The following is a 115343-nucleotide window of genomic DNA, read 5'->3' on the forward strand; positions in this document are numbered from 1 at the left end:
AATCTCCAACAAAGGGGTTGAGTTGATGATCACGGGAACGCCGATCCAAAAAGGAGATTTCAGCTGGAACGTGACCTACAATTATGCATACAACCAAAGTAGAATTGTAGAGCTCGCTCCAGGTTTGGACTTCGTGGAAGTAGGAACAGGAATTTCCAATGCTGTGCGCATTTTGAATGCCGTTGGACTTCCCTACGGTACCGTGCGAGGTTGGAAATTGTTGAAAGATGATCAAGGCCGTCAGGTTTACAACGCGACAAGTGGTTACGAAGAACGTGTGGAAGCAGATTTGGGTATTGCCAACCCTCCACATACCATGGGATTAAGCAATCAGTTCCGCTACAAAAACTTCTCGTTGAGCACCTTAATTGATGCCAAATTCGGCGCGGTTGCTTTCAATAACATGTGGACTTATGCGATGCGATTTGGATTAACGCAAAATACATTGCCAGGTCGCGATAATCCGGAAGGATTGACAGTAGAAGGTGTGGATAAAGAAGGTAATCCGTTTAGCAAAGTTTGGCCTCAAGATCAACTGGATACCTACTACAACAATCGTGGTGTAATGTATTCTGAACTACAAACCTTCAAAACCGATTTCGTAAAACTTCGTGAGCTCGTATTTAGCTACCACATTCCTGCTAGCAAACTGGGCATCAAAGGAATCGAATCGGCTAGCATTAGCTTGGTCGGTAGAAACTTGGCGATTCTTTATCGCGACAAAGCGGTTCGCGAAGCAGGTTTAGATCCCGAAATGCAGCAAACGGTGGGCAACGCTACCGGAACCGCGGGAACGGGAGAACCTAGAACCCGAAATTTTGGATTCAACCTAAGTGTTAGATTTTAAATAGTTACAACGATGAAAACAAGATTTAACTCAACGATCAAACAGGTACTATTTTGTACACTGGCAACGCTCAGCTTGGCTGGTTGTAACCCCGATTACTTAACAGAAATGAACCGCGACAAAAATCGGATCGACGAAGTACTTCCCGATTTTATGTTCACTGGCGCCATTCTGGATCTTCCGCAACACAGTTACACCGTATTGGCGCAAGGCATTCAGTACTTCTCCACGTATAAAGAAGTAGCTGGAGTGGGCGATAAATATTATAGCTTCAACGGTACGGAAGCACCGTTTATGTTTTACACGGGCATCGAACAGAATAACATTTGGATAGGTAAACTAAACCGTTTGTATCAAATCCAAAAAAAGCTGAATGAAGAAACGGCGCAGGGTGTAGATAATACCAACAAAACGGCACTCGTCCGCATATTGAAAGTGTACTTCTTCCATCAGTTGACGGATGTGTCGGGAGATATCCCCTATTTCGAAGCGCGCCTTGGAGAATCCGGAAACCTTAGTCCGAAGTACGATACGCAGAAAGCGATTTACGAGGATATGCTGAAAGAATTGGAAGAATCAGCAGCAGCGTTAAATACTTCGAGTCCGACTTTTGGAAGCGCGGATTTGTTCTACAATGGCGATGTCGCTCGCTGGAAAAAATTCGCTTACACGATGATGCTGCGCTTGGGCATGCGATTGACCAAAGTGGATGAAACCTTAGCACGCACATGGTCGCAAAAAGCCATTGCCGGCGGCGTGATGTCCGCGGAAACGGACATTGCTTATATCGGCTACGCTACAACACCGGGAAGTATAAACACCAAGATTCAGTACGAATTTTTAAATGGAAACTACATTTCGCCAGGAGGCGATAACGTGGAAGGCGGAAAATATGCTGCAACATTTATCAATCACCTGAAATCAACAGCGGATCCACGACTGCCCGTATTATCGGTAGTTTGGGTTAAAAATGCCGACGGAACCTACCGCGCAGACAATACCGCAGCTACGCAAAAAGGCATGATAAACGGCAGCTTAAACACCTACCCAAGCGATTTCGAAACCTATTCAGAGCCTTCCCGACTTTATTTGAATACCGCATCACCGATTGTAATTCTCGGACCTGCCGAAGCTTATCTGTTATTGGCGGAAGCAGCTATTCGCGGTTGGTACACCGGATCAACGGCCGCAACTGCATACAACGAAGGCGTGCGTATGGGCATGAAGCAATGGGCATTGTGGACAGACGTAGCACCGCATAGTGGACGTATTACGGATCAACAAATCGCCGCCTATTTGCAAGCCAACCCATTTCTTTCGGGAGGTAGTTTCGAAAGCCAATTTGGACAAATCAATACGCAAAAATGGGTCTGCCTTTTTGGTGACGACTATGAAGGATTTGCCAACTGGCGCCGAACCGGATATCCACAATTAATGGCAGTCAATTACCCGGGTAATGTAACCGGTGGTAAAATGTTCCGAAGATTCTCCATTCCATTGAATGAAAATCTAACGAACAAAACAAACTACTTGGAAGCGCTACAACGTCAGGGATTTTCGGAATTCACTGCCGACAATCTGACTACCCGCGTATGGTGGGACGCTGAATAATCAACTTTTACAATCACAAAACGGCGCGCGCCGAATCATAAAGCGCGCGCCTTAAAAAAACTTATAAGCATGGAAAGAAGAGAACTTTTAAAGCTGGTATCGACGGCAACGTTGGTAGGTGGGATTATGGGACCGAAAAGTTTGGCCAACGCCGCAACTGCTCCTGCTACGAACGTCGTTTCGCGCAATCTATTTCAAGAATTAGGAATTCGAACATTTATCAATGCCCGCGGAACGATTACTGCGATGACTGGGTCACTTATGCATCAGGAAGTACTGGATGCGATCAAAGCTGGTGCGCAGGAATTTTGTATGCTGGACGAAGTCCAAGATAAGGTGGGCGAGCGCATTGCGAAGCTTGTGCACTCGGAAGCAGCAGTAGTGACATCCGGAGCGTTTGCTGCCATCACGCTAGGTTTAGCCGGCGTATTAACTGGAATGGACGAAAAAAAGGTAACGCAACTTCCCCATTTGGAAGGAACGGGCATGAAATCCGAAGTGATTTGTCAAAAGGCGCACGATATCGTCTACAATCAGGCGTTAAAAAACACCGGATGTAAGGTGATTATGGTGGAAACCAAAGAAGAACTCGAAAAAGCGATTAGTGAAAAAACAGCGTTGATGTTTTTCTTAAACATTGAAGCTGATAAAGGAAAGATTGGCCATGAAGAATGGGTTAGCCTTGGAAAAAAACATGGCATTCCGACCATGATCGACATCGCTGCAGATGTTCCTCCTGTTTCCAACTTGTGGCGCTTCAATGATATGGGATTTGATTTGGTTTGTATTTCCGGAGGAAAAGCCATGCGTGGACCGCAAAGTGCTGGCATATTGATGGGACGTAAAAACATTATTCAAGCTGCCCGATTGAGCATGCCTCCTCGCGGATTTAACATTGGTCGCGGCATGAAAGTCAATAAAGAAGAAGTGCTGGGTATGTATGTCGCACTGGAACGCTTCGTGAATGAGGATCATCAAGCAACGTGGAAAGATTGGGAAAATAGAACAGCAAAAGTCGCTAAGCAAGTGGAATCCGTAGCAGGAATCAGCACGCGCACATTCGTTCCCACATTGGGTAACGTGACGCCCAATCTGGAAATTTCATGGGATGCATATAAGCTGAAATTGGACGGAGAAACATTGGCAACTCGCTTGCGAAACGGAAATCCGTCGATCGAATTGGGAGAAACGAAGCCAAACAGCGTTTCATTAACTGTTTGGATGATGAAGCAAGGCGAAGAAACGATCGTCGCTAATCGTTTGGTAGAAGAGTTGAAGAAAGCCAAATCTTAGAAAATCAACCAATCATCACACAAACAGAAAATCCTATGAAGATCAAAAAATTAATCGCGCTGTTGCTGACTGCCATGTGTCTTTCAACGAATGCGCAGGAATTTGACATTGTCATCAAAGGCGGCCATGTTATCGATCCGAAAAATAAAATTGACGGTACCATGGACGTGGCGGTGCTTGACGGACTGATTGCTGAAGTTTCCAAAAACATTGACACCGCGCGAGCGCTGCAGGTCGTGCACGCCAATGGTCTGTATGTTGTTCCCGGATTGATCGATATCCACACGCACCATTTTTGGGGAACGCAGTTAGATCAAAATTACATGAACGGCCCGAATGCATTTCCACCCGATGGGTTTACGTTCCGAAATGGTATCACCACGGTGGTGGATGCGGGAAGTTCGGGCTGGTCAACCTTTCCGGATTTCAAGAAACAGACAATTGATCTGTCCAAAACGCGTGTTTTAGCTTTTTTAAATATCGTCGGTCAAGGTATGCGCGGAGGAGGATATGAGCAAAACACCTCCGATATGGATGCGAAGATGAGCGCGCTAACCGCAAAACAATTCAAGGATCATGTTGTCGGCTTTAAAGTAGCCCATTACGAAGGATATGATTGGACGCCCGTGGAACAGGCCGTGAAAGCGGGAAAACTTGCGGGTGGATTGCCAACGATGATCGATTTCGGAGGAAGCACTCCCCCATTGCCGATCCGCGATCTCTTTCTAGAGAAATTGCAACCCGGGGATATCTTCACACATGCTTTCGCTCAGCTCGGCGGACGCGAATATTTAGTGGATATGGACACCGAAAAAGTAAAACCTTTCGTTTACGAAGCGCGCAAACGCGGCATCAACTTCGACGTGGGCTATGGCGGCATCAGCTTCGCTTTTTCGCAAGCCATTCCTGCGGTTAAAGAAGGTTTCTATCCAGATGCCATCAGCACGGATATTCATATTGGGAGCATGAACGGTTCGATGAAAGATTTACTCACCGTAATGGATAAGTTTATGGCAATGGGTATGCCATTGAATGCCGTGATCGAAGCATCATCCTGGAAACCGGCACAAATCATAAAGCGTCCAGAATTGGGGAATCTTTCGGTTGGCGCGCCTGCGGACATTGCCGTGCTTGGACTTCGTAAGGGCAACTTCGGCTTCTTTGATTACATCGGACACCGCATCACCAGCAAAGAACGTTTAGAATGTGAAATTACCGTTCGCGCTGGAGAAATCGTATTCGATTACAACGGATTAGCCTATCCATTAAATGTAGATTTCAAAAAATACATCCGCGAAGAAAACCTACGTCGACAAAGCATGCGCGAGCATTAATACATTTAACATGAGGATCATATATGTTTTATTTATCAGCATTTTATTGAGCAGCTGCATGGAAAACAACAATCAGTCAAGCGAATCTTCCGGTCAAGATTTGACGAAATCAGAAGTGGAAAAAACGATGGAAAGCTTTCGCATGGCACTACTTCAAGCAAATCAAGATAGCTTGATGGCGTACACGGACGAACATTTATCCTTCGGACATTCATCGTCAATGCTCGAAAATCGCCAACAGTTTGTGCAATCCATGGTGAGTGGGAAGTTCAAATTTACTGAATTGGAGTTCCGCGATTTGGATATTGCTATTTCTAACGAAACGGCAATCGTTCGCCATACCTTATCTGGAAAAAGTGCGGACGAAGGCAAGCTCCCAGGTAATGTGAATATTCACGTTTTGCTCGTTTGGCAAAAGAAAGATGGTGCGGTTAAATTGCTTGCTCGGCAGGCTGTTAAATTTCAGTAAAAGATATGATCACAGATAATAAACCATCACCGCTGCGTTGGTACAGGCTTTTGCCGGTCGCGTTCATCACGTATAGTTTAGCCTATTTAGATCGAGCAAATTTTGGCTTTGCTGTTGCGGGAGGTATGGGCGACGACCTAGAAATCACACCAGCTTTATCGTCTTTGCTAAGTTCCTTGTTCTTCTTAGGCTATTTCTTTTTCCAAATTCCTGGCGCACAATATGCGGCGCAACGCAGCGCAAAAAAGCTGGTGTTTTGGTCATTGATTTTGTGGGGAACGTTGGCGACAGCAACCGGAATGGTGGAAGATGTTACGATGCTGATTGGCATTCGCTTCCTGTTGGGCGTCGTAGAAAGTGCCGTTATGCCAGCCATGCTGATTTTATTGAGCAATTGGTTCACGCGCGCGGAACGCTCTCGCGCAAACACGCTATTAATTTTAGGAAATCCTGCCACTGTACTTTGGATGTCCGTAGCTTCCGGCTACCTGATTAGTTCGCTCGGCTGGCGGTGGATGTTTATTATTCAAGGATTACCTGCGGTGATATGGGCGTTTTTTTGGTGGCGTTTGGTGGACGAAAAACCGGAACATGCAAAATGGCTTACTAGCGATGAAAAAGCGACATTGGCGGATGCATTCGAGGAAGAACAAAAAGGTATTCAACCGGTCACCAATTACAAACAAGCTTTCCGTTCGAAAACAGTGATCTTGCTGTGCTTGCAGTTCTTGTTGTGGAATGTCGGTGTTTATGGTTTTGTGATGTGGTTGCCCACTATCATTAAATCGGCTCCCGATATGAATATCGTCACTACGGGATGGCTTTCCGCTGTACCTTACTTGTTTGCGATAATCGGGATGTTGACGACCTCCTATTTTGCCGATAAAAGTCAAAACCGCAAACATTTTATATGGCCATTTTTATTGGTTGGCGCAATCGCATTCTACGTATCTTATCTGATTGGCAATCAAAATTTTTGGTTATCTTACTTATTCCTAATTATTGCCGGTGCATCTGTCTACATTCCTTACGGACCATTTTTCGCGTTGATCATCGAATTGTTGCCACGCAATGTTTCGGGCGGCGCTATTGGACTCATCAACAGCATGGGCGCATTGGGATCATTTGGAGGGGCTTACTTAGTCGGATTATTGCACAGCTGGACAGGCGATTTTGGCGCGGCCTACATTTTCATGTCTAGCTGCGTGCTTATTGCATCGCTCATCACATTTGTCGCGCAGAAAACAAAAGCTTAAACAAAAACAGAACATACATAAACCCTTAATTTAAAACAAGATGAAAGACAACAACAACGGACGTCGTTCTTTATTGAAAAAATTGGCCGCATCGGCTGCAGGTGCATTTGGAATTGGATTTTTGGCGAAAGCGGAATCTGGATCTTCTGAAAAAGAAGTAGGAAATATCACCAATCATCAGGAAGTTCCCCTATTCTCTGGTCATACGAAACATGGAAACACGGTGTACGTGGCCGGAAAAGGCGCCCACTATAAAGGTTCCGTGACGGAGCATACAAAAACCGTATTGGATGAAATCGAAAAGGAACTAAAAAGTGCCGGTTCATCGATGGAAAAAGTATTGAAAGTAAACGTGTATTTGGCAGATTTGGCAGATTACGATGAAATGAATGAAGCTTACCGCGGACGTTTTGGTAAGAAACCGCCTGTGAGAACAACCGTTGCCGTTTATGGTGGTGTACCGGGAAATTCTTTGGTAGAAATGGATTGTATCGCTTATGTATAAATGGTCGAGCAAGGTTGGCGTTGCGCTTCTAATCTGCGCAAGCTGGCTAAGCAACAGCGAAGTGCAGGCACAAGCGCTGCCGAAAGAAGAGCTTACTTTTCTAACAAAAGCGTGGACTGGCGAACGTTTTGAGGACGGCCGTCCGAAGATTTCCGACGATTGGATTGAGCGCGCGAAAGTGATCGGCATAGACGATGCGTGGACGATTTTAAAAAACGCAGGCTACAACAATCAATTTGTAAGCGGTTGGAAGCACGTGCATGAAGATGTTCCCGTAGTTGGTCGTGCGTTGACTGCCACATTTATGCCGAGCAGGCCGGACGTAGATAAAAATATCTTGGATCGCGGACACACCGATGGAAAAACCGGAAACACCAATACCTGGCCCATCGAAATGCTGAGCAAAGGCGATGTATATGTAGCAGATGGCTTCGGAAAAATTGCTGGCGGAACGTTAATCGGACAGACGTTAGGAAACGCAATCTTTAATAAATCGGGCAATGGCGTTGTCTTCGATGCATCTGTGCGGGATTTAGAAGGTCTTTCGGAGATTGCAGGATTTAACGCATTCGTACGTGATTTCCATCCTTCGTTTTTGGAAGAGTCCACCCTAATGGGATTGAATACGCCGACAAGAATCGGTCAGGCGATCGTTCTACCAGGTGATTTGGTTTTAGCGCAGCGCGAAGGCGTTTTGTTTATTCCAGCGCATTTAGTGGAGCATGTCGTAACGCGAGCTGAATTTATTTTGCTACGCGACAAATTCGGCTTCGAAATGATTAAATCCGGAACGTACAATACCGGACAAATTGATAATCAATGGACACCGGAAATTAAAACGGCTTTCTTGAAATGGTTGGATAGTCATTCTGGCGAAGTAAAAATGTCCAAGGATCAATTGGACAAAATTATGGAAGACCGGACGTGGTAGAATGTATTATAAGTCCTTTCCTTTGAGATGGAAAGGACTTATTTTTTAATGTGTATATCGCATGTAAGTAGGTAGCGCGCGGGCTTTATCCTATTTATTGTTTGTAAAAAGATCCAAAATATTTAATATCGTTTTCGAGCCTTCACGTTATATGATGTGGAACTATCAAAGTGATAAAAAATCTGTGTAATACAAATTGCATTTAAACTTATTAAGTACCGCTGGAATCGGCCAAATGACTTCTAGAAACTAGTTATTTTTATTCAATTCATGTCATCTATCCTAGAGAATGTAAAAAGAATATGCGTTATGGTTTTAATTATCAATAGCGTAACAAAAAGTATGCATTCTTAATGCTTACCCCAATCTCCGCTGTTTACTGTCATCAAACATGATAAAACTTTTGATTTTACATTACATCAATACTATATAGAAAAAAAATAGCTCTGCAATTTTATTTATTGCAGAGCTTTTTTTTATTTAAAATCCTAAAAATCGAATGAACAGTCAACCTATAAAACCGCTCGAGTACATCGAATATTGAATGCAAAAGACCTATTTCCGCTACCTTGCCCCACGACCGCGCCCTCAGCTTGTCCAAGAACAGCTCTTAAAGACGTTGTTTCTATACTGGTTCCCGTAGATGCCTCTGTCGATGACCAATAGTATCCAGCATTTCCACGCAAAGCAAGAGTTCTATCTGAGGGTTGATAATAACCTGATGCTGGAAAAGTTAATATAACATTACTATTTCGACGGCTTCGAAACACCTTTGCACTAGTAAATTTGGTATTACTGGCGGTCCAGTCTGTCCCCCTGTTATCCGCAACTAATTGTGTAGTAGATTCGACCAATGCACTCCATTCTGTTGACGTAGGCACGCGCCAGCCATTGGGACAAGGATCATTTGCAGTCACTTTCCCGCCATTTGTGGCCGGGGTTGCGTTGTACCAAGCTCCATTTGCTGCATTGCTCGTCCATAGGCCAATAGTATCTGTTGCTACTGCACCAGTTGTAGGAGTAGCCCGCACGCCGCGCCGACCCCATTGATAATAATTGCCCATCTGAGTTTGAAAACTACCGCCTGTTGCGGGTTCGTCTGGATTTACTGACGCAGCGACTCCCAAATTTCGTCGCATCCACTGTCGTCCATTTATCACGGCAGCTTCCACCCCATTTACTGTTACGTAAGAATCATTGGGAACAATCCTAACGCGCAGGTTATACACCACCCCAGGATCGAATCTCACATTCGGAATAGAGATAGGCGTCGTACGATTAAGCGGACCTATATTAAGTGACGCGATGGTCAACGTTCCATTCGTAATATTGTTAGCTACTGAACTAAAACTACTTTGTCTCGTAGTGGCGCCTCCAGTCGCTGTAGGGAATGTGATAGCGCGATTGCTTGTTTCTCCGGAAAAAGCAACGTTTCCATTTAATAGCGTTACCGATGCTGCGCTCCGAGTAGAAGCCAAACTAGTAGCACCAATTTCACTAATTAAATATCCAGTTGCAGTAGCATCTACAAGTACTCGTACTCCAGAAAAACGATATTTGAATGCGATATTCAACGAATTATCTGCTCCAGGCACAATTGTTCTCAATCCAGAATTAAACATGATGAAGTTAGGAAAAGTTGCAGGGTTTATATTGATCGCCGAATTAATTGTGGTTCCAGTGAGGGTTTCAGTTGGAGCCGAATTCGTATTATACGAATAGGCGACAAAGTGGTATTGACCTCGATTGACCTGCAACTGTTGACCGTCATCAGGCGTTACAGATCCCGTTGTGCTAATGCTATAAATTTTATCGGTCACATAATTACCGGAACTATTGTACACTGCTAAGCGAAACTTAATTTGCCGTTGAATGGGGCTGATAACTGCATCCGCCTTCGTGTTATCTTTCAAACGTTTATTGGCTCGCGGCACGTCGGGTTCCTCTTCCACCAGATCAGTAATGATGTAGAAATCATCGTTAAACGGAATCTCTTCTGTCAGTGAGGAAGATGGGTTTGCCAACAAGCTGTTTTGATCAGGTAAATTGGACTTCATCGAACCAAATAATTGATCTCGATTATCGACCTCATCGCTCGCTAAATTTACCCCAATCGTAGCCATACCATCCCCAGATACCTCATCACTGGATTTAGAACAAGATTGAACTATTAATAACGCATTAAAAAGGGTTAAAGCTAAAGTAACGGTTAGTGTCTGTTTCATCATTTTACCAGTTTACGTCGAAAGTTTGCTCCTCATTTTGATACTCGTCCGTAATGGTTCCGTTTTCAGAGACAGGACTTACCGCAACTGATCCAGCAGCTATTTGGTTTTCAATTTCAACGACAACTACGTCAATCTTCGGTTGTGTGTACTTGTTTTTTTCTTTCATAGTGTGATGTAACAATTACTTAAGGTGGATGCAAAAAAAGCAATTCGTGAAAATATACGAAAGCGTATAAATGCGCGTTTTATTGCTTATTATGTAAATAAATTGTCATTAGCGCGATCGACAGAGGATCAATTGCGACTTTCAATAATACGAATTTCTTATTGAGTAACAAATTATCCTACTTGAAGTTTTCATTATTTTTATTTTTTACCAAACTCGAGAATCATTAAGTACCAGCATAAATACATCTATCAGTATTACACAATAGTACGGTCGCAAAGTCTAAAGATGCCAAACAGATTGGGGAGAAACTATCTATCTAGCTATCAAATCTATCTTAACTATTTTTCGATATTGCCCTGTATTTCTCGTCAACGAGAATTGTAGATTTTCAGTTCGGCATGGTATATAACATGGTATATAACTATACGACCCCGCTTTTCGTGCTACTCAACTTTGCATTACCTATGTATTTGAGCTTTTTGAGATGAACATTTTAATGTGGCACTATACGCAAGTATGAGGCAGAATAAATTCCAGCGAAAAATGTTTGTTAAAACGTTTTAGTAACAAAATTTTAAACCATTCTTAACAATTCCGAAACAGTAGAAGCCGAAGTTTGCACCCAATATCTAACGCTAAAAAAATGTATTCAAAACCATCCAGATTACTCTGGTTGTTACTTTCGCTCAGCGCCGCTTCCCTACCCTCCGAAGCGCACACGCTAGCTGGAAACAACCTATTCTACCAAGCCGTAAATCAGCAACCACTTCGTGGTAAAGTAGTGGACTCGCAGGGAAACGCAATTGCTGGTGCAACCGTTTTAAACAACAGAACACAAGAGCAAGTACAGACGAGCAACGACGGTACTTTTGTTATTGCAGGACGTATCGGCGACTCCCTTTCTGTACGTTACATTGGCTTCATCGCCGATGATCAACGCGTTACAAAGGCCGAAGACATTACTTTTTCTTTAGAGCCTCAATCGCAAGCGATTGACGAAGTGATGGTATCTATCGGTTACCAAAAGGTACGCAAATCCGACCTAACCGGAGCAATATCTAGCGTAAAAGCAGAAGAGATGAACTTAAGTTCACCAAAGCTTTCGCAAGCTTTGGTGGGTAAGGTTGCCGGTGTACAAATAATGCAAACCTCCGGCGCACCATACGATGGCACGAAAATCCGTGTGCGTGGCGTAGGTTCTGTCAACGCGGGATCTGACCCCTTGTATGTGATAGACGGTTACCCAGCAGGAAACAATCTGAACATCAACCCGAATGATATCGAATCGATCGACGTACTGAAAGATGCAGCCTCCGCAGCGATCTATGGTTCTCGTGCAGCTGGTGGTGTAGTTTTAATTACCACAAAACGTGGTAAAGAAGGACGCAGCAACGTGGATTACGAGGTTTTGGGTGGATTTGGTCAGCTATCGAAAAAAGTAGATTTATTAAATTCAGCAGAATATATCGACTTATTGATTGATGGTCGTAATAACGCTTATCAAGATCAGATCGTGAATTCGGGTGGCGTGTGGAGCGATGATCGTCGTAAAGATTCTAATGCGATTAGGAACCAACGTTTCCCAGGAAATCCAGGTTCTACCAATATTCCCGAAGAATACTATGATTTTGCATCGGGAACAGCTAAGCAAGCACAATACGATACCGATTGGCAAGATGCATTATACAGAAATGCGCCGTTCCAAAGGCACAACCTTTCCGCATACGGTGGCAACGATAAAACACGCTATTTAATCAGCGGCGCTTATCAAAATCAAGATGGTATTATGCTTGGAACAGGACAACAAACTTTCAATTTCCGTACAAACGTGGACGCTAAGATAAGCGATCGTTTAACGGTTGGTGCAAATGTTTCCTTTACCTACAATGATAATGATGAGGTAACTACCGGTCGATTCAATCAAAGTCCATCAATGGCCGCGTTGATCTACTTACCAACGTTACCAGTTTATAACGCTGATGGAAGCTATGCCCAATATCTAATGGCCGACTTTTCTGCAAGAGGTTTTGGTATTCAACCTCCAGAAAATCCATTAGCTTACGTTACGCAGGTCAAAAATAATCGTCGCGGGAAACGCGGTTTATATAATGCATTTGCAGATTTCGAAGTAATGCCGGGCTTAAATCTAAAAGTGAACGGTGGACTTTCAACATACGACGAAAAGCACGATTTTTACCAACCTACTAGTCTTTCAAATGGCGACTACCGTCCGTTTTCACCGCAAGCGCGTAACGCTGCTTATGCGGATGCACGCACCCTAGGTGAAATTGACAAATTGGTGGAAACTACGTTGAACTACAATAAGACTTTTGCCGATAAACATCAGGTAAATGCATTATTAGGCTATTCTGCACAGCGCACGGATTTCGATCTAATTTCGCTTAGAGCGAATGGATTTCAACATGATAAGATTGGTGAAATAAGCGATAAAGGTGCGGACCCGACCAATTTCCAACTTCGTGAAGCGGATAAAACGGTTGTAACACTACAATCGTATTTCAGCCGAGTGATGTATAATTATGATGCGAAGTATTTCTTGGCAGCTTCCATTCGTACAGACGGTTCATCACGTTTTGGACCTAACACCAAATGGGGTACTTTTCCTTCGCTATCCGCAGGTTGGACGTTATCAAATGAAGATTTTTATGATGCATGGTTAGGCCAGGGTTCTTCTGTAAAATTAAGAGCGAGCTGGGGATTGAGCGGCAACAACAATATTCCTAATTATAGATCGCGAACGGTATATGGTTCTCCGCAAGGCGTTGTAATTGGTGGGAATGTGGCTACAGGCTACTATCCTGGATCCCTAAACGATGCAAATTTAGGTTGGGAAAGTACCTCGCAGTATAATGCTGGACTTGATGTAGGTCTATTCAATGGACGCGTAAACGTGATGACCAACTTTTACCGCAGTCGCTCGTTCGATCTTTTGTTCAATCAACCAATCACAGCCATCAGCGGATCAACTTCAATATTAACCAATTTACCTCAAAGTAAGGTCGAAAACAAAGGGTTTGATGTGCAATTGGATGCGACATTATTACGCCGCGGCGATTTCGAATTAGGTTTTAGTGGAAACATCAACGTCAACCGTAATAAAGTGCTTGATTTAGGTGGTGCATCTACTATTCTGACAAACGGTGCAGAACGTTCTTATATCACGCATATCACGCAAGAAGGTAGCCCAATCGGTATGTTTTACGGTTTTCAAGTATTGGGTATAGCGGACGAAAATAATTACCAAAGTTTAGCGCCTTCAGCCGCTTCTAGCAACCCATTGAAACCAGGCGATTTGTATTTTGAAGATGTCGATGGTAATGGTGTGGTAAACGATTTAGATAAACGTATTATCGGAAATCCGCATCCAAACTTTACCTATGGCTTTTCATTCAATGCGAGCTACAAACGTTTCGATATCCGTGCATCATTCAATGGTTCGCAAGGCAATAAGATATTGGACGGACAGGATTATTACGTGTATAACATGGAAGGATCCGGCAACCAATATGCCGATGTAGCTCAACGTTGGAGATCAATAGAAAATCCAGGTGCAGGATCCGTATATCGTGCATCTCGCGCAGGAACGCAAAGTAACAGTACGCGCTTGTCTTCTTTTTACCTTCAAGATGGATCGTTCTTAAGAATGACGAACGTAACATTGGGTTACTCAGCACCGCAAAGTTTAGCAGAACGCCTAAAGATTTCTGGTGTACGCATCTTTGCAAGTGTAGAAAATCCATTTACCATCACAAAATACAAAGGATATAATCCAGAACCGGACTACAATCAACGTGGAAATTTAACGCCAGGGGTTGATTACGGTTTATATCCATTAGTGAGAGGGTACAACCTAGGATTGAAAGTCACTTTCTAACGAATATTCAAATACTGAAATGAAATATTCATGTTAAACAAAATAAACACCTATGAATATTCCATACGACCTTTAAAAGTCAAATATCACATATGAAAAAAAGATATATATTACCTTTTCTATTATTAAGTTTAGGTGCATGTAAACAAGAATTTTTGGATCAACGCGATCCGAATGCGGTAACCGTGGAGGATTTCTTCGAAACGGAAAACGATGTGCAGTTGGCAGTAAACGGACTTTACCAAGCTTTGCGTAATGGCAATAATTTGGGTGAAGGAAGTGGGCTGTTTAACGAGGAACGATCTGACAATACGGGCAGAAACGACAACCAATCGAATGCCGGTGAGCCATTCCAGTTTAATGATTTCTCGCTATTAGCGAGTAACTCATTTTTGAAATCGCATTGGTCGAACATGTACAATGGAATTTCACGCTGTAACACATTATTGTCTCATATCGACAAGGTTAGTTTTACCAATCAGGATTTGAAGAAACGCTACATTGCCGAGGCGAAGTTTGTTCGCGCACTGCTTTACTTCCACATGGTTCGGAAGTTTGGCGACATTCCATTATCGACTGTAGAGATTACGTCCAAACAGCAAGCAGATCAATTGGCCTTCCGCGAGAAAGAAAGTGTTATTTACCAACAAATCATTGCTGATCTGACAGACGCCTTGGACAGCAATTTGCCGAACACACAAAAAGAATACGCTGTTGGTCGTACGTCAAAAGCAGCAGTTAATGCCATCCTCGGTCAGGTTTATTTGACGATAGGCGCAACGGTTGCCGAAGGCCGCCAAGAGAATTTGACAAAGGCTGAACAGTACTTAGCCGCTTCTTACGGCATGCGCACTTTCGGAAAGCTAAACGAAATTCCGTACGACGAAGTGTTTGATGTAGACAGGAAAATGGACTGCAAAGAGTTGATTTTTCAAATTCAGCATATACAGGGCAATCAATTATACAGCTCTTCTATTGCACGGAATAATCAAGCTCGCGGCGAAACGATAAACTCGAAATTTAATGCTACCGGAGTTGGTGGAAATGTAAAGCGTGACTTGGTAAATGACTACGAAGCGAACGATACGCGTAAGGCATTCTCCATTAAGTTTGCCGCAGACGTAAATGTGAACGATTGGTTTATCACGAAATTCCGCGACAACAGCGACGGTGCTGGGGTTCAAGGCTGGGGAGGAAACGATTGGATTTTAATCCGCTATGCGGATGTTATGTTATTGCTTGCCGAAACAAAAATGCACTTAGGAAAAGACGCCGAAGCAATCGCATTGTTAGACGAAGTACGCGAGCGAGCTGGTTTGCCAAACTACGCAACTTCCCGTATGGATGCAAACTACAGCGCTAAATATCCAACATTGAAAGAAGCCATCTTACACGAGCGTCGTGTAGAGCTCGCTTTCGAAAACCATCGTTGGTTTGATCTGATTCGTAATTACGATGCGCAAGGTTTGGTGAATTATTTTAAAGCAAAAAACCAAGCGGATTACGGTATCGCTCGCTTATCAAACATTTCGACGAAGGACCGTTACTATCCGATTCCTTTCGATGAATACCAACTTGATCCTACTAGAATGTATCAGAATCCGGGTTATTAATCCCCATCCATGAAACAAATTCTAAAAGGAATAATCCTGATGCTTATGTGCTGGGCAGCAACGCCCACACAAGCTCAGGATTTTTCGTCTATAAAAAATCCCCAAGATTGGGTAACTGCAAAGAATTATTACCTTACGTATGTCCTACTTCAGGACACCACTGCACTGTACGAATATTTCTCCTCCGATCGACGCCTTACAAATCTGTTGGATGCGCGTCACAATCGACTACTGGAAAGTGAGAAATGTACAGATTTGGCTTGCTTAATGAAAGCTTTTATGTGGAAGAATGAGGAAATCGAGTATCTAAGTGCAACCTTTTCAAAGTTGGTTTTGAGTCATTCGGTACAACGCGAACACCTTAAAAAACATTTATTCGCCTACCCGAGATACGGCAACATCGGGAATCTTTCATTATCAGCATACATCGAAAAAGCTTTGCGTCAAGATTTTCATGCAATGAATTATGCTATTCGCGTTTACGGCGGTGGCGAGAAACCAAATTATCCGACTATTGATTCGATAGCATTCAACACCAATGACCCTCACTATCTTTCTCTTTTGAAAGAAGTCCGCGTCGACGTGTTATCCGATATTCAAAAACCTGAACAAGCATTTCAAGAAACGTTATTGTGCGCGATTCGACTGTTGGAAATCAACGAGCGCTGGGATGCGGCACAACTCGAACCGCTTAGGCTGGGAGAAAACAAAGCGGCGTTAGATGCCATAGCTACAACTGATTTTAGCCGCTATCCTTATAGTTTATTGCTAACTTTAGGTGCTGGTCCGGAGGTGTACGGCCAACCCGTCAGCCCGGGTGGGATGTTGCGCAGTCGTACAGCGGCGCGCAGTTATTTTGCGGGTTTAGCACCATTTATTGTCGTTTCAGGTGGGCGGGTTCATCCATACAAAACGCTCTATATTGAAGCCCAGCAAATGAAAAAATACCTAATGGAAGTTTGCCAAGTTCCTGAACACGCTATTTTGATTGATCCGTACGCAAGGCATACCACCACCAATCTGCGAAACACTGCGCGTATTTTATTGAGTTACGGATTTCCCACAGATCAATATGCCATTGTCAATAGTAGTTCGACGCATATTGATGCTGTGGAGAATATGGCTGCACGCTGCATTCGCGAGTTAGGATACCTGCCTTACGAACTGGGCAATCGCGTTAGCGATGTAATTATTGAATTCAAGCCGCGCGAAGAATCGTTCACCATTGATCCTGATGAACCCCTTGATCCTTAAGGTTAGCGTACGACAGTAGCTTCGAGCTCAACTATCAATGTTTCAAATAGCTTCGACACTTCCAAAACCGTCGAAGCTTGTTTTATACCATGTAGAACGATCCAATCTTGCATCACATCGAAATGCTGAAACAACTCCGACGTGGATGTGGTATAAATATTCAGTCGTACAATATTCTCGAGTTCATATCCAGCTTTTAAAACAACTTTTTCTAAATTTTGGATGCTCCATGTAAGTTGGTCGCGCATACTAGCATTGCTGGATAAGGCGTGGTCGTCGATTGCGGTCTGTCCAGACACATACAAAGTAGCACTCACATCTTGCACTTCCACCGCTTGGGAATAACCTCGTGCATCTTGCCAATTCCAAGGATTTATTATTGTTTTTTTCATAGCGTAAACATATTTTTTACAAATGTCAGCTATGAATTGGGATATTACCTGTGACTGAAATCACTATTTACGTCATTGACAATCGGCTCAACGTTTCGCGAGATACACCCAGATATGATGCAAGGATGGTCTTAGAAATACGTTGCGATAATGCGGGATAAGTGGCTAAAAAAGCTTCATACCTTTCGGTTGGATTAAGAGATAATAAAGTAATAATACGTCGTTGATTGGCTATATGCCCGCGCATGGATTTGTCTACAAAATATCTAGACAGACTCGGAAATTTATTTATTAACTTGTGATATTCCGCTAATGATAGTGTACTTGTTTGTGTGTCCTCCATGCAGTACAAAGTAAATCGGGATTGTTCACCAAGATAGAACGCCGAAAAGTCTGTTTCCCACCACCCTTCCATAGCAAAAGATAAAATATGCTCTTTACCATCTTCAGACCAATAGGATAAGCGTACTAAACCAGACTGGATTAAATACACATTACTTATTAATTCGTTATGCTCAAAGATAAATTGGCCCTTTAAATAATTCTCCACCTTGAAGCAAGAGGTAATTTCATGCAGTTCGGTATCCGAGAAAGCCGAAAATTCCGAAAGTTTTTCTTTTAAGAAGTTGTGATGCATTTTGAACGTTTTTTAACTTACTTGCAGTCGTAAACCTAATGAAATGGTATGTTATTCATTACCGCATAATACGATATGTCGCATTTTCAAAATTTGCAATACTACCAATTAAAGGAGTTTTATTTTAAATAATGTAAATCTCAACGAAAGTCAAAATTCCTATTACGAATTGGGCGTGGTTTAAAAAGGTTGGTACTTGATTATTAAGTAAATAATACTTTGATTGGAAAGGCACATATCTGCATTATACAAATAAGATCAAAGATTAGGAGTCAAATAACAACAAAATGAAAAAGAGAAAAGTGCCTTTAAACAAAAAAGAGCAGCTTTTTGAAGCTGCTCTTAAATTCGCGGAGAGGGCGGGATTCGAACCCGCGGTACCGTTTCCAGTACGACAGTTTAGCAAACTGTTCCTTTCGGCCACTCAGGCACCTCTCCGTTACTGCTGTGCAAACATAACGCAAAATTTTTATTTTGCAAAGCTATTTTTCGCCTACAATCACAATACTTTGACTTTCAAAAAGATTATTTAATCGTCAGTCGATTTCTTTCTAGTCACGTCGTAATCGATACGCACATGGTAAATGCTTTTCAACATCGATTTGAAGATCGCGGCGACCTGAGAAATCTGCTTCATGGTGATGTCCGCGTTTGTAAATTGCTTTTGAATCAATTTATGATCTACAATCTTGTCCACCAGCGTATTGATCGATTGCTCGGTATATTCTTTCATGGCGCGCGAAGCTGCTTCCACAGAATCCGCTATCATGAGCACGGCCGATTCCCTAGAAAAAGGAATAGGTCCCGGATAGCGGAAGAGTTCCTCATCCACCAACTTGTCTGGATTGTTCTTCATCGATAGGTTGTAAAAATAGTCCACCTTCGTTGTTCCATGGTGCGTGCGAATAAAATCGACCACAGCTTCTGGCAATTGATTCTTACGCGCGATTTCCACACCTTTTAGTACGTGAGAAATAATGATTTGTGCACTTTGCTCCGGCGTCAATTCTTCATGTGGATTGTTACCCGTCTTTTGATTCTCGATAAAGTAAAGTGGGTTCGACATCTTACCAATATCATGATACAACGCTCCGGCACGAATTAGCAACGGATTGCCACCAATTCGGTAAACCGCAGCTTCCGCCAAATTGGCTACCTGCAACGAGTGCTGGAAAGTTCCAGGAGCACGGATAGACAATTCACGAAGTAATTTGGAGTTACTATTTGTCAATTCCATTAATGTCAAATCAGAAACGATACCGAACAGTTTTTCGAATGCATAGATCAATGGATAAGCCAACAGTGTTAAGCCGACGCTGATGACGAAAGGAAAAATATCATTCCAGTAAATACTATCAAACGTACCATTTCTGGTAAGCACCAATCCGGTAAACGAAATGATATAGGAAGCCAAAATCAATAAACTCGACAGCAAGAATTGCTCACGCTTCACCATTGTACGAATACTGTAAATCGCCACGATGCCGGTTACCAATTGTAAAAAAACGAAATCAAAACTATTTGGCACAAATAACGCGGCCATCAGCACCATCAACAAATGTGTATTTAGCGAAACGCGCGTGTCAAACAAGATGCGAAAGATAATCGGAACGATACAATATGGAATATAGTATAAGCTCGGAATCTTCATTTTTATCGCCCAACTCAGCACGCCGAGCATGGCAATAATGACTGCGAATATGATGAGAAGTAGTCGGTTGTTTTTGTAAATATCGCGACGAAAGAAGAACAGAAACATCATGAGCAAAGTCATGATTAACGATACCATCAAGAAGTTCCCAAACAACACCAATCCTTGCTTTCCTCCGATCTGCGCCTCGTTTTCATATACACGTCGTAACGATTCTAGCTTTTGGATAATTTCATTATTAATCATTTTACCCTGCTCGACGATTAATTCATTGCGTTGCACAATACCACGGGTGGTTGACATATTGGAAAGTGCGGCTTGCTCAGACTTATCCGTTTGCGCCTCATTAAACATTAAATTGACCGCAACATAGTTTTTAAGCAGGTCGGACAACCACTTCTTTTGGGAAATAAATCGGTTTCGATCTACGGTCCGTTCAATGTAAGAATACGCACTTTCGATGGTAAAACTATTGGCGGTATTACGTTGTTGTGCTACGTTATCCTGCACTAAAATGAAGTTATATTCTGCCTCAGAACCGGAAGCGGTACTATTACCTTTCAGCTGATATCGACTATTTAAAGAAATAATTCCTCTATCGTAAACGTATTCCAAAATAGCATTTCCAACGCCGCGATAACGCTCAATATCCTGTGAAGGCAGCGTGTCGATTTGCGAGGTTTGCCAGCGTTCATTTAAGTCGATGTTGAATTGATCCAACTGCTCTTTGCTGACAACTTCGCTTACGTTATAGATTGGATTTACCGTTTTTAAAATCTGATGCCGGTCGCGATCCAGCTCTTCTTGTGTTTTGAGGATAGCAAAATCATAGGGTGAAACTAAATTCTCGTGATTCCAAGGTTTTCCTTTTTGATAATCGTATCGAAAGCGAGGTTGTTTTGGCATGAAAAGGCAGACCAAAAGAATGGTAACCACCGCCATAACGTATTTTAAGATGGGAGAATTATATTGGAGTTTCTCTTTATTGTAGTTGATCTTCAATTTCGCCACGTTGTCGGAATTAGTGATGTGCAATTTGCTCGAATGGAAACAATTTCAACACGAGCAGTTCTCACAAAAATAGGAAAAGAATTGTGGTCTTTCATTTTAATATCGTAGATTAGCCAACTACTTTAGGGGTGTTTACACTATTTGTGAACTGAGATTTTACCCTTTGAACCTGATCTGGATCATACCAGCGTAGGGAAAAGTGAGTTGTCATCTAGTGCGTTCGCACATCTGTGGCCATTCCTAAAGTGCATGTTTTACATCAACACAAAAGGAATGACTGTTACCATCAATCAACAAACACGTTTTTTCGAGCATCCTCCAGCAAATTTGTCGGACTTGGTTGAATCTGAAACTAAGGGCAAAACGCGCGGCATCGCGGTGGCGATTAACGACCAAGTAGTTCCAAAAGCAATTTGGATAGAAACCATTCTCCAAGAAAACGATCAAATTCTCATTATTTCGGCCACGCAAGGCGGATAAATACCAACACTTAAATCTTATGACAGATCACACCGTTTCTACTACGCCATTTCCTAATTCTCAAAAGGTTTATATCGCAGGTACGTTACATCCCATTCGAGTTGCGATGCGAGAGATCACGCTCAGTCCAACAAAACTCAGCAATGGTGGAAGTGAATACAATCCGCCGGTTACTATCTATGATACATCCGGACCGTATACCGATGAGCAAGCAAACATCGATATTCGCACAGGTTTACCACGAATTCGTGCATCATGGATTAAGGATCGAAATGATGTGTCCGAATTGCCCGAAATCAGTTCGGATTATGGAAAGATGCGTTTGGCCGATGTGACGCTAGATGATCTTCGTTTTTCGTACAATCACCGACCGCTAGTTGCTAATACGGGTTGCAACGTAACGCAGTTACATTATGCAAAAAAAGGCATCATCACCCCGGAAATGGAATATGTTGCTATTCGCGAAAACCAACGCATTGAGCAATTAGCTACCGCTACAAAAGGAATGGATCACCAACATGTCGGAAATAGTTTCGGTGCGAATACGCCAAAAAAACATATCACACCGGAATTCGTTCGCGATGAGATCGCGGCTGGACGCGCCATTATTCCGAATAACATCAACCATCCTGAATCAGAACCGATGATTATCGGTCGAAACTTCTTGGTAAAAATCAATGCGAACATTGGCAATAGCGCCGTCACATCTAGCATCGAAGAAGAAGTTGAAAAAGCAGTTTGGGCATGTCGCTGGGGAGCTGATACGATTATGGATCTTTCCACGGGAAAAAATATTCACGAAACACGTGAATGGATTATCCGCAATTCACCCGTGCCAATCGGCACCGTACCGATTTACCAAGCGCTAGAAAAGGTGAAAGGTGTTGCAGAAGATTTGACTTGGGAAATTTTTCGAGATACGCTGATCGAACAAGCGGAACAAGGTGTTTCCTACTTCACGATCCACGCTGGCGTGCTTTTGCGCTACATTCATCTTACCGCGCAACGCGTAACAGGAATCGTTTCGCGTGGAGGCTCCATCATGGCAAAATGGTGTTTGTTTCATCATCAGGAAAACTTTTTGTACACGCACTTCGAGGACATTTGTGATATTATGAAACGTTATGATGTCGCGTTTTCTTTGGGCGATGGATTACGTCCGGGTGCTATCGCAGACGCGAATGATGCTGCGCAGTTTGCTGAATTGGAAACGTTGGGCGAACTGACAAAAATTGCTTGGAAGCATGATGTACAAGTGATGATTGAAGGTCCGGGTCATGTGCCCATGCACATGATTAAGGAAAACATGGAAAAGCAATTGATCGAATGTGACGAAGCACCGTTCTATACGCTGGGACCGCTCACAACAGACATCGCACCAGGTTACGATCACATTACTTCAGCGATTGGTGCGGCAATGATCGGCTGGTACGGTTGCGCGATGTTGTGTTATGTCACGCCGAAAGAACATTTGGGATTACCGAACAAAAAGGATGTGAAAGATGGCGTAATTACGTATAAATTAGCCGCGCACGCAGCCGATTTAGCGAAAGGACATCCCGGCGCGCAGTATCGCGATAATGCATTGAGTAAAGCACGATTCGAGTTCCGTTGGGAAGATCAATTTAACTTGTCACTGGATCCGGATACAGCACGCGAATTTCACGATGAAACGCTTCCGGCTGATGGTGCCAAGGTCGCTCATTTCTGTTCGATGTGCGGTCCGAAATTCTGCTCCATGAAGATCACGCAGGAAATTCGTGATGCGGCCAAGCAAGGTATGTTCGACAAATCGCAGGAGTTTATTGCGCAAGGCAAAGAATTGTATCTATGATCATTGTCATCACACCGGAGCAACTGGCTGAAAACGAGATAAAAATTGTAACGGCGCTATTCCATGAAGGTGCTGATCGCATTCACTTGCGGAAATATCAGCTTGATAAAATAGCGATGGCGAAGTACATTCAGCAAATTCCAACAGCATTTCATCCGCGACTAGTTTTGCATCATCATCACGATTTGGCAGCGGATTTTGAGATAAAACAATTACACCGAAGCGAACAAGATCGTTTAGCCACAGAATATAAGGTAGAAGGGTTATGTTATTCCACCTCGACGCATAGCATCGACACATTCAATGCATTGAACGAAACATGGGATTATGCTTTTTTAAGTCCGTTTTTTCCAAGCATATCAAAACCTGGCTATGGCAATCAGGAGCAGGTTATCGATCAATTAACACAAAGAACAAACAGAGATGTAAAACTGATCGCGCTCGGTGGTTTGCATACCGATAATGTCAGCGAATCCATTCGACGCGGTGCAGATGGAATTGCCTTGTTGGGCACCATTTGGCAATCGCCAAATCCCGTAAAGCAATTCCGAGCCTGCCAAACAAAATTTGTGTCAACAATCCAACAATAAGAACTAATGAAAAGAGATAAAACATACAGTCGATTGCAATACATTTCCGATGGAGAAACCTTGGAACTTCAAGAGCGCAATATCCGACAAGCATTAGCATTTGGAGCAAATTGGATTCAGCTTCGCTGGAAAAAAAACAAAGATGAAGCATTCGAATCTTTCGCAAAAAACGTTCGAGTGCTTTGCACAAAACATCAAGCTTGTTTTATTATAAACGATCATGTAGATACGGCGAAAAAAGTAGAAGCAGACGGCGTTCATTTGGGATTAGATGATATGTCGGTTTTAGATGCCAGACGTATTTTAGGAACAAACAAAATTATTGGGGGAACAGCAAACACATTGGATCATGTGTTAAGTCGTACAGAAGAAAACTGTGATTACATCGGCTTAGGTCCATTTCGCTTCACATCTACCAAGCAAAAACTCAGTCCCATATTAGGACTTGATGGCTATCAAGAAATCACAGATCTGCTTACGAAAAGAAATATATCCGCTCCTCCGATATACGCTATTGGTGGAATTCGAGTAAACGATATTTCTGATTTAAAGGAAATTGGCATTCACGGCGTTGCCGTTTCCGGCTTGATCAACAACGATCCAAAAATCATTCAAACTATTCAATCAAAATGGCTATGAATACATTAATCATTGCAGAAAAGAAATTTAGTTCTCGCTTATTTTTGGGCACAGGCAAATTTGGAAATATGTCGCTCATGAGCGAATCGATCCAAGCATCCGGCTCAAAATTGGTTACGATGGCGCTAAAACGTGTCGATCACGGAGCAGCTTCCGACCAATTATTGGACGCATTGGATTTGCCAAACGTCAATTTATTACCGAATACATCCGGCGCGCGAAATGCTAAAGAAGCGGTTTTCGCAGCCATGTTGGCGCGCGAAGCTTTGGAAACCAATTGGGTAAAATTAGAAATACATCCTGATCCGCGCTATCTCCTACCCGATCCGATTGAAACATTAAAAGCAACGGAAGAATTGGCAAAAGCAGGATTTATTGTGATGCCATACATTCATGCTGATCCCGTTTTATGCAAACGTCTGGAGGAAGTTGGCACAGCGGCCGTGATGCCGTTGGGAGCGCCAATCGGGACGAATAAAGGTCTGCTTACGAAAGATTTTTTAGAAATCATTATCGAACAAAGCAAGGTTCCTGTGGTCGTAGATGCAGGCATCGGCGCTCCTTCGGATGCGGCGAAAGCCATGGAATTAGGCGCGGATGCTGTGCTAGTTAATACCGCCATTGCGACAGCGCAAAATCCGGTTGCGATGGCTGAAGCTTTTAAGGAAGCTGTGATCGCAGGACGCAAAGCGTATGAAGCCGGACTGGGTGCAAGCAGCGTACAGGCGATACAATCAAGCCCTTTAACCTCATTCTTAACGTCGGATGATTAATACATTTAAAGAAAAACTAGATCAATACGATTGGGCGACCGTTCACGACCGCATTTATAAAACAACGCGAGCCGATGTTCAGCGTGTTTTAGCGAAGCGAAATCACCAGATCGACGATTTCTTAACCTTGCTATCGCCAGCGGCGGAAGAGGAATTGGAAACAATGGCGCAAGCAACAAAAACGATTACGCAGCAGCGTTTCGGGAAAACCATCCAGCTTTACGCGCCTATGTACTTGAGTAACGAGTGCCAAAATATCTGTACGTATTGCGGATTCAGCATGGACAACAAGATCAAAAGGAAAACGTTGTCTGACGGCGAGATTTTGTTGGAAGCGATGGCGCTAAAAGCAATGGGTTTGCAACATATCTTGTTGGTTAGTGGCGAAGCCAATAAAACCGTTGATGTCGCGTACTTTCAAAATGCCATCCGATTATTGAAACCTCATTTCGCACAAATATCCATTGAAGTGCAACCGCTTGATCAGGAGGAATACGATTTGCTGCACGCGGAAGGTGTACATACTGTGCTCGTTTATCAAGAAACGTATCACCGCGAGGTATACAAAGCCTATCATCCGAAAGGAAAAAAATCAAACTTTGACTATCGTTTGCACACGCCCGACCGAATCGGCAAAGCAGGCATTCATAAAATTGGTTTGGGTGTTTTGTTGGGTTTGGAAGATTGGCGCACAGATAGTTTCTTCAATGCGTTGCATATTGATTACCTGCAAAAAACCTATTGGCGCACGAAATACAGCGTTTCCTTTCCACGATTAAGACCGGCGACTGGAATTATAGAACCGAATTTCATCATGGAAGATCGGCATTTGCTCCAATTAATCTGCGCATACCGCATTTGGAATCCTGATCTAGAGATTTCGATTTCTACGCGAGAAAGCGAGCATTTTCGCAATAATATTATCCCGTTGGGCGTAACGACAATGAGCGCCGCTTCCAAAACCAATCCAGGTGGTTATGCTGTCGATCCACAATCGTTGGAGCAATTTGAAATCAGTGATGAACGCAGCATGGAAACGATTATTGATTTAATCAGAAGTTCGGGATACGATCCTGTGATGAAAGATTGGGAAACCTCGTTTATGGGGAATTCAACTGGGAGCGATGAATAAGGAAGAAATATTCCAGCGATACAGCCGACAGGTTTTCATCGATGAGATTGGTGTTTCAGGGCAGCGAAAAATGATGGCTTGCCGCGTTTTGGTCATCGGTGCTGGCGGTTTAGGTAGTCCGGTTATTCAATATTTGGCAGCTGCAGGAATCGGCACGTTAGGCATCATCGATTTCGACCAAATTGAGTTACACAATCTCAATCGGCAGGTTATCTTTGGCAACAACGATGTAGGTTTGTCGAAAGCAGTAGTGGCCAGCGAATTTGTGAGCAACCTAAATCCGAACGTCCGCGTGCAGATTTATCCACAAAAATTGACCGACGATAATGCGGAAAGTATTTTTGCCAATTACGACATCATCGTCGACGGTTCCGACAACTTTACAACACGCTATTTAGTGAATGATATTTGTGTTTCGTTGGAAAAGCCTTTGGTTTATGGCAGTATTTTCGGGTTCGAAGGTCAACTTTCCGTGTTCAATTATCGCGGCAGCAGAAATCTTCGTGACATTTTCCCAGAACCGCCCGCTTCGGAAGATGTTCCAAATTGTGATAAGAACGGCGTGTTAGGTCCCTTACCCGGAATAATTGGAAGCATGATGGCGATGCAGGTGTTAAAAATAGCAACGGATTTGCCGGTAGATAGTAACCAACTGACGATCATCAATACGCTGAATTGGCAATTTACCAAGCTTTCCTTTTAAACAAAAAATCCCGTAATTGCTCACGGGATTTTGTATATACTTTAAAGCGGTTAGCGATTAAATAAAATCAGCCCAGCTTGAACTTTCTTGATATTCTACGATCGGACTAGCGTCGTTGAAGTCAATGAAATCCGACAATAAAGCTTTCACATCCATTTCTACGTGTTTTGCCGCTTGATCGAACAAATCCTGACGGAATCCTTTGTCCACCATATTCTGCACGTACTGCAAACATACCAAACGTGCAATCGCTTTACCCAAAACAACCAACTGACGTTGTACTAAGTTTACGCCACTAATCGAAATATCAAAATGTTTCTTGAAGCGATCTGTTACTTGAGATGTGGAAACGTAAGAAGCTAAGAAGTTGCCTAAATGCGATTCTTTAGATTTTTTCATTTGCTTAGTCACGATTTCGGCAATCTGTGTATAAAGCATTTCGTTTGATCCTTCGAAAATTTGGAACGGACGGCTATCCACAATACCACGACCAGCAACATGATCCAATTTGTAACCGCTTGATCCTGCCAATTGGACAGCAATTTGAGCAGATTCCTGCATCAAATCCGTCACCAAAGCTTTCATGGAGTTTGCTTGTAAACCTTCAGTCGCCAAATCCTGATCAATTCCGCTCATGCTCGAGCTCCATGCACACATGCCTGAACATAATGTATAAGCTGCCTGAATTCTTGACAATTGATATTGTACAGAATCCACATGAATCAACGTATTTGGACCCACTTTACGTTGTGTACAATGAGCCAATGATTCGTCTAGCATGCGTTGGATGAAACCCATTCCCATCCCTGGAAATTGCAAACGGCTACGGTGCAAAATATCAAGCATCATCTTGATGCCAGTACTGTATTGTTGCAGTTTGTGGTTAGTAGGAACAGTTAGATCGATCGTATTCAATCCGTAAGGAATCATGTATAATCCCAAGTTGTTGAAGTAGTTTTCGACAGGAATATGCTGTTCCTTTTTGCTGTTATCAGTAACGAAAAATTCCACGTCACGTGCCAAATCACCTTCAGCAGATTTTTTACGAGCAGCGACAATCCAAAAGTCAGCCATTCCGGTTAACCCTTGCCAATGTTTCTGTCCCTCGAGTTTAAAACCATCCGCCAATTCGGTATAACTCGTACGCATATTTAATGCATCACTACCATAAGCAGGTTCTGTAATCATCAAACCACCCATCGCACGATCTTTCAAGAAGCGGTCAAAAATTCCTTGCTGAATATCTGCGTGGCCATATTTCGCCAACGGCTCCAAGAAAAGCGCAATGTTGATACCGAACGTTAATGAAAGCGGTAGTGATTCGTAAGAAGCAGCCGAAAGAATGCCAAGACATTCACGCACTTGTGCTCCGCGACCACCAAATTGATCCGGAATTGCTACCGAAAGCGGATTTAAATCCATTATGCCACGCCACACCTCATCAGGTAGACCCCGTTGCAGACTAAGTTCATCAATGTTGGACTCGCTGTGAAAAATCTCATGTAGACGTTTCTGGAATCTATCTATAAAAACCGCGTATTGTTCTTTCATTTATTTCTTTACGTACTTAATGGTATCAGCTTTGTCTCCTTTTCCTTTGGCAGACTAAACATTTCTTTATTTAGAATGCACAAATATAAAGGTTTGAGCATGATAAAGAGAATGACGAACATCATTCTAAAAAATAATTGCGGTTTTATTTGGTTAAAATTCGTTAATGATGTATAGATTTTAGATAATCAACCCATTTTTAACTGCGGTCTTTATTAATGCAGCAGAATTCTTAACGCCCAGCTTATCAATTAAATTCTGACGGTGTCCTTCTACGGTTCTTTTGCTTAAAAACAATTTGTCTGCAATCTCCATATTTGTGAAGCCCTCGCCTATCAGTTGCAAAATTTCATGTTCGCGATCGGAAATATCTACATTAATCAACGCCTCCGCGGCACTTTCCTCCAGTGCTACTGTCGATCGTATTTTATCCAACAACGTCATCGTAAGCTCTGCACAAATGTATGTGCCACCTTTTGACACTTGCTGAATAGCAAAAGATAGCTCTTCGTATGCAGAATTCTTTACCAAATAACCGTCTACCCCTAGGTCAAAGGCTTCAATGAGGTACTCGATTTCGGCGAGCATCGATAGAATAATTACCTTGACATCGGGATGATTCTCCTTCAAACGTTTGATCAATTCCATCCCACCAATTCCTTCCATGGTAAGGTCTGTGATCACTAAATTAGCTTCTCCGCCCTCTTCAACCAGACGCATCACTTCTTCCCCATTGTTAGCTTCGCCAACAACTTCCAAATCTTCTTGTGTATCTAAAAGAAGCTTTATTCCATTTCTGACTACAAGGTGATCTTCAGCGAGGATTATCTTTATCATAAAAATCTATTAATAGTAATTATTCCGCACATCCGATTTTTTCAAACGTGCTGGTAGTGCTTATAGAGCGCGCTCGTGAAGAATAACAGCCATTCACACGAAATTGTTTGTATATACAAACACAGATTACGCGAAACCTTTATAAGGTAAAAAGTTAACCAAAGAGAAATTTAATTTACTTTTTTATTGCTTTTATTTTTAGAAAGGTATATTTTAGCAAGCAAAATTACCCGTTATTATGCCGCGATCGTATTCCACCAGATTTGTACCCATCCAATCTTATGGTATGTTGCTTTACTCGGACATGTCTGATCGAATCGTTGCCGTAAGCGCCAACATATTTGATTTAATAGATGTGCCTACGGAAAAAATATTAGGTAAAAATGTGAATGCAGTTGCTCGAGCTTACTTACGTGATCAATACAATCCGATAAAAAGTGCACTTTCCGGGATCAAACTTCAGAAAATTACAAACAAAATTCTGGAGGTTTCCTTTGATAACGCGACCTATGTATTGCACATAACGCAATCTGCTCGACACATTCAATGGGAATGCGAAAAGAAAATTTCAGCAGACAAAGTAGAATTTCACATGGAGCGTATTTCTCAGGTGTTGGAGTCAAATTTTCCATCACTCTGGGATAATCTATGCAAAACGGTATTAAGCATCACCGGATTTGATCGCGCTTATGTTTGTCGTATTCATGATAATGGAGTCACGGAGGTTCTAGCCGAGAACCCAACAAATAAAACGGAAACGCTGCTGCATAGCCGATTTTCAAAAGCTTTTATGAGCGCTGAACATCGAAAATATTATACCACATCACGATATCGATATGCACCCGATTTATGGGCTCCACTGACGAAATTAATAATATGGAAAAACGAAGATATTGACCAAGCAAATTCAAATCTTTATCCGATGCCCCAACTCCATCGCGACTTCGCCACACGAGTCGGAGCGAAAGGAATTATCGCTTTTCCGTTGATGTCCGCCGGAAAACTTTGGGGCCTGTTATTCGCTCAATGCTTTGTTCCAAAGAGAATTAATTTGGCTCAAAGGCAATTGTGTGCATTGGTAAGCCTTTACGCCTCAAAAAAGAACGGATCCTACTCAAATCAATACTTGCAACGGTTCCAAACAACTATAAATCAATCGTTGATTAACCTACGCACCGAGCTTAGCCATTCTGCAAATATTGGTTGCACGTTGGTTAAACATAAAAATGCATTACTCAGTATTCCTCAAGCTGATGGTATGGCTATTTGCATCGACGATGAACTTAACGTATTTGGTACTTCGCCGACTAAGAATCAAATCACGCAAATCCTACAATATCTCCATATAAAGACAGAAAAATCACTATATATTGAAAGTGATTTTAGACAGCAATTTGCAGATCTAATTGAAGGAGATTTGAACAGTGCTGGCTTGATTGCGTTACGACTAGGTAGAAACCGAGAAGTTTGCATCCTTTGGTTCAGGGGAGAGGAAATTAACAGTATGTTCCAAACTGCGCCGCTTCCGTCAGAAAAGACGAATACCTCAAGCCAATTGCAATTTCCCGTGCTAAACAATTCATTTTGGGTAAAAACTATGGTGGATTCTTCTGGCCTTTGGAATGATAACGATCTCTACTTTATAAAATGTATTCGAAATATACTACGCGATACCATGTTGGCTAAAGCCAAGCAACAGGAACACATTAACCAGAAGCTGATTGAATTAAATAATGAATTAGAGATGTTGACCTTTACCCTTTCTCACGATCTGAAAAATCCACTGTCGGTAGTTAAACTTAGTGCACAAATTTTGGCTAGAAACTTAAACGGAGAACAAGCGAAATGGACAAACATGTTATCGGAAGGTGTTGCTGATATTGAAAATATGCTGAACAGCGTCTTCTCTATTGGCAAACAGAAAATATATCTTTATGAAAAAAACTATGTTCCTCTCGCTCCAATGGTGGAAAGGATTATCAAGCAAATGCATCTTTTGCAAGAGGATAAGGCTGCAGAAGTTACTTTGGGTGCGCTGCTTCCCCTTTGGGGAGACAAAAATCATCTACATCAGATTTTCCAGAATATTATCGGAAACGCCTTTAAGTACAGTAAAAATAGGCACCCACCTAAAATACATATCCTGAGCTATTTGAAAGATAGCCAGACTGTTTACGAAATACGTGATAATGGCATTGGTATACCGAAATCAGAATTAGAACAGATTTTTCACGTTTTTAGGCGATCAACAAACGTTGGAAATATTGATGGTACAGGTGTAGGCTTGGCGTTAGTAAGAAGAATACTAGATCGGATGGATGCAACGATAGCAATCAGCAGTGAAGAAAACGTGTATACGATTGTTCAACTATCCTTTAAAAATGTGCCACCAAGCGAAACGCATTGATGGCACTAAATCATTGTAAGTATACTGATCTTTACCAGTTGGTATCTGTAGGGTGAAAGAATATAAAATAGATAATAAGCAAAATTACTACCGCTGCTGCAATCACCCACTTAATCATTTGACCAGCAGGTTTATCATCAGGCTCCTCTTTAACTACTTCCGGGACTTTCTTTTCATTTTTCAACGGTCTTGCGTCATCCGTTGGGTTGGTGTTTGATGCTTCCATAATTACTCTCCTACTATTAAAGTTTAACCTAAATCTTCCATGGAACTTGTCAATGGAATCTTTAGTAAGAACTTGTTAAAGCCATTTTGGTTTGGATATTTACCAATAAATGCGTGATCTCGCTCAAACAATACGTATAAATACGCATCGTCTTAGAATCAATTTTTTGGTTGAATTACAAGGCGATTGCACTATTATGGACCTCCGCAACTCTAGCCTCTGGACTGTTTTCGTGCTCCGAACGCCGCAAATCACTTAATAGCTGTTGTTGGTTATAAAGCTCGGGCAAAGATTTAAACGCATAATATGAAACATCTTCCCATTCCATCCGCTCCAAAATAATTTCGTGCAATGCAATCGATCGTAAGATATTGTCGGTTGTCAAAGTAATGAAATCAGATTTAGAGAATACCGCATTCTTTTTAACACCTCTTTCTACGTTTTCCCAAATAGTATCAAAATCCGATTCGTCCAATGCGATAGAACGTCCATCGCAGAGGCTAAGAAATTCCGGCTGGGTTGCGGCATAGTAAGCATGAAAACGATCGCAAGCGTTCAAAATTTGTCGATCTGAATCTGCTGCTTCTGCTATTTGACAAAGTATCATGCCCTCAGTTCGTAGCATAAACAATTCGTTGATTACAAAAATCTCGTTTTCACTTTCCCGCTTCGTACCGTCGCAAGATTCGCTACCGAGCAAAGCAATCAACATCAATATGTAAGCTACATTTTTCATTTTCTACCTGCAAAACATATTATGTATTAACAAGTTTTGCATTTTTCAAAACCGAGTATAATTCACTAAAATGGCTAGGTATTTTTCGGCTTCAAGAAATGGGAAACAGATTTATTATAGTAAATCTGTTGAGGTAATTCACACCCGTGAAAATACCCGTTATGAAATCCCTATAAACATCTTTGTAGCACAACCGTTTTTCATATACATTAAACACCTATTCGTATGCAATACAGTAATCAAGAATGCGTAGAGCTACTCCAATCACTTATTGAAGGGAACCGAAATCGGATTTCTCTCCTGTCGGATGCTATCCGATATTTGGATAAAGATGTCGACAAACTCATAATAGCTGATTTAGAAAACCGTATTCAGCAATCGCAGCAGTTCAAGGCACAACTTACGCCATTGGTAGTGCGCGAAGGAGATAATGAAACAACTGCAAATGCTGGTGACGAAAATTCAAACCAAGCCGCTAAACGCGCTGGCCAAAAATCAGAGTCTACAAAAAGCACCATTATTGCCTCTTGTATTGCGGTTGAGGAAGATTTGATCCAGCGTTACGATGAAATCAAGCATTGCAACGAAATAATCGATGAGCAAATACATTCACTTGTATCAAGCCAAGAAGAATCAATAAAAGCATCTTTTGATAAACTGATAACTTATCAAACAGATATGTAATTCAATTTATAACCCTTAAACACGTATTATTATGCAGACAATCGACCTTGAATTAATCAAAGAATTGGCAAGTGTTCAGAATAAACCTTGTATATCATTGTATATGACAACGCATAAAGTACATCCAGCGAACGCATCGGATTCCATTTCTTTTAAAAACCTATACAAGCGAACACTCCATTTCATACAAGAGCAAAAACTGGAAAAACACGAACAACTTTTGAAACCATTAGAAAACCTAGCTTCGGACAAAAGCTTTTGGGATATGGGGACACATGGGCTGGCCATCTTTATTTCGGCGGACGACACGAAGATCATTCGTTTACCTGCAGAAGTTAAGGAAGTTTCGTGTGTTGCCAATTCGTTTTGTATAAAACCATTGTTTCAAATATATCAAGATAATCAACCTTATTACCTATTAGCTCTTAGTTTAGATAGCGTGAAACTCTTTAAAGGCGATAAACACCAAATCCAAGAAGTAGATACGACTGGAAAACTCCCAGCGAACATGAAGGACGCTTTGGGCGAGGATCTTACGGATAATCATTTCCATGCCTCCGTTGTAGAAGGTGCGGGATTACACGGCTATATGGAAAAAAGTCAAGAAGAAGATATTGATATGGACCGCTATTTTCGAAAGATCGATAAATTGTTGTCAGAACATTTCAATATTCCAGCGAAGACGCCGCTGCTTTTAGCTTCGTTGCCAGAGCATCATGCAGACTTCACACGTATCAGCAAAAATGCCAACCTGAATGAAAAGGCAATTCACATTAACCCACATGCACTCAATCGCGATGAATTGTTGCTCAAAGTCCAAGAACTATTGGAAGAAAAATTTCAAGATCGTAAAGACGAGTTATTAGCAAGACAACAATCTGCTTTACAGGAAAACTTAAGTAGCACCGAGCTAAGTGATATTATTCGCGATAGTTTAGATGGTAAAGTTGATGTGCTTTGCATTGAAAATGGAAAGTCAATCAAAGGACAAATTGATACGGAAAAGAGAACTCTGGATGAGTCGGAGGAATTAAGTACAGATGTAGTTAATGAATTGGTAAGAACGGTATTTAATTATGGAGGCAAAGTGATGGTTATGGAAGAAACCGACATGCCAACATCTGAAGGGTTGTTCACTATTAATCGGTATTAAGCAATAATTATAAGGAAAAACCCAGCTTCCACTTAGGCTACGCTGGGTTTTTTATGATCATAAGCCAATAGATTATCATTTTTAGACAAAATAACATATTTTAAACAAAATGTTTCAGATAGTGTAAAAAGCACACTATATTTGTGTCATCATAATTTAGGTTTATAATTGGTTAGTAAAGGTTTTCATTCTCCCCGTTTGAAAACCTTTTTTTTGTTTCCTAAAAACCTAAAGCTACAGCATATTCTCTTTTTACACCCGAAGTCATACAGGACATTTTTAATGAAATAAAGCCAGAAAAATGAATTTAATCAAGGTGTTAAGATAAAAAAATCGGAAAAACCGACTAAAAACCAGTAAAACAACCTGCATTAATAATAAATTAACACGAATTAAGTAATTTTTTAACACGAAAAATCTAAATAAAATGATTACCAAGAAGAAAAACCTACTAAAACCTCAACAATAACCATTATATCATCAAAAAGATTAGAAATTACCACAAATAATAAACGAATTTTATTTTTATTTTTTGTTTTTATAAAAAAAACATCTACATTTGATCATCATCATAACAAAAATTTAGGTTTATAATTGGTTAGCAAAGGTTTTCATCCTCCCCGTTTGAAAACCTTTCTTTTTTACTCGAAAATTTAGTAAAAATATGACCCAGATATTTTATCTTCAGCTTCAATCTATTTTGGCCAATTGTTTGTTAATAGATTACGATATATCTTATGCGTATTCCTCGATTTATCAAACCACTTATGCGGTTTTTATCCATATTTTGCTGTTGTAAAGCAACATATGCACAACACCCTGTGCACGAAGTGGAGATATCGAAACATATAGCAGATACTGCAACACAACGAGACCTGATCGATATTGGAAAAAAGCTATTAAAAATCAAACAACCTAGTGGTGTAGATAGTACAGGACAGAAAGTTTACTTTTCTTTTTTACCTTTTTCTACTAATGTGCCGGGGGGCGGACAAGCTTTAATTACAACCACTACAGCGGGCTTCTATTTGGGCGACCGATCGAACACCTATATGTCTAGAATGACATTCACTCCGTATACTAATTTCGGGCGTCGTTTTGGATTACCCATTCGTTCCTATATTTGGTTTAGAGAGAATAAATGGGTTATAGACGGTGATATTAGACTGTTAAAATATCCGATTGAAACATGGGGACTAGGTAGAGAGCACCACCACGACGATCATTTGATGATGGATTACACCTACTTACGTGTTTATCAACATGCCATGAAACGCATTAAAGACGGTCTATTTTTAGGTGGAGGATATAACCTTGACTATTGGATGAACATTCGTAGCCGGGAGCATATAGCATTAAGCGAGTACACAGGCTATCCTTATGGGACGGATGATCAGGATTATTCCATTTCCTCTGGGCTGAGCGCCAATTTGATTTACGATACAAGAGCAAATTCCATCAACCCGTGGGCGGGAAACTACGCTAACATCCGATTGAGGATGAATCCTAAGTTTATGGGTAGCGACCAGAACTGGAGTTCTTTATTCGTAGAGGCAAGGCGGTATCATCGATTTACACGCGATACTAACAAACAAAACATGCTGGCCATCCGCCATTTTTTATGGACGGTTTTCAATACGCATGCTCCATACTTAGACCTCCCTTCATTGGCGGGCGATACTTACAATACGTCGGGACGAGGATTTCCGTTGGGAAGATTTCGAGGAAAAACGCTTTATTATGCCGAAGCAGAATACAGACGCAACATTACGGACAACGGCTTATTCGGTTTTGTTGTTTTCGCTAACGCAACAACAGTAGATGGACCGGGAAGTAGGTTTTTTAAAAGCTGGAATATAGGATCCGGAGCTGGAGCACGCATAAAGTTCAATAAGAATTCGGGAACAAACATCGCAATCGATTACGGCATCAGTCGACATCATCGAGGTGTGCACTTGTCTCTGGGCGAGGTTTTTTAAAACCTTTACGGCATTAGCCTTGTTGATCGTACGAAAGGATCTTTATGACTAGAAGAGAACGTACAATCAATATCGCTCTTTGGGTTGCACAATCTAGTTTGGCAGCATCACTTCTATTTGCAAGCATACTAAAATTAACACAACCCATTTCAGATCTTTTAGTGTTATGGCCGTGGCTTGCTCGGTTTTCCAAATGGACAATCGCTTTAGGCATTTTAGAAATGCTACTAGGTTTGGGTATTATAATACCTGAACTTTTGAGGCGCGGGAGAAAGATAGTACCTTTTTCCGCGGCCACGTTAATTGTTTACAGTCTATTCTCCAATGGATTACTATTAAATAACGGCGAAATACAGTCAGCAGCAGGAGGTTTAGTTTCACTATTACTTTGCGTTTTTGTGCTATGGGGAAGAAGTAAATCGTCTTTTGACACCCCGACATAATATCTATTACGATTTAATGAAAATTTCGCCCTTTATGAAAAATTTGCTTTACTTCTTTCTGCTGTTCGCCTGATAAATTAACTAACATCTTGCTCACATCTACGCATTTTTTTGCTACCACATGAACCACATCGCCTTCGATTTGCACATGCCCATCGACCATCAGCAGTCGACTTCTCAACACCGCACGTTTATCGCGCTCAAACACTTTACTCCACACCACCAAATTCGAAAATCCGGTTTCATCTTCAATAGTAACAAACAACACGCCTTTCGCTGTGCCAGGGCGCTGACGAACGGTTACCAAACCGCAAACCCGGACAGGCAATCCATTCGTAAGTCCTCGAAGACCATCAGCAGGCGTAACCCGCAGCAACCAGAGCTGATTGCGTAAAAATGAAACTGGATGTTGGCGCACCGACAATCCCATTGTTGCGTAATCTTGTACAACATGCTCACTTTGTGAAAGCAAGGGCAATACGGTTTGCCCTTCCAATATCGTTTCTGAAGACAATCCTTCAAATAAAGCAACTGGCCGATCACCCAAAGCGGCAATTTCCCACAATGCTCGACGACGATCCATACCTATCGATTGAAAAGCATCCGCATTGGCTAAGAATTCTAACACAGTAACAGTAAATCCCTCGTTTGCTAAATCGATAATTGAGCTATACCGTGTTTCTCGACAAGCAACCAAGCGATTCATATCTTCTTCTTGCAAACCCTTTATCTGCCGAAACCCTAATCTCAATGCATGGTATCTCCCATCCAATTTTTCCAATGTATTGTCCCAAAAAGAATGATTGATATCCACAGGCAAAATAACCACATCATGTTTACGCGCATCAATAATAATCTGTGCAGGTTGATAAAAACCCATAGGTTGACTATTTAGCAATGCTGCTGCAAAAACATCGGGATAATAACACTTAATATAAGATGATATATAAACCAACAAAGCAAACGATGCCGCATGACTTTCCGGGAACCCATAACTTCCGAAACCTTCCAATTGTTTGAAAACACGCTGTGCAAATTCTTCTTTATAACCTTTCGCCAACATGCCATCCACCATTTTGCGATGAAATTGACTAACCTCACCTTTCGCTTTGAATGTTGCCATACTTCTTCGCAAAGCATCCGCTTCCGCTGGTGTAAATCCCGCTGCCACAATAGCAATTTCCATCGCCTGTTCTTGAAACAAAGGAACACCCAACGTTTTCTTAAGTATTTCTTTTATTTCATCGGACGGATAACTCACAAGCTCCTCTGCATTTCTGCGCCTTAAATAAGGATGCACCATATCGCCCTGAATTGGTCCGGGACGAACAATAGCTACCTCAATGACCAAATCATAAAACTTTCGCGGTTTTAACCTTGGCAGCATCGACATTTGAGCACGGCTTTCGATCTGAAATACACCTAATGTATCTGCTTTACAGATCATATCGTATACGTTGGCATCATCCTCTGGAACTGTTGACAAAGTAAATTCTGTTCCGTAATGCTGTTTCACCAAATCGAACGCTTTCCGCATACAGGTCAGCATGCCCAATGCCAAAACATCCACCTTCAAAAAACCCAAAGCTTCTAGATCATCTTTATTCCATTCCAGATTAGTACGCTGATCCATACGTGCATTTATAATCGGACACAATTGATGCAATGGTCCATCCGTGATGACAAAACCTCCAGTATGTTGCCCGAGCTGGCGAGGAAAACCAATATACTCCGCAGTGAGCGCCAAAACTTTCCGCAAATGCGGATCGGACAAATCAAATCCCTGCAGTGCAAGTTCAGCTTCATCTACCTCTTGTTGCCAATAGCCGCTGATCGAACTAGAAAGCTTCGCTACCGCATCTTGCGACAAGCCCATTACCTTGCCAACATCGCGCAATGCTCCTTTGGCACGCACTTGCGTAACAGTTGCCACAATCGCTGCACGATCGCGACCATATTTTTCGTAAATGTATTGAATCACCTCTTCACGACGTTCATGCTCAAAATCCACATCAATATCAGGCGGTTCATCGCGCGCTTCGGACATAAATCGAGCAAAAAGCAAACGGAATTTACTTGGATTAACAGAGGTAATACCCAGACAAAAGCACACGGTAGAATTGGCCGCAGAACCCCTTCCCTGACAAAGAATTCCTCGTTCACGCGCGAAGCGCACATAATCGTGCACGGTTAGAAAATAGGAAGCATAATTCTTCTTCTCAATAAAATCCAGTTCCATTTGAATGGTTTCTTCCACATTTTCAGGAATACCATCAATAAAAGCGCGGTTCGCTCCTTCCCACGTTAAGCGTACCAATTCTTCCTGAGGTGTGCGCCCATCTGCAGTTAGTTCTTCAGGATAGACATATTTCAATTCATCCAAGGAGAATAAACACATTTTGCCTATTTCTTGCGTACGAGCCAGCGCATCGGGATATGCACGAAATAATCGTTCCATTTCTTCCACCGATTTTAGATAGCGCTCGCCATTGCCGTGCAAAAGAAATCCTGCGTTATGAATCGTACATTTCTCGCGAATACACGTCAACACATCTTGTAGCTCACGCCGTTCTGAAATATGCGCGTGCACATCACCCAAAGCCACTAAAGGAATTTGGTAACGCTCCGCCAACTCATTTAATCTAAACAGCAGCTTCCCATCGTCTCCACGATACAACTTATGCATCCCTAAATACAGTTGATCACCCAACCTATCCGCATACTCTTCCACCGCCTTCATATAGTTACTTTCTAACTCAAAAGAGGATGTTAAACTATCTGGTGGCAAAACAACACAGCATAATCCTGCTGCATATTCGTACAAATCGGACTTATACAAATGGCAAGAACCTTTTTCGGCACGTCCATTTCCAATAGTGAGTAAAGTGGATAGCCGACCGTAAGCAGTTAAATCTTTTGGATAAACCAGCAAGCTAGGACCATCCAACAAATCCAATCGGCAACCCAAAATCAATCGGATGCCATATTTTTTGGCAGCAACATGCGCACGAACTACGCCAGCTAAGGTATTTCGATCCGTAATAGCCAAGGCTTGATATCCTAGTTTTTCTGCTTCCGCGAAGTATTCTTCTGGATGTGAAGCGCCACGTAAAAACGTGAAGTTGGTCGTTATTTGCAATTCTACATATCCCATAAACTGCTACGCGAAGAATCCATGCAAAAACCATTTTGCAGGCTTATCTCCATTATAATGTCCTGATCTATATATCCAATACCGACTTCCCTGCTGGTCTTCTACTTGGTAATAATCCCGATGATCACCTTCTTCCATCCACCATTCGCGCTCTATACGCTCGGGCCCGTCCGATTTACAAATTTTATGTACTACACCCAAATACGTAAACAGCATGGGTGGATAGTCGGGAATTGGAGCAGTTACAGCAATAGGAATGGCTTGAGGCAGCAATCGCGCTGGACGTGGGCGATTCGTTGTCCAAGTCAAACCGGAACGTTCTACAAGAGAATCCGACAATCGTATAGCGCGCTCCGGCCAGTAATGTGTGTCCGGCAAGAAACGTGAAACTTCACATCGTTCGCTTTTATTTTTAAGTCGATCAATCAATTCGGCCACCCCAGGATCAGTTAATCCGGTGCGCTGACTCCATAGTGCTTCTTGCGCCGCAGATAAATCTTCGATTCGGAAAGCCGAAAGCACAAAAAGCTCAATTCCTAGCGCAGGTTCTATGTCCGATATTTTTAAAGCAAATAGTTTGAAGAGATGTGCGACGTTTGCGGATGGACGGCTGGTTTGCACGCCGATTTGCTCTACTTTACCATCAACACGATACGCTTTCAATAACGCCCTGCGCAAACCTTTACCTTCATTATCCAATCGCATACAAAGTGATTCTAAAAGCTTAGTAATAGCGATTTCAATGCCGGGAACTGTGTTTACGGGTTCTAAACAAGCCAATCGCTCTTCGTAAGGAATAGGTGCCACAACGGGATCAATCCACTCTTCCTCTTGACCAAAAGTTTGTGCTAAACGGAGCAAAAGCTCCTCGCCAAATCTTCGACGCAATACCGAACGTTGCATAAAAGCGAATTGTCCGATCGTTCGTAAGCCCAATTTATACAAGCGATCTAAGATCGGTTGCGACAAGCGCAAAGCAGAAGCAGACATAGCTTGCAATGCATCCACATGCTTTCCGACCGGAATGATAGGTAATGCAGAAGCAAATCGAGCCACCGCCCAAGCAGCGCCATACGTATCGGCTAATCCCAACTTTATATGATAGCCTTTTTGCTGAAATGACTGTTGGATATAGCTAAGATAGGCTTCTTCGCCTCCCCATAAATGTGCACAACCTGATACATCCAATAGCAAACCCGTATCCGTTTTATCTACGGCTACCACGGGCGCAAAGCGAATACTCCAAACAGCGATGGATTTCAAAAGCTTTTCTTTCCATTGCGGCTTTTCTTCTACCGCTTCTAATGCAGGCACAAATGCTTTCGCATCTGCCAAAACCATTTCTGGATGCACTCCAAGCTGAACTGCCAAAGGATTCGCAGCTTGAATAACTTGTCGACCGTGCACCGCGGCCACCACCACAAATGGCATATCCCGACGAGTTGGTTGCTTTGCGGTTAACCAATCCGTCAACAAGTAGGGAAACCATATCGATAAGCATCTGCGCGTAGCCATAGTTAACCTATTTTACGCGGCGCCTCCAAAGTGCGCCATGTCATAGGTTTTTCTAACGTAAAACCATCCTCCACCAACCAACTTACCTTCCACTTGCCCGTTTTACCATTCCGCACTTTCAATAGCGAAACTTCCCAACATGGAAAGCCAATTCCAGGTAGTTCATCAACAGCTGCGCTCGGTAAAGAACGTATCTGCCAACGCGCTACGCAAGCTGTAGCATGCATATTCTTTTCAGAACGGCGCAGTATAAAACCCGTTACGCGGCTTTCTTCCACTGCCAATTGCAACCTGCGCGATTCTACAAAACTCAACTGGCTCACCTCCCCGACTACCGCTGCCAACCCTTTACACTTCAACGCTTCTTCGACCGCCCACAGCACTTCTCTCTCTGTACTCATCCGTACAAAAACCAAGCGATCGGGCGATATTCCGAAGCTAGACATCGCTGGCGGATAAATAATGGGTGATGTGCTAATCCAAAAACACACCCCATCCTTTTCCATCAGTTTTGACAAGATTCCAGCAATAAATCCAGAAGATGCCGCTCGATCTTCCGAGTGAAAACCTAAAAACTCATGCACACATCCCAATGGAAAAGTACCGTGTGGAAAAACCTGCTCTATAACACCTAATCCCAACGTACTTTTGGACTGATAAGGCGTCGAAACACCTTGCCAACCCAATATATCGCGTTGCAATTGTTTAACTAAAGCTGATTTATCCTGTATCATCATCGATGATTTTATTCTAATACAAGAACAAATTTAATACTAATTATTTTAGCTTTTTAATAATTTACTAAATAAATTAGCTTTACTTTTCCACATGTTGAGGCTTTTAGATTAGGAAAATATAATCCAAAGGTTGATCAATCAGTTGTATAAATGCATAGGATAGATTGGTATAATTGGTAAGTCTGCAACACAAAAAAAGCAGCGATAATTGCTTATCGCTGCTTTCTATAAATCCCGAAAGGGATGGAAATTACAATTTACCGATCTCTTGAGCTAGGTCGATGATTTTGTTGGAGTAACCCCACTCATTATCGTACCAAGAAACAACTTTCACGAAGTTATCATTCAAAGAGATACCAGCTTTAGCATCGAAGATAGAAGTACGAGCATCACCTAAGAAGTCTGTAGAAACTACTTCATCCTCTGTGTAACCCAAAATACCTTTCAATTCACCTTCAGAAGCTTCTTTCATTGCTGCTTTAACATCTTCGTAAGAAGCACCTTTTTCCAAACGAACGGTTAAATCCACTACAGAAACGTCAGCCGTAGGAACACGGAAAGACATACCAGTCAATTTACCTTTCAATTCTGGAAGCACTAAACCTACTGCTTTAGCAGCACCTGTAGATGAAGGGATGATGTTTTGGTAAGCACCACGTCCACCTCTCCAGTCTTTCGCTGAAGGGCTATCTACTGTTTTTTGTGTTGCAGTAACCGCGTGAACTGTAGTCATCAAACCTTCTGCGATACCGAATTTATCGTTCAATACTTTTGCTACTGGAGCTAAACAGTTTGTAGTACAAGATGCGTTAGAAACGATCGTGTGCTCTGCTGTTAAAGATTTGTGGTTTACACCCATTACAAAAGTTGGGGTATCATCTTTCGCTGGTGCAGACATTACTACTTTTTTCGCACCAGCATCGATGTGCTTCTGTGCAGATTCTTGCGTTAAGAACAAACCTGTAGATTCGATGATGATTTCAGCACCTACTTCGTTCCACTTCAAGTTAGCTGGATCGCGCTCAGCAGTTACGCGGATTGTTTTTCCGTTTACCACCAAGTTACCATCTTTCACTTCAACTGTACCATCAAATTTGCCGTGAGTTGAATCGTATTTCAACATGTAAGCCATGTAATCTGGCTCTACCAAATCGTTGATTCCAACAACTTCGATATCTTCACGTTTTACCGCTGCTCTGAAAGCTAATCGGCCAATACGACCAAATCCGTTAATTCCAATTTTCATATGTATATAATTTATTATTTAATGCATACACAGCATGCGTTTGACCACATCCTATATAAAACTAATTTTTACTTGTATAATACTTAATTAAATTCTGCACCGGTTCGTGAATAATTGTACCGATCGGCATGTGATATTCTTCGGCCAACTCTATCAACCACGGAGCATATTTACTCGCTACTGATCCTGTAAAATTAACTACGGAGTCTGGATAAGCTTCGGAAAGTGGAAGCACGTATGTTTTTATATATTTTTCCAATCCACGCTTTATAATCCCAGACATATAAGGATCCTCTTTGTTTTCCAAAATAAAATCGGAGAACGAATTCAGAAAGATGTTGGGATTAGGTTGATTGTAGATTTTTTCCATGATAATCTTACGATCAACCGGATGGCTTTGCAAGAATTTCTCGCGAAAACCTTGCGGCATTAAATCGCTCAACAAATCACGAAGCAACTGACGCGCTAACCAATTCGAAGAGCCTTCGTCAGCCATGATATAGCCCAAACCATAATTGTTAGGCACAATCTTTTTACCGTTATAATACGCAGCATTCGATCCACTACCAATGATGCCTACAATGCCTTTTTCATTTCCGAATGTAGCAATAGCAGAAGCTAAAATATCGTGATGCACCTTTACCTTCGCGTTTTTGAAAAATTCTTGGAAAACGCGATGCACTTTCTCTTGCCGATCTTCTGAGGAAGCTCCGGCACCGAAGAAATAGATTCTACGGATTTTTTCCGCGTTGTTTATTAGGTGTGTGTTACGATTAAATATTTGATAAATCGCACGCTCATCCATCACATAGGGATTGATTCCGGTAGTTTTAAAACCATACAGTACCCTACCCTTCTCGGCTAATCGCCAATCTGCGTATCTGGAACCGCTGTATACTACTACAATCATATCTTTTCTTATCGCTGGCTTATTCTTACAATTAAATGGACATTACTTTAGAAATCTCCAAAAGTTCTTCATCCAACTTAAACACGTCACTATGCAAAGCTACATGCAGTGGCGTGGTTACAATTTTATTCCCTTTGAAACCGATAGTCGATTTTGAATTCCCATTCAACAATTCCTTCACTGCATGATAGCCCATTCTAGTAGCTAAAATACGATCAAAACTGCTTGGCGAGCCACCGCGTTGCAAGTGCCCTAAGATACTAACTTTTGTATCAAAAAAATCGAACTTTTCTTTAACGCGTTTTGCTACGTTATATGCACCTCCATTCTTTTCGCCTTCGGCTACAATCACGATCATGGAAGATTTATTTAGATCCATACCATCTTCCAGTAACTGGATCAATTCATCGATGGCTGTGTCTTTTTCGGGCATCAAAATCGCTTCAGCACCCGCGGCAACACCTGCATTTAAAGCAATACAACCCGAATCGCGCCCCATCACTTCTACGAAAAACAAACGACTGTGCGAAGCGGCAGTATCTCGAATTTTATCGATAGCCTCAATCACCGTATTGTTCGCCGTATCATAACCGATCGTATAATCCGTGCCGAACAAATCATTATCGATCGTCCCAGGAATACACATGACCGGAATATCGTATTCTTCCGAGAATTTCTCCGCGCCAGTAAATGTACCATCTCCACCGATCGTAACCAGTGCATCGATTTCAGCGTTTTTCAAATTTTCGTAAGCGGTAGCACGTCCTTCTTTTGTACGAAATTCTGGACAACGTGCCGATTTCAGGATGGTACCTCCCTGCGTAATGATTGAACTTACAGAGCGACTGTCCATATCGAACATATCGTTTTCAATTAAGCCTTCATAACCTCTGTAAATCCCTGTTACTTGTATTTCATGATATAAGGCAGTACGCACTACAGCACGGATTGCTGCATTCATACCCGGAGCATCTCCTCCGGATGTAAGTACGCCTATTCTTTTGATGCTTGTCATTAAGTTTACTCTTCAGATATTATACGAATATAATGTGTATTTATTACACTATTAAATTTTTTTTCAGAATCTTTGCGTTTTAACGATATTTTGCAGATAATTGTTACTTTGTTTTAACCAGTTTGTATAGAAATTAAAGGGAGGTTAGTGCATTCTCAGTTTACCATCGATTGTGTCATATTAAGTTTTGATAACGGAAAGTTGCAAGTGCTCCTCACCGAACGCAACGAATATCCGTATAAAGATTGGTGGTCTATACCCGGTTACTTTGTTGATAAGTACGAAGAAATGGAAGACGCAGTTTCTCGTATTTGTCATGAAATGACGGGCTTGAAGAATATCTACATGGATCAGTTGGCCGCGTTCGCCGGTGTAAAACGACATCCGGAAGGGCGAATTTTGACTGTAGCGTACTTGGCTTTAGTACAATACGACAACATCAAAAATAAAATTAAACCTGTATCTAGCTACATGAAGCAAGCCAAATGGTTTGCCATTGATGAACTACCGGACTTGGCTTTCGATCACCTAGATATTGTTAATAAGAGTTTAGAACGACTCCGCGAAACCATCTCCTATTCCACCTCGCTATATGAGCTATTGCCGGAAAAGTTTACTTTGACGCAATTACAACAACTCCAAGAAGCTATTCTCGGAAAAGCATTAGACAAAAGAAATTTTCGTAAGAAAATTAACTCATTAGGTTATCTAAAACCTTTGGAGGAATATCAGAAAGGCGTTTCTTACCGCGCGGCAAAGCTCTATAAATTAGATCGCCGAAAATTCTTAAAAGTTATCGGATAAAATTCCTTCCACCCACCCCATTATTAATTTGTTGTTAACACAACATTTCTTGATAAGATATTTTGTCTGCAAAATGTCTTTTTTCATTTTTTCCATACATGGTAATAACTCTTTTCATACTTTTGAACAATTTTTAACAAAAGTCAAAAAGTATAAAATATAAAAGATGTCAGAAACCAAAAGAGAACAGATCATAGAATCGGCCCTTAAACGCTTCTCGCATTTCGGGTTTCAGAAAACTTCTATGAACGAGATTGCCGATGATTTACGCATCACTAAAGCCAATCTATACTATTACTATCCAGACAAATCGAGTCTTTTGCGCGACTGCGTAAAATCGGTAGCTCAAGAAATGTCGGAAAAGGAATTGAATATTATTGAAACATATGAAGGCGGTCTTTTGGGCACCTTATTCTCTTTGTTCGAATTGCATACCGCCTACGCCAAAGATTATTACATGCTTTCACTTTATGAGAAGGTAGAAATTATCAAAGAAATAAGCATGCAATGTATGGTACTGGAATTTGACGAACGAAACAGAGGAAATTTGAAGCTATTATTCCAACGTGCAATTGACAACAATGAGTTAAAGTTGGAAGATATTGATAACGCCTGTTTAGCATTCCACGAGATTATAAAGGGCTTGTCCATGTTCCACAAGATCTCCGATATCATTACGGGAATCCCAAATTTGGATAGCACCGACAACACATTGGCTAGCCAAAAACGCGCTGCTCGATTTATTTTAGAAGGAAAATTAATAAGTAAATAACAATAATGAAACGTATAAAACTGATCGCAATCATGGTGTCGGGCTTACTCGCCTCACCTTCCTTATTCGCCCAGGAGAAACTGACCCTGCAACAGGCCATCCGCTATGCTTTGGAGAACAAGGTAGACGCACAAAAGTCAAGACTGGATATTGCTAACGCAGAAAACAAGATTGACGAAACACGTTCTGGCGCACTTCCTCAAATTAACATTAGCGGAGGTTTTACCTACAATGCTATCATTCAGAAAAATGCGATTGACATTGGTGCTTTAGGGGGCGGACTTCCCGGCACAGGTGGTGAAGCCGAAGCGCCACCAGCGGCTGAAGGCGAAGAAGGTCAATTGGTATTGGTGGCATTCGGGACGCCCTGGATTTCCCAAAACGTGCTATCGTTGGATCAGCAAATTTTCAATCAGGCACTATTTACCGGGTTAAAAGCAGCGAAGACCTCCCGTGAATTTTATCAAATTAATAATACGCTTACTGAAGAGCAATTAATTGAAAAGATTGCAAACGCCTATTACGATGTTTTCCAAACCCAACAATCGCTGAAAACCGTACAAACAAATCTCGATAACACACGCAAAAGCATGGAGATTATTCGTGGATTATATGAATCAGGTTTGCAAAAGAAAATTGACTTAGATCGTATTCGCGTAGCGGTAACCAATTTAGAATCCCAAAAACAGCAAACCCGCAATGGTCTGGAATTAAAGATGAATGCTTTGAAGTTCGCTATGGGTATGAACATCTCTAACTCCATCGTTCTTCCAGAAGAAACATTTGAGGTGGATTTAGCAAAAGTTTACGATGACGGTAACACGGAAAACAGAACGGAAATCCGTTTGATGGACAAACAAGCTGAATTGTTAACGCTAAATAGAAAAGCGATTGTTGCCGAATACTATCCGACCATTTCGATGACAGCAAATTATGGTTTGATGGGTTTCTCCAATGATTTCTTCATCACTAAACCATCCGCTTCACGTTGGGCAGACTTCTCCGCGATTGGTCTAAACATCAAGATCCCTATTTTCAACGGATTTGCGACAAGAAGTAAAGTACGCCAAGCAGATGTTGATATTCAAGCATTAAAATACGATCGTATCGAAACCAAATTAGCTTTAGATATGGCGAATGAAAATGCCAAATCTCAAATGAAAAATACGCTATTAGTAATCCAATCGAATGAGGATAACGTGGCGCTAGCGAAAGAGGTATTGACTGATACAGAAAACAACTACAAAAACGGTTTGGCTACACTAACGGAGTTATTGGATGCCGAGAAAGCATTTGCCGATGCGCAAAATAACTACACTACTTCCTTACTTGATTATAAAGTATCGGAAATCCAGTTAATAAAGGCTAAAGGAGAATTAAAATCACTTATCAACGAATAACATAACTTATACAATGAAACGTACAATTATTACAATACTACTTATAGGTGCTGCCCTTGCCGGTATCGTCTATTTATTACAGAAAAACAAGGCGAAAAACGATTCAGAAACGGAACAAGCTGCAGCTACAAATCCAAAAGTGACCGTCCGTACCGATACGGCAAGCAATAAAGTAGTGGATTTGGCTTACATGGCTAACGGTACTTTCGAACCTAAACAAATGGTAACTGTATCTGCGGAGGCGCAAGGTCGTGTTGTTCGTGTATCTGTGGATGAGGGTAGCCAAGTGAGAGCAGGACAGACATTAGCTGTGGTGGAATCAGATCGTACGAATGTGAACGTAGCCAATGCAGAAGTAAATGTTACGCAAGCAAAACGCGATTTAGATCGTTATGAAAGCGCTTTTAAATCTGGCGGTGTAACGGAGCAACAATTGGATCAAATGAGATCGCAATATGAAACGGCTCAAAACAATATGCGCACAGCGCGCTTGAATGCAGGTGATGTAACGATCAAAACGTCCGTTGCCGGAATTGTAAACGCTCGTAAAATTGAGCCGGGAACGTATGTAAGCCCAGGTACGCCAGCTTTCGACATCGTCAACGTAAGCTCCTTAAAACTTCGCGTAAATGTAGATGAGAAGAACGTAGCGACGTTAAGCGTTGGTCAACAGGTCGAAGTAGCCGCCAGCGTTTATCCGGAAGATACGTATACCGGTAAAATCACTTTCATTGCTCCTGTAGCTGATGGAAGCTTGAACTTTCCAGTAGAAATCGAAGTACAAAACAACAGCAAACAATCATTGAAAGCCGGCATGTACGGTACGGCTAAATTCGGTGTGAATAACAAAGCAGATCTATTAATTATTCCTCGTACAGCCTTTGTTGGTTCAGTAAGCGACAACCGAGTATTCGTTGCACGTGACGGTAAAGCCGTAGAAACTAAAGTTGTTTCAGGGCGTAGCTTCGGTAACTTCATCGAAGTACTTTCCGGCCTTCAGTCAGGCGATATCGTCGTTACATCAGGTCAAATCAACTTGATGAACGGAACAGAAATCGAAATTATTAAGTAAGCTAGCTCTCAACATATTAAGCATGAAAATTAGTGAAATTTCTATAAAGCGGCCCAGCATTATTATAGTGCTGTTCATTATCCTGACGCTGGGCGGTCTATTCTCGTATTCCCAATTGGGATATGAGTTGATTCCAAAATTCGAAACCAACGTAATTACGGTGCAAACGGTTTACCCGGGAGCATCACCTACTGAAGTAGAAAATACCGTAACTCGCGTGATTGAGGATGCAGTATCATCGCTGGAAAGTATCAAAAAGATTGAGGCAACCTCAATGGAAAACGTATCCATCGTGATGATTACTTTGAACACCGGAGCTGATGTCAACTTCTTGCTGACAGATGCACAGCGTAGAATCAACGCGGTGTTGAATGATTTACCGGACGACGTAGATCCGCCATCGTTGAACAAATTCTCTTTGGACGACGTAGCAATTATGAGTTTGGCGGTAACGTCGAACTTATCGGAAAAAGATTTATACGATTTGTTGGATCAAAAAATTCAACCAGTATTTGCACGTATCAACGGTGTAGCTAAAGTAGACATGGTCGGTGGCGAGCAACGTCAGATTCAGGTACGTATCGATCCCGACAAATTGCAAGGTTACCGTTTGCCTCTATCTCAAGTACAACAAACTATTGCATCTTCCAACTTAGATTTCCCGACAGGTAGTGTAAGTACGGACGAGAAACGTACCACCATTCGTTTAGCAGGTAAAGTAACGACCATTGACGAACTACGTAATTTGCCAATTACGACATCCGCAGGTTCTATTATCTACTTACGCGATATTGCAGACGTACAGGACGGTATTGCTGAGGTAGAAAAAATCGCACGTTTGGATCGTCAGAACACCATTTTATTGCAGGTGTTCAAGCAATCGGATGCGAATGCGGTGGAAGTATCTGAATTGGTGAAAAACACCATTGCAGAGGTGCAGACAGACTACGCGGAAAATAACATCAACATTCTTTTAGCAAGCGATTCCTCTGAATTTACGCTTAGCGCTGCCGACAACGTGGTGCATGACTTGGTGATAGCGATTGTTTTGGTTGGTTTCATCATGTTATTCTTCTTACACAGTTTGCGCAACGCGGCAATTACCATGGTAGCCATTCCTTTATCCCTTATTGCTACTTTTATTGGGTTGCTTCTTATGGGTTACACGCTGAACTTGATGTCACTTTTAGCGTTATCACTGGTTGTAGGTATTTTGGTGGATGATGCGATTGTGGTTTTAGAAAATATTCACCGCCACATGGAAATGGGTAAAAACAAAGTTCGTGCTGCGTATGATGGAGCAAGTGAAATTGGATTTACCGTATCAGCAATTACGTTAGTAATTATTGTCGTATTTTTACCGATTGCGCTTTCTTCTGGCTTGGTAGCCGACATTCTGAAACAGTTCTGTGTTACGGTAATCATATCTACTTCCCTGTCCTTCTTAGTATCATTTACAGTTGTTCCATGGTTATATTCTCGTTTCGGAAAACTAGAACACACAAGCAAAACGTCGTTCTTCGGAAAAATCATACATGGTTTTGAAGCGGGATTAACAAGCTTCACACACTGGATTTCTGATCTATTGAAATGGTCGATCAAGAATAGAGCAACCAAATTAGCTACGCTATTTATTGCATTAGTATTGTTCTTTGCTTCGATCGCATTGTTACCAATGGGTTTCATCGGATCCGACTTTTTCCCAAGTAGTGATCGTGGAGAATTCTTGGTGCAATTAGAATTGGAGAAAGATGCGTCGTTGCAAGTTTCTAACCAATTCGCGCAACGTGCAGAAGCGTACATGGCCGACAAACCGGAAATTGACCGGATGATTACTTCTGTAGGTCAAGCGAGCGATGGGGTGATGTCAACCGGAGGTTCTCGTTACAAGTCAGAGATTCAAGTGTTCATCAAAGATGAATATAAAACCAAGCTGAACTCACGCGTTTATTCCGCACAATTGAAACGCGAACTAGAAAACCTTTTGGTAGGACCAAAAATAAAAATGGTGGCCATTGGTTTAATAGGCGCCGAGCAAGCTCCGTTAAAGCTGACCGTCATTGGTTCTAGCATGGAGGATGCACTTGAATTTGCAGAACGTGCGGCAGATGCTTTACGTGAGGTACCTGGTGCGGTGAGTGTAAAATTAACTTCCGAAACAGGTAATCCGGAAATCAACGTCGAAGTAGATCGTGAAAAAATGACCTCCCTAGGTTTGAATATTTCTACGATCGGTATGAGCATGCAAACGGCATTCGCGGGTAATACGGATAATAAGTTCCGCGCGGGTGACAACGAGTACGAAATCAATATTCAGTTCGACGATAAAGGTCGATATGATATCGGAAACGTACGTAATTTGGAGTTCATCAACAATAATGGCGAAACCATTAAGTTGGAACAATTTGCTAATGTGAGATACAGTTCGGGTCCTTCTTTACTGGAACGTCGGGACAAATCACCTGCTGTATCAGTAGAAGGCCAAGTAATCGGTCGTTCCGGTGGTGCTGTAGCTGCAGATTGGGAAGAGAAATTTTCACAAATGGATCGCGCAGCAGGTGTTCAATACGTATGGGGTGGTAACATGGAAAATCAATCTGAAGGTTTTGGTACATTAGGTGTTGCTCTGATTGCTTCTATCCTCTTGGTTTACTTAGTAATGGTGGCATTGTATGATTCATTCGCTACGCCATTCATCGTATTGTTCTCCATTCCGCTGTCTTTCATCGGAGCATTGTTGGCATTAGCGTTAACGAATCAATCATTGAACATCTTTACCATTTTGGGTATCATCATGTTGATCGGTTTGGTAGCGAAAAACGCGATTCTATTAGTAGATTTTGCGAACCACAAGAAGGATGCCGGCGCAAATACACACGATGCGTTGGTTGCAGCCAACCACGCTCGTCTACGTCCGATTTTGATGACGACAATCGCGATGGTGTTCGGTATGATTCCTATTGCTATAGCAACAGGTGATGGTGCAGATACCAACCGTGGTTTGGCGATTGTCATTATCGGTGGTCTATTATCTTCATTGTTCTTGACGTTGGTCATCGTTCCCGTTGTTTACTCCATCTTCGATGGCTTACAACGCCGTTTCGGTAAAGGTGAAAAAGCAGATTACGAAAACTTAATGGTAGAAGATTTTGAGCTTCGTGACGACTACGTTGATGAGTTGGATGTGAAACACACCTAATCATTGATTAATTACAATTAAACAATAAAAACCCTTTTAATACCAGCCCCGTCATGCGTTTGACGGGGCTTTTTTATATCATAAAGAATCCTTGCGAAAAATTAATAAGCTCGCAATCATCACGTTAATATTTAAAGCAATATTTTTGGACAGAATGCTTGCTACAATTACAGAAATATACTACTTTTGTATCATCAAAACACGGTAGATGTAGCTCAGTTGGTTAGAGCATCGGTTTGTGGTACCGAGGGTCGTGGGTTCGAGCCCCATCATTTACCCAAAAAAGCGAAGAGAAATCTTCGCTTTTTTTTATTTTACACCGACCGTCCAAAATGTTGCTGTACAAGAACAGCCAAATCATCGGCAGAGATTTTGGGTTCAGGTCCTTCAGCTGTGCTCCAAGTTCGTGTCGACATATCGAACTTTAGCAAGTAAGGCATCGACAAGCCAGATTCGTAAACCGTAAAGAAATGCGTTTCGGGGTTGTAAGTAACGTCAAATGCTACTTCTTCCTCCCCTACTACATGTGTAAATTTTCTATTGAAATTCATAATCGTTTATACTGTTAATGATGTAAATCAATCATCTAATTTAGCGTTACGCAAATCCTCTCGCAATAATTCCGGCACCAAATGACTGTAATCAGGATGATAGTACAATTTTTCACCAATCCTTAAATGTTCTCCCGACTGAGGATTAAAACCTACGGCAGGTAAATCGTCACTTTCCTCGTAGAAATAAAGATCGAAGATTTCATCTACAGTATGGCTTTCAAGTTTCGGATTTTCGCGTACAAAGTCCGCATGATACTGTTCAATTTTGCGTAAAATATCTTGTTTTGTAACCATTGCGTTTGATTTAATAAGGCTCCAAAACAAAAACATCCCGAATCAACAATTTGTTTGAATCGGGATGTTTGAGAATAGTTGTACACAACACAACTACGTATCATGACGCTCGATTGGTATCGTTGTGATTGTCGGTAGTAGGCTTATTTCCTTTAGGCCTAAAGGGCTTTTTTTTCTTATTGTTATTGCGTTTCTTCGGGGCTCCTGTATGTGGATTATATTTCGGACCTTCTCCCATTCCCTCTGGCAAAGGCAATTTCTTAATTTCGTACTCAATCAACTTCTCAATACGCGCAAACTTGGATTGATCTTTCTCGTTGATGAATGTGATAGCCGTACCTGTTGTAGCTGCGCGCGCGGTTCGACCAACGCGGTGTACGTAATCCTCTGGATCAGGTGGTACATCATAGTTAACTACCAAACTAATACCGACGATATCAATTCCTCGACTGATCACATCCGTACCAATCAATACACGCAAGCGTTTCGAACGGAACTTATTCATGATGGCTTCGCGCTGTGCTTGTTCCAGATCCGAATGAAACCCTTCGGCTGGAATCCCGCTCTTCGCTAGGTCACGCGCCAAAGTTTTTACAATATCTTTTTTAGATGCGAAGACAATCACGCTCGCGTATTCTTCATTAGAAAGAATATGTCGAATTAACTGACCTTTCTGATCGTCGTAGGTCATATACGCATGCTGATCTATTCCGGCGGAAGGTTTTGAAATAGCGATATTAATTTCTTGCGGATCGTGTAAAATCTTTTTTGCCAAAGCACGAATCTTCGTAGGCATGGTGGCCGAAAACAACAAGCTTTGTCTTTTAGTCGGCAGGTAGCTGATGATACGCATAATATCGTCGTGGAAGCCCATATCTAGCATGGTATCCGCTTCGTCCAACACCAAATGCTTTAACTGGGAGAAGTCGAATTTTCCAGAAGACATATGACTAATCAATCGTCCTGGCGTTGCTACGATTATATGAACCCCTTCGCGAATCGCGCGTTTCTGCTGTTCATAGCCGGCACCATCACCACCACCATATACAGAAATGGAAGTTGCTCCCGTAAAATAGCCCAAGCCCATAATTTGCTGATCGATTTGCAAAGCCAATTCGCGCGTGGGAACTAAAATAATAGTATCCACCCGATCTTTTGGATCTTCACAAATTTTATTCAGAATAGGTAGCAAATAGGCAGCCGTTTTACCCGTACCGGTTTGCGCGCAAGCAATCAGATCCTTGTGTTTCAATATGATGGGCATGGTCTGTTCTTGAATGGGCGTTGCGTTTTCGAAGCCCATGCTTTCTAACCCTTCTTCTAAGGTCGGAACAAAACCGAATTCAGTAAATTTCAAGATGTTGTGTTTGGTATAAATATTAAAAACGCTGTAATGTACTAATTTTTAACCGCATTTAACGACAAACGTCGCTCCGAAAGGAACGACGTTTGTCGTTAAATGTAGATTTATTGAATCGAACAATTAATCTTTGTATTGTCCACTTTCGATTTCTTTGCGTAGTACACTTCGGCTTTTACCATAAATGAAATAGATAACTACACCTAACAACATCCACGCGCCCAAACGTTCCCAGCTTTCGATTGGCAATGATGCCATCATGGCAACACAAACCAAAACGCCTAATATTGGCACTAAAGGAACTAATGGAGTTTTAAAAGGTCTTTCTGCAGTTGGGTCTTTCTTACGCAACACTAAAACCCCGATACAAACTAAACTGAACGCAAATAAGGTTCCAATACTTACCATGTGACCAAGGTCAGAAACAGGAACAAATCCAGCGAAAAGACTAACGAAAACCATGAAAATCAAGTTTGTTTTCCAAGGAGTTTGACGTTTAGAAAGATCTGAGAAAATACTTGGCAATAGACCATCTTTACTCATCGTATAGAAAACACGACTTTGACCCAATAACATAACTAGGATTACAGAAGTATAACCTGCAACGATAGTTACCGTCATCGCGGTATTTAAAAACGTGTATCCAGTCGTAGCAAAAGCCGTTGCAACGGGACTAGCGTCACCTTGAAAATCTTTGTAGTTGGCAAGACCAGTCAATACGTAAGCAAAAGCTACGTAGAAAATTGTACAGATAACCAATGAGCCGATAATACCAATTGGCATTCCTTTTTTGGGATTAATAGCTTCCTGCGCTGCTGTACTTACCGCATCGAATCCGATGAAAGCGAAGAATACAACACCTGCCGCTCTTAAAATACCGCTTATTCCGTAGTGACCGAAATATCCTTCCCGAAAGAAATCGAACATACCAATCTGGCCACCTTTCAACAATTCCTCCCCTTCGTTGATTGGAATGAATGGCGTGTGGTTTGCCGGGTTGATGAATTTCCATCCCAATATGATAAACAACAATACAACTGCAACCTTAAGAATAACCAAAATATTATTTACTAAGGCAGATTCTTGTGTTCCACGCATCAACAATAAGGATATCAACACCACAATTATAATTGCTGGAAGATTGACCATACCACCTTCCCAAGGACCATATAATAGCGAATCTGGGATACCCTGTCCAAAAATTGAAATCACTAACTTGTTAACGTATTGCGACCAACTAGCGGCTACTGTTGCAGCCGAGAGCGCATACTCTAGCACAAGATCCCATCCAATAATCCAAGCCATAAATTCGCCCATTGTCGCATAAGAATACGTGTAGGCGCTTCCAGCAACCGGAATCATTGAGGCGAATTCTGCATAACACAAGCCGGCAAACGCACAACCTACCGCAGCAACGATAAACGCTAAAGTGACAGCAGGTCCAGCATGGTCAGCAGCTGCAATACCAGTAATTGAGAACAACCCCGCTCCGATGATAGCTCCTACGCCCAAAGCAACCAGCCCTGTGCTAGTAAGCGTCCTTTTTAATGTACCTTCTCCGCTTTGTTGCGCTTCTGCAACGAGTTTTGATATGGATTTTCTATACCACATGTTTAGATTAATTTTTTTAGACAGCGTAAACGTACAAAAAAATAAAAAAAATCAGTCAATCTCTTATTCAAAATCTTGCTTTTTTACCACTATAGCTTAAAAAGAAAGTGTTTTTATGGTTATACGAATGTAAACATCGTCAAATTCAACAGCAATTTGCTTATTATTTTTACGAATCGACCTATTAATTGCGTAAGGTTTCCAATTTTATGCGACAAGTACAATTTTTACCTCGCGATAGTTTATCATGAATTAAGATACCTCGACCTCCTCAAATCGGTGAACTCTACTAAGTCGACGAATTTTACTTTATTGCAATTTTGGTCTTAGCAAACTATGTGATGAGGATAAACACGTAGCAAATGCCGGAACCACCGCAATTAAGCACCGTGTAAACACGGGATTTCTTCGAATAGTCGACTCCCTTAGATTTTGTATTACGTTTCGCAGACTGACGGATTTCAGTCTGATTAAAGCCGATTGATATGGTTTTTTGAAACAATTCTAATGATCAACTTGATTTAATTTACCCTAGCAGCGCTTGTATTGATATATAAAATAAATATCGTGTGGCATGATGTATGATTAAATGACTGTACAACAAAAAAATATACAGATATGAAAATCTTAAACTTAAAAATGTATAGCTTTATGCTACTTGCTGTTTTATTCGCATTCAGCGCTTGTAGTAAGGATGACGATCCAGCGGACAATGATTTATTCACTGGCGTTTATAACGGTCGTGTAAGTTTTAATGGCGGTGGATCTACCATTGCTGAACAAGATGGAAGTGTTAGAGTTAACAAAGTTGGCGACAATTACACATTCAATTTTTCTGGCGACATCCCGTCTTTGGGAGATATTGCTATGGAAAAAGGAGATAATAACACGCTACGTTTAAGCAACGGCGAATTTGGAACGATATCTATTGACGCTTCGACTTTACGTATTGCGTTTAATCGAGATGGCCAAACATGGACTGCAAATTGTACGCGATAAAAGACTGATTACATCAACAACGGGCCAGCATTTTATGATGCTAGCCCGTTATTTTTCCTTGCGTTTTTCGATTTTCAAAACAGACACCTCTTCTTAACCTAGGATGTAGCATTGCCGCATATAGCGAAACACTCCATTTTTCCGACACCATGTGATTTAGGTTTGATTAAACTCTCACTATGTATCAATCAAACAATTGTTCTTTCACTAAAGGTAAATTACACCATCTTTTCAACACCATGGAAAAGCCTTGATCTCAGATACAATTAGGCCCTACTAATCGATGTACTTTTGGTAATTCTGTTCAAATAATCCTTGAAGCTCACGAGCTTTCAAATCATAGCAGTCCGTATCAGCCCACAATAATCGTGGATCGAGTATCGTATCCGGCACCAACGGACAAGATACCGGCATGCACAAACCAAATATCGGATGTTTTACAAAATGCTCATCATCCAACGCTCCTTGCATAACTCCGCGAATCATAGCACGCGTATGATATAGCGGAATACGTCGACCAACTCCGTAAGGTCCACCAATCCAACCCGTATTAACTAACCAAACTTCCGTGGATGGATCGCGATGTAAACGCTCGCCCAACATCTCGGCGTAGCGCATTGGATGCAACGGAAGAAATGCTTGTCCGAAGCAGGCAGAGAATGTTGCGACAGGTTCGGCAACGCCGACTTCTGTTCCTGCGACTTTCGCGGTATATCCGTTTAAAAAATAGTACATCGCTTGTTCAACGGTCAACTTCGATAATGGCGGCAAAACACCAAATGCATCTGCCGTTAGGAAGAAGATGTGTTTCGGCGAAGCAGAAATGTCTGATTTAACCACATTTGGTATAAAGTTGATAGGATAAGAAACGCGGATATTTTCTGTGATTGACTTGTTATCAAAATCTAAATCACGTGTCTTTGGACGGTGAAGCATGTTCTCCGTTAGTGCCCCGAAGCGCACTGCGTTGTAAATATCAGGTTCTGTCTCTGCTTTCAAACCTATGCATTTCGCATAGCAACCGCCTTCCAAGTTGAAGATTCCCTCATTTGCCCATCCATGCTCGTCATCGCCAATCAAAAAACGATCATGATCTGCCGACAAAGTAGTTTTTCCCGTGCCGGATAAGCCAAAGAATAAGGCCGTTTCTCCATCTTTCCCTGCATTAGCAGAGCAGTGCATCGGAAATACGTCGTCATTTTGAGGAAGCACAAAGTTCATCATCGAAAACATACTCTTTTTGATTTCTCCAGTATATGCCGTTCCTATAATGAGTACTTCGCGACGAGAAAAATCGAGAACAACCGCATTTGAGGCATTCAACCCGAGCGCTTCATAATCCACTACTTTCAAAGTTGATGCGACATAAACTGTCCAATCATCCGTATTCAATGTATCCTTTTCAGGCAAAAACATGTTTCGAATAAACAAATCTTGTGCAGCAAGTTCTGTAACGAATCGAATGCAACGACTATATTTTGAGAAGCTGCCAATATTAGCACGGCGAGTGAACAAAGCTTCTCGTGTATTGAGATAATCCACCACCTGCATTTCCAATATATCGAAAATATCGGGATTCAAAGGTTGATTAACAACTCCCCAATCAACTGTATTGACAGTTATCGCATCTCGAACGATGTAGCGATCGCGTGGGGAACGACCAGTAAATTCTCCGGTAAGAATATTTAAGGATCCGTTGGCTGATAATGTGCTTTCTTTTTGTTGGATAGCGTACTCAACCAGTTCAGCAGGCGATAATTCTTCGAAAATTTCGCCCTGCGGTTGAAAAATCACTTCAGCATTCAAGTCTTGTAGAAGTTTTTGCATAACGGTTCAATTTGTTTTTGTTTGCGTACTGCAAAAATATCGATAAGTGTTGCTAAAGAAAACTGCTTTTTAGCTTATTGTATCAGATACACACATATAAACAATTGATTTGCAAAACTTTATATATTAATTTAATTTAAACGAAATAGCTAAAACATTTTAGCGGAAAATTATATCGTTCATGTTCTTTTTAGTTGCTTCCAGTCAAAACTTTTTCTCCGATAATTTGGCAACATCTATAAAACTCTTATATTTGCTGATGTATATCAGTCGATAGTACAAATCAACGCCTTCCCTAACCGATCAGGTCTTGATTTATAAAGAAGTGGCGAGAGACTGGCTCGATGACCCACTGGCAACCAACAACACAGATTGAAAAGGTGCCAATTCCTGTCCAAAACAATAATAATGTTTTGGAGTATATAAATAATAGAACAGATGAACGAAACAGCATTTTTATTAGCTTCTACGGAAGTGTTTTCAGTTTTTATATCCGTTAGCTTCAAGCTTCAGGTAGCTTCTTGTCCGCGAGCGCGAATGTGTTAATTGCCTATTTGAATAGTCGATCCACGCGATTAAAATTGATTTCACCACCAAAAACCACTTAACAAAGCTATTATGGCATACAAAAGACCTTTGCAATTCGAAACGCTACAGATACATGCCGGCCAAGAAGCCGACCCATCTACCGGAGCGCGCGCCTTACCCATATATCAAACAGCCTCATATCTTTTTGAAAGCGCTGCGCATGGCGAAGAGTTATTCGCACTGAAAGATTTCGGAAATATTTACACGCGAATAACGAATCCAACAACCGACGTTTTTGAAAAGCGTATTGCTGCGCTGGAAGGTGGCGTGGCTGCCGTTGCCGTTTCATCCGGACAGGCTGCACAATTCATCGCATTAAACAATATTTTGGAAAGCGGCGATAACTTTGTTGCAAGTTCTCATTTATATGGAGGTACATTTAATCAATTCAACGTTGCTTTCAAACGGTTGGGTATCGAATCGCGTTTTGCACATCAAGGCGACCCGGAGGAAATTGAAAAACTTATTGATGATAAAACAAAAGCGATCTACGTGGAAACCATCGGAAACCCATCCTACAGTATTCCTGATTTTGAGCGCATTTCTGCTTTAGCGAAGAAATACGATTTGCCGTTGGTGGTTGATAATACTTTTGGCGCTGGCGGTTATCTATTCAAGCCTTTAGAATATGGTGCTCATGTAGTAGTTGAATCGGCAACAAAATGGATTGGTGGACATGGAACCACAATTGGCGGAGTAATTATCGATGGTGGGAATTATAATTGGGGAAACGGAAAATATCCGCAGTTTACGGAACCTTCCGAAGGCTATCATGGCTTGATCTTTTCGGAAGTTTTCGGTGAAGGAAGTTCCTTCGGAAACATTCAATTTGCCATCCGCGCGCGTGTAGAAGGTTTACGAGATTTCGGACCAGCTCTTTCTCCATTCAATTCTTTCCTACTCACACAAGGATTAGAAACTTTATCGCTTCGTGTGCAACGTCATGTGGACAACGCATTGGAAATTGCACAGTGGTTGGAAAGCCATCCGCAAGTAGAGTCCGTTTCGTATCCAGGATTGAAAAGTCACCCTTACCACGATGCGGCACAGAATTATTTAAAAAATGGCTATGGCGCGGTCTTGTCTTTCGCGATTCGAGGCGGAAGCGAAAAAGCACATGAATTTATTGATGCGTTGGAATTGGTTAGTCATTTGGCGAATGTGGGAGATGCTAAAACATTGATTATCCACCCGGCCACCACTACACATCAGCAACTGAGTGACGAAGATCAACGCCGTTCTGGAGTTTACCCAGGCGTACTTCGCTTATCCGTCGGCATAGAGCATGTCGATGACATTAAAGCCGATTTAGAACAGGCGTTTGAAACGCTGTAAGAGTTTAACGATTGTAATCAAAAAACAAAATATATAATAATACAGAATAATGAGTGAAAAATTAACGATTGGGATGTTTGGGTTTGGTGTAGTGGGTCAAGGATTATACGACATCATTAAAACCAAAGATCTTAATCTAGAGATAAAGAAATTTGTCATCAAAAATGAGAACAAGGAACGTTCTTTGCCAGCGCATTTATTCACCACCGACGCGAATGCTGTTTTAAATGACCCGGAAATCAACACCGTTTTAGAATTGATTGATGATGCAGACGCAGCATTCGAGATCACACAGCGCGCATTGCGTGCAGGCAAAAACGTAGTTTCTGCAAATAAAAAGATGATCGCAACGCACCTGGAAGAATTGGCAAACATCCAACAAGAAACCGGAAAAGCTTTATTGTATGAAGGTGCTGTTTGCGGATCCATTCCAATCATTCGTAACTTAGAAGAATACTACGACAACGAACTACTGCATAGCGTTAGCGGCATTTTTAACGGTTCTTCCAACTATATTCTTTCCAAAATCTTCAACGAAAACCAAGATTATGATAGCGCATTAAAGAAAGCGCAGGAATTAGGTTTTGCGGAAACAGATCCTACTTTGGATGTGGGTGGATTCGATCCAAAATACAAGCTGGCCATTGTTGCAAACCACGCGTATGGCATTTATGTAAAACCGGAAGACATTTTAAATCTAGGAATCGACAAACTGGGGCTGGCAGATATCACGTATGCACGCGAAAAGAATTACAAGATCAAATTGATTCCTTTAGCGAAGGAATTGAGCGAAGATGAAGTGGTATTATATGTATTGCCAAAATTCGTTACGAAAGACAACTTGCTATATGGTGTAGAAAATGAAAACAATGGTGTGGTGGTAAAAGCTGCTTTCGCTGATGAGCAGTTTTTCTTTGGAAAAGGTGCCGGCGGTCACCCGACGGGTTCTGCCGTTCTGTCCGACATTACTGCGCTTCGCTACGGATACCGTTATGAATTCAAAAAACATTTGAAATCGCAACAGGTTAAATACACCACCGACTACGAAATCACCGTTTATCTGCGTTACGAAGACGAATCCGTACTTGAAGCGCTAAACTTCGACAGTATTTCGGAGCGATTCTACGGCGTGGATTTTAAATACGTAATCGGAAAAGTGAATCTTCAAAATATTATCAAAAATCGCGAACTCATTCATCGCGATGGTTATTTCTTGGCAGAATTAGCGTAAATAAAACCTCGGCTGTGCGATCATGTTGATACGTGATTGCACAGTTATTTTTCTCGATTTATCTAACAAATTACATCAATAGAAAATCTATTTTGTAAAGAAATGGAAAATGAAAACGAATGGATTTTTTTGAGAGAAGTAAAAAAGTGCGCTCAAAGGGAGTCGAACCCCTAACCTCCTGATCCGTAGTCAGGTGCTCTATCCAGTTAAGCTATGAGCGCAGTTTTTTTATTACCAAGCGATGCGTTATCGTTTTGGTGATGCAAATATCGTGACTTTTTCGATTATTGCAAATTTTTTCTAAACTTTAATACCGTAAAAATGTTATCAAAATCACATCCTATTGATAACAAAACATTTATCGACACTATATTTTTATGAGCGAACGGATCAAAAGCAATAAAATCAGAATTAACGACATCAGCATCTCCTACTTTATCAAAAAATCGTCGCAGAGCGATGCTCAAACGGTTATTTTTCTTCATGGTTTTCCTTTCAACAAAAACATGTGGCGAAATCAATTAAGCGCATTAGATGACGCAACAACTGGAATTGCGATCGACGTGCGCGGACATGGGAATACCACGTCCGGCCATAGCTTTTTCTCAGTAGATGTTTTCGCAAAAGATCTTTTGGCCTTCATCCGAAAATTAGATTTAGGCCGTGTGATATTATGCGGTATCTCCATGGGCGGATATATTGCTTTACGCAGCTATGAATTAGCTCCGGGTTTGATCGCCGGATTGATTTTATGTGACACACACAGCAAAGCGGACGATAACGTGGCGAAGCAAAAAAGATTTGATTCCATCCAAGCAGTTTTATCGCACGGACGACGACCATTTGCGATTGGCTTTATCGAAAATGTGTTTGCAAATCCGCGTGCGCAGGAAAACGAAGAAGCGGTTGAATTGATTAAAAGCAGCATTCGAAGAAATAGCTTATCAAGTATTTGCTCTACATTATTAGCATTAGCTTCGCGAACCGAAACGACGCAAGTGTTGCCAAACATACAAATTCCGACCTTGCTTATACGCGGAGAGGAAGATAAACTGACTTCAGAAGAATTGATGCGGACGATGCACGAAAAGATCGCGCATTCTACGTTTACACAAATTCCTGCAAGCGGACATTTGCCGAATCTTGAGAACGAATCCGCGTTCAATCTGGCCATGAAAGATTACTTGCAGCGTATTCCGGCGCAGGTTAAAGTATAATGATTGACAAATAGATTTTTATTTGACTTTCAAGGTTGGCAATAAGGCATCCGTCCATTGCCGACCCTTTTCCACCAATTCAGCCGTGCGATGATAATCCCACAGTCCAGCTGCATTATGTGGAACATGAATTACATAATCCGGTTTATACAAGTCGACCGATAATTGGCTCAATCTCCTTCTCATTGCAAAATATGCTTCCTGCAAAACGCTTACAGATGTATATTTGCCATTATTCGCCATCAAACCAAATTCAGGATCAGGACGGCCATCCAAATTGACAGCAATGACGATATTTCTTCGTTTCTTTTTCACGTAATTGATTGGGAGCGGATTTAAAACTCCTCCATCCACCAAGTAACCACTTTCAGTATCCACGCCAGTAAATACAGCAGGAATAGCGATGGAAGCGCGGATGGCATTGTAAATGCTTCCTTGATCGAATACTACCTCGCACTCGTTTTTCAGATCAGTAGCTACAGCAACATAACGAATGGGCAACGTTTCAATCGGCACATCCGGAAAGATCAATTTTAACGAATCTAACGCCTTCGTGCCCTTCAATATACCAAACCAAGGATTGGAGAAATCCATCAGCTTAAATACTTTCATTCGAGTCACACCCTGTAGCCACAGTTCCAACTCATTGAGTTTTCCTTGTGCATAAGCTGCTCCGATTAACGAACCAATTGAGCATCCTACGATTTCCTCGATGATGTACCCTTTTTCTATCAATGCTTTGATGACTCCTATTTGCACCAATCCCCTCGCTCCGCCGCTTCCGAGCACCAAAGAAACTTTACGTTTACTTTTGAAGATGTCCATTGCTAAAAGTAAATGTTTTATCAGAAATTTAAAATTGTCATTTTTATGTACAATAAAAAAATAGATGTTTAAACATCTATTGACATCCTGTAGCTTTGTGATGTTATCTCAAATTAGAAAAATATGAATTTGCATGAACAATTGAACTGGCGCTATGCGACCAAAAAAATGAACGGCCAAGCCGTATCACAAGATAAAGTGGATTATATCGTGGAAGCGGCTCGTTTGGCACCTACATCTTCCGGTTTGCAACCTTTCCGAGTATTGGAAATCTCCAATCCAGAATTGAAAGCGAAAATACAACCAATCGCTTACGGACAAACACAAATCGTGGATGCGTCGCACATTTTGGTATTTGCTGCGTTTGATGAATACACGAAAGAACGCGTGGATAGCGTTTTCGCACAGCAAGAAAATGAACGCGGATTACCTGCGGGATCTAGTGACGATTATAAAAATGGGTTGATGCAAAGTTTTGCAGCGCAAACCAAAGACGATCATTTCAATCACGCTGCGCGTCAAGCTTACATTGGTTTCGGTATGGCTATCGCTGCTGCGGCGGAACAAAAAGTAGATGCAACGCCGATGGAAGGATTTGTAAATGCACAATTGGATGAATTATTGGATCTTCCATCAAAAGGATTGAAATCTGTAACCATTTTGGCTTTGGGATACCGCGATGAAGCAAATGATTGGTTGGTAAACATGAAAAAAGTGCGTACCAATTTGTCTGATTTTCTTATTCAGTACAAATAGCCCATCGTCAAGTATACAAATCCTAATAAATTTGAAATAAGTAGAAAGCCAAGCGACCTTGCTTGGCTTTCTTAATTTTTACTTTTTAATTTCTCAAATCTCAATACTTAAATCTCACTTCGCATATCTCGTTTTCACGAATCAGCTACGGCATATTCTTCAAGAGCTCAAGGAAGAACGTCCAGAATTTCTGCACCGAAGAGATCGAAGCACGTTCGTCCGGTGAATGCGCTCCACGAATCGTCGGGCCAATGGAAACCATCTTCAATTTTGGATAAGCTTCGCCAATCAAACCGCATTCCAAGCCACCGTGACCCGCGATTACACGCGGCTCTTCGTTAAACAATCGGCGATATGTATCCGCTGTCAATTGCACTAATTCGCCTTCCGGCTCCGGTTCCCAACCAGGGTACTCGCCAGAAAAATCGACTTCCGCATCCAACATACGGAATGTATTTTCCAAAATCATGGATAGATAATCTTTGGAAGATTGCACCGCCGATCTGGTCAAACACAAAATCGTATATTTTCCATTCTTCAAAACGACACGCGCCAAGTTGTTCGACGTTTCCACCAAACCCGGAAATGCCGGGCTCATGCGAAATACGCCGCTGTGAACGACGTTAAGCACCTGAATGAATTTATCTTGCACATCTTCGGTTAGCACCTCAATGCGCTCTGAAATTTTCTCCACTTTCAAATCAATCGTCAGGTTCGGCTCCATAACGGCATATTCCTTTAAAATAAAGGCATTCTCACGCTCAATTGCAGTCGTAACTTCCTTCACATCGCTTGCTTTGCAGGCTATTGAACCCATCGCTTCACGAGGAATTGCATTGCGCAATCCGCCACCATCCACCGCAAACAAGCGCACATCTTTCTCCTTGATTGCGGCAGCCAAAATGCGAAATAACACTTTATTAGCATTCGCCAATCCTTTGTCGATATCCATTCCGGAATGTCCGCCGGATAAACCTGAAATAGTGATTTCCAATTTCGTATCGTACGCCACGCCCGCTTCTTCGCGAAGCGCTCCCGTTGCCGTCACATCGACACCACCCGCACAGCCAATGGTGATTTCATCGTCTTCCTCCGTATCCAAATTCAACAAATATTCACCTTTCAACCAGCCTGCGGTTAATGCTTTTGCACCGGTCATTCCCGTTTCTTCGTCGATCGTAAATAACGCCTCGATCGCTGGGTGCTCGATATTATCTGATGCAAGCACTGCCATAATCGTTGCCACACCAAGACCGTTATCCGCGCCCAAGGTTGTACCCTTCGCCTTCACCCAATCTGCATCCACGTACATTTCGATACCTGACGTTTCGAAATCAAAATCCGAATCTGCATTTTTCTGATGCACCATATCCAAATGCGCTTGAAGCACGACGGTTTTGCGTGATTCATATCCAGCAGAAGCCGGCTTGCAAATCAACACATTGCCCGCCTCATCACGCGAAGTCGGTAAGTTCAACGATTCGCCGAACTGCAACATATACGCTATAATCGCTTCCTCCTTTTTGGAAGCACGCGGAATAGCATTGATATTTTCGAAATGAGACCAAATAGATTTAGGTTCAAGGGATTGTAAACTCATACGTATTCGTTTGCTTTTGTTGTATTAACAAATGTAGCGGTTCGCAGATGGAAAATCAACTTTTCCGAATGATCGAAGCCCAAAAGCTTATATTAGCATGATGAAAACGCAAAAGGAGAAAATGATTGCTGGCGAACCATATCGCGCGGATGGAAGTGAATTATTCGATGAACGTCAGCGCGCAAAGGAAGCGCTGATGGAATACAATAATCTAGCGCCAAAACGTATCAAAGATCGTGCGCGCATCATCAAAGATTTGTTCGGTTCTACCGGAAAAGCATTTTGGATTGAACCTCCTTTCCGATGTGATTATGGTTATAATATCCACATTGGTGAAAAATTTTATGCTAATTTCAACCTGACTATTTTAGATTGCACGGAGGTAAAGATCGGTGATAACGTGATGTTTGGACCGAATGTTTCTTTATTCACCGCCGGCCATCCCATTCACCACGAACCGCGTAATGCAGGCTGGGAATACGCTTTACCGATTGTTATCGGTGACAACTGCTGGATTGGCGGAAATACAGTCATTAACGCCGGCGTAGAAATTGGCGCAAACACGGTAATCGGTTCTGGATCCGTCGTAACGAAAAACATTCCCGCCAACGTTGTTGCTGTTGGAAATCCCTGCCGCGTGATCAAAGAAATTACGGAAGAAGATAAGGCATTTTATTATAAGGATCGGAAATTCTAAGATTGATTCCGATACTTTTCTTTCATTGCTTCAATATCTGCTTTGGTATAATCCGGACAAGCTCCGGATTGCGTAGTCACAAAGCCGCTTAAGCAAATCCCTTGCTCCAATGCTTCTTTCGCATTCAAACCCAATAAACTGCCCGACAAAAATCCAGCAAGAAAGGAATCTCCACTTCCAACCGTATCGTTTACCTTGATTTTAGTAGCGGGAAGCGTAAAGTTATTTTCCTTGGTAAAATAGGTAGCACCCGAAGCACCGCGAGACAATATGATTTCGCTTAATCGAAAATGATCTTGGAGAAAGGACATTCCATCCAATTCGTTTGCATATTCTTTACCTAAAAATGAAAGTACCAAGTTTAGTTCCGCCAAATTGAATTTCACTAAGTCGGCCTTTTCTAATAAAGCAAGAAGCACGTTTTTATCGACGAAAGGCGGACGCAGATTGACATCAAACACGCAATAGCGTGCATTTTCGACGAGCTGAAACAGCGTATTTCTAGAAACTTCATTTCGCGTCGCCAATGATCCAAAAACAAATGCATCGGCATTTTTCAATAATTCCTGATCAGCTGAAAGCAGCTCGATATAATCCCAAGCTACTCCTTCCTTGATTTCATAGTGCGCTTCGTTATCCTCATCAATCGTTGCAACCACAGTACTTGTAGCATGGGTATCCGAGCGTTGTATTCCTGCGTCAGACAATTTCCATCCGGATAAACGCTGCAACAATTCATCGCCCAAAGCATCTTTACCCACCGCGCTTATTGCATGTACATCAATGCCCATTTGATGTAAATGATAACCGACATTAAATGGTGCGCCACCAGCTTGTTTATCCTTTCCAGGAAACAAATCCCACAATATTTCTCCAAAACAAGCTACTTTCGGTTGGCGCTCTTGATGCATATTTCTTTAATTAAATAAACTCGACGTGATTTCTAAAGCAAACAAAGTACAAAATTTAATTTAGCTAAGCCAACCATTCCGACATTACCATACAAATGCACAGAATATTTTGGATGTTCGTCAATTTACTATTATATTTATTCCCTGTTAAGACGTATGTTATTATTCTTCACATATCACCTACATTTCCATCATCGCCATTGCGGCGATATGTAATTATATGTGTTTCTACGTGAAGCATTCCATCCCATGGATGTTCGAATAATAAATATTAGTACTTCATCAAAAAACTTTACTCATCTTGAAAAATCTAAAGATTGCCATTCAAAAATCTGGCAGACTAAACGAAAAATCCGTTCAACTATTGAAAAATTGTGGTTTGGATTTCGAAAACTATAAAAGTTCGCTGATTACAATCGTTTCCAATTTCAATTTAGAAATTCTCTTTCTCCGCGATGATGATATTCCCGATTATGTGGAGCAAGGAATTGCAGATTTGGGAATCGTCGGCGAAAATGTAATCGATGAATCGCAAGCAAATGTGGATTACCTGCAACGGTTAGGTTTCGGGAAATGCACACTAAAACTTGCTGTTCCAAAAGACGCCAACTACACCGATATTAAAGACCTTGATGGAAAATCCATCGCCACCTCCTACCCCAATATTTTAAGTAAATTTCTTCAAGAAAAACAGATTACTGCCGAAATCCACCCCATTTCCGGATCAGTAGAAATTGCGCCAGGTTTGGGGTTAAGCGAAGCGATATGCGATATTGTTTCTACAGGCGGCACATTGAAAAATAATGGACTAAAACCATTTGCCGACGTAAGCACATCGGAAGCCATTTTGATTGGAAGATCGGGATTAGCAGAAAATCCTATCCTTTGCGAGTTATTGCAGCGCATTCAATCTGTTTTGCGTGCGAAAGAAACCAAATACGTAGTATTAAACGTAGAAAAATCCAACCTTCCACAAATTACGGAATTACTGCAAGGTGTAAAATCGCCAACGGTGGTTCCGTTAGCAGAAGAAGGTTGGGTAGCGGTGCACACCGTGATTCCGGAAGAAGATTTCTGGGGCAAAATCAACACATTAAAAGCAGCTGGCGCACAAGGAATTGTAGTTATGCCGATTGAAAAAATTATTCTTTAGCTATGCTAAAAACCTATCAATACGATCAATTATCGTTGGAGGAAATCGATGAATTGATCTTGCGAAATACGGACCCGAACAATCAAATTCAGGACACCGTTGAGCAGATTATCTCCAAAGTAAAAGAAGATGGCGATGATGCGCTGAAGCAATTTGCATCGCGATATGATCAGATCGATTTAGAACAGCTTTATCTGGATGAAGGGGAAATTGAAGCCCTAGCAAACAGCATTTCCAGAGAACAACAGCGCGCGTTGGAGATTGCGTTTCAAAACATCTATAAATTTCATGCAACGCAATTGAAAAAAGAGCGAACTATTGAAACAATGCCCGGCGTAACTTGCTGGCGAGAAGTTCGTCCGATCGAAAAAGTGGGGTTATACATTCCCGGCGGATCCGCTGTTTTGCCGTCCACTTTATTGATGTTGGGCGTTCCGGCACGGATTGCAGGATGTAAGGAAATCGTCGTTTGTTCGCCGCCACAGAAAGATGGCAAAGTCAATGGATTTATTGCGTATTGCTTGAAGTTGCTGCAAGTCAAAAAAATCTACTTAACGGGCGGAGCACAGGCCGTCGCAGCGATGGCTTTTGGAACAGCGAGTGTTCCACGCGTCGACAAGATTTTCGGCCCGGGAAACCAATACGTAACGAAAGCAAAGTCTTTGATTCAAAGCTTAACGCAAGTGAGCATTGATATGCCGGCAGGACCATCCGAAGTATTGGTCATCGCAGACGAAACAGCAAATCCGGCGTACATTGCAGCGGATTTATTGGCGCAAGCCGAACACGGCGCCGATAGTCAGGCAGTATTGGTTTCCACAAATGAAACACTGATTTCTAACGTGAATGAAGCTTTGGCTAATCAGCTTCGCTCATTACCTAGAGCGGCATTAGCGCAAAAAGCACTAGAAAATTCGTATGCTGTTATTGTAGACAGCTTGGAAAATGCGTTGTTATTCTCCAATAAATACGCACCGGAACATTTGATTATTCAATCCGATCAATGGAAGAAAATGGTAAATGGCGTACTCAATGCGGGTTCCGTATTTTTAGGACATCTGACACCTGAAAGTGTTGGTGATTATGCTTCTGGTACAAACCATACCTTACCAACTTCCGGGTACGCAAGATCGTATTCCGGCGTTTCGGTCGACTCATTTGTTAAGAAAATTACCTTTCAGCAATTGAGCTCAACAGGATTGCAGCAAATTGGATCAACCGTTGAAATCTTGGCCGAATTAGAAGGTTTGCAAGCTCACAAAAACGCCGTAAGCATCCGCTTGTCGGATTTGAACGATTAACGCTTACAGCACTTCGAGTATTAAACGAAAGAAGCCATAGCAAATCGCCATGGCTTCTTTCGTTTTTATATAATTTTCCTGAATTTATTTCATCAAGAAACCACCGCCAAGTAAATCGTTTCCTTCATAGAAAACAGCGGATTGTCCTGGCGCGATTCCTTTTACGTTATGTGTGAAATCAACTTGCATCATATCTCCATGCTGCGTCAATGTTGAAATCGCACCTGCATCTTTGTAACGAATCTTCGTGATCGCTTCCATTGGTTCATCAAAAGAAGCATACTTTACCAAATTGATATCACGAACAAAAGCTTGAGACTTTTCTAATTCATGCTCCTCACCTAAAACTACCGAGTTACTTTCCGGAAGAATTTCGATAACAAACATCGGCTTACCCAAAGCAATACCTAAACCTCTTCGTTGCCCAATTGTAAAATATGGATAGCCAATGTGTTGACCAACTACTGTTCCATCGGATAACAAAAAGTTTCCCGGACCGATTTCTTGATCTAATGTCGGCTTTTTGTGACGTAAAAACGCGCGGTAATCGTTCTCCGGAACAAAACAAATCTCATAGCTTTCTGATTTGGCAGCTAGTTCCTTCTGTCCCATTTCCAAGGCCATTTGTCGGATTTCTGCTTTTGTAAAGCTTCCCAAAGGAAACTGCGTACGCGCTAAATTTTCTTGAGAAACACCCCAAAGCACATACGATTGATCTTTGTTCTCATCGCGCCCTTTGGAAATTACATAACGGTTGTTATCATGCAAACGAATATTTGCGTAATGTCCGGTTGCGATAAATTCACAATCCAACATATTGGCACGCTTCATCAGTGCCTCCCATTTAATGTGTGTGTTGCAAAGCACGCAGGGATTGGGCGTACGACCAGCTATATATTCATCCACGAAATTGTCGATCACGAAATCTCCAAATTCACCTCGGATATCTAAAATGTAATGTGGGAAGCCGTAGCTAACGGCCAACGAACGCGCATCGTTGATGCTATCCAAGCTACAGCACCCCGTTTCCTTGGACGAGCCGCCTGAAGCTGCATAATCCCAGGTTTTCATTGTGATACCTATAACTTCATACCCTTGTTCGTGGAGCATAACTGCTGCAACGGAACTATCCACCCCGCCGCTCATTGCCACCAATACTCTTCCTCTTTTACTCATAGCATTTTAATGGAGGGACAAAGATAGCCTTAAAAATCTTTATGGATGTTTATTTGTTGTCAAAAATTATCTACATCAAAATCAGCTAATTGCCACATTAAGCTAAAAAAAACGAGCAAATGCTTTATTTAATAGAAAAAAGAACCTACATTTGCATCGCAACAAATCTAACAAGACATGGTTGCAAAAGGTGCCATAGCTCAGTTGGTAGAGCAAAGGACTGAAAATCCTTGTGTCGCTGGTTCGAATCCAGCTGGCACCACAAAAATTTTCTCTTCTCGATTTTTTCCTTTTTATTTTATTGAATTATCTCAGCGTTCAGAACCGAGATACGGGTATGAAGCAAGTCTCAACTCAATAAGATTTTATAATCATAAAACTCTTCATTCACATCTAACCTTACAAATCCCATCGATTCATACAACTGTTGAGCCGTAAAATTATCTACTGCAGTTGACAGTTTTAGAAATGTTGCATTCTCCGTTTTGGCAAAATGCATCGCCTCTAGAATCAATTTTCGCCCTATCCCCATTTTTCTAGCATCCAGAACGACATATAAATCATTTAATATCCAATTTTTAGCAACGCGCATGGAAGAAAATGTTGGATACAATTGCGTGAAACCAACCGGCCGATTGGATTCTTCGGAAATTGCAACGAATATTACCGATTCATTTTGTCGCAGACGATCGAGTATAAATGCCCTTGCAACCTCTAAATTTGATTGCTGTTTATAGAAAATTCGGTATTGATCGAATAGCTCAACTACAAGTTCGATATCTTGTAACGTGATACGTTTAATGGTTATTTTCTCCATCAATTTATCTTAAAGATCTTTTTTTGTAAATTTTTCAGCATTGTAATCTTCAGAAAGTCCTTTCGGAATAGTCAGAGGTTGCCATTCCGACCCGCACAGCAACTTACTTATAAATACGATTTGTCCAACGTGATATGCATAATGCGCGACCTGACGATTTATCGCCTCAACAACCGAATGAGCTTCACCTCGGATGTAAACAACTTTGGTCAAATCTTTTTCGCCTAGTAGCTCCGTAGCTTTGAACAGGCAATTCCAGCCATCTTCCCATTTCTTTAAAACTTCAGCATAATCATCATGATCATCTTCAAATTCGGCGTCCCGCTTTCTCCATGGCTTTTCGCCATCTGTGCTCAAGAAATCTGTCCAGCGCGAAAGCATATTACCACACATATGTTTCGCGATGTTAGCTATACTATTGACTTCTGATCCGGGTTTGAAAAACAATTGCTCATCACTTAATTGAGACATCGCCTTATCCGCTAAAGATTTGTAATACCGAAACTGTGTTATTACAGAACTCAAATAATTATTTTCTTCCATTTCGGGCGCGATTGTTCTTTTGATTAGCTTATATGCATAAAAATACGATTACTAAGACTACTTTTTGCAGGAATTTTTGGAATAAAAAACAAAACCATCAACGAGATGTGCGCGATCGAAAAAATTATAACTTTTATTATTAGCCTATTATAAATTAATGCAACAAATGAGTTTGCAAATAAGCAACACTTTTATACCTTTGTAGCGTTATCAGCAACTAAAGCTGATTTCACCAATAAGGTGCCATAGCTCAGTTGGTAGAGCAAAGGACTGAAAATCCTTGTGTCGCTGGTTCGAATCCAGCTGGCACCACCTCTTAAAAACGTAATTACAAATTACATCTTTAAACTTTTTTTGGGAAATTAGCTCAGCTGGTTTAGAGCACTACCTCGACAAGGTAGGGGTCATTGGTTCGAACCCAATATTTCCCACTTTTACTTTTTCTACTTTTTGTTGATGGTAGCTATATAAGTTGCCAACCAACTGATAAACAAACATGTTACGTAGCGTAAAACGCACAAGATTATCTAGATTTTACGCACAAAATTTTAAACTAAATAGTTTAAAAAGTTTTACTAACTCGCGAATCTTGTCACACTTTTTTTGAAATAAAAATGCTCCTATCCTACCGCTACATTAATATTTACTTGAGGGGAGTTGTATTGCTTGTCACACTTTGGCTGTAATCGCTCTAAATGATGCTAGTTGAGTTGGATTTGTTGAGGTGAGAAAGGTATTCGGATGTCGGAAAAGAGACGGAGGCGCTTACTACGGGTGTAGTTTAGTTGATATATAAATAACTGATAAAAATATACTTATCTAATTTTCAAGCTATCATATTTCAATTATTTAAAAATTCAAGATTTTATATAAATCGAGATAAAAATTAATCATTTAATTATACTCTAGTATTATACAACAATTTATCCGAATACATACGAATAAGTTATTCGACCTTTAAAGACATTTCAATTTTAAACTTACTTATTAATATTTCTATTTCACTATAGTAGTCTACCATTGAATTAAAAAAGCGTGTCGTTTCTTGGTTTGTAGTATGTTCTTTAAATGAATCTTTGATCTCCGCTAAACCATCTAATGGTAATTCGCCAGTTAAATCAAATTGATGCAGGATGTAGTTCCGTAAGGATTGTCTAAAACTCCTTACCACATCCGTTGCTCTAGAATTGAAATTTAAAAAAAGGGTTTGCATTAATTTATTTCTTTGAGCTTCTGAAAGTGTAGATGTCTCAAGAAATAGACTACAAATTTGCATCTCTGTTTTCAATGTTTGAAATACCCAATATATTATAGGGTACTTTGAATAATCTTTGGAAATGAAATTTATGCTAATCCCTTCTAATATCGTTGTATCGCCAATCTCTTTGAATTTCTCTCTTGAAAGACTAGTTTGTCTATAAACCAAATCTATAGCTCTATTATAATCTACATCCTTTTTATTTTCTTCAAATTCGACATCCTTTTTCTCTATCTCCTTCCGTTGTATCCAGTAATTGAGTGCAAGAAAGCCTATCGTTATTATATTGAGTAAACCTAGTGCTATCTGTATTGAACCATTGAATACATCATATTTGCCCACTTCTTTATCATCTGCATTATGCCAATACAAATAATGTAAGCTACCAACCCCATATAAGGTTATTGCTAATAACAACAAACCTATCATTCCCGACGTTATAGGGTGCTTTTTTATTACTACAAATAGTGATTTCACTTGATATTGATTATGGTTAATTATCAGCAAAGATAATTGATTTCACTAAATATACTCCCCGCGATATACCCCAACCGAAACGCATCTTTAGTTTCAATTGCTTTGCCATCTTTTCTGCGAGACTCGATGCAGCTGTTGATATCTCGCAATCGAAAATCGAATTTGTTCAATTGCTTAAATTGATCTCCTTCGACGGATGTTTCCATAGCGTCTATTATAATAAGTAGATCCTAACCCTCGACGCTTATCGTGAACAATTGCAGCGTTAAGAAGTGCCAACATTATAGCTTGTTGAAATTGCTCGTAACTAGCAAAGTGTTATTTTTCAGACTGAGCAGAATATACTGCGAGGTACAGAGATGGTAAGCTTTGATCAATTTGGCATGTAATAAATTAATCACAAAAGGTATCTACTAGATCACCGTTATCAGAATCACATCACTGTTTATCGCTCACTTTATCGGATAACAGCGAATAGATATATTTTAAAATAAAATATCCCCTCGCACCCCATATGTATGAAGAAATAATAAGATTTGAAATAATTCAGGAATAATTTCAGTGTTGCGAAGGTTAGAGCCTAATTGGCTTAACATTAGCGGAGTTCAAGCAATAGACTCCTCCAAACTACAGGTCAATTTGAAAGAAAAGATTTTGACTTTACAACAGGTAGCAGGTAAAATTTCATCAACATTTGTGAACTTGCCCACCTTAGCTTTGATTAAGCTATTCTTGTTAGAATAATACTTAGCAATAAAGAGTTACCAGTAAAATTTGTTCTAGTAAACACTAGAATAACATTTCTTGAAGATTGTTTTGCTTAGGCTGGTGGTAATACATCAGCCTCTTTTACTGATACTCTTGGAATAGCATCTAACGAAAAAAGTCATCCATAATGAATGACCTGTATTATTGTGGTGTTAATGATAAGATTACTTATCTTCTATCAAATTCAAACGTCAAGCCATTTCTGTTAAGTACCAATTCTCTTCGATCTATCTTTTGAATGGTGAAAGTTATTGGTTCGTCATTCGTTAGGGTAAATGTTAAACTTCGATTATTGTTTGCTAAATAATACGTAAGATCCGCATTATCGGCAGAAATATTTGCCGTTGAAAACTTCATTAAACCTGTATTTCCATAATTGAATATTAATGTAATAGATCTATCTTCGACAACATCGTTCGGATCGCTACTGTACAATTTTTTCAATCTCCATTCACCTACAACCAAGTCTTCAATATTTTCATCTTTGCTACAAGACAACAAAAAGAAAATAGACGTTACAGCTATTAAAAGGTACTTCATTAATTATTTGATTTGGTTAAACGTGCAAAGATAATCTTTGTCACAACATTATGAAAATAAATTAAACTTGATATACTACATTACTAGCGCTTTCTCGGTTATCCATGTATTCCAAAAGATCGTTTAAATAATTCTGTATTTTTCTAATTAAATCATGACGATTGCCTTCAAAAAATTCTGCTGCTAACTGACTCCCAAACCATTTTCATTACGTAGAAACTATCGTACTTTGTTATATTGCTTCTATGAATACAATATAAAATTCCCAGCTCGCATATTCAATTATCCAATTCATAACATAAAGTGATTGCTGGATGTATGAGTATCAATAGGTTTATTTCTGATTCTCGCTTCCTTCTGCGTATTACGCTAATCTTTTTATTGACCTAAACACCACCTTTCAACAGATTCTGGAAATTCAGAATAATTCGCGTAGCTGCAGACTTAGATCTATTGGTACATTTTCACGATAATAATATGGCCGTCATTTCGAAAGCTACTGTAATACATTCGAACTAGGATGTTCTACTTCGTTTCAATCAATAATTTACCTAGCGCAAAGGAAGTGCTCGAATATAAAAAATCTATTTCGGCACTTTTAGTTACCCGTTAACAGCCAACCCATATTTGTCGTGAAAACCGCTACATTTTTCGTTTACCCACTAATACACATCCGCCATTTTCAGGAATAGAGATCGTATAGGTACTCTTATTGGGCTCTAGCTCGACAGATACTGACGTTCTGCCGAGGTTATCATCCACATACGCTAATAACTTGCCGCTTACTAATTTTGAGAGGTCGACTTCAATCGTTTTAGTGGTGGATTCCGCATTAATGCCTGCGATGTACCATTTATTTTGCTTACGGCGAGCCATAACCACATACTTTCCCGGATAACCGTCCAAAAAAAGCGTTTCGTCCCAAGTCGTAGGTACAGATTTCATAAATTCAATCGCAAATTGACTTGCATCTGTCAAGTTATTGGGGGTAATGCCGAAGTTTTGTATAGCACTTTGAAATACAATAGCTGTTGCAATCTGGAAAGTCTCGCTAGTCTTACGTTCCTTTCCTTCGACATTCGTACGACTATGCCATTTATTAAGCAATACAGGACCGAAATCCATTGATGCTACGCTGTTACGAATAAAAGGATGCAATGTCGCGTTGAATGCTTCCATATCATTTGCCCGCTGCGTAAATACTAGATTTTCGGAAGCAAGAACAGCCTCGCTCGACACAAAATTTGGATACATGCGTTCCCACCCTCTAGGCAAGGTGCATCCATGAAATATAACTAGTAGTTGATGCTCATTTGCGTCCGAAAGAATCTCTTCATACAATTGCATGGTCTCTTGCTTGTCGCCACCGAAAAAATCAACTTTTATGCCTTTAATTCCCAATCTTTTCATCCATGCCATCTCTTTCTTTCGCTCAATTGCATCGTTCATTTTGTTTTTTGGTCCTTGCGGCGCATCGTTCCAGTAGCCATTTGAATTGTACCAAAGAAGCAATCCCACGTCTTTCGCGTCAGCATACCTAACGAGTTCTTCTATTTTATCTTTACCGATTTTCGTATCCCACCAGTTGTCCACCAAAGTATATTCATAGCCCATTTCTGCAGATAGGTCTACAAACTTCTTTTGGTCTTCTAGGTTGATACTTTCGTCCTGCCACTCCAACCAACTCCAAGTCGACCGCCCTAACACATAATCTGTGGTGGGACTGTACTTAGGACGAACTACATCTTGGGTAATCGTTGTTTCTAAAATGGGTTGCAATGTATTTCCGATGGTCAAGGTTCGCCAAGGTGTGTATCCCGGCAACGAAAAAGCGGGCTGTACCGCTCCCAAACCGTTATTCTCTTCTTGCTCCGGAAAAGCAATAGAATATAAGCCTTTCGCATTCGGCTCACTGAGTTTACTACCACAGTAATTTCCATCTACGCCAGTTTCTGAAACCAAAACCCATCCTTTATCGCTTACCTTAAACAACGCTGGAAAAGTGAATCCAATACCATACTGAGAAGATGCATTCAGTGGTGCGTCTACGGTATAATCTTCTTCATAACTGGGTTTGGTTTTCTTCCAGCCGACCATAGCCGGCGACTGCGGAGTCAAGAAAGTGGTGGTGTTTGCGGGAAATTGAAATCCACTATGTTCGTGTTGTATAACAATATTTGCCTGCTCGCCATTTTGCGGTATAAAATATCGAAAAGCTATATTATTGTTGCTCACTTGAAACGTAGTCTCAAAAACTTGTCCTTCGTTATTCTCCCATCTACAAATCAGCTCATTAACTTCATAACTAACGTCGCTTTTTTTGAAACGGGATTCTGTATATCGCTCGTTAATGGATCGCTCACGCTTTAAAATGAAAGACAATTTGTCTGATAGTGAATGCGTGCTAGCTGTCAATCCAAGAGGTGATTTCGATAACATCATTTCTTCGTCCAAATGGACCGAATAGTTCAACTTTCCACCCTCCAAATGAAGGCCTACTGATAGACGTCCATCAGGACTTCGAACAACCCAGTCTTGTGATAGTGCGTGAAATGAAACGATAAAAAATAAAATCAAACTGCAGTAAATATTTTTCATAATCATAAATGGATTAACAAATTTTGGTTTTGCCGATAAACACAACAATATTTTAAAAAAGTAAAAGCAGCAAGCCGGAATGACCAGTTTAGTGTGTACTATAATCTTTTTCTGCTTGCGCGCCTGTCCAGATCTTCTGCGAAGTCCAGGGTTGAGCGGGATCTGACCAAAACGTATGAGATTCGGATAAACCCAAAGGAAGAAAAAGCGTTGCTGCTAAATATGGGCTGCCCTGATTATTATAAAAATCTCCTAAACTTTCCTGAGCGCCATACAGACCTATAGTCAACCAACCATTCCGATAAGTAGAGCCGCTTTCCGTAGTTTTTCGTAATACCGCAGTTAATGCGCTGCGCACTTGTGCCGGGGGCAACCTTTCAGGCAAGCGATCTTTGAAAGCCATATCTGCCAAATGATGAAATGCTGCACCACGATAAATTACCGAACGACCGGAAGCTGGATAGGTACCATCTACATGAATTAAACGTTCTAAAATCTCGGCGTAACGTTTATTCCGTTTCTTAACGTCATCAAACATACGATTGTATGTGCTCGTTTTTGTGCTAACGACATCCACGAGGGCGCTTAAGTAAGGATGAATTACATAACTATTGTAATAATCAAAGGCAAAATGTTCGCCATCTTTGTAGATACCATCACCTACATACCATTGTTCAAATTGTCGTAAAGCATAATCCACACGCATATTATCCCAAGAATCGGCATATTTAGCTAAAAAAGCTTCATTGACTGCCGAAAACAACAGCCAATTTGAATAGACGGGCAAAAAACGCCGTGTCGAGCGGATAGATTTAACCAATTTTACTTTTGAATCATCAGACAGACTCTCCCAAATCCACGGCGCACGGATAACACCCAACGCTAAGAAAGATGCATCTACTAATTGTTGACCTCCAATATCGAAACGCATGAAATCACGTGCATTGGAATCCAATGCGTTTTCAAATCCTTGGGTTACCCAAATACGATACTGATTGCGTAATGCTTGTTCGTTGGAACTTCCACCTTCTAGCTGCAACCAAGGCGCTATACCCGAAAGTACCCTTCCAAATACTTCCAAGTATTGCACCTGAATGCGATGTTCGCGGTTATCTACATTTTTGGAAGTGACCTGTGGCATCGCGATGCGTAAGCTATCGTGTGCCAAGCTACGAATAACAGGACGAGCCATCTTATCCATCTCCGCTAACCAAAAAGTTCTGTCTGAATTCGACGTATTTCCACTTACCTTTACGACTTTCTTTTGCGCAAAAGAAACCGTACAAATCAAACCAATAAATCCTGTCAATACCGCGATACGCATCCTCATAACCAAGCCTATTTATCTAAATATTTATACAATTCCGTCGCAGCCAACAAATAAGCTCCAACCCCGAAATTAGTCGTAGAATTTTGGTCTACTACTTGCCCAGGAATTGCCTTTTCACCGATTGGTTGCACATAACCAACGGAACCGTCAGCCTGTACTGCCACATCTTGTAAATAGCGCCATGATCGATCAATCACAGGCAAATATTCCGCTGCATTCAGGTAACCTTTGTTCACACCCCAAAGCAAACCGTAGGTAAAGAAGGCTGTGCCGCTCGTTTCAGGACCGGGGGCGTGTTCTGGATCCAGCAAGCTCCGCGTCCAATAGCCTTCTGGCTGTTGCGCTGCGGCCACCGCGGCAGCTAATTGTTTAAATCGCTGCTCGAAAAATGGACGGTGTTCGTAATTTTTGGGCAAATCGGCGAGCACTTTGGCCAGTCCTGCTAAAACCCAACCATCTCCTCGCGCCCAGAAGTCGCGCTTTCCATTCGCGCTCTTGTGCTTTGGGTAGAGGTATTTACCATCTCGATAATACAGATGCGATTCCTGATCGAACATCAGGCTATCCGCATAACGGAAATAAGTGTACAATTTTTCTAGGTACAAAGGATTCTCCGTGACCTGATATAGTTTCGTCATTACAGGCATTACCATATACAAGCCATCTGCCCACCACCAATAATCGTCTGCTGGCGTCGACATCTGGTATTCCATAACTTCTTTGGCGCGACGAATGCGATTCTCGTCTGGATCAATTCGATAAAGATCAATATACGTTTGAAAACAGATCTGCCAGTCGCCAAATAGCACGTAGTCGTCACTTTCTCCATAACTATATTTCCAGTCCTTTCTATTGTCCGATTTGGCTCCCTTCCAATCATTAAACTTTGCCCAGTTCAAACTATAATCCAGAAAAGCGGAATTCTTGGTAACTTCGTAAGCCGCCATATTGCCGGTATGATAGGCTGCCTCATCCCAAAATGCCCAATTCTGCGGTTTGTTTTTTTGCTGCCAGTGCGTATTTACTAACTGGATCGATGCTAACACATCTTTCTTATCGAAGGAATGAATAGCATATTTCTTGTTGGCGCAGCCAACCAACAGTGATACTATTACAGCGATACCAATATTTTTTTTCCAATTCATATTCCTATTTATTTCAAGAAGAAAAGCAAACTTGACGTTTGACTTTTAAAATTCTTTATTTCAATGGTATTGTTACTTCCGCAGGTTGCAACCAAGGTGCTGATAGTCGTACTCGAATCTCTTCCGAAGGTTTCCCATCTGCACGTACATACACCATCATTTTTCCTTTGAAAGCACGTTGTTGATTATCCGTATAATCCGACATATCGCTGTTGTTACCAGCTTCCATACCCAATAAAGTACCCGATCCTACGATTTGACAAGTAATCTCATCATCAGCCGTTGGAACGACTATCCCATCTTGATCCACAATCTGAAGGGCGATCTGCGCCAAACCTCCATCTGCGTTTACCGCTTGATTAGCTCCTTCTACTACCTTTAGCGCAAAGGATCTTTTGCTCGTTTTTAAATCGTGCGTTACGATTTCGTGTCCAGACTTATCTAAACCGACCACCGTTAACGTGCCCGCTGCATACGGAATATCCCAGTAGACGATACCATGGCGATCATCAGCCGATTTTTCTGCTCCAATCTTTCGACCGTTAAGCATAAGGTATACTTTTGGCGCATTGCTGTAAGCAACGACACGGATTTGTTGTCCTTCACTATAGTTCCATACTGGCCAAGCATCCATAGAAGGTGCTTGATCTTGTTTTTGTCCCTGTTCTGCTTCTAACATAGACCAAGTATCCGTAGCAGCACCACCACCTTGTACGGGGTACGTACCGAGATAAGCCATCGGTTTATCGGACCATAAGGATGCGCGGAAATATCCTCGTGGTTTGGTCGATCCAGCAAAATCAAGCAATCCTGAATAGAAACCGCGGGAAGGCCAGCGACCTGACTCACCTAAGTAATCGATACCTGTCCACAGGAACTGACCGAAAATATGATCATTGTCGGTTACCGCTTTCCAAGCACCGTAATCATGGCGGTTTTCACTACCATAGATTACTCTTTCAGGATATTTGGCGTGATCTTCTTTATAGCGACTTTCGGTGTAATTGTAGCCAGCAATATCCAATGCGCCAGGATAAGCTGTTTCATTGGACATGGCAACGCCTGCTAATCCAGCGGTTACCGGTCTAGATTTGTCATGCTCACGCACTACTGCTGCTAAGCGCTCAGCAATACCACCCAAACGCATAGCATCGGGTGCATCTTTCCGATATCCGCCAAAGATAGGCTGCGTAAAACCACCTCCTTGTCCTCCATCCAATACCGGATGCGAATACGGATCATTCGGATAGTCTACTTCATTACCGATGCTCCAAGCGAAGATGGACAAATGATTTCGATCGCGACGCACCATATCGGCTAAATCGCGCTCGCCCCATTCTTTGAAATAATCAAAAGCTCCTTGAAAACCTGGTTTACCAAGATTCCAGCCCGACAACCATTTGCGTTTAGGAAATTCCCATTCGTCAAAAGCTTCATTCATTACCAACATGCCCAATTCATCACACAAGGCATATAAACTGCTCGCTTGCGGATTATGACTAGTACGAATGGCATTTACGCCCATAGATTTTAATTGCAGCAATCTTCTGCGCCATACTTCAGGATATACCGCAGCGCCCAATACACCAGCATCGTGATGTACACAAACACCTTTTACTTTCATCCACGTTCCGTTCAATGCAAAGCCTTTGTTCGGATCGAAGGTGTAGGTACGGAAACCTGTACGCACGCTCGACTGATCTACCACTTTGCCATCTTGTGTTATGATCGTTTGCAATGTGTATAAAGTAGGATTATTGAGGCTCCACAATTCAGGATCATGGACTTCCAACGCATTATTTACCGCTTGCTTACCTTTTTTTGGAACGTTTAATTTCGTGGTTTTCTTATTTACCGTTTTCCCAGCAGCATCTAACAAAGTATGCGTTACTTGCAAATTAACCGCTTGGTCTGAATGATTTTGTACGGGTGTTTCAATCCTCAAGATGCCTTTGTTTTTATTGACTTCAGGATATACATACAATCCAAATGGTTCCAAATGCACTTTATTTGCCTGCACCAACCATACATCGCGATAGATTCCCGAGCCAGTGTACCAGCGCGAATCGGCATCTTGCGTATGATCTACGCGCACCGCGATGGTATTCTCTGCGCCATATTTCAAATGCGGTGTTAGGTCGTACATAAAGGAAACATATCCATTTGGTCTTTTGCCTAACGAATGCCCATTGACAAAGACCTCGCTGCGATTATATACGCCCTCGAAATAGATGTAAAGTTGTTGACCTTTCTTATCGGCATCAATGAAAACTTGTTTGCGGTACCATCCAATGCCGCCTGGTAAATAGCCGGTCGCGCTAGCTAAAGTTGGACTTAGTGGTTGCTGTACGCTCCAATCATGTGGCAGTTGGACGGAACGCCAAGAGCGGTCCAATTTCTCGGTTGTCGCAGCATCGCTCTGATCGCTTAATTTAAATTGCCAATCCTTGTTAATTTTGGTCGCGCTACCAAAGTCGGCTTGTGCTATTACCTCGTTGCTAGCGTTTAACAGCAATAAGCAAACGCTGATATTAGCAACAAAAAATCGGGTTAATTTTGAATACATGTCGTTTGTTAAAAATTAGTGTTTGTCATTAAAAGATTAGTTTGTAGGAACAACCGGCAAGATAAATCCCTGCTCATCAAAGCGTAAAGCATCGATCGCTACTTCGCGGTGAAAACCTGCTGCATCCCCCATCTTGATTCCATCCGGATAAGAAAAGCGATGATAAACGATATACCACTCCTCTTTTCCAGGCACTTGAATCACGGAATTATGTCCGGTTCCATAAATTCCTTTTGCTTCATTCTTCGTTAAGATCAGGTTGTTTGCTGGAATTTGAATAGGCGATGTTGGCGAATCGGCAATACCGTAACGTACGCGATAATTTTGACTTCTGGTATCATCTTCCGACCAAAAGAAATAGTATTTTCCTTCGCGGTAGATTACAAATGCGCCTTCGCGAAAAGTTCCATCTGTTGGTGTCATCACTTTGGTCGTATTTGGTTTCAAAGAAATCATATCCTTGTTTAACTCCGCGACGGCCAAATAACCATTGCCCCAGAATAAGTAGTTTTTCTTAGATTTAGGATCGTAAAACACCGCAGGATCGATTTCCTGTCCGTTGTTTATTCCTTCTGGTTTGCTATTCACCAATGGTTTTCCCGAATCAAGAAATGGTCCTTGCGGATTATCAGATACTGCTACTCCGATCTTTTGTGCTGCGGTGAAATAGTAGAAATACCGGTATTTTCCTTTATCATTCTTCTCAATAATCGTCGGTGCCCAAGCATGACGATCAGCCCAAGAAACATCTTTTTTCAAATCCAAAATCACACCTTCATCTGTCCAATTTTTCAAATCGGTGGATGAAAAAGTTTTAAAATAGTACCCACCCCAACCATCAAATCCATCGCTGGTGGGATACAGATAGTACTTTTTGTCCTTGTGCGAATAGATGATATCTGGGTCAGCATAATAACCTTCTAAAACAGGATTTTTGGCTGCAGGTATTTGAATTCCTGCTGGCGTTCCCCACCGATCGGTCACTGCTTTTAACTCATTCCGCGATAGCGGAATAATAGAACCATGTCTGGGGTGAAAATCCATGCTGATATCTTCATCAATTACTTTAAACCGATCCAGATCTACACTTTCACAGAATTGGTATTTGCCTTTGCCATATACATCGTACATCAAGATGTACTTGTCCGAATGGTTCAATTTAAACACGCTAGAGCCTTCTACCGCATCAGTCGTTTGCTGTTTATAGCCGGGTTGCTCGATCCATTTTCCAGAAGTCAATGAATCTGTGATCGCTAGGCGAAGACCATTGCCATGTCCTTCGGTTTTGTAAAAAAGGTAGTACAAGCCATTTTTCAAAATGATATCGCCATCAATACAAGATTTTTGGTTTTTAGGAACAAACAGCTTTTTAGGTGCTGCTTCTAGATCGGTAAAATCTTCATTCGCGTACGCGTAATAGATAATATCTGGTCCATCACCATGCTGCATAGACCAATAGACCATGTACTTATTGACCGATGGATCAAATATGGTTTGTGGTGCCCATACACGTTTCAAACCTTCGTGACCTGTAAAACGTGTCGGAATATGGATCTTGCTGTGCTTCCAATCCACCAAATTGTCGGACTTCAAAAGAATCATACCACGGTTGGAATCCCAACCTTTGCTCGATGTCATATCTGTCAGCACCATGTAGAAAGATTTTCCATCTTCACCACGTAAGATGTGTGGATCGCGGACGCCACCTGTAGAACTGATTTCGGCCGAGCTCAATACGGGTTGATTGCCGTTGAGCGCCCGGTAATTGTAGCCATCGGTACTCACGGCGAAACAAACGGACTCATCTTCGACCGCATTGCCTTTGAAATAGGCGAATAAATAGCCAACATAATCTTTATCTACAGGGCCTGATTTATAAGCTTGTGCCAGCAACAGGGAGCTACTTAATAAATAGGCGACTAGGGTAATAATTATTCTCATTGAAACAAAATATTGGTCTTTAAAAGTTAGTTGACTCCTTCGGAGGTCATTTGAATGCGTTTGATGGTACCATCTTTATTGAAATACAGACGATCAATACATACCGAACGACTATAACTACCGCCATCCGTCTGTATGGCGCCATTGTGGTAAATAAAGTACCATTTGCCTTTGAACTCGACAATCGATTGGTGATTGGTATTGCTATTACCTGCAATCTCGTTTAGCACGCCTTTGTATTCATAAGGACCTTCCATCCGGTCGCCCATGGCATAAGCAATCTTTTCTGGGAATCCAGATGCGTATGTTAGGTAATATTTCTTTTTGTATTTATGAACCCAAGGTGCTTCAGTGAAATCCAGCTTATCAAATTTGATCTGCTTTATTTCTCCATCGATTTCGATCATATTATCCTTTAGCTTAGCGTAATAACATTCGCGATTACCCCAAAATATCCAAGCTTGTCCATCGTCGTCAATATGCACAGCAGGATCAATACAAGCCCAAGTATGGCTTGATGCAAAACAATCTTCATTCGTTAACAAAGGTCTTCCCAAAGCATCTTTGAAAGGACCTGTAGGCGAATCGGATACCGCCACACCAATGCCTGACCAATTGGTACTGATGTACCAATAATATTTCCCATCCCGTTCCGCCACATGGCCGGCAAATGCATCACCACTTTTTGCCCAAGCAAAATCGGTAATCTTTAATGGCACTTCGTATTCCGTCCAGTTTTTCATATCTGTCGTAGAATAGACCAGCCAATCTTTCATCACGTATTTCGTCTGTCCGCCAGCCAAATCGTGGCCAGCATACAACCACAGCGTATCGCCCTGCACAAGCGCCGCTGGATCGGCCGTGTATTTATCTTTGATAATGGGATTGCCCGTTGCCACGAATTGCTTCACAACTTTCGGACTGGCATTTTGCGCAGTTGCGACCGAAAACGCACCTAGCAAACAGGCGGCAGTAACGCATGCTTTATTCCGAATGTTTTTGTATATTTTTTTTGTCGATTTCATCATTAAAAGTTGGTGACCGGCGTATCGGATAGATTATCCCGAAGCAATCTTATGTTGGTTAATTTTGCGGTTTTTTTACCAGAGTTCGCTTCTACACGAATAAGTAGATCGGCATTGGCTTGTATTTCTTTTGGCAAGGCAATAGTTTGCTGTTGCAAGCCGGACGCATTCTGATCGTTAGTTAATCTGGCAACCTGCACGCCGTTAATAGCCATGCTGTAGTCATATTCGTCTTCGGCAAAATATTGAATATATAGGAATTTGGCTTCGCCGGATGATTGACGAAGTTGATAACTAAACCACCCGTCCGCTTCGCGCCACTGTATGCCATTATGCGCACCCGTAGTAGATTGCGAAGATTGTATGCCGTGATCGGATTCGGGCTGCTGCTGCCCTATACGAACCTGATCGATGGTCAGCTTTTCTAATCGTTCCAGATAAGCATCGCTTACCCGATCAAAGTAGTTCTTAGCTTCATACTGAGATTCGGCGTACGGCCAGTAAATCTGATAGCGTGCATCGTGAATTTGGGAAAATGGTTGCAATATTTGAGTCTGCGGCTCTCCTTTCAAATTCTGTGCTTTCAATGCAAAGCGAAGTTCTTTTGCTGAAATTAAATCGATCGATTGCGCCAGATTGTCTTTATCACCAACTAATAATGGAATGTCAGTGGCAGCAACCTGCCTGCCTTTGGCAATATGGCCACCACGGCTATCATCCGCCAGCAATCCGACGATATCGTCTTGCGAAGTGCTCGTGCCAGCCAACACGACTGGCCCGTAGTTAAAAGCCAAATATGCCGAGTTATCTGGAAATGTTTCCAGTTCTACATGCATTGGCAATACTAATTTGACCTCATCGCCATCTTTCCATTTCCGCTCAATTTCGATATAACCCTTCGTGCCTTCCTGAATTTTTTGTTTTACGTCGTTTACAAAAAGAGATATTTGCTTTTCTTTTGTCCAGTTCGGCTTTCGTAGATGTAGGGTAAACTTTTTCGCTTTATCAGCGTGTATTTTAAAATTGATTGTATCAGTACTTGGAAATTGATGCTGTTGCACCAAGCGCACATCCATCTTTTCCCAAGTCAATACTGACGGAATAAATAGATTGACCCATAGCGCTTGATCTTGCTCACCATAGATGAACTCGCCGTATTTTGAATGGCTTTCTAATCCAGAACCCACACAGCACCAAAAGCTTGTTTGAGGCTGCGAATACACACGGTAATGTGCTGGTCGCATCGGCGTGAAATAGACCAATCCGCCGTGTTTTGGATGTTGTGAAGACAAAATATGATTGTACAAAGCCCGTTCGTAATAATCTGCATAACGCACATCGCCTGTACGCTGAAAAAGTTGCGCGCTCAGCTTAAGCATATTGTAGGTGTTGCAGGTTTCTGGCCCTTCTACACTGGTAATCATGGTCGAAAAATCATCCGAAGGATGGAAATGCTCATACGTACTATTCCCTCCGATCGCTACGCTACGATTGCGCACCACGGTTTCCCAAAAAAATTCTACACCATCGTACCAAGCTTCGTTATCTTCTAACTTGGCAATACGTTCCATACCGATTACTTTTGGTATTTGCGTGTTGGCATGCATGCCTGTCAAGAGATCTTGTCTGCTCAACAAAGGATTTAGGAAAGAATTTTGGGTAAAGCGCTTGGCTAAACGAACATGATCTGGATTTTTAGTCCAAAAAGCGACATCTGCAAACACTTCATTCAGACCGCCATGCTCACTACGCAGCATATCTTGCATTTGCGCGTCGCTTAGTCCATCCGTAAGGTGTACCGCCCAATCGGTCATCTTAACCAACATATCTTTGGCAACTTGATAACCCGCAATTTGGTATGCATCGCGCAAACCAGCAAACGTTTTGTGGATATTATATAAAGGCACCCATTTGCCATTCAAATCAAAATTGCCTGCGCGAATATTACCGTTACTAATCTCCCGCCAGAGCGCTGTGCTACCCGGCACACCGCCAATATATCCGGTGCCAAGCGCATCTTGACAGCGCTGCAATTCGGAAAGTGCATATTCTAAGCGTTCTTGTATTTCTCTATCCTCCGTCGAGGCATACAATAAGGACAGACCGGATAAATAATGACCGGCAGTATGGCCATCTAGACCGGAGTTTTCCCAATTCGGGTAACTGACTGCTTTTTCGGGCAAACCTGCTTCACGGAGAAAAGGTGCAAGCAAACGATCGGCATCCAAGGCCAACAGATAATCACGATTCAGCGATTGTGCATTTAAAAATGGACTATCCAACAACCGCACCTGCTTGATCGGGAGCAATTTTATGTTTCCCTTTTGTGCTTTAGCGGGCACAACTACTAAAGCAGCAAAAGCAAGCATCCAATACATATTCCGCTTTCTAAACATAGCTTGTTGATTGCTCCGATTTAATATTTGATTTTGATGGTATAAAAAGCATGTGGCTGCATCGGCAAATCCACTTTTTTCTTATTCACCGGTAAGGTAGTTTGTTGCGGAACAACGCGTAGCTCTTTACCTACCGCATTGAATGCACCTAGATCGTTGGCTGTGATAAATTCGACTTGGGCATTCTTTTCTAGCTTCTGCGAACCATTCAGATTAAGTGCGATTTGTTTCGCCTGTCCGCTGACATTTACCAGCTTCAAGGTAATGTTACGATGTTCTTCATCTAACACGGCAGAAGCATACACGCTATCTTGTCCAGCAACGGCAGTTCCTTGATCAAGCAGCGATAAAATATGGGTACCTCTGTTAGTTGAATAGGCTTTTTGCACGTAATAACTTGGCGTAGGATATACTTTCATATTATCTACCCAAATCAAGTTTGGATTCCATTGCCAGCCTTCAGCATGGGCAAATAATGGCGCATAAGAAGCCAATTGCACGACATCTGCATTACGTTCTAATCCAGTTAGAAAGGCCGCTTCAGATAAGGCCGCTTCCCAGTTATTGCGTTGCTCCGCGTGCGTTGCTGTGCGACTGTGTGCTGCGTATTCACCAGCAAAAATTTTTGGTCCCTGACGATCGTAGTTATCGTAGCGTTTCGCATTATTCAAGAACCATTTTGGTTCTTGGTAGAAATGCTCGTCGATGATATCTACATGCATCGTACGTAGCTCTTTATCCAAGTATTCGAAATATTCACCACTAGAATACGGTCCTGCACTTGCTATGATCTCTACTTCTGGATGTTTCTCTTTTAGTATTTTTTGAAACACGGCTAGACGTTCCACATATTGAGGTCCCCAGTTTTCATTTCCTACGCCCAGCATCTTTAAGTTAAATGGTTTTGGATGTCCCATATCTGCACGCACTTTACCCCACTTGGTGTTTTCCGAACCGTTAGCAAATTCGATCAAATCGATTGCATCTTGAATATAAGGATCCAACTCATCCAATGGCACTAATTCGCCCGTGTTGAATTGACAAGCCATACCACAGTTGAGGATAGGAAGCGGCTCGGCACCGATATCTTCTGCCATGAGGAAGTACTCATAAAAGCCTAAACCAAATGTTTGGAAATAATCTGGCGTTAGGCGATGTGCAAATTCGGTGTTCCAACGGTTTATGATCAATTGACGATCTTCAATCGCTCCTACAGTCTTCTTCCATTGAAAGCGTTGCGAAAGATCAAATCCTTCGACAATACATCCACCCGGAAAACGTATAAATCCCGGTTTCAGATCGGCCAAGGCTTGTACCATATCCGCTCGTAAACCTTTCTTTCGGCCTTTCCAAGTATTTTCCGGGAATAAAGAGATCATATCTAAATCAATCACACCTTTCCCTTCAAACCACATCCGGAAAGAGCCTTTGGGATCTGTTTTGGTAGCGACCAACCGTGCCTCCGCGCTTCGCCAGTTTTGCACACCTGCAGTAGGTTGAAAATCTGTCTCCGCAATCACTTGATCCGTAGAATCTAATAACTCCAGCTTGACACGAATACCAGCATTAGCTTGACGGTATAATACCGAAAAATCATAAGCCAAACCTGCTTTGATTCCCATACCACGAAAACCTTCGTTTTTTAGGCCAAGCGTCGTATCTACGTTGCGCGTATCTACTCTTAGATAACGCGGGTTGGCTTGATGTTCTTCTTCCTGCCGATTCAAGATCGTCATGCTCGCTTCGGTATTTTTGCCCAGTTTTTCCCATCCCATCATCGGTCTGAAAAATTCGAAAGAACGGTTTTTGATCAGCTCAGCATAAATACCTCCATCTGCCCCCATATTAATATCCTCAAAGAAGATTCCCCACATGTTGCGATTGATCTCGCCTTTCGGTGTATTCATATCCACCACGAAGGTTTTTTTATCTTGCGCGGACACATCATTGGATTGCATTTGTAGTACTACAAATAGCAGCGCTATTTTTAATAGATTTTTTCGAGAAGAAATATGTTTTCCGGTAAATGCCATAATAAGGTTATAATGGTTTGATTAGAAAGTTAAAGGTATGATTTTGATACGGAATCATGTACTGCGTCAATGGCCATGCTCCCCAGCTATTGATACCGCCTACTCCCATTTGTTTCAAATCGATGTTTAATTGCGTTTGTGGGCGCTTTACTAAGTCAGCCGCGTGGCGCTGTATGCGTTTCTCGCCGTCGTCCAAATCTTCATCAAAGTAATGCAGTGCGCTAGCACTAAATGTACTATCTGCTGCGATGAGTAATCCGCGACCTTTCTTATTGGTTACTTTGTACCAACGTAAATCCGTTTTGTTACCTGTCTCATTCGGCATTACATAAGGGAAATACTGTTCATCAACGGTTTGCTCGTATTGCCCTACATGTGCACTGAAATTGCGATCTATATAATTTTCATGCGGTCCGCGCCCATAAAAGGCCACATTTCCGAAACCAGCCGGCAAGATCCATTGCATGCCAAAGCGCGGTAGCACGCCTACCTCCTGTGCCGTATCTACGACCAACTTTTGCGAAACGGAAATATCCCCAGCTCCATTAATCACATAATTCATTTCCAGCGTAGCGAATACCGTTGGCAGCTGCTGTTCAACCGTTACATACGCCAGATTGTCCTTCAGCTCGAAGCGCATATCTTTCAGTTCCGTCTTTTGCGTTGCCGCTTTCCATGCCGATAATTTGGTAGGAATCTTCGCACCAATGTCGTTATCATTCGGAGCGCGCCAAAAGTTAGCTTTGAACTCGGTTGCTGATTCTAGTAAAGCGGTTCCTTTGTAAACGAATTTGTTAATCGCCCCTGTTGTCGCATCAAACCGAATGTCTACATCTTTGGATTTTATAACAATACCTGACTGATCTTGATGTGCCGATAGCTTTCCTTCACCTACCAGAGATGCTGTCGTTGGATATGTTCCTCCTAAAGCCAACTGCTCGGTCGCTACAATATGATTCGCTGGAATTAATGGTTCTGCACTTTTCAGACGATAAGTAATGTTTAAAAATGTTTCGCCATCCAATTTCTTATCCCATTGAAATGGTAAGGTCACCGTATCTTGTGGACCAACGGATAGTTGACTTACTGTCCACGAGGATATTTTTTTACCATTGCGAATGATTTCAAACTCGGCTTTGACATTGCTTAAATCGGTAAAAAACTTCTCATTGTAAATATTCACCGCCGCATCACCTGATAAGCTGGTATGAATATCCTGATAGACTTTCTTCATCTCCCAAGCATGCGGATACGGCGTACGATTAGCATAAAAAATTCCTTTGGATGCAAAGTTCCAATCGGTTATAGCTTCTTTCGGCTCGTAATCTCCGCCATAGGTATAGACGGTATCGCCTTTAGCATTGATTTTTTGGAAAGTTTGATCAACGAAATCCCATATATAACCACCTTGAAAATGTCCTTTATTCCCTCGAATAATATCCCAGTAATCTTTAAAGTTACCCAACGAATTACCCATGGCATGCGCGTATTCACATTGTATAAATGGTTTAGTTGGATTCGGATAGCGCTTTACATAGTTTTTCATCGCATCCGGACTGGCATACATTGGCACATTTAGATCGGTATTCCAGTCGAAACGCAGTTCACCGTAATTAACGACAGCACGTTCATATTGTACTGGACGGGTGGTATCTCGGTCTTTCATGGCGATGTAACTTCTATAGAAATTATAACCATTGCCAGCTTCATTGCCCATGCTCCAAATCACCACGCTTGCGTGATTTTTATCGCGCTCTTGCAAGCGCGTCACCCGCGAAACGTGTGCATTTTCCCAAGACGGACGATTGGCCATGGTATAGGAAAGATCGTAGCCCATACCGTGCGATTCAATATTAGCCTCATCGATGACGTACAAACCATATTCATCACACAAGTCCAACCACATTTCTGCATTCGGATAATGACTATTTCTAACAGAGTTGATATTAAACTTTTTCATTAGCTCAATATCCTTAATCATCGATTCGCGCGCGATAACTTGTCCGGTCTTCGGATCAGTTTCGTGACGATTTACGCCTTTTATCAGGATCGGTTGTCCATTAATTAAGAATTGCCCATGTTTAATTTCGATCTTTCTAAATCCTATTTTAGTCGGAATGATCTCCAGTACATTGCCTTGTGCGTCGAGCAAGGTCGAAGTGATTTTGTAGAGATTGGGCGTTTCTGCTGTCCACAAGGCAGGATTCGCAACGGGAATATCAGCTTTAACGTTGGTTGCATTGCCTACTGGCAGGGTTTGCTGCCCAATAACTTCCTTACCATTTGTCAGTACAAACGCAACCTGATGCCCTTTATCTGCGGCTCGGTTTAGTTTCACTTGCGCATGCAGCACACCGTGATCGTACGTGTCTTTTAGCACAGGCACCATATCCACATCGTATATGTATTCCTTATTGCGCGCTATTAAATAGCAATCTCGCGTGATACCGCTCAAACGCCACATATCCTGATCTTCCAAGTAGTTAGCTACTCCCCAACGCATAATTTTTAGCGCGATTATGTTTTTCCCCTTTTTTAGATAGGGAGTTACATCAAATTCGGAAGGCAACTTGCTATCCTCTCCATAGCCGACGTATTCGCCATTTACCCACACGGATAAGTTAGATTTAGCGGCGCCAATGTGCAGAATTACGTTTTTAGCAGACCAATCATTATCAATCTCTACTTCCCGACGATATACTGCCGTAGGATTAAAATCCATCGGAACGTGTGGTGGATTGGGACGACCGATCAAATACGTAAACTCAAAACCTGACGTGGTGTACATCGGAAAGCCATACCCATTCATCTCCCAATTGGCAGGAACTGGAAATGTCGGCCATTCGCTGTCATCATGGTCACTTTTTTCAAAACCTGCTGGCAAATCCGCGGGCGCTTCTACCCATTTGAATCGCCACAAACCATTAAGGCTCTTATAATTTTTGGACTGCTTCCAATCTCCTTTTTCTGCCAAAGATTGATTTTCGTAAACAAAATAATCACTTCGCATCGGCAATCGATTGACTTCGACAATGGTTTCGTCCAACCAAGGAATGCCTTTGCGCTGCGCATCGGTAAGCATAGCTTTGGCTTCGCCAGACCCAGATAAGGTAATGCTCGACTGCGCAAATAGGGTTGAACTTGTTAGTGACGCTATTACAAAACAAAAAAACTTCTTCTTTAATGTGTTATTCATATTGATCGAAAATGACTACATATTGCTCAGTAGTCGAATACTGAAAATCGGCTAGTATGTGTTTATAGCACTAAGATAATGGCAAAAGGATGCCATTGAAGGGGACATTTTTACCCAAAACAGGGTGTATATTGATCTAATATACCTAATCTTGCTTTTCGATGTAAAGAATTTATGACATACCAACACCTACCAGATATGCCGGATCTAAATATTGAGTGATAGAGACCGCAGATCATGAGAACATGATCCGCGGTTGAAAACTACTATAAGACAATTTTAGAATCCGTTTGGTGCAGAACCAGCTACGGTAGTCCATCCTGGATTTTGATAAATAACCGAGTTTGCCGGTGTCACCCCATCCGGTGAAGCTATTAAGAAGTGCTCTGCGGCAATGGGCTGCAAATAATGAGCTTCCGTAAAAAAGTATCCGTTAAAAAATTGATTATTTGGCGCAATTTGGTGCACCCTTAAATACGTACTTCGACTAGGATCGGATACTGTGTTGGTCGTCGTGCCTCCGAAAACCAAGCGGTTACCGTATACATCTTTCATCGGTCCCCATACTTTTATTCCCTCAATTTTGAATCCGTTCAGCTGATCCATAGAACGCCAGCGAAGTAGATCCGCATATCGTAATCCCTCTGCTATTAATTCGGATCGCCGCTCCCGGCGAATGTTATACAAGGTTGGATCAATCAACATCCCATGCGAATATGCTCCCCAATCATTGGTTCCCTCTAGCGACATTTGTGTGGCTGCAATGGTTTTGGAATAATCTTCGTCCACACCAGCTCTACGGCGTAAGCTACGCCAGTATCTGTCAGCCGTTCCATCTATTGCATTATTTTTTTCATAGCTGGCTTCCAAGTAGTTCAAGTAAGCTTCTGCAGCCCGAAAACATACGATTGCCGTAACATCGCGTCCCACATTAGCCTGCATTTGGTTATCGTAGGAGAGTCCCTTTTTTATCGAATATCCTGTACCTTCTAAGAATCGGGCGTTGCCATCAATAACGGGTACGACAGGCTCAATTTCGGGACTAACGCCGGCATCCAAGCCCAAAAATGCTTTTACTTCTCCCGGTGCACGCATAAACAACCTTAGTCGCCAATCACGATTTTCCTTAACCTGACCGACAAAATCATCCCCCTGATATCCAGAACCAACAGCATAAATAGGGAGCCCATTCGCCATCAGAAAATTATCGACATACTGCCGAGTGTAGCCATAGCCGTTCCCATAATACAAGTAATGGTTCCAGTATTGCACCACACTGAGCGACAGGTCAAAATCCCTCCACAACAAAACCTCGTCGTAATTCGTCAGATTTTCAGAAGCAAACATCTCATAATAGGGGTTGCCCTGCCCTGCCGAGTTTTGCTTGATCGTCATCGTGTTTTGCGTAAGTTGATGGCGGTCTGCCACCAATTTCGAAGAGTTCATGGCCTCCGTTAGAAAGAAGTCAATTTCGCTATCAATAGACCCGGAGGGGTACTGATAACCCTGATTATATTCTTTGGTAGCCCCAGGCCACGCTGAACCATTAGGTACCATTGCCGTGCCTTTATGGTGCTTAAGCCAAGTACCTTCAAAAAGGGCTACGCGCGAACGAATCAAGAGTGCTAAATCACGTTGAATCCTAGTGCGTCCGCCGGTAGGTGGATTTTCTTGTAAAAGAGCCACCGCACGATCCAAGTCTTCCAAAATAAATCGGGCTACCTCATTTCGAGGGCTGCGCTTACTGGCTTCTGCCAAAGCCTCCTGATTATCGGGTAGTACCTCGCGAATAATGGGAAAATCGCCAAGATCTTTCAACTTTGCAAAGTAGGCCAACGCCCGCAATACATACGCTTCGCCTAAGTAGTGGTTGTTGTTGACTGGATTACCGGCAATCCCGACTGTTGCCAAGCGATCCTCGACCTGATTTATAAAGAAGTTGAGCTGGAATATGACCGAAAAATTCCAGGCTCCGCCCGTAGAACCAACCCGCCATTGCCCTGGTAGGTATCGATTATTTCCGCCGCGATTTGTAATATTGTCCGTTCCTGAATCATCTAGGTACAAGCCGTTTCCTCCCGTACCGTCGATCGTTCGAAAAATTTCATTATAACGGGTGATGGTGTATGTACTCAAATGCCCTTCATCGGTAAAGTAGGCGTCCGATGAAACGGCTGATGGTGGTGCGATGTCTAAAAATTTGTTACACCCGGCCAATGTACTTGCCAAAAGGCAGCAAAAAGCCATTCTTTTTATATACTGATATTTTCTAATTTCCATAGTCATGTATTTATGCGCTACTGATTAAATTTACTACGAATCGATGTGCTAGAAATTGGCGTTTAATCCAAACGACCATACTTTCGAGAGCGGATAAACCGTTCCTCCCTGACGACCAATGCCTACCGACTCCGGATCAAGTGTTTTACTCAACTTAGTCCAGGTAATTAGGTTTTCGCCTGAGAAAAATATCCGTACACCAGACAACTTAATACGTTGCGTAACTGCGGTCGGAATGGTGTACCCAAACTGAAAATTCTTCAAGCGTAAGTAAGAAGCATCCTGTAAATATTGTGTCTGCGCTTGTTGGTTCTTCCCATTGAATAATGGTCTTGGATAGTGTGCATCCAGATTTTGCCCCAGCGCATGATTCTCGTCAGCCCGATAATAATCTAGGTGATCTTTCAATCCGGTAGACCACCACTCGCCCAAACCGCCGGCGCCCCAATACACCATACCGAAAGGTGCCCAATCACGTTTTAAAATACCTTGAAAAAAACCACGCATGTCAAATCCCTTCCATGATACGTTCAAATCAAGTCCTAACGCATATCTTGGCGTTGAATTTCCAATAATGCGTCTATCTCCCGGATCGTCTAGCGTATTGGCACCTCCATCAATTTTACCATCGCCATTCAAGTCGGCATACATAATATCGCCCGCTTCCCATAAACCTGAACTTATAGGTGTTTGCCCGCCATTTGGTAACGTGGCCAAGTGATCGTCCATTTGTTGTTGTGAACGAGCAATGTCAATAGTTTCATACCCCCAGATTTCATTGGTGTAATAACCCGGTAAAAAAGTCGCCAAGCTATTCGTTGGATTGTTGTAAGAGAGCACCTTTGTTCTTGAATCCGATAAATTCACTTTCACGCCATAAGAGAAATCGGCAATCATGTCATTCCATCCTAAAGTAAATTCAAAACCCGAAGTTAAAATATCGATGTTATTTGTGTTTGGCACAAACGTTCCCAACGTCGCAGGTAGTACTACGCCAGGTCCTACGCCATCTTCGGTAAACCTTCTATAGTAATCAAATGATCCCGTCAATCGGTTTGAAAACATCGCCCAGTCCAAACCAAAATTCCAGTTACGGATTTTCTCCCAGGTTAGATTGGTGCTAATTAATCCCGGTGCACTTGCAGAATTTGGACGAGCACCGTTCACCAACCAAGAACCATTTGCTGTACCCAGCCCACCCATAACCGGATACGTTGGATACCAGTCGTTGGTATTCTGATTGCCGAGTACAGCATAGGAACCTCTAAATTTAAATAGGGAAATAGTATTTGATAGCGGTTCAAAAAAATCTTCCTGTGCCACATTCCAACCTAAGGATACTGATGGAAATAAATTCCAGCGTTGCTCCGCACGGAATCGCGATGTGGCATCGTAGCGTAAGTTGGCTTCCAAAAGGTATTTACCCTGATAATCGTAGTTGAAACGACCAAAAAATCCGGCTGTAGCCCATTCCTGCACTTGCCCAGATACTTCCGGCGTGGCATTCGTAGTTAGGTTTAGCACTGGCAATGCCGGAGAGATCAGGTCCCGCCTAGAGGCACTTAAATCGCGGTAACGATTCCATTCAGCTTGAAAACCTGCCATAAGCTGTAAGTTGTGTCCGCCTATTTCTTTTTGATAGTTGCCGTACACATTCGGATTGAAGAAATATGTTTTTCGTGCATAATCGTATACGTAATCATTCGGAAATGCCAATAGTGAGGTGTACCGTGCCGTATTATCCGCATTGTAGGCGTAGGTTTTAAATGCGTCTTCATGCGTAAATTCGGTATCCGTCCGATAATTCAGTTCTCCTGTAATCTGAAAATCCGTTACCGGCGTATAGATTAACTTTAGTTGATGTGTAAGGTAATCCATTTGCTGCCTGCGGCGGCCCCCCTCTTCAAATGTTTGAATGTAATTTACATCCGACATATAATTACCGTTCGGGTCAAATATGGGCCTGTTCGGTCGTGCTCTCCTCAATACATGTTCGAAAAAATCATCAGGCATCGCAGTGGGGCGTTCGTAATCGGTACGCACAAAGCGGTTTAAGTATTCCAATTTCAAGTTGTCGGTCAACTGACCTGAGATGCGGCCAGAGATCGAATACCGATCAAATTTATCCGTGCCATAGCGTAATAAACCTTCCTGTTTCATCATATTTCCAGAGAGGTAATACGTCCAGCGATCGGAACCGCCACTAGCACTCAAATTATGTTCTTGTGTTGGTGCAGAACTGCGGAAGTACTCATTTACCCAGTCCACATTGCCCCAGGTATTGTCGTAATCCCAGCGGCCGTCGCCACGCACGCGCGCCACATCGTTTGGATCATACTTTCCATCGATATAATCCTTTATGCGCTGCATCAGTTCGGGGTTATATTTCTGTCCGCTTCCGCCGCCATTATAATCCGCATCGTTCCAAAAATTGGCAAACTCATAGGAGTTCATCATCTTCGGAAGCAATACTGGAGAACTCCATCTGAAGTTATTGTTATAGTTGATCCGAGCTTTTCCTGACACGCCCCTTTTTGTCGTAACGAGAATGACCCCGAAAGGTGCTCGAGACCCATACACTGCCGCAGACGCACCGTCCTTTAAGATGGAGATACTTTCGATATCTTGTGGGTTTAGGGCGTCTAGCGAGCCTGCAGTACCATCTATCAACACTAAAGGACTTCCTGTGGATGACCCGCTGATCGTACCCGTTCCACGTACATTGATATTTCTTCCGGCGTTCAAACTTCCACCGACGCCTTGGGTAGACACGTTCAGTCCCGGCACTAAGCCCTGCAAAGCTTGTGCTACGTTTTGCACAGGTCTAGATTCCAATTCTTTGGCAGAAATGGTGCTTACCGCACCGGTAAGGTTAACCTTTTTCTGCGTTCCGAAACCTACCACTACCACTTCTTCTAGCGCATCGCCACCAGAGGTTAACATCTCTACATTGAGTGTAAACTCTCCGTTAGCACTAGCGTTTTGGTCGGCTAAGTTGATCGTTTGCCGTTGGTATCCCATAGCGGTAATAATCAAAGCGTCCGTCGGTCTTACCGTGATGTTAAATTCTCCTTGTTCATTGGTCGCAGTCCCCTGCTGCGTACCCTGTACTTGCACAGATACGCCTGCAAGCGGTTGTCCTTCTGCGGTGACCTTTCCTTTAGCTTGCCGACTTTGGGCATAAACGGAATTGAGTGCCACTGCGATCATTAAAAACATCAAAGCGACGCTCTTAATGAGGTAATGATTTTTTCTCATTCTTTGTGTTGATTTAGATTTATATTTCACTTATCGATTAGGTGCCGATCGTATTAGGTTCATGTTAGCACACACGTTCTGTATGTACAGGCTTGGATCGATTAGTTTAGTCACAAATTTCTTAAAAAAAAATGCCCACAAAGTGGGCATTTTCGTTTTTAAAAAGGGGTGAATTCGTTTTAAACGTGTTTTTAAATAAAATAAAACAAGATTTTAGCCCGATCGCCGATCCCCTTAGTATTGCCAGCGATCTTGCCATTGGAAGGACAGTAATCCGGCCTCATCAAACTCAATAGGTAACCAAATATATCGGCTATCTTTTAAGTTTTTAGGATTCCATCGATCGGCCATAAAGATGAAAGTATCCTTTTTGCCATGTACCGGAAGTATATGCGTACTTTGCGATTCGAAGGTACGATCTGCACCAGATCCCAAGGCAGGATTCTCGTGTCGTGTCCATTCGCCCAGCATGTTATCCGCAGTCAATAATCGAGCGGCATTAGGTGCCCAACCGGTACAGCCAGAAGTTACCATATAATACTTCCCATCCTTTTTCAATAAGGCAGGCGCTTCATTGTGGCCACCGGGTTCTACACGCACATATTTGCCCGTATAACCTAGATAATCTTTGGTCAATTCTGCAATGTGGATAGTTAAATTATCTTCGGAAGAATACACATGATAGGCGGTTTTATCATCATCTACAAATAAGGTCATATCTCTCGCCATTTGTCCACCCTCAAAATCGCGTCGTACAAAAAGTCCATCTTTAACTGCTTCCATCCAACTTGGTGTCCACCATTCTGCATGGTCTTTCTCAGAAACCGTAGATTGGCGCTGCGGTTCCGACATATTAAGTGGCCATTTCTCCGGGTTTACACGACCTGCTTTATGGAATGTAAAAGGCCCAACAGCATGATCGCTCGTAGCTAAACCGACGTGAGCAGCTTCATATCCTTTTCCCTTAAGTTCTAAATGAAAGTACATGACAAACTTTTTGGTTTTCTCATTATAGATGACCTTTGGTCGTTCAATAATACTACCTCTCGTAATCGGACTGGTACTATCTGCTGATGGCGTCAAAGCTAAACCTTCGGCTTTCCAATTATATAAATCCGTCGAGGAGTACACCGTAACACCTTGAGATTCTTTCCCACCGCGCTTTTCACCGTGCCAATAGTAAGTACCTTTATGAAATAACACACCGCCACCATGTGCATTGATATGTTCTCCATTTTGGTCCAACCATAACTCACCCGGATGAAATGCAGTACGCGTATCGACTTGCTTAGCGCGCTGACTAGGCTTCTGATACACACGTACATAGTCTATCTCATATCGTGCAGGCAATAGCGATTCGTCGATTTCACCACCATTATCACCTCCTAAAGCTAGGTTGAGCAGCATGTAGTGCGGTTGTTTGAAAGGATAAAAACCAGAGCCGTCTTTGTTTTCCAATTTGCTTTGTGGCACTTTGTTTAATAGCATGTCGTCAACATAGATAGCAATCTCCTGCTCGTCCCAATCCATCCGCCAAACATGAAAATCCTGTGCCCATCTGGCGCCGCCTAATTCGGCAACAGCTTTTTTACCGTTGTGCCATTCTGCTTGCCAACGGCGATTCGTGCCGACCGCGATGTTTGCTAATAAGTTGCCTTGGTAATATTCCATGATATCGATTTCGCCATTAGAAGGCCATTCACGATCTACGCCTAAAGTCCAAAATGCCGGCCATATCCCGTTGCCCACTGGAATTTTCGCTCGCATCTCGAATCTACCGAATTTCCATGATCGCTTACCCGAAGTATTTATGGAGGATGAGGTATACTGAATCTTTTCACGGGATTTTGCCCAATGATTGCTACCTACTTCATAAGTTGGATTAGCTTTGCTTTCTTTTTTGGCTTCGATTACCAAGACACCATTTTTTATCTTGGCATTTTCTTCCTGATACCACTGATCTTCGTGATTGCGCTTAAAACCCTTTTCAAAATTCCAGTATCGTAAGTCAACCGATCCGGACTTATCAAATTCATCTGACCAAACTAACTCATAGTTTTGATCTTGAGGATAACAGATATTCAAACATTGGCAAAAAAGGTAAATGATTAAGACGCCTCTTCTCATAGATTTATTGATATAGTGAATGAAAAGGTAAAATTATGGGCTTCAAGATAATTGAAGAGGGTCATTTTCGACAAAACGAGGGTACAAAACACCCCAAAACAATAGCGATCTGCCTGTAATAAAAGTATTACTTTGTACTGTTATAGGCATTTTCTTTACAGTAAATTTGCTTCTGGTTACTAATAAGGTTACATTTATGAAACGACAGGAGCTGCGAAACTGCTGGCGTGGAAGACTAACCACCTAATGAGAGCGTTAATAACCTTATTCTTATTCGCGATAGCCGTATCAACCGCGAAATCCAGGGATAATCTACCTATCCGCTATATAGGCATAGAGCGAGGGCTATCCAACAACAACGTTACTTCAATATTTGAAGATCGAGATGGATTTATGTGGTTTGGTACCTTCGATGGACTAAATCGTTATGATGGTTACGAGTTCATGGTATTCAAAAACCAACCAGAGGACCTTCGGTCGTTGCCTGACAATCGAATTACAGATATTTCACAGGACGACGAAGGAACCGTTTGGGTAGCGAGCAAATCGGGATTTGGGAAATTAACGGCAGATTATGCGAATTTTCAGCGTGTAAGATGGAAAAATTACCTTCCGTTTCGACAAGATCGATCGACTATATCTGCTAGGGTAAACCAATTAGCTTCTTCCACCAAACATGGCATACTTGCGGCTACCTCGCTTTATGGTTTGCTACAAGTCGACACACATACGGATCAGCCTTTCGCAACCAAAATTCCTTTGAAACGACATGATGGCACTATGCTCGTCGACTATGATGCACAGGGTGTCGTTGCAACAACGAAAGACGATATCTGGGTTTTCGTTCATAATTACGGACTTTGCCGACTGAATCCTCAAAGCAATGCACTAGAGATTATAAATGACCAAATCAAAAACAGCATCTCTATAAAAACCGATGAGAATGGTCGTTCCATTTGGACAGCTTCTAATGACAATAAACGTACATTATACGAATTTGATTTACAAAGAAAGGTCTATACCACGTATGAAATAGATGCTACGCTGGCGTCATCGCCAATTACGACCCTGTATGCAAAATATGAAAAAGTGTACATCGGTTCTGAAGGTAGTGGAATTATCACATTTGATAAACGGACAAACCGGTTCGAGCAGTATCAGGCGAATACAAGCTGGATGAAACACACAACGGTATATAGCGTTTATATTGACAAGATGCAGCGCGGGTGGGTAGGTACGTTGCGAAGCGGTGTCAACATGATAGATAATCCCGTTGGTCGCTTCAACCTGATACAACCTGGCTCAGCAACGGATCGACAAGATCCAAAGAACTTTATTCTTTCTTTCGCAAACGGTAAACAAAATGACGTGTGGATCGGAACGGACGGAGCCGGGCTGACACGTTGGAATCGGAATCAAAATATATTCACACATTACTCTGCGGATAATAAAAAAAGTTCTGGAAAGCTAAACAACAACTTTGTAACCAGCATTATGCAGGATGATGCAGGGTATGTTTGGGCTACCACTTATGGCGGTGGCGTAAATCGGCTAGATCCGAGAACGGGTGTTTTTAAGCAGTACTCTTGTTTCTCGAAAAAAAACAACCGCTCGTATTCGGCTACATGGAAAATATTTTTAGATAGTGAGCATCGCATGTGGGTTAGCACCATACAAGGTGGCGGACTATTTTGTTATAATCCCAATACCGATGAGTTTGAGGAAAAAGCGAGTGACATCGTCGATGTTTTAAGTATTCATGAGGAAAAGAAAGACGTCATGTGGTTTGGTAGTTGGTCTACCTTAACGATGCGCAACTTGAAAAGTGGCGAACAGAAAGTGATCCACACCGAATTTCCAGTACGGGATATTTACACGAATAATGATGGCTATATCTGGATGGCTACGGAAGGTGGTGGTTTGCTTCGCCACGAAAAATCTACGGGTAAAACGAAGCGTTATTCTGAAAAAGATGGTTTGCCCAGTAATACCGTTTTGAACATTTTAAAAGACAACGCCGGCACCTTATGGCTATCTACATACAATGGATTGTCTAATTTTGATGCCAAGAAGGAAAAATTTACCAACTACTATGATTCTGATGGATTACAGAGCAATCAATTTAGCTACAATGCGGCAATAAAGTTGACTGACGGAAGTTTAGCCTTTGGAGGACTTCATGGATTTAATGTTTTTCAGCCTACACAACTAAAATCGCTGAAGAGGGATTCCAAAATGGCACTGACAGCAATACGTGTTAATAATAAACCTGCCGATCTATTTACTGTAAATCCCCTATATAGCTCCGCGAATCACATCGGAAAACTTAAAATACCATTTGGCGACGCCGTCCTCAATGTGCACTATTCGGCGTTAGAGTACTCCTTCCCTACCAAGATCAAATATGCTTACTTTCTAGATGGTTGGGACAAAAACTGGAACTACGTTAATAATGTAAGAACGGCTAACTATACTCATCTGAGAGAGGGCAAATATACATTACGCATCAAATCCACCAATGCCGATGGTGTTTGGACAGATCTTGAGAAGATAATAGAAATTGAAATTTTACCACCTTGGTGGCGTAGTACATGGGCCTACCTGACCTATATCGCTTTATTTACGACTTGTGTTTTCGGCTATTTGCGATACGACCGAAAGCAAACGCAGTTGAAGTACGAAATTGATTTAGCCAAGGTAAATGCAGAGAAAAAGAAAGAACTACACGAAAAACAGATCGCGTTTTTCACGCATATCGCGCATGAGTTTAGAAATCCACTTACACTGATTGTCAACCCGCTCAAGGAAATGAGCACGGAGCCTAATTCTCCGGTCGATCGAGAAGATATCTATCACGTCTACCGCAATTCTAAACGCTTATTAAATCTGGTAGATAAATTACTGCTATTTCGTAGAACAGAAAGCGGAGCCAACCAACTTCGTTTAGTACATGCGGATATTGTAAGTTTAACCCGCGAAGTGTTTATCTGTTTCCAACAACAAGCTTCTATAAAACACATTAATTATGCTTTTGAGAGTAATACGGAACGCCATACGCTATTAGTAGATAGAGAAAAAATTGAAATGAGTCTGTTTAACTTGATTAGCAATGCATTAAAATACACACCGGACGGTGGTAGTGTTTGCGTAGCGCTACAATTGCAGGATAAAAATTTCTCGATTCGTGTAACTGATACCGGTTGCGGTATAGCAGAACAAAATAAAGACACCGTATTTAATGTATTCGAACGGGATTATATTGGGAATACGAATAACAAGGGCGGCTTTGGAATTGGCTTGTATTTAGTAAAGAGCTTTGTGTTAGCTCACGAAGGACATATTAAACATCGACCAAATAAACCTAAGGGTACAGAGTTTGAAATTTTATTGCAAAACGGAAAAGAACATCTTGCCCAATTTACCATATTCGAAGATGTGATGGAGCATAGTGCGAGTATCGATGAATTTATTAAAGCACCATCCGCGCCTGAACGTATTCAAATTACTTCTGATTATGAAGATGCTTTTCAAGCGACAACAACGCCAAGCTTCATACTTGAGCAAAAAACGGAACTTCAGAACATCACCACTGACAAGAAGGTCATGGTGGTTGTAGATGACAATATCGAAATCAGAAAGTATCTTCATAAAATATTTCAAAACGAATTTGTAATTCAAGAAGCAGATTCCGCCGAAATAGGAATTGCTATGATTGTAGAGACGCCGCCCGATATTATCATCTGCGATGTCGTGATGGATGGACTATCGGGTATTGATCTTTGTCAACACATTAAGGGTATTCCCGCGTTGAGTAATATCCCGATTATACTTTTAACCGCGAGTAATTCGCAGGATATAAAATTGAAAGGCTTGGAGGGTAAAGCTGATGATTATGTCACTAAACCTTTCGACCGAGAACTACTCGTTGCTCGAGTAAACAATCTTATTCAAAGCCGAAAACATATGCAGCGGCACTTTCTAGACGAAATTACGTTACAGCCAAGTACGCACAAAATATCCAAAGAAGACAGGTTATTTTTGGAAAAATCCATCGCTATTGTCGAGAATAATTTAGATACCGACTCGTTCGGCGTCAAAGAGCTGGCGGAGCAAATTGGAATGAGTCATTCTAATTTTTATAAGAAAATCAAATCTATTTCTGAGAAATCAGCTAACGAATTCATTCGATTTGTACGACTTAGGAAAGTTGCACAGATACTCATTGATACCGATTCAAACGTAAGCGAGGCCGCGTTCGCCGCAGGGTTCAACGACATAAAATATTTTCGCGTACATTTTTCGAAAACCTTTGGCATGAAACCGTCCGAATTCAAAAAGAAGTACGAAATGCTTCGAAAGAGCCAAAGGATTATCATGTAATAAAAAAAGAAAGCACGGAGCGGATTTTCAGGATAATAGTTTATCTACAAATATTTATACATGGGTGCATATCCAAATTGGATCGACTCAAATACATAACGTTCTAAATATACTCCCTCGACACATAACCCAACCAAAACGCATCTTTTGTTTCTATGGGTTTCCCGTCCTTTCTGGAAAACTCAATATAGCTATTTGTATCTCTTAATCGGAAATCGAACTTGTGAAGGCGCTTGAACTGATCTCCTTCGACCGATGTTTCCATGGCATCTATGATGGCTAATATAATGTAATCTTGCGCGGTAATTCTCATGCTATCCAAAGGTCGGCTTATGCTTTTATGAATATTTACGGTTTTCCTTATTTACGCATTTTTAAATAAAGCGGATTTCCCAAAAGCTGATTTTTCTTAACGAAAAATCCTATTTCATTCTCTGTAATGAATAATGGTTGCTTTCAAAACAAAAAAAATTTTGCTTATATTTATGATTCGCGATTGCCTTCAGGCAACAAGAGAATATGAACCGTTAATTATGAAAAACAACCAACTTCAAAATTTAAAACTGCTTTCGTACGATGAACTTGTAAAACGGAAGAAAACAGCTACCGGTGCAATTATTGGTTTGGGTATAGTAGTCGTTTTTGCAGCAATTGTGGGGATCTATATCGCATTATCAAAAAAACAATACGCCTTGGTCGCTGTAACGCTATCCATACCGCTTAGTATACTGCCTGTTGCAATTGTCTTGGGAAACATCAACAAAGAATTGAAATTAAGAAACTCAACAAATAATAATCAAAATCTCTAAACTCGATCAATAAGAGATGAATGATTGTAAAAGAGCGTGATTTTACAATTGTTTAAATAGAAATTAACAATAAACAGCTTAATTTTATCTTATTACTGACGCGTAGGAATAGCTCGTGTTTTACAAAACTTTTTCCTGCAAAACCTGTTGAAATAATGTACGCCTATTAATATTATTCATCATGAAAAACACAAACATATACAACGAGGAAAATGAGTCTGGAAGTCAAAGCATCATATTGTGCGCCATACTTTCATACAATAATCCGCTTCATCACCCTGCGGCAACTGGAAGTGTGGTTTGGGCATCCATGAATAGCAAAGACCACCCTATCAACTACCGGTCTGAGGTTGAACCGTCGGAGGATCAACGCATTCGCAATCAAGGCAACTCAGCTATCGATCCAGAGAAGAAGGAAGAAGTTAAAAAGCCTAGTAAAGACGATGAAAATATCTCCGTCCCAAATACGGAAGAAGGTGACCCAGCGGAAGACCTACCTGATTCAGAAGATCCGAATGTGGCCAAAGACGATGTAGAAGATCTTTAATCAAAATGCTGGAACGATAGACGTTCCAGCATTTTTGTATACCAGCCAATTATTTGGCAAATAGATGCTTTAAATGTGCTTTATAATTCCTCAAATCGTTACGATTATCAGGAAATGATGGACAATTTGGAAAAAAGGTATCCTCGATTTGATTATTACGCCGCGGAAACGATCGCATAAAAACATCCAATACAAAGTTTTCTCTTCGGAAACAATCGTAATGATTGCTGGTCGGCATGTGGATATCCAACCTTTTCAAGCATTGATGCAGGAAAATAAATTGGAGGAAGCCGAATTGTGACTGAAGACACAAAAATGGTTTGGAACGGGGGAAGAAGTGGAACTAATACAAAAATTGTTTCGCGAAGTGATGGTTCAATTTATACGTTGTGGTACATAAAATAAACGGTAAAAAGAAGAAAAGGGAACGACAATCGTTCCCTTTCTACTTGCTCATCCGCATCACTGCGGTTGACTAAAATTTTATAAATCTTCTGCCTGATTAAGCACCTCTTTGTGATTACTGGCATTTGTACGCGTTTTCGTTTTGTGTTTGTTAATCTGTCGTCGGATGGATTCCAATGCTAAGTCGACCGCTTCTTCAAAACTTTTTGCTTGTGCTTTTGCAAAGAGTTGGTTCCCTGGCACATTGAACTTAAACTCTACAAACTTATCGGCCTCTCCGCCAACACTTTCCACACGCAAGTTACAAAGCCCGTCAATAATATTGTCCAAAAAAAGCTCCAATTTTTCCGCTTTTTTGTTAATGAACTCTACCAATTTTGGGTTCGCATCAAACTTGATACATTGTACAGTAATATTCATTTTTCCTCCTTTTTTTAAGCCTTTGGATGGGCTTGTTTATAAATTAACTTTAATCGTTCCGCAGAATTGTGTGTGTACACTTGTGTTGTCACTAATCCCGCGTGGCCTAATAGCTCCTTTATAGCATTCAAATCAGCACCATTGTCCAAGAGCGACGTCGCAAAACTATGTCGCAAAACGTGTGGACTGCGTTTTTTTTGCGAGGTAATCGACGTCAAGTACCGCTTGACCAACTGATAGATCATCGACGCGTAAGCAGGCTTTCCTTTATTGCTAACGATCAGATGGGCCGACATGTTTTGTAAAAGTGCAGATTTCTTTTCCGATTGGTAATTTCGAATCTGCTCGACCAGCTGTTCATGAATTGGCACCAAACGTACTTTGCTGCGTTTTCCTAATATACGAATTTCTTGTTTATAAAAATCGACATCTTCATCACGAATATTTAATAGTTCCGACAAGCGAATACCTGTTCCGAACAATAATTCCATAACAAGCAGATCCCGCTGATCCGAGAAACTGTCCATTTCAGACGCACGTTCTTCCAACATGGTAATCAACTTTTCCTTTTCTACCGTAACCGGAAGTTTTTTTGGCGCGCGTAATGATTTCAATGCAGTCATTGGGTTTTGATCAACCAATCCAGATCGCAACAAATATTTATAGTAAGATTTGAGGACAGAAATAGTGCGATTTACCGAAGTTGATGCCCGCCCGTTCTCTTTCAGCGTACTAATATAATAGCGCGCCAATCGGTAATCTACTGATTGAAAATTGACGGATTCGGACAAAAGAAACTGCGCAAAACGATCAAGTTCTAGTTCGTATGCGACGATCGTATGCGGCGAAAATCGACGTTCGTAACGTAAGTAATCCAAGTATTGTTCTTGCGCCATATCCTCATCATCTGTGTTGGTAAATTAGCAAACAACGATGGCATTTACAACTTCGTGTAGTGAAAACAACGAAACTTTAACAGAAATTTAGTTAGGTTTGCAACACAAAATATCTGTTATGCACGTGTTATTTTTCGTCGCTTTTTGGGCTTGCCAACTTGTTTCCAGCGTTATATTTAAATACGGAGGAATGTATCCAAAATATCATTGGCATGCACTAATTGCTGGCAATGTCATTCTACTTTCTGCCAGTTGGTTTTTAATTCAGTTGTTTCGACATTTTCCACAACCGATTGTAATTGCTTGCTGCGCTGGCGGAACGTTCGTCGCCGTACAATTTGGCATGGCGCTTTATTTCAAGCAATCTTTATCGTGGATACAGGTTGCCGGATTATTTTTAATTGTGGCCGGAATTGTGATCACCGCTTACGGAACACCAAGTATTGCATCGGCAGGGAACAAATAAAATGTTATTCGAAATGGATTTCGCCAAAAAATTCAGGCTGGTGAAAGTTGGGCGATGGTGAATCGATCGGTTTCCATGAGATAAAGTGAGGTTGAGGAAGCTCGTCACCGCATTTATAGAAGTTTGCAAAAACTTTTCCGCGAGATAACAGATTTTCATTCGATCCAAATATGTCCTTTGGAATGATCAGGATCATTTGCCAACGTTTATTGTTGCCCACATTTGTTATCTGTGAAAACGTGGCAATCCGCTCAACTTGGCCAATATCCAATCGTTTTCGCGCTTTACGATCCGCCGAACCATATCCAATCAAGCCCGTACCTAAAATATTAAACTCAATATTGTAGTAAGTTTCCCGATTATCGAACGATAAAAAGCATTCCACGCAGCTATCTTTCCAAACCGCTTCATTGTGCTTAGTAGCTTGAGCACGCAAAAACTCTTCTTCCACATCGAATTGCAAAAAGAAATGAGATGTACCATGTAACATTCGAAAGGAAACGCTAGGTCGATACGGATATTCTTCCGACCAGTTGGCGTGCGCCAAGCTTTGAGGGGCAACCCGATCGAACATGATAGATGCTGTTGAATAATCGATAAATTGATCGATATTTACGTTGCGAAAAGGAATGTTTAGCATAGCACTAAATTAGGAAATCAATGCCTTATTCAATATTTTTTCCAACTTTTCTTCATTCGATTCAAGTTCTAGTAATAATTTCAACTGCGCTTTCGCACGTACTAAATTGTGATCCAGATAATGCACCCGATAATATACATCGCCATCAATGTAATCGGTAATAAAACGCACGACCTGCAAAAATGGAATCAATCGAACGCCGAACAACAGCGATTCGACTTCCGCATCCGTTAAAAATTCTTTGGCTTGACTTAAATAACCTTCTGTGTACGCTTCAAACAACGGAAAGTTCAGCGTGATCCGATCCAAATATGGATCATCTTCCGCTCCATTATTGATAATTGTTCGGATCGCATCGCCGAAATCATAAGCTACGTAGCCGGGCATGACGGTATCTAAATCAATAACACATTGCACCTCACCCGCAGCGTTAAGCAACACATTATTAAATTTCGTATCATTGTGTATGATCCGCTTCGGCGTTGCCTTCGCGATCTGTTTTTCAAATCCTGCACGAATGTCTGCTTCTCGGCTGAAAATCTGCTCCAGCAAAACGCGTACCTCCGATTCATCAGCACGTTTACCTTTGTTGCATACAATCGCGGAACGCAAATTGTCCACCCGATAGCTGATGTCATGAAAGCGAGGTAGTATAACGTGTAAGTTTTCAGCGGGAAGATCAGAAAGTTGCTTTTGAAATTGACCGAAAGCGACTCCACCTGCGTAGGCTTGGTCGGCTGTTTCTAATGTATCATAACTCCACGTATCCTCCAATAAGATAAACATACGCCAAAACTCACCAGTTTCGCTTCGGAAAAATGATCGCCCATCCGTTGTTGGAACGATCGTAACGCTGCGTGTTTCAGGACGTTTTTCGCCAGCATCCTGAAATTTCTTTCTGATATGACAACAAACCAAACTCATGTTATCCATCAGTTTCGGCACATCTTTGAAGATAAATGCGTTGATGCGTTGTAACAAATAAGCTTCTTGATCAGATCCATCGGTATCCACTCGGTAGGTATCATTAATATGCCCCGACCCAAAGCGATTCGCACTAATGGGTTTTCCATGCGTAGCAAATTGCGAGGCTATATGAACAACATTTTCCGGCTCCATATTTACGGCGTTTTGTAAATTTTAATTGATACGATGAATGAGTTTCATCATCTCTACCGCAATATGATTATTAACTTTCTTATTCAAAAACGGAACGGCAATGCAATCGTTTGCACCATTTTCATATTGTTATTCGATTCATATTATTTGACAAAAACAAAGGAATCGTTGCAAATGTTATAACTAACAACACAACCCATACGATGCGCTATGATATCTGAGATATGCATTATCCTAGGTTTGATTCTATTAAATGGCTTCCTTTCCGCATCGGAAGTGGCTATTTTATCTAGCAAAAAACCAAAACTACAAATTGACGCCAAAAACAAGAAGTTTGCTGCGAATACCGCGCTCAAGTTAAAAAATAACCCGGAACGGTTACTGCTTTCCATACAAGTTTGGATTACGTTAATAGGTATTACGATTGGTATATTAATTAACGGCGAAATCGTATCGCAACTAGCCGAAATATTAACAAAAATCACTAACAATGAATTACATAGCCAAATAATTGCAACGGCTCTGATGGTGCTTATTGTTTCATATCTTATGCTTGTCGTTGGAGAATTGGTGCCGAAGCATCTAGGCACCCTATCTTCCGAATCATACGCCAAAACAATGGCGAAACCGATGCAATGGTTAGGTTACTTCGTAATGCCTTTAGCTTGGTTATCTAAAAAAACTTCGCAAGGAATTATGGGCTTATTCAGTATAAACCAAACGCAGCGATTAGTCACGGAAGAAGAAATAAAAGCGTTGGTGGATGAGGGTGTGAATAACGGTGTAATAGAGCGTATCGAACACGACTTGGTGGATCAGGTACTACTTCTCGGCGATCGTAAAGCGATCAACCTGATGGTTCACCGCAGTCGAATTACGTATTTAGATTTAAAAAATAGTGCAGAGACGAATAGAGATTACATCAAGCAAGCGCAGCACACCGAATACCCGGTATGCGATGGTAGTTTCGACAATATTTTGGGATCCGTGAATATTAAAGATTTGGTGCGCGAATATCTGAATGGCAAACAGCCTGATCTTCGTCAGATCATGCAACCATTGGCTTTTGTACACGAAAACAGCCTAGCCTATAGCGTACTAGAGATTCTTAAAAAATCCACGGCTACGCAAGCCGTAGTGGTTGATGAATATGGAACACCGCAAGGGATTATCACGTTTAAAGATATCATGCGTTCGCTGATTGGTGATTTGGATATGGAAGAAAGCGATAGCATTCGGCAGATTCGCGAACGCGAAGATGGATCGTTTATCGTTGATGGTGGCTATCAAATCGACGCGTTTTTTCGACATTTTGATATGCGTTTGGAAGATGAAGAAGATCTCGATTTAACCAGCATCACCACTATTGGCGGGTTGGTGTTTCAACTATTGGATCATGTTCCGCGGGAAGGCGAAAAAGTACGGTACAAAAATCTGAATTTCGAAGTGATTGATATGGACAGCCGTCGCGTCGACAAGCTATCGGTAGTTAGATTAGAAGATTCCTCATCCGTCAGCGAGTTCACAGATTAACGATCTATTTTGAAAATTTGTAGATTAATCCCAAAGTAAATACTGCGTTGCCAGCCTTCAAATAATTATTATCGACGACGCCGATGTTAAATCCATTGGTATATTGCAGTTGAAACGAACGATTGAGTTGCATTCGTGTGTAAAAAACAGGTTCAATAAATAGATTTTCTTCACGGACACCAGAAACGCCATCTAGCCAAAAATCTTTCATTCGTACAAAGCTCCCACGAATAGCCGTACCATAACTAAATTGACGATCGCGACCGAACAAACGCACATTCTCACGCTTTCTTGATAAGTTGGCTTGCACAAAGATTTTTTCAAAATCCATTTCCCGCACTTCCACTGGCATCATTCCTGCCGTAGTTGCTCTCGTATCCGCATCGCGCGCATGTCCTAAACCGTATCCAGCGTAAACTTCAAAAATGCGAGATTTGTCTTTTCCAAAGGTATTGAAATATCCCAATCCACCTTCGTACATGTATTGCTTGTACTCTTTATTACCAGACGTATTATCCACGTAAGATCCATTCCCTAAAACGGCCACGTGCTTGCCCACAGCAACTGCTAAATTTCCACTTGCATTTCCTTTGATATTCGAATGCACCGCAGCATATACTTCCCCTTGCTTAGAAAACATAGGCGTCGCGGGAACGTTGGGTTGATAAATGGAACTACATCCGGAAAACAAAACAGCGAAAAGAAAAAAGCAGAACGCAGCACACATACTGCTTTTCGTGGTAGCAAATGAAATCATAAGCTATTGTACTTAAATACTGTGCCAAATAGGATCTAGAGCCCTATACTAGGAAATAATTCCTTTTTTGATAAGCTCCGCTTCCATTTCCCGCTGTACTTTGATCGCTTCTTCACGCGCTTTTTCCGCGAAATCTTTTCCGTTGGAAGCGTAAATAATCGCTCGGGTGCTATTTACCAGAAGTCCGCATTCGTCGTTCATCCCATATTGGCAAACATCGGACAACGAACCACCTTGTGCGCCGACGCCTGGAACCAATAGAAAATGATTGGGTGCATATTTACGGATATTCAAAAATGCCTCACCTCGTGTTGCTCCAACCACATACATCAGATTGTCCGTGCTTCCCCAGGTATTCACCTGTTCAATCACTTCTTCAAAAAGTTGTTTTCCGTCGGCATTCGTAAAATTTTGGAAGTTTTTACTTCCGGCGTTGGAGGTCAACGCCAGAACAATTGCCCATTTATCTTTAAAATCTAAGAACGGGGTTACCGAATCTTCGCCCATATAAGGCGCAATGGTGATTGCATCGAAATCTAATCCGGAAATTT

Annotated in this window: 90 protein-coding genes, 6 tRNA genes and 2 riboswitches (2 of these 98 cut by a window edge); of the genes, 46 read left to right on the forward strand and 50 right to left on the reverse strand. The window is 41.7% G+C overall.

Annotation, left to right across the window (positions count from 1 at the left end; translation table 11 throughout):
• The 8 genes from ACFSQ3_RS11665 to ACFSQ3_RS11700 all read left to right on the forward strand — a co-directional run.
• Positions 1 to 847, forward strand: the final stretch of a protein-coding gene (locus ACFSQ3_RS11665; RefSeq protein ID WP_380869728.1) for a SusC/RagA family TonB-linked outer membrane protein. Its footprint begins 2504 nt before the window's first position; 847 of the gene's 3351 nt are visible here — the last part of the coding sequence; its start codon lies beyond the left edge, outside the window; the stop codon is at positions 845 to 847.
• Between the two features lie 12 nt (positions 848 to 859).
• Complete coding sequence (locus ACFSQ3_RS11670; protein ID WP_380869729.1) at positions 860 to 2458, forward strand: SusD/RagB family nutrient-binding outer membrane lipoprotein; 1599 nt, start codon at positions 860 to 862, stop codon at positions 2456 to 2458.
• 69 nt (positions 2459 to 2527) lie between these two features.
• Positions 2528 to 3751, forward strand: coding sequence for a selenocysteine synthase (locus ACFSQ3_RS11675; RefSeq protein WP_380869730.1), 1224 nt, complete (start codon positions 2528 to 2530; stop codon positions 3749 to 3751).
• A gap of 35 nt (positions 3752 to 3786) precedes the next feature.
• Positions 3787 to 5085, forward strand: coding sequence for an amidohydrolase/deacetylase family metallohydrolase (locus ACFSQ3_RS11680; RefSeq protein ID WP_380869731.1), 1299 nt, complete (start codon positions 3787 to 3789; stop codon positions 5083 to 5085).
• A 10-nt stretch (positions 5086 to 5095) separates the two neighbouring features.
• Positions 5096 to 5554 carry a nuclear transport factor 2 family protein gene (locus tag ACFSQ3_RS11685; RefSeq protein ID WP_380869732.1) on the forward strand — a complete coding sequence of 153 codons (459 nt, stop codon included), beginning with the start codon at positions 5096 to 5098 and terminating at the stop codon, positions 5552 to 5554.
• 5 nt (positions 5555 to 5559) lie between these two features.
• A complete protein-coding gene (locus tag ACFSQ3_RS11690) occupies positions 5560 to 6810 on the forward strand; it encodes an MFS transporter (RefSeq protein ID WP_380869733.1) in 1251 nt (416 codons plus the stop codon).
• Between the two features lie 40 nt (positions 6811 to 6850).
• Positions 6851 to 7315, forward strand: a complete 465-nt coding sequence (locus ACFSQ3_RS11695) for a RidA family protein (RefSeq protein WP_380869734.1) — start codon at positions 6851 to 6853, stop codon at positions 7313 to 7315.
• Entirely contained in the window at positions 7308 to 8246 is a 939-nt protein-coding gene (locus ACFSQ3_RS11700; protein ID WP_380869735.1) for an RraA family protein, read from the forward strand. The genes ACFSQ3_RS11695 and ACFSQ3_RS11700 overlap by 8 nt, the downstream gene beginning before the upstream one ends.
• 512 nt (positions 8247 to 8758) lie before the next feature.
• Here the strand turns inward: ACFSQ3_RS11700 and ACFSQ3_RS11705 are convergent.
• Both ACFSQ3_RS11705 and ACFSQ3_RS11710 read right to left on the reverse strand, forming a co-directional pair.
• Positions 8759 to 10474, reverse strand: a complete 1716-nt coding sequence (locus ACFSQ3_RS11705) for an FISUMP domain-containing protein (protein WP_380869736.1) — start codon at positions 10472 to 10474, stop codon at positions 8759 to 8761.
• Position 10475: 1 nt separating this feature from the next.
• On the reverse strand, positions 10476 to 10640 hold the full coding sequence (locus ACFSQ3_RS11710; RefSeq protein ID WP_380869737.1) for a hypothetical protein: 165 nt from the start codon (positions 10638 to 10640) through the stop codon (positions 10476 to 10478).
• A 646-nt stretch (positions 10641 to 11286) separates the two neighbouring features.
• Between ACFSQ3_RS11710 and ACFSQ3_RS11715 the strand changes: the two genes are divergently transcribed.
• From ACFSQ3_RS11715 to ACFSQ3_RS11725, 3 genes are all read left to right on the forward strand, one after another.
• Positions 11287 to 14538 carry a SusC/RagA family TonB-linked outer membrane protein gene (locus tag ACFSQ3_RS11715; RefSeq protein ID WP_380869738.1) on the forward strand — a complete coding sequence of 1084 codons (3252 nt, stop codon included), beginning with the start codon at positions 11287 to 11289 and terminating at the stop codon, positions 14536 to 14538.
• 92 nt (positions 14539 to 14630) lie between these two features.
• Positions 14631 to 16151 (forward strand): RagB/SusD family nutrient uptake outer membrane protein, encoded by a 1521-nt coding sequence (locus ACFSQ3_RS11720; RefSeq protein ID WP_380869739.1) that lies wholly within the window; start codon positions 14631 to 14633, stop codon positions 16149 to 16151.
• 9 nt (positions 16152 to 16160) lie between these two features.
• Positions 16161 to 17405, forward strand: a complete 1245-nt coding sequence (locus ACFSQ3_RS11725; RefSeq protein ID WP_380869740.1) for a YdcF family protein — start codon at positions 16161 to 16163, stop codon at positions 17403 to 17405.
• A 2-nt stretch (positions 17406 to 17407) separates the two neighbouring features.
• On the opposite strand, the gene ACFSQ3_RS11730 is transcribed toward ACFSQ3_RS11725, so the two are convergent.
• From ACFSQ3_RS11730 to ACFSQ3_RS11745, 4 genes are all read right to left on the reverse strand, one after another.
• Entirely contained in the window at positions 17408 to 17797 is a 390-nt protein-coding gene (locus ACFSQ3_RS11730; protein WP_380869741.1) for a RidA family protein, read from the reverse strand.
• A gap of 67 nt (positions 17798 to 17864) precedes the next feature.
• Positions 17865 to 18434 (reverse strand): Crp/Fnr family transcriptional regulator, encoded by a 570-nt coding sequence (locus tag ACFSQ3_RS11735; RefSeq protein ID WP_380869742.1) that lies wholly within the window; start codon positions 18432 to 18434, stop codon positions 17865 to 17867.
• A gap of 351 nt (positions 18435 to 18785) precedes the next feature.
• Positions 18786 to 18872 (reverse strand) — tRNA-Ser (locus ACFSQ3_RS11740).
• Positions 18873 to 18963: 91 nt separating this feature from the next.
• On the reverse strand, positions 18964 to 21096 hold the full coding sequence (locus ACFSQ3_RS11745) for an HD family phosphohydrolase (RefSeq protein WP_449329219.1): 2133 nt from the start codon (positions 21094 to 21096) through the stop codon (positions 18964 to 18966).
• Between the two features lie 114 nt (positions 21097 to 21210).
• Positions 21211 to 21309: riboswitch (TPP riboswitch) on the forward strand.
• A gap of 36 nt (positions 21310 to 21345) precedes the next feature.
• On the opposite strand from ACFSQ3_RS11745, the gene thiS reads away from it, so the two are divergent.
• The 7 genes from thiS to ACFSQ3_RS11780 are packed head-to-tail and all read left to right on the forward strand — an operon-like array spanning position 21346 to position 27247.
• The gene (thiS, locus tag ACFSQ3_RS11750) at positions 21346 to 21576 is read left to right on the forward strand and encodes a sulfur carrier protein ThiS (protein WP_380869744.1); all 231 of its coding nucleotides are present in this window, start codon (positions 21346 to 21348) and stop codon (positions 21574 to 21576) included.
• Positions 21577 to 21595: 19 nt separating this feature from the next.
• Complete coding sequence (gene thiC / locus ACFSQ3_RS11755) at positions 21596 to 23410, forward strand: phosphomethylpyrimidine synthase ThiC (protein WP_380869745.1); 1815 nt, start codon at positions 21596 to 21598, stop codon at positions 23408 to 23410.
• Complete coding sequence (locus tag ACFSQ3_RS11760) at positions 23407 to 24000, forward strand: thiamine phosphate synthase (protein WP_380869746.1); 594 nt, start codon at positions 23407 to 23409, stop codon at positions 23998 to 24000. Before thiC ends, ACFSQ3_RS11760 begins: the two co-directional genes overlap by 4 nt.
• A 6-nt stretch (positions 24001 to 24006) precedes the next feature.
• On the forward strand, positions 24007 to 24639 hold the full coding sequence (gene thiE / locus ACFSQ3_RS11765; protein WP_380869747.1) for a thiamine phosphate synthase: 633 nt from the start codon (positions 24007 to 24009) through the stop codon (positions 24637 to 24639).
• Entirely contained in the window at positions 24636 to 25412 is a 777-nt protein-coding gene (locus ACFSQ3_RS11770) for a thiazole synthase (protein WP_380869748.1), read from the forward strand. Before thiE ends, ACFSQ3_RS11770 begins: the two co-directional genes overlap by 4 nt.
• Positions 25405 to 26544: a 2-iminoacetate synthase ThiH gene (gene thiH / locus ACFSQ3_RS11775; RefSeq protein ID WP_380869749.1), complete on the forward strand. Its 1140-nt coding sequence runs from the start codon at positions 25405 to 25407 to the stop codon at positions 26542 to 26544. The genes ACFSQ3_RS11770 and thiH overlap by 8 nt, the downstream gene beginning before the upstream one ends.
• Positions 26537 to 27247 carry a HesA/MoeB/ThiF family protein gene (locus tag ACFSQ3_RS11780; protein ID WP_380869750.1) on the forward strand — a complete coding sequence of 237 codons (711 nt, stop codon included), beginning with the start codon at positions 26537 to 26539 and terminating at the stop codon, positions 27245 to 27247. The genes thiH and ACFSQ3_RS11780 overlap by 8 nt, the downstream gene beginning before the upstream one ends.
• A gap of 57 nt (positions 27248 to 27304) precedes the next feature.
• On the opposite strand, the gene ACFSQ3_RS11785 is transcribed toward ACFSQ3_RS11780, so the two are convergent.
• Both ACFSQ3_RS11785 and ACFSQ3_RS11790 read right to left on the reverse strand, forming a co-directional pair.
• Positions 27305 to 28798: an acyl-CoA dehydrogenase family protein gene (locus ACFSQ3_RS11785; RefSeq protein ID WP_380869751.1), complete on the reverse strand. Its 1494-nt coding sequence runs from the start codon at positions 28796 to 28798 to the stop codon at positions 27305 to 27307.
• Positions 28799 to 28978: 180 nt separating this feature from the next.
• Positions 28979 to 29635 (reverse strand): response regulator, encoded by a 657-nt coding sequence (locus ACFSQ3_RS11790; RefSeq protein ID WP_380869752.1) that lies wholly within the window; start codon positions 29633 to 29635, stop codon positions 28979 to 28981.
• 304 nt (positions 29636 to 29939) lie between these two features.
• Here ACFSQ3_RS11790 and ACFSQ3_RS11795 point away from each other — a divergent pair, with 304 nt between their 5' ends.
• On the forward strand, positions 29940 to 32042 hold the full coding sequence (locus ACFSQ3_RS11795; RefSeq protein WP_380869753.1) for an ATP-binding protein: 2103 nt from the start codon (positions 29940 to 29942) through the stop codon (positions 32040 to 32042).
• Positions 32043 to 32073: 31 nt separating this feature from the next.
• On the opposite strand, the gene ACFSQ3_RS11800 is transcribed toward ACFSQ3_RS11795, so the two are convergent.
• Positions 32074 to 32268: a hypothetical protein gene (locus tag ACFSQ3_RS11800; RefSeq protein WP_380869754.1), complete on the reverse strand. Its 195-nt coding sequence runs from the start codon at positions 32266 to 32268 to the stop codon at positions 32074 to 32076.
• A gap of 175 nt (positions 32269 to 32443) precedes the next feature.
• Positions 32444 to 33004 (reverse strand): hypothetical protein, encoded by a 561-nt coding sequence (locus ACFSQ3_RS11805; RefSeq protein ID WP_380869755.1) that lies wholly within the window; start codon positions 33002 to 33004, stop codon positions 32444 to 32446.
• 225 nt (positions 33005 to 33229) lie between these two features.
• On the opposite strand from ACFSQ3_RS11805, the gene ACFSQ3_RS11810 reads away from it, so the two are divergent.
• The 4 genes from ACFSQ3_RS11810 to ACFSQ3_RS11825 all read left to right on the forward strand — a co-directional run bounded on the left by ACFSQ3_RS11810 (position 33230) and on the right by ACFSQ3_RS11825 (position 37263).
• Positions 33230 to 33688, forward strand: a complete 459-nt coding sequence (locus tag ACFSQ3_RS11810; protein WP_380869756.1) for a hypothetical protein — start codon at positions 33230 to 33232, stop codon at positions 33686 to 33688.
• 103 nt (positions 33689 to 33791) lie between these two features.
• Positions 33792 to 34841 (forward strand): baeRF3 domain-containing protein, encoded by a 1050-nt coding sequence (locus tag ACFSQ3_RS11815; protein ID WP_380869757.1) that lies wholly within the window; start codon positions 33792 to 33794, stop codon positions 34839 to 34841.
• A 737-nt stretch (positions 34842 to 35578) separates the two neighbouring features.
• Positions 35579 to 36820 (forward strand): BamA/TamA family outer membrane protein, encoded by a 1242-nt coding sequence (locus tag ACFSQ3_RS11820; protein ID WP_380869758.1) that lies wholly within the window; start codon positions 35579 to 35581, stop codon positions 36818 to 36820.
• 44 nt (positions 36821 to 36864) lie between these two features.
• On the forward strand, positions 36865 to 37263 hold the full coding sequence (locus ACFSQ3_RS11825) for a DoxX family protein (RefSeq protein ID WP_380869759.1): 399 nt from the start codon (positions 36865 to 36867) through the stop codon (positions 37261 to 37263).
• 13 nt (positions 37264 to 37276) lie between these two features.
• Here ACFSQ3_RS11825 and ACFSQ3_RS11830 read toward each other — a convergent pair whose 3' ends face one another.
• The 6 genes from ACFSQ3_RS11830 to pfkA form a co-directional block, all read right to left on the reverse strand.
• Positions 37277 to 40417 carry an error-prone DNA polymerase gene (locus tag ACFSQ3_RS11830; RefSeq protein WP_380869760.1) on the reverse strand — a complete coding sequence of 1047 codons (3141 nt, stop codon included), beginning with the start codon at positions 40415 to 40417 and terminating at the stop codon, positions 37277 to 37279.
• A gap of 6 nt (positions 40418 to 40423) precedes the next feature.
• Positions 40424 to 41932, reverse strand: a complete 1509-nt coding sequence (locus tag ACFSQ3_RS11835; protein ID WP_380869761.1) for a Y-family DNA polymerase — start codon at positions 41930 to 41932, stop codon at positions 40424 to 40426.
• Positions 41933 to 41934: 2 nt separating this feature from the next.
• Positions 41935 to 42669, reverse strand: coding sequence for an ImuA family protein (locus tag ACFSQ3_RS11840; protein WP_380869762.1), 735 nt, complete (start codon positions 42667 to 42669; stop codon positions 41935 to 41937).
• A gap of 250 nt (positions 42670 to 42919) precedes the next feature.
• On the reverse strand, positions 42920 to 43915 hold the full coding sequence (gap, locus tag ACFSQ3_RS11845; protein ID WP_380869763.1) for a type I glyceraldehyde-3-phosphate dehydrogenase: 996 nt from the start codon (positions 43913 to 43915) through the stop codon (positions 42920 to 42922).
• A 61-nt stretch (positions 43916 to 43976) separates the two neighbouring features.
• Positions 43977 to 44825 carry a hypothetical protein gene (locus tag ACFSQ3_RS11850; protein ID WP_380869764.1) on the reverse strand — a complete coding sequence of 283 codons (849 nt, stop codon included), beginning with the start codon at positions 44823 to 44825 and terminating at the stop codon, positions 43977 to 43979.
• A gap of 31 nt (positions 44826 to 44856) precedes the next feature.
• The gene (gene pfkA / locus ACFSQ3_RS11855; protein ID WP_380869765.1) at positions 44857 to 45840 is read right to left on the reverse strand and encodes a 6-phosphofructokinase; all 984 of its coding nucleotides are present in this window, start codon (positions 45838 to 45840) and stop codon (positions 44857 to 44859) included.
• 147 nt (positions 45841 to 45987) lie between these two features.
• On the opposite strand from pfkA, the gene ACFSQ3_RS11860 reads away from it, so the two are divergent.
• The 6 genes from ACFSQ3_RS11860 (at position 45988) to ACFSQ3_RS11885 (ending at position 53365) form a co-directional block, all read left to right on the forward strand.
• Complete coding sequence (locus tag ACFSQ3_RS11860) at positions 45988 to 46644, forward strand: NUDIX hydrolase (protein ID WP_380869766.1); 657 nt, start codon at positions 45988 to 45990, stop codon at positions 46642 to 46644.
• A gap of 166 nt (positions 46645 to 46810) precedes the next feature.
• Complete coding sequence (locus tag ACFSQ3_RS11865; RefSeq protein WP_380869767.1) at positions 46811 to 47416, forward strand: TetR/AcrR family transcriptional regulator; 606 nt, start codon at positions 46811 to 46813, stop codon at positions 47414 to 47416.
• Positions 47417 to 47421: 5 nt separating this feature from the next.
• Positions 47422 to 48816, forward strand: coding sequence for a TolC family protein (locus tag ACFSQ3_RS11870; RefSeq protein ID WP_380869768.1), 1395 nt, complete (start codon positions 47422 to 47424; stop codon positions 48814 to 48816).
• A gap of 13 nt (positions 48817 to 48829) precedes the next feature.
• Complete coding sequence (locus tag ACFSQ3_RS11875) at positions 48830 to 49888, forward strand: efflux RND transporter periplasmic adaptor subunit (protein ID WP_380869769.1); 1059 nt, start codon at positions 48830 to 48832, stop codon at positions 49886 to 49888.
• Positions 49889 to 49910: 22 nt separating this feature from the next.
• A complete protein-coding gene (locus ACFSQ3_RS11880; RefSeq protein ID WP_380869770.1) occupies positions 49911 to 53087 on the forward strand; it encodes an efflux RND transporter permease subunit in 3177 nt (1058 codons plus the stop codon).
• A gap of 204 nt (positions 53088 to 53291) precedes the next feature.
• Positions 53292 to 53365, forward strand: a tRNA-His gene (locus tag ACFSQ3_RS11885).
• A gap of 36 nt (positions 53366 to 53401) precedes the next feature.
• Here the strand turns inward: ACFSQ3_RS11885 and ACFSQ3_RS11890 are convergent.
• From ACFSQ3_RS11890 to ACFSQ3_RS11905, 4 genes are all read right to left on the reverse strand, one after another.
• Positions 53402 to 53638, reverse strand: coding sequence for a hypothetical protein (locus ACFSQ3_RS11890; RefSeq protein ID WP_380869771.1), 237 nt, complete (start codon positions 53636 to 53638; stop codon positions 53402 to 53404).
• Positions 53639 to 53665: 27 nt separating this feature from the next.
• Positions 53666 to 53935: a hypothetical protein gene (locus tag ACFSQ3_RS11895; RefSeq protein WP_380869772.1), complete on the reverse strand. Its 270-nt coding sequence runs from the start codon at positions 53933 to 53935 to the stop codon at positions 53666 to 53668.
• Positions 53936 to 54035: 100 nt separating this feature from the next.
• The gene (locus ACFSQ3_RS11900) at positions 54036 to 55292 is read right to left on the reverse strand and encodes a DEAD/DEAH box helicase (protein ID WP_380869773.1); all 1257 of its coding nucleotides are present in this window, start codon (positions 55290 to 55292) and stop codon (positions 54036 to 54038) included.
• Positions 55293 to 55418: 126 nt separating this feature from the next.
• Positions 55419 to 56906, reverse strand: a complete 1488-nt coding sequence (locus ACFSQ3_RS11905) for an amino acid permease (protein ID WP_380869774.1) — start codon at positions 56904 to 56906, stop codon at positions 55419 to 55421.
• A gap of 618 nt (positions 56907 to 57524) precedes the next feature.
• Here ACFSQ3_RS11905 and ACFSQ3_RS11910 point away from each other — a divergent pair.
• Positions 57525 to 57905: a hypothetical protein gene (locus tag ACFSQ3_RS11910; protein ID WP_380869775.1), complete on the forward strand. Its 381-nt coding sequence runs from the start codon at positions 57525 to 57527 to the stop codon at positions 57903 to 57905.
• A gap of 276 nt (positions 57906 to 58181) precedes the next feature.
• Here ACFSQ3_RS11910 and pckA read toward each other — a convergent pair whose 3' ends face one another.
• Positions 58182 to 59732 (reverse strand): phosphoenolpyruvate carboxykinase (ATP), encoded by a 1551-nt coding sequence (pckA, locus tag ACFSQ3_RS11915; RefSeq protein ID WP_380869776.1) that lies wholly within the window; start codon positions 59730 to 59732, stop codon positions 58182 to 58184.
• Between the two features lie 312 nt (positions 59733 to 60044).
• Positions 60045 to 60161: riboswitch (SAM riboswitch) on the forward strand.
• A 189-nt stretch (positions 60162 to 60350) separates the two neighbouring features.
• On the opposite strand from pckA, the gene ACFSQ3_RS11920 reads away from it, so the two are divergent.
• Positions 60351 to 61655: an O-acetylhomoserine aminocarboxypropyltransferase/cysteine synthase family protein gene (locus ACFSQ3_RS11920; RefSeq protein ID WP_380869777.1), complete on the forward strand. Its 1305-nt coding sequence runs from the start codon at positions 60351 to 60353 to the stop codon at positions 61653 to 61655.
• Between the two features lie 49 nt (positions 61656 to 61704).
• Entirely contained in the window at positions 61705 to 62886 is a 1182-nt protein-coding gene (locus ACFSQ3_RS11925) for a homoserine dehydrogenase (RefSeq protein WP_380869778.1), read from the forward strand.
• Positions 62887 to 63033: 147 nt separating this feature from the next.
• Here the strand turns inward: ACFSQ3_RS11925 and ACFSQ3_RS11930 are convergent.
• A tRNA-Arg gene (locus tag ACFSQ3_RS11930) sits at positions 63034 to 63107 on the reverse strand.
• A gap of 156 nt (positions 63108 to 63263) precedes the next feature.
• Between ACFSQ3_RS11930 and ACFSQ3_RS11935 the strand changes: the two genes are divergently transcribed.
• Positions 63264 to 64103 carry an alpha/beta fold hydrolase gene (locus ACFSQ3_RS11935; protein WP_380869779.1) on the forward strand — a complete coding sequence of 280 codons (840 nt, stop codon included), beginning with the start codon at positions 63264 to 63266 and terminating at the stop codon, positions 64101 to 64103.
• Between the two features lie 18 nt (positions 64104 to 64121).
• Here the strand turns inward: ACFSQ3_RS11935 and ACFSQ3_RS11940 are convergent, their stop codons facing one another.
• Positions 64122 to 64928 carry a patatin-like phospholipase family protein gene (locus ACFSQ3_RS11940; RefSeq protein WP_380869780.1) on the reverse strand — a complete coding sequence of 269 codons (807 nt, stop codon included), beginning with the start codon at positions 64926 to 64928 and terminating at the stop codon, positions 64122 to 64124.
• A 123-nt stretch (positions 64929 to 65051) separates the two neighbouring features.
• Here ACFSQ3_RS11940 and ACFSQ3_RS11945 point away from each other — a divergent pair, with 123 nt between their 5' ends.
• Complete coding sequence (locus tag ACFSQ3_RS11945; protein WP_380869781.1) at positions 65052 to 65684, forward strand: nitroreductase family protein; 633 nt, start codon at positions 65052 to 65054, stop codon at positions 65682 to 65684.
• 145 nt (positions 65685 to 65829) lie between these two features.
• Here the strand turns inward: ACFSQ3_RS11945 and ACFSQ3_RS11950 are convergent, their stop codons facing one another.
• Positions 65830 to 67284 (reverse strand): aminoacyl-histidine dipeptidase, encoded by a 1455-nt coding sequence (locus ACFSQ3_RS11950; RefSeq protein ID WP_380869782.1) that lies wholly within the window; start codon positions 67282 to 67284, stop codon positions 65830 to 65832.
• Positions 67285 to 67381: 97 nt separating this feature from the next.
• Between ACFSQ3_RS11950 and ACFSQ3_RS11955 the strand changes: the two genes are divergently transcribed.
• Positions 67382 to 67981 carry a sugar O-acetyltransferase gene (locus ACFSQ3_RS11955; protein ID WP_380869783.1) on the forward strand — a complete coding sequence of 200 codons (600 nt, stop codon included), beginning with the start codon at positions 67382 to 67384 and terminating at the stop codon, positions 67979 to 67981.
• On the opposite strand, the gene ACFSQ3_RS11960 is transcribed toward ACFSQ3_RS11955, so the two are convergent.
• Positions 67978 to 68892 carry a carbohydrate kinase family protein gene (locus ACFSQ3_RS11960; RefSeq protein WP_380869784.1) on the reverse strand — a complete coding sequence of 305 codons (915 nt, stop codon included), beginning with the start codon at positions 68890 to 68892 and terminating at the stop codon, positions 67978 to 67980. The two genes, ACFSQ3_RS11955 and ACFSQ3_RS11960, sit on opposite strands and share 4 nt — an antisense overlap.
• A gap of 301 nt (positions 68893 to 69193) precedes the next feature.
• Here ACFSQ3_RS11960 and hisG point away from each other — a divergent pair, with 301 nt between their 5' ends.
• On the forward strand, positions 69194 to 70045 hold the full coding sequence (gene hisG, locus ACFSQ3_RS11965) for an ATP phosphoribosyltransferase (protein WP_380869785.1): 852 nt from the start codon (positions 69194 to 69196) through the stop codon (positions 70043 to 70045).
• A gap of 2 nt (positions 70046 to 70047) precedes the next feature.
• Positions 70048 to 71346 carry a histidinol dehydrogenase gene (gene hisD, locus ACFSQ3_RS11970; protein ID WP_380869786.1) on the forward strand — a complete coding sequence of 433 codons (1299 nt, stop codon included), beginning with the start codon at positions 70048 to 70050 and terminating at the stop codon, positions 71344 to 71346.
• Positions 71347 to 71430: 84 nt separating this feature from the next.
• Here hisD and mnmA read toward each other — a convergent pair whose 3' ends face one another.
• On the reverse strand, positions 71431 to 72522 hold the full coding sequence (gene mnmA / locus ACFSQ3_RS11975) for a tRNA 2-thiouridine(34) synthase MnmA (protein ID WP_380869787.1): 1092 nt from the start codon (positions 72520 to 72522) through the stop codon (positions 71431 to 71433).
• A 189-nt stretch (positions 72523 to 72711) separates the two neighbouring features.
• Here mnmA and ACFSQ3_RS11980 point away from each other — a divergent pair.
• A tRNA-Phe gene (locus ACFSQ3_RS11980) sits at positions 72712 to 72784 on the forward strand.
• Positions 72785 to 72871: 87 nt separating this feature from the next.
• Here the strand turns inward: ACFSQ3_RS11980 and ACFSQ3_RS11985 are convergent.
• Both ACFSQ3_RS11985 and ACFSQ3_RS11990 read right to left on the reverse strand, forming a co-directional pair.
• Positions 72872 to 73339, reverse strand: a complete 468-nt coding sequence (locus ACFSQ3_RS11985; protein ID WP_380869788.1) for a GNAT family N-acetyltransferase — start codon at positions 73337 to 73339, stop codon at positions 72872 to 72874.
• A 9-nt stretch (positions 73340 to 73348) separates the two neighbouring features.
• Positions 73349 to 73882 (reverse strand): DUF1572 family protein, encoded by a 534-nt coding sequence (locus ACFSQ3_RS11990; RefSeq protein ID WP_380869789.1) that lies wholly within the window; start codon positions 73880 to 73882, stop codon positions 73349 to 73351.
• A gap of 239 nt (positions 73883 to 74121) precedes the next feature.
• On the opposite strand from ACFSQ3_RS11990, the gene ACFSQ3_RS11995 reads away from it, so the two are divergent.
• A tRNA-Phe gene (locus ACFSQ3_RS11995) sits at positions 74122 to 74194 on the forward strand.
• Between the two features lie 44 nt (positions 74195 to 74238).
• A tRNA-Val gene (locus ACFSQ3_RS12000) sits at positions 74239 to 74313 on the forward strand.
• A 515-nt stretch (positions 74314 to 74828) separates the two neighbouring features.
• Here the strand turns inward: ACFSQ3_RS12000 and ACFSQ3_RS12005 are convergent.
• The 15 genes from ACFSQ3_RS12005 to ACFSQ3_RS12075 all read right to left on the reverse strand — a co-directional run bounded on the left by ACFSQ3_RS12005 (position 74829) and on the right by ACFSQ3_RS12075 (position 102820).
• Positions 74829 to 75617, reverse strand: a complete 789-nt coding sequence (locus ACFSQ3_RS12005; protein ID WP_380869790.1) for a hypothetical protein — start codon at positions 75615 to 75617, stop codon at positions 74829 to 74831.
• A gap of 23 nt (positions 75618 to 75640) precedes the next feature.
• Positions 75641 to 75823, reverse strand: coding sequence for a hypothetical protein (locus tag ACFSQ3_RS12010; RefSeq protein WP_380869791.1), 183 nt, complete (start codon positions 75821 to 75823; stop codon positions 75641 to 75643).
• Between the two features lie 730 nt (positions 75824 to 76553).
• Positions 76554 to 76925: a lipocalin family protein gene (locus tag ACFSQ3_RS12015; RefSeq protein WP_380869792.1), complete on the reverse strand. Its 372-nt coding sequence runs from the start codon at positions 76923 to 76925 to the stop codon at positions 76554 to 76556.
• Positions 76926 to 77567: 642 nt separating this feature from the next.
• Entirely contained in the window at positions 77568 to 79523 is a 1956-nt protein-coding gene (locus ACFSQ3_RS12020; RefSeq protein ID WP_380869793.1) for a glycoside hydrolase family 97 protein, read from the reverse strand.
• An 88-nt stretch (positions 79524 to 79611) separates the two neighbouring features.
• Positions 79612 to 80853, reverse strand: a complete 1242-nt coding sequence (locus ACFSQ3_RS12025) for a DUF2264 domain-containing protein (RefSeq protein ID WP_380869794.1) — start codon at positions 80851 to 80853, stop codon at positions 79612 to 79614.
• 8 nt (positions 80854 to 80861) lie between these two features.
• Positions 80862 to 81998, reverse strand: coding sequence for a glycoside hydrolase family 88/105 protein (locus tag ACFSQ3_RS12030; protein WP_380869795.1), 1137 nt, complete (start codon positions 81996 to 81998; stop codon positions 80862 to 80864).
• 55 nt (positions 81999 to 82053) lie between these two features.
• A complete protein-coding gene (locus ACFSQ3_RS12035; protein WP_380869796.1) occupies positions 82054 to 84564 on the reverse strand; it encodes a sugar-binding domain-containing protein in 2511 nt (836 codons plus the stop codon).
• Positions 84565 to 84600: 36 nt separating this feature from the next.
• Positions 84601 to 86505, reverse strand: a complete 1905-nt coding sequence (locus tag ACFSQ3_RS12040) for a family 43 glycosylhydrolase (protein ID WP_380869797.1) — start codon at positions 86503 to 86505, stop codon at positions 84601 to 84603.
• 26 nt (positions 86506 to 86531) lie between these two features.
• Complete coding sequence (locus ACFSQ3_RS12045) at positions 86532 to 87533, reverse strand: glycoside hydrolase family 43 protein (protein WP_380869798.1); 1002 nt, start codon at positions 87531 to 87533, stop codon at positions 86532 to 86534.
• Entirely contained in the window at positions 87533 to 89926 is a 2394-nt protein-coding gene (locus ACFSQ3_RS12050) for a beta-L-arabinofuranosidase domain-containing protein (protein WP_380869799.1), read from the reverse strand. The genes ACFSQ3_RS12045 and ACFSQ3_RS12050 overlap by 1 nt, the downstream gene beginning before the upstream one ends.
• A gap of 20 nt (positions 89927 to 89946) precedes the next feature.
• Positions 89947 to 91959 (reverse strand): alpha-L-arabinofuranosidase C-terminal domain-containing protein, encoded by a 2013-nt coding sequence (locus ACFSQ3_RS12055; RefSeq protein ID WP_380869800.1) that lies wholly within the window; start codon positions 91957 to 91959, stop codon positions 89947 to 89949.
• A 7-nt stretch (positions 91960 to 91966) separates the two neighbouring features.
• Complete coding sequence (locus ACFSQ3_RS12060; RefSeq protein ID WP_380869801.1) at positions 91967 to 95155, reverse strand: glycoside hydrolase family 2 TIM barrel-domain containing protein; 3189 nt, start codon at positions 95153 to 95155, stop codon at positions 91967 to 91969.
• A gap of 279 nt (positions 95156 to 95434) precedes the next feature.
• Complete coding sequence (locus tag ACFSQ3_RS12065; protein ID WP_380869802.1) at positions 95435 to 97435, reverse strand: RagB/SusD family nutrient uptake outer membrane protein; 2001 nt, start codon at positions 97433 to 97435, stop codon at positions 95435 to 95437.
• Between the two features lie 48 nt (positions 97436 to 97483).
• Positions 97484 to 100693: a SusC/RagA family TonB-linked outer membrane protein gene (locus ACFSQ3_RS12070; protein ID WP_380869803.1), complete on the reverse strand. Its 3210-nt coding sequence runs from the start codon at positions 100691 to 100693 to the stop codon at positions 97484 to 97486.
• Positions 100694 to 100927: 234 nt separating this feature from the next.
• Positions 100928 to 102820, reverse strand: coding sequence for a family 16 glycosylhydrolase (locus ACFSQ3_RS12075; protein ID WP_380869804.1), 1893 nt, complete (start codon positions 102818 to 102820; stop codon positions 100928 to 100930).
• A gap of 246 nt (positions 102821 to 103066) precedes the next feature.
• On the opposite strand from ACFSQ3_RS12075, the gene ACFSQ3_RS12080 reads away from it, so the two are divergent.
• Positions 103067 to 107200, forward strand: coding sequence for a hybrid sensor histidine kinase/response regulator transcription factor (locus ACFSQ3_RS12080; protein ID WP_380869805.1), 4134 nt, complete (start codon positions 103067 to 103069; stop codon positions 107198 to 107200).
• A 103-nt stretch (positions 107201 to 107303) separates the two neighbouring features.
• Here ACFSQ3_RS12080 and ACFSQ3_RS12085 read toward each other — a convergent pair whose 3' ends face one another.
• On the reverse strand, positions 107304 to 107513 hold the full coding sequence (locus ACFSQ3_RS12085; RefSeq protein ID WP_380869806.1) for a hypothetical protein: 210 nt from the start codon (positions 107511 to 107513) through the stop codon (positions 107304 to 107306).
• Between the two features lie 133 nt (positions 107514 to 107646).
• Between ACFSQ3_RS12085 and ACFSQ3_RS12090 the strand changes: the two genes are divergently transcribed.
• From ACFSQ3_RS12090 to ACFSQ3_RS12100, 3 genes are all read left to right on the forward strand, one after another.
• Positions 107647 to 108009 carry a hypothetical protein gene (locus tag ACFSQ3_RS12090; RefSeq protein ID WP_380869807.1) on the forward strand — a complete coding sequence of 121 codons (363 nt, stop codon included), beginning with the start codon at positions 107647 to 107649 and terminating at the stop codon, positions 108007 to 108009.
• 181 nt (positions 108010 to 108190) lie between these two features.
• Positions 108191 to 108556 (forward strand): hypothetical protein, encoded by a 366-nt coding sequence (locus ACFSQ3_RS12095; RefSeq protein WP_380869808.1) that lies wholly within the window; start codon positions 108191 to 108193, stop codon positions 108554 to 108556.
• Positions 108557 to 108704: 148 nt separating this feature from the next.
• Positions 108705 to 108857, forward strand: coding sequence for a hypothetical protein (locus ACFSQ3_RS12100; RefSeq protein WP_380869809.1), 153 nt, complete (start codon positions 108705 to 108707; stop codon positions 108855 to 108857).
• A gap of 182 nt (positions 108858 to 109039) precedes the next feature.
• Here ACFSQ3_RS12100 and hpf read toward each other — a convergent pair whose 3' ends face one another.
• Positions 109040 to 109381 carry a ribosome hibernation-promoting factor, HPF/YfiA family gene (gene hpf / locus ACFSQ3_RS12105; protein ID WP_380869810.1) on the reverse strand — a complete coding sequence of 114 codons (342 nt, stop codon included), beginning with the start codon at positions 109379 to 109381 and terminating at the stop codon, positions 109040 to 109042.
• 14 nt (positions 109382 to 109395) lie between these two features.
• Positions 109396 to 110277, reverse strand: a complete 882-nt coding sequence (locus tag ACFSQ3_RS12110; RefSeq protein WP_380869811.1) for a tyrosine-type recombinase/integrase — start codon at positions 110275 to 110277, stop codon at positions 109396 to 109398.
• A gap of 118 nt (positions 110278 to 110395) precedes the next feature.
• Here ACFSQ3_RS12110 and ACFSQ3_RS12115 point away from each other — a divergent pair, with 118 nt between their 5' ends.
• Positions 110396 to 110743, forward strand: coding sequence for a hypothetical protein (locus ACFSQ3_RS12115; protein ID WP_380869812.1), 348 nt, complete (start codon positions 110396 to 110398; stop codon positions 110741 to 110743).
• Between the two features lie 4 nt (positions 110744 to 110747).
• Here the strand turns inward: ACFSQ3_RS12115 and ACFSQ3_RS12120 are convergent, their stop codons facing one another.
• Both ACFSQ3_RS12120 and ACFSQ3_RS12125 read right to left on the reverse strand, forming a co-directional pair.
• Complete coding sequence (locus tag ACFSQ3_RS12120) at positions 110748 to 111383, reverse strand: carbohydrate-binding family 9-like protein (protein ID WP_380869813.1); 636 nt, start codon at positions 111381 to 111383, stop codon at positions 110748 to 110750.
• A gap of 9 nt (positions 111384 to 111392) precedes the next feature.
• A complete protein-coding gene (locus ACFSQ3_RS12125) occupies positions 111393 to 112502 on the reverse strand; it encodes a phosphotransferase enzyme family protein (RefSeq protein ID WP_380869814.1) in 1110 nt (369 codons plus the stop codon).
• 210 nt (positions 112503 to 112712) lie between these two features.
• Between ACFSQ3_RS12125 and ACFSQ3_RS12130 the strand changes: the two genes are divergently transcribed.
• A complete protein-coding gene (locus ACFSQ3_RS12130; protein ID WP_380869815.1) occupies positions 112713 to 114035 on the forward strand; it encodes a hemolysin family protein in 1323 nt (440 codons plus the stop codon).
• 4 nt (positions 114036 to 114039) lie between these two features.
• On the opposite strand, the gene ACFSQ3_RS12135 is transcribed toward ACFSQ3_RS12130, so the two are convergent.
• Both ACFSQ3_RS12135 and pyrF read right to left on the reverse strand, forming a co-directional pair.
• Positions 114040 to 114792, reverse strand: coding sequence for a hypothetical protein (locus tag ACFSQ3_RS12135; RefSeq protein WP_380869816.1), 753 nt, complete (start codon positions 114790 to 114792; stop codon positions 114040 to 114042).
• 48 nt (positions 114793 to 114840) lie between these two features.
• A protein-coding gene (gene pyrF, locus ACFSQ3_RS12140) for an orotidine-5'-phosphate decarboxylase (RefSeq protein ID WP_380869817.1) crosses the window boundary here: on the reverse strand, positions 114841 to 115343 show its 3' portion. 334 nt of this gene lie beyond the right edge of the window; 503 of the gene's 837 nt are visible here — the last part of the coding sequence; its start codon lies off the right edge, out of view; its stop codon occupies positions 114841 to 114843.

This window comes from Sphingobacterium corticis (genome assembly GCF_042684745.1).
Taxonomy (GTDB): Bacteria; Bacteroidota; Bacteroidia; order Sphingobacteriales; family Sphingobacteriaceae; genus Sphingobacterium; species Sphingobacterium corticis.

Bases quoted from the DNA above. Each gene is read 5' to 3' on its own strand.
- ACFSQ3_RS11670 (WP_380869729.1), top strand. From the start codon at position 860: ATGAAAACAAGATTTAACTCAACGATCAAACAGGTACTATTTTGTACA.
- ACFSQ3_RS11675 (WP_380869730.1), top strand. From the start codon at position 2,528: ATGGAAAGAAGAGAACTTTTAAAGCTGGTATCGACGGCAACGTTGGTA.
- ACFSQ3_RS11680 (WP_380869731.1), top strand. From the start codon at position 3,787: ATGAAGATCAAAAAATTAATCGCGCTGTTGCTGACTGCCATGTGTCTT.
- ACFSQ3_RS11685 (WP_380869732.1), top strand. From the start codon at position 5,096: ATGAGGATCATATATGTTTTATTTATCAGCATTTTATTGAGCAGCTGC.
- ACFSQ3_RS11690 (WP_380869733.1), top strand. From the start codon at position 5,560: ATGATCACAGATAATAAACCATCACCGCTGCGTTGGTACAGGCTTTTG.
- ACFSQ3_RS11695 (WP_380869734.1), top strand. From the start codon at position 6,851: ATGAAAGACAACAACAACGGACGTCGTTCTTTATTGAAAAAATTGGCC.
- ACFSQ3_RS11700 (WP_380869735.1), top strand. From the start codon at position 7,308: ATGTATAAATGGTCGAGCAAGGTTGGCGTTGCGCTTCTAATCTGCGCA.
- ACFSQ3_RS11705 (WP_380869736.1), bottom strand. From the start codon at position 10,474: ATGATGAAACAGACACTAACCGTTACTTTAGCTTTAACCCTTTTTAAT.
- ACFSQ3_RS11710 (WP_380869737.1), bottom strand. From the start codon at position 10,640: ATGAAAGAAAAAAACAAGTACACACAACCGAAGATTGACGTAGTTGTC.
- ACFSQ3_RS11715 (WP_380869738.1), top strand. From the start codon at position 11,287: ATGTATTCAAAACCATCCAGATTACTCTGGTTGTTACTTTCGCTCAGC.
- ACFSQ3_RS11720 (WP_380869739.1), top strand. From the start codon at position 14,631: ATGAAAAAAAGATATATATTACCTTTTCTATTATTAAGTTTAGGTGCA.
- ACFSQ3_RS11725 (WP_380869740.1), top strand. From the start codon at position 16,161: ATGAAACAAATTCTAAAAGGAATAATCCTGATGCTTATGTGCTGGGCA.
- ACFSQ3_RS11730 (WP_380869741.1), bottom strand. From the start codon at position 17,797: ATGAAAAAAACAATAATAAATCCTTGGAATTGGCAAGATGCACGAGGT.
- ACFSQ3_RS11735 (WP_380869742.1), bottom strand. From the start codon at position 18,434: ATGCATCACAACTTCTTAAAAGAAAAACTTTCGGAATTTTCGGCTTTC.
- thiS (WP_380869744.1), top strand. From the start codon at position 21,346: ATGTTTTACATCAACACAAAAGGAATGACTGTTACCATCAATCAACAA.
- thiC (WP_380869745.1), top strand. From the start codon at position 21,596: ATGACAGATCACACCGTTTCTACTACGCCATTTCCTAATTCTCAAAAG.
- ACFSQ3_RS11760 (WP_380869746.1), top strand. From the start codon at position 23,407: ATGATCATTGTCATCACACCGGAGCAACTGGCTGAAAACGAGATAAAA.
- thiE (WP_380869747.1), top strand. From the start codon at position 24,007: ATGAAAAGAGATAAAACATACAGTCGATTGCAATACATTTCCGATGGA.
- ACFSQ3_RS11770 (WP_380869748.1), top strand. From the start codon at position 24,636: ATGAATACATTAATCATTGCAGAAAAGAAATTTAGTTCTCGCTTATTT.
- thiH (WP_380869749.1), top strand. From the start codon at position 25,405: ATGATTAATACATTTAAAGAAAAACTAGATCAATACGATTGGGCGACC.
- ACFSQ3_RS11780 (WP_380869750.1), top strand. From the start codon at position 26,537: ATGAATAAGGAAGAAATATTCCAGCGATACAGCCGACAGGTTTTCATC.
- ACFSQ3_RS11785 (WP_380869751.1), bottom strand. From the start codon at position 28,798: ATGAAAGAACAATACGCGGTTTTTATAGATAGATTCCAGAAACGTCTA.
- ACFSQ3_RS11790 (WP_380869752.1), bottom strand. From the start codon at position 29,635: ATGATAAAGATAATCCTCGCTGAAGATCACCTTGTAGTCAGAAATGGA.
- ACFSQ3_RS11795 (WP_380869753.1), top strand. From the start codon at position 29,940: ATGTCTGATCGAATCGTTGCCGTAAGCGCCAACATATTTGATTTAATA.
- ACFSQ3_RS11800 (WP_380869754.1), bottom strand. From the start codon at position 32,268: ATGGAAGCATCAAACACCAACCCAACGGATGACGCAAGACCGTTGAAA.
- ACFSQ3_RS11805 (WP_380869755.1), bottom strand. From the start codon at position 33,004: ATGAAAAATGTAGCTTACATATTGATGTTGATTGCTTTGCTCGGTAGC.
- ACFSQ3_RS11810 (WP_380869756.1), top strand. From the start codon at position 33,230: ATGCAATACAGTAATCAAGAATGCGTAGAGCTACTCCAATCACTTATT.
- ACFSQ3_RS11815 (WP_380869757.1), top strand. From the start codon at position 33,792: ATGACAACGCATAAAGTACATCCAGCGAACGCATCGGATTCCATTTCT.
- ACFSQ3_RS11820 (WP_380869758.1), top strand. From the start codon at position 35,579: ATGCGTATTCCTCGATTTATCAAACCACTTATGCGGTTTTTATCCATA.
- ACFSQ3_RS11825 (WP_380869759.1), top strand. From the start codon at position 36,865: ATGACTAGAAGAGAACGTACAATCAATATCGCTCTTTGGGTTGCACAA.
- ACFSQ3_RS11830 (WP_380869760.1), bottom strand. From the start codon at position 40,417: ATGGGATATGTAGAATTGCAAATAACGACCAACTTCACGTTTTTACGT.
- ACFSQ3_RS11835 (WP_380869761.1), bottom strand. From the start codon at position 41,932: ATGGCTACGCGCAGATGCTTATCGATATGGTTTCCCTACTTGTTGACG.
- ACFSQ3_RS11840 (WP_380869762.1), bottom strand. From the start codon at position 42,669: ATGATGATACAGGATAAATCAGCTTTAGTTAAACAATTGCAACGCGAT.
- gap (WP_380869763.1), bottom strand. From the start codon at position 43,915: ATGAAAATTGGAATTAACGGATTTGGTCGTATTGGCCGATTAGCTTTC.
- ACFSQ3_RS11850 (WP_380869764.1), bottom strand. From the start codon at position 44,825: ATGATTGTAGTAGTATACAGCGGTTCCAGATACGCAGATTGGCGATTA.
- pfkA (WP_380869765.1), bottom strand. From the start codon at position 45,840: ATGACAAGCATCAAAAGAATAGGCGTACTTACATCCGGAGGAGATGCT.
- ACFSQ3_RS11865 (WP_380869767.1), top strand. From the start codon at position 46,811: ATGTCAGAAACCAAAAGAGAACAGATCATAGAATCGGCCCTTAAACGC.
- ACFSQ3_RS11870 (WP_380869768.1), top strand. From the start codon at position 47,422: ATGAAACGTATAAAACTGATCGCAATCATGGTGTCGGGCTTACTCGCC.
- ACFSQ3_RS11875 (WP_380869769.1), top strand. From the start codon at position 48,830: ATGAAACGTACAATTATTACAATACTACTTATAGGTGCTGCCCTTGCC.
- ACFSQ3_RS11880 (WP_380869770.1), top strand. From the start codon at position 49,911: ATGAAAATTAGTGAAATTTCTATAAAGCGGCCCAGCATTATTATAGTG.
- ACFSQ3_RS11890 (WP_380869771.1), bottom strand. From the start codon at position 53,638: ATGAATTTCAATAGAAAATTTACACATGTAGTAGGGGAGGAAGAAGTA.
- ACFSQ3_RS11895 (WP_380869772.1), bottom strand. From the start codon at position 53,935: ATGGTTACAAAACAAGATATTTTACGCAAAATTGAACAGTATCATGCG.
- ACFSQ3_RS11905 (WP_380869774.1), bottom strand. From the start codon at position 56,906: ATGTGGTATAGAAAATCCATATCAAAACTCGTTGCAGAAGCGCAACAA.
- ACFSQ3_RS11910 (WP_380869775.1), top strand. From the start codon at position 57,525: ATGAAAATCTTAAACTTAAAAATGTATAGCTTTATGCTACTTGCTGTT.
- pckA (WP_380869776.1), bottom strand. From the start codon at position 59,732: ATGCAAAAACTTCTACAAGACTTGAATGCTGAAGTGATTTTTCAACCG.
- ACFSQ3_RS11920 (WP_380869777.1), top strand. From the start codon at position 60,351: ATGGCATACAAAAGACCTTTGCAATTCGAAACGCTACAGATACATGCC.
- ACFSQ3_RS11925 (WP_380869778.1), top strand. From the start codon at position 61,705: ATGAGTGAAAAATTAACGATTGGGATGTTTGGGTTTGGTGTAGTGGGT.
- ACFSQ3_RS11935 (WP_380869779.1), top strand. From the start codon at position 63,264: ATGAGCGAACGGATCAAAAGCAATAAAATCAGAATTAACGACATCAGC.
- ACFSQ3_RS11940 (WP_380869780.1), bottom strand. From the start codon at position 64,928: ATGGACATCTTCAAAAGTAAACGTAAAGTTTCTTTGGTGCTCGGAAGC.
- ACFSQ3_RS11945 (WP_380869781.1), top strand. From the start codon at position 65,052: ATGAATTTGCATGAACAATTGAACTGGCGCTATGCGACCAAAAAAATG.
- ACFSQ3_RS11950 (WP_380869782.1), bottom strand. From the start codon at position 67,284: ATGAGTTTACAATCCCTTGAACCTAAATCTATTTGGTCTCATTTCGAA.
- ACFSQ3_RS11955 (WP_380869783.1), top strand. From the start codon at position 67,382: ATGATGAAAACGCAAAAGGAGAAAATGATTGCTGGCGAACCATATCGC.
- ACFSQ3_RS11960 (WP_380869784.1), bottom strand. From the start codon at position 68,892: ATGCATCAAGAGCGCCAACCGAAAGTAGCTTGTTTTGGAGAAATATTG.
- hisD (WP_380869786.1), top strand. From the start codon at position 70,048: ATGCTAAAAACCTATCAATACGATCAATTATCGTTGGAGGAAATCGAT.
- mnmA (WP_380869787.1), bottom strand. From the start codon at position 72,522: ATGAGTAAAAGAGGAAGAGTATTGGTGGCAATGAGCGGCGGGGTGGAT.
- ACFSQ3_RS11985 (WP_380869788.1), bottom strand. From the start codon at position 73,339: ATGGAGAAAATAACCATTAAACGTATCACGTTACAAGATATCGAACTT.
- ACFSQ3_RS11990 (WP_380869789.1), bottom strand. From the start codon at position 73,882: ATGGAAGAAAATAATTATTTGAGTTCTGTAATAACACAGTTTCGGTAT.
- ACFSQ3_RS12010 (WP_380869791.1), bottom strand. From the start codon at position 75,823: ATGGAAACATCCGTCGAAGGAGATCAATTTAAGCAATTGAACAAATTC.
- ACFSQ3_RS12015 (WP_380869792.1), bottom strand. From the start codon at position 76,925: ATGAAGTACCTTTTAATAGCTGTAACGTCTATTTTCTTTTTGTTGTCT.
- ACFSQ3_RS12020 (WP_380869793.1), bottom strand. From the start codon at position 79,523: ATGAAAAATATTTACTGCAGTTTGATTTTATTTTTTATCGTTTCATTT.
- ACFSQ3_RS12025 (WP_380869794.1), bottom strand. From the start codon at position 80,853: ATGAGGATGCGTATCGCGGTATTGACAGGATTTATTGGTTTGATTTGT.
- ACFSQ3_RS12030 (WP_380869795.1), bottom strand. From the start codon at position 81,998: ATGAATTGGAAAAAAAATATTGGTATCGCTGTAATAGTATCACTGTTG.
- ACFSQ3_RS12035 (WP_380869796.1), bottom strand. From the start codon at position 84,564: ATGTATTCAAAATTAACCCGATTTTTTGTTGCTAATATCAGCGTTTGC.
- ACFSQ3_RS12040 (WP_380869797.1), bottom strand. From the start codon at position 86,505: ATGAGAATAATTATTACCCTAGTCGCCTATTTATTAAGTAGCTCCCTG.
- ACFSQ3_RS12045 (WP_380869798.1), bottom strand. From the start codon at position 87,533: ATGATGAAATCGACAAAAAAAATATACAAAAACATTCGGAATAAAGCA.
- ACFSQ3_RS12050 (WP_380869799.1), bottom strand. From the start codon at position 89,926: ATGTTTAGAAAGCGGAATATGTATTGGATGCTTGCTTTTGCTGCTTTA.
- ACFSQ3_RS12055 (WP_380869800.1), bottom strand. From the start codon at position 91,959: ATGGCATTTACCGGAAAACATATTTCTTCTCGAAAAAATCTATTAAAA.
- ACFSQ3_RS12060 (WP_380869801.1), bottom strand. From the start codon at position 95,155: ATGAATAACACATTAAAGAAGAAGTTTTTTTGTTTTGTAATAGCGTCA.
- ACFSQ3_RS12065 (WP_380869802.1), bottom strand. From the start codon at position 97,435: ATGGAAATTAGAAAATATCAGTATATAAAAAGAATGGCTTTTTGCTGC.
- ACFSQ3_RS12070 (WP_380869803.1), bottom strand. From the start codon at position 100,693: ATGAGAAAAAATCATTACCTCATTAAGAGCGTCGCTTTGATGTTTTTA.
- ACFSQ3_RS12075 (WP_380869804.1), bottom strand. From the start codon at position 102,820: ATGAGAAGAGGCGTCTTAATCATTTACCTTTTTTGCCAATGTTTGAAT.
- ACFSQ3_RS12080 (WP_380869805.1), top strand. From the start codon at position 103,067: ATGAGAGCGTTAATAACCTTATTCTTATTCGCGATAGCCGTATCAACC.
- ACFSQ3_RS12085 (WP_380869806.1), bottom strand. From the start codon at position 107,513: ATGAGAATTACCGCGCAAGATTACATTATATTAGCCATCATAGATGCC.
- ACFSQ3_RS12090 (WP_380869807.1), top strand. From the start codon at position 107,647: ATGGTTGCTTTCAAAACAAAAAAAATTTTGCTTATATTTATGATTCGC.
- ACFSQ3_RS12095 (WP_380869808.1), top strand. From the start codon at position 108,191: ATGAAAAACACAAACATATACAACGAGGAAAATGAGTCTGGAAGTCAA.
- hpf (WP_380869810.1), bottom strand. From the start codon at position 109,381: ATGAATATTACTGTACAATGTATCAAGTTTGATGCGAACCCAAAATTG.
- ACFSQ3_RS12110 (WP_380869811.1), bottom strand. From the start codon at position 110,277: ATGGCGCAAGAACAATACTTGGATTACTTACGTTACGAACGTCGATTT.
- ACFSQ3_RS12115 (WP_380869812.1), top strand. From the start codon at position 110,396: ATGCACGTGTTATTTTTCGTCGCTTTTTGGGCTTGCCAACTTGTTTCC.
- ACFSQ3_RS12120 (WP_380869813.1), bottom strand. From the start codon at position 111,383: ATGCTAAACATTCCTTTTCGCAACGTAAATATCGATCAATTTATCGAT.
- ACFSQ3_RS12125 (WP_380869814.1), bottom strand. From the start codon at position 112,502: ATGGAGCCGGAAAATGTTGTTCATATAGCCTCGCAATTTGCTACGCAT.
- ACFSQ3_RS12130 (WP_380869815.1), top strand. From the start codon at position 112,713: ATGATATCTGAGATATGCATTATCCTAGGTTTGATTCTATTAAATGGC.
- ACFSQ3_RS12135 (WP_380869816.1), bottom strand. From the start codon at position 114,792: ATGATTTCATTTGCTACCACGAAAAGCAGTATGTGTGCTGCGTTCTGC.